Annotated in this window: 100 protein-coding genes, 2 tRNA genes, 1 pseudogene and 1 riboswitch (2 of these 104 only partly in view); of the genes and pseudogenes, 44 read left to right on the plus strand and 59 right to left on the minus strand. The window is 45.0% G+C overall.

Annotated features, from left to right (window positions below; all coding sequences use genetic code 11):
- The 15 genes from DBX26_RS09535 to yceD form a co-directional block, all read right to left on the minus strand.
- Positions 1-294: the 5' portion of a hypothetical protein gene (locus DBX26_RS09535; RefSeq protein WP_014232483.1), read on the minus strand. Its footprint begins 165 nt before the window's first position; the window shows 294 of its 459 coding nt (coding positions 1-294); it begins with the start codon at positions 292-294; its stop codon lies beyond the left edge, outside the window.
- On the minus strand, positions 294-1,910 hold the full coding sequence (locus DBX26_RS09540) for a PTS transporter subunit EIIC (protein WP_014232484.1): 1,617 nt from the start codon (positions 1,908-1,910) through the stop codon (positions 294-296). The genes DBX26_RS09535 and DBX26_RS09540 overlap by 1 nt, the downstream gene beginning before the upstream one ends.
- 445 nt (positions 1,911-2,355) lie before the next feature.
- Positions 2,356-3,123, minus strand: coding sequence for a TatD family hydrolase (locus DBX26_RS09545; protein WP_065297079.1), 768 nt, complete (start codon positions 3,121-3,123; stop codon positions 2,356-2,358).
- Entirely contained in the window at positions 3,114-4,076 is a 963-nt protein-coding gene (locus DBX26_RS09550) for a DNA polymerase III subunit delta' (protein WP_118118945.1), read from the minus strand. Before DBX26_RS09550 ends, DBX26_RS09545 begins: the two co-directional genes overlap by 10 nt.
- 25 nt (positions 4,077-4,101) lie before the next feature.
- Positions 4,102-4,734, minus strand: a complete 633-nt coding sequence (tmk, locus tag DBX26_RS09555; protein ID WP_024372811.1) for a dTMP kinase — start codon at positions 4,732-4,734, stop codon at positions 4,102-4,104.
- Positions 4,731-5,747, minus strand: a complete 1,017-nt coding sequence (gene mltG / locus DBX26_RS09560; protein ID WP_118118947.1) for an endolytic transglycosylase MltG — start codon at positions 5,745-5,747, stop codon at positions 4,731-4,733. Before mltG ends, tmk begins: the two co-directional genes overlap by 4 nt.
- Positions 5,744-6,559 (minus strand): aminodeoxychorismate lyase, encoded by an 816-nt coding sequence (pabC, locus tag DBX26_RS09565; protein ID WP_118118949.1) that lies wholly within the window; start codon positions 6,557-6,559, stop codon positions 5,744-5,746. Before pabC ends, mltG begins: the two co-directional genes overlap by 4 nt.
- A gap of 125 nt (positions 6,560-6,684) precedes the next feature.
- On the minus strand, positions 6,685-7,935 hold the full coding sequence (gene fabF, locus DBX26_RS09570; protein WP_014232490.1) for a beta-ketoacyl-ACP synthase II: 1,251 nt from the start codon (positions 7,933-7,935) through the stop codon (positions 6,685-6,687).
- A gap of 93 nt (positions 7,936-8,028) precedes the next feature.
- On the minus strand, positions 8,029-8,262 hold the full coding sequence (gene acpP, locus DBX26_RS09575) for an acyl carrier protein (protein WP_004406112.1): 234 nt from the start codon (positions 8,260-8,262) through the stop codon (positions 8,029-8,031).
- A gap of 247 nt (positions 8,263-8,509) precedes the next feature.
- Positions 8,510-9,244 carry a 3-oxoacyl-ACP reductase FabG gene (gene fabG, locus DBX26_RS09580; RefSeq protein ID WP_065297672.1) on the minus strand — a complete coding sequence of 245 codons (735 nt, stop codon included), beginning with the start codon at positions 9,242-9,244 and terminating at the stop codon, positions 8,510-8,512.
- Positions 9,245-9,285: 41 nt separating this feature from the next.
- A complete protein-coding gene (gene fabD / locus DBX26_RS09585; protein ID WP_020335642.1) occupies positions 9,286-10,209 on the minus strand; it encodes an ACP S-malonyltransferase in 924 nt (307 codons plus the stop codon).
- Positions 10,210-10,285: 76 nt separating this feature from the next.
- A complete protein-coding gene (locus tag DBX26_RS09590) occupies positions 10,286-11,236 on the minus strand; it encodes a beta-ketoacyl-ACP synthase III (RefSeq protein ID WP_118118953.1) in 951 nt (316 codons plus the stop codon).
- Positions 11,237-11,241: 5 nt separating this feature from the next.
- Positions 11,242-12,267 (minus strand): phosphate acyltransferase PlsX, encoded by a 1,026-nt coding sequence (plsX, locus tag DBX26_RS09595; protein WP_020335644.1) that lies wholly within the window; start codon positions 12,265-12,267, stop codon positions 11,242-11,244.
- A 10-nt stretch (positions 12,268-12,277) separates the two neighbouring features.
- Entirely contained in the window at positions 12,278-12,448 is a 171-nt protein-coding gene (rpmF, locus tag DBX26_RS09600) for a 50S ribosomal protein L32 (protein WP_014232495.1), read from the minus strand.
- A gap of 59 nt (positions 12,449-12,507) precedes the next feature.
- Complete coding sequence (gene yceD, locus DBX26_RS09605) at positions 12,508-13,032, minus strand: 23S rRNA accumulation protein YceD (RefSeq protein ID WP_014232496.1); 525 nt, start codon at positions 13,030-13,032, stop codon at positions 12,508-12,510.
- A gap of 149 nt (positions 13,033-13,181) precedes the next feature.
- Here yceD and DBX26_RS09610 point away from each other — a divergent pair, with 149 nt between their 5' ends.
- Positions 13,182-13,763, plus strand: a complete 582-nt coding sequence (locus tag DBX26_RS09610; protein ID WP_118118955.1) for a nucleoside triphosphate pyrophosphatase — start codon at positions 13,182-13,184, stop codon at positions 13,761-13,763.
- A 56-nt stretch (positions 13,764-13,819) separates the two neighbouring features.
- Here the strand turns inward: DBX26_RS09610 and rluC are convergent, their stop codons facing one another.
- Positions 13,820-14,764: a 23S rRNA pseudouridine(955/2504/2580) synthase RluC gene (gene rluC, locus DBX26_RS09615; protein WP_065297085.1), complete on the minus strand. Its 945-nt coding sequence runs from the start codon at positions 14,762-14,764 to the stop codon at positions 13,820-13,822.
- 640 nt (positions 14,765-15,404) lie between these two features.
- Here rluC and rne point away from each other — a divergent pair.
- Together rne and DBX26_RS09630 are read left to right on the plus strand one after the other, a co-directional pair.
- The gene (gene rne / locus DBX26_RS09620) at positions 15,405-18,494 is read left to right on the plus strand and encodes a ribonuclease E (protein WP_118118957.1); all 3,090 of its coding nucleotides are present in this window, start codon (positions 15,405-15,407) and stop codon (positions 18,492-18,494) included.
- Positions 18,495-18,816: 322 nt separating this feature from the next.
- Positions 18,817-20,376 carry a SulP family inorganic anion transporter gene (locus DBX26_RS09630; RefSeq protein ID WP_014232500.1) on the plus strand — a complete coding sequence of 520 codons (1,560 nt, stop codon included), beginning with the start codon at positions 18,817-18,819 and terminating at the stop codon, positions 20,374-20,376.
- A 235-nt stretch (positions 20,377-20,611) separates the two neighbouring features.
- On the opposite strand, the gene DBX26_RS09635 is transcribed toward DBX26_RS09630, so the two are convergent.
- Positions 20,612-21,061, minus strand: a complete 450-nt coding sequence (locus tag DBX26_RS09635) for a low molecular weight protein-tyrosine-phosphatase (RefSeq protein WP_065299942.1) — start codon at positions 21,059-21,061, stop codon at positions 20,612-20,614.
- Positions 21,062-21,183: 122 nt separating this feature from the next.
- On the opposite strand from DBX26_RS09635, the gene cobO reads away from it, so the two are divergent.
- The gene (gene cobO / locus DBX26_RS09640; protein ID WP_118118958.1) at positions 21,184-21,789 is read left to right on the plus strand and encodes a cob(I)yrinic acid a,c-diamide adenosyltransferase; all 606 of its coding nucleotides are present in this window, start codon (positions 21,184-21,186) and stop codon (positions 21,787-21,789) included.
- A gap of 66 nt (positions 21,790-21,855) precedes the next feature.
- Here cobO and DBX26_RS09645 read toward each other — a convergent pair whose 3' ends face one another.
- The 3 genes from DBX26_RS09645 to apbC form a co-directional block, all read right to left on the minus strand.
- Positions 21,856-23,931 carry an AsmA family protein gene (locus tag DBX26_RS09645; protein WP_118118959.1) on the minus strand — a complete coding sequence of 692 codons (2,076 nt, stop codon included), beginning with the start codon at positions 23,929-23,931 and terminating at the stop codon, positions 21,856-21,858.
- A gap of 188 nt (positions 23,932-24,119) precedes the next feature.
- Positions 24,120-24,761: a uridine kinase gene (gene udk / locus DBX26_RS09650; protein ID WP_014232504.1), complete on the minus strand. Its 642-nt coding sequence runs from the start codon at positions 24,759-24,761 to the stop codon at positions 24,120-24,122.
- Positions 24,762-24,952: 191 nt separating this feature from the next.
- On the minus strand, positions 24,953-26,029 hold the full coding sequence (gene apbC, locus DBX26_RS09655; protein WP_118118960.1) for an iron-sulfur cluster carrier protein ApbC: 1,077 nt from the start codon (positions 26,027-26,029) through the stop codon (positions 24,953-24,955).
- Between the two features lie 161 nt (positions 26,030-26,190).
- On the opposite strand from apbC, the gene metG reads away from it, so the two are divergent.
- Together metG and DBX26_RS09665 are read left to right on the plus strand one after the other, a co-directional pair.
- Positions 26,191-28,266 (plus strand): methionine--tRNA ligase, encoded by a 2,076-nt coding sequence (gene metG / locus DBX26_RS09660; protein ID WP_014232506.1) that lies wholly within the window; start codon positions 26,191-26,193, stop codon positions 28,264-28,266.
- Positions 28,267-28,480: 214 nt separating this feature from the next.
- Positions 28,481-29,287, plus strand: coding sequence for a hypothetical protein (locus tag DBX26_RS09665; protein ID WP_014232507.1), 807 nt, complete (start codon positions 28,481-28,483; stop codon positions 29,285-29,287).
- An 80-nt stretch (positions 29,288-29,367) separates the two neighbouring features.
- Here DBX26_RS09665 and fadR read toward each other — a convergent pair whose 3' ends face one another.
- Complete coding sequence (gene fadR / locus DBX26_RS09670; RefSeq protein ID WP_014232508.1) at positions 29,368-30,207, minus strand: fatty acid metabolism transcriptional regulator FadR; 840 nt, start codon at positions 30,205-30,207, stop codon at positions 29,368-29,370.
- A 641-nt stretch (positions 30,208-30,848) separates the two neighbouring features.
- Here fadR and nhaB point away from each other — a divergent pair.
- The gene (gene nhaB / locus DBX26_RS09675; RefSeq protein WP_014232509.1) at positions 30,849-32,435 is read left to right on the plus strand and encodes a Na(+)/H(+) antiporter NhaB; all 1,587 of its coding nucleotides are present in this window, start codon (positions 30,849-30,851) and stop codon (positions 32,433-32,435) included.
- A gap of 82 nt (positions 32,436-32,517) precedes the next feature.
- Positions 32,518-33,054: a disulfide bond formation protein DsbB gene (gene dsbB / locus DBX26_RS09680; protein WP_024372816.1), complete on the plus strand. Its 537-nt coding sequence runs from the start codon at positions 32,518-32,520 to the stop codon at positions 33,052-33,054.
- A gap of 78 nt (positions 33,055-33,132) precedes the next feature.
- Here dsbB and DBX26_RS09685 read toward each other — a convergent pair whose 3' ends face one another.
- Positions 33,133-33,741, minus strand: coding sequence for an SEC-C metal-binding domain-containing protein (locus DBX26_RS09685; protein ID WP_118118961.1), 609 nt, complete (start codon positions 33,739-33,741; stop codon positions 33,133-33,135).
- A gap of 169 nt (positions 33,742-33,910) precedes the next feature.
- Between DBX26_RS09685 and dusC the strand changes: the two genes are divergently transcribed.
- On the plus strand, positions 33,911-34,879 hold the full coding sequence (gene dusC, locus DBX26_RS09690) for a tRNA dihydrouridine(16) synthase DusC (RefSeq protein ID WP_020335657.1): 969 nt from the start codon (positions 33,911-33,913) through the stop codon (positions 34,877-34,879).
- 49 nt (positions 34,880-34,928) lie between these two features.
- Here dusC and DBX26_RS09695 read toward each other — a convergent pair whose 3' ends face one another.
- The 6 genes and pseudogenes from DBX26_RS09695 to yfbV all read right to left on the minus strand — a co-directional run bounded on the left by DBX26_RS09695 (position 34,929) and on the right by yfbV (position 42,212).
- Positions 34,929-36,392: a diguanylate cyclase gene (locus tag DBX26_RS09695; protein WP_118118963.1), complete on the minus strand. Its 1,464-nt coding sequence runs from the start codon at positions 36,390-36,392 to the stop codon at positions 34,929-34,931.
- 77 nt (positions 36,393-36,469) lie between these two features.
- A complete protein-coding gene (gene malZ, locus DBX26_RS09700; protein ID WP_118118965.1) occupies positions 36,470-38,296 on the minus strand; it encodes a maltodextrin glucosidase in 1,827 nt (608 codons plus the stop codon).
- Positions 38,297-38,456: 160 nt separating this feature from the next.
- On the minus strand, positions 38,457-39,251 hold the full coding sequence (locus tag DBX26_RS09705) for an ABC transporter ATP-binding protein (RefSeq protein WP_020335660.1): 795 nt from the start codon (positions 39,249-39,251) through the stop codon (positions 38,457-38,459).
- The gene (locus DBX26_RS09710; protein WP_020335661.1) at positions 39,248-40,183 is read right to left on the minus strand and encodes an ABC transporter permease; all 936 of its coding nucleotides are present in this window, start codon (positions 40,181-40,183) and stop codon (positions 39,248-39,250) included. The genes DBX26_RS09705 and DBX26_RS09710 overlap by 4 nt, the downstream gene beginning before the upstream one ends.
- A 232-nt stretch (positions 40,184-40,415) precedes the next feature.
- Positions 40,416-41,381: pseudogene (locus DBX26_RS09715) on the minus strand (ABC transporter substrate-binding protein).
- A 378-nt stretch (positions 41,382-41,759) separates the two neighbouring features.
- On the minus strand, positions 41,760-42,212 hold the full coding sequence (yfbV, locus tag DBX26_RS09720; RefSeq protein ID WP_014232518.1) for a terminus macrodomain insulation protein YfbV: 453 nt from the start codon (positions 42,210-42,212) through the stop codon (positions 41,760-41,762).
- A gap of 345 nt (positions 42,213-42,557) precedes the next feature.
- On the opposite strand from yfbV, the gene DBX26_RS09725 reads away from it, so the two are divergent.
- Entirely contained in the window at positions 42,558-43,754 is a 1,197-nt protein-coding gene (locus tag DBX26_RS09725; RefSeq protein WP_014232519.1) for an acetate kinase, read from the plus strand.
- A 137-nt stretch (positions 43,755-43,891) separates the two neighbouring features.
- Positions 43,892-46,036, plus strand: a complete 2,145-nt coding sequence (pta, locus tag DBX26_RS09730; RefSeq protein WP_014232520.1) for a phosphate acetyltransferase — start codon at positions 43,892-43,894, stop codon at positions 46,034-46,036.
- A gap of 77 nt (positions 46,037-46,113) precedes the next feature.
- On the opposite strand, the gene DBX26_RS09735 is transcribed toward pta, so the two are convergent.
- The 12 genes from DBX26_RS09735 to moaA all read right to left on the minus strand — a co-directional run bounded on the left by DBX26_RS09735 (position 46,114) and on the right by moaA (position 57,696).
- Positions 46,114-47,388, minus strand: coding sequence for an MgtC/SapB family protein (locus DBX26_RS09735; RefSeq protein WP_118118967.1), 1,275 nt, complete (start codon positions 47,386-47,388; stop codon positions 46,114-46,116).
- A 163-nt stretch (positions 47,389-47,551) separates the two neighbouring features.
- On the minus strand, positions 47,552-48,502 hold the full coding sequence (locus DBX26_RS09740) for a glutathione S-transferase family protein (RefSeq protein ID WP_118118969.1): 951 nt from the start codon (positions 48,500-48,502) through the stop codon (positions 47,552-47,554).
- Positions 48,503-48,674: 172 nt separating this feature from the next.
- Entirely contained in the window at positions 48,675-49,667 is a 993-nt protein-coding gene (gene oppF, locus DBX26_RS09745) for a murein tripeptide/oligopeptide ABC transporter ATP binding protein OppF (protein WP_065302653.1), read from the minus strand.
- Positions 49,664-50,635: an ABC transporter ATP-binding protein gene (locus tag DBX26_RS09750; protein ID WP_014232524.1), complete on the minus strand. Its 972-nt coding sequence runs from the start codon at positions 50,633-50,635 to the stop codon at positions 49,664-49,666. The genes oppF and DBX26_RS09750 overlap by 4 nt, the downstream gene beginning before the upstream one ends.
- A gap of 25 nt (positions 50,636-50,660) precedes the next feature.
- Entirely contained in the window at positions 50,661-51,563 is a 903-nt protein-coding gene (gene oppC, locus DBX26_RS09755; protein WP_118118971.1) for an oligopeptide ABC transporter permease OppC, read from the minus strand.
- Positions 51,564-51,578: 15 nt separating this feature from the next.
- A complete protein-coding gene (gene oppB, locus DBX26_RS09760) occupies positions 51,579-52,499 on the minus strand; it encodes an oligopeptide ABC transporter permease OppB (protein WP_014232526.1) in 921 nt (306 codons plus the stop codon).
- A 129-nt stretch (positions 52,500-52,628) separates the two neighbouring features.
- A complete protein-coding gene (locus tag DBX26_RS09765) occupies positions 52,629-54,314 on the minus strand; it encodes an ABC transporter substrate-binding protein (protein ID WP_118119787.1) in 1,686 nt (561 codons plus the stop codon).
- Between the two features lie 561 nt (positions 54,315-54,875).
- Entirely contained in the window at positions 54,876-55,331 is a 456-nt protein-coding gene (moaE, locus tag DBX26_RS09770) for a molybdopterin synthase catalytic subunit MoaE (protein ID WP_020335667.1), read from the minus strand.
- A 1-nt stretch (position 55,332) separates the two neighbouring features.
- Positions 55,333-55,590: a molybdopterin synthase sulfur carrier subunit gene (gene moaD, locus DBX26_RS09775; RefSeq protein WP_020335669.1), complete on the minus strand. Its 258-nt coding sequence runs from the start codon at positions 55,588-55,590 to the stop codon at positions 55,333-55,335.
- The gene (moaC, locus tag DBX26_RS09780; protein ID WP_118118973.1) at positions 55,587-56,066 is read right to left on the minus strand and encodes a cyclic pyranopterin monophosphate synthase MoaC; all 480 of its coding nucleotides are present in this window, start codon (positions 56,064-56,066) and stop codon (positions 55,587-55,589) included. The genes moaD and moaC overlap by 4 nt, the downstream gene beginning before the upstream one ends.
- A gap of 27 nt (positions 56,067-56,093) precedes the next feature.
- Complete coding sequence (gene moaB / locus DBX26_RS09785) at positions 56,094-56,606, minus strand: molybdenum cofactor biosynthesis protein B (RefSeq protein ID WP_014232531.1); 513 nt, start codon at positions 56,604-56,606, stop codon at positions 56,094-56,096.
- A 100-nt stretch (positions 56,607-56,706) separates the two neighbouring features.
- A complete protein-coding gene (moaA, locus tag DBX26_RS09790) occupies positions 56,707-57,696 on the minus strand; it encodes a GTP 3',8-cyclase MoaA (RefSeq protein ID WP_014232532.1) in 990 nt (329 codons plus the stop codon).
- Positions 57,685-57,822: riboswitch (molybdenum cofactor riboswitch) on the minus strand. Its footprint overlaps the gene before it by 12 nt.
- A gap of 180 nt (positions 57,823-58,002) precedes the next feature.
- Here moaA and DBX26_RS09795 point away from each other — a divergent pair.
- Positions 58,003-58,893 carry a YvcK family protein gene (locus DBX26_RS09795; protein ID WP_118118975.1) on the plus strand — a complete coding sequence of 297 codons (891 nt, stop codon included), beginning with the start codon at positions 58,003-58,005 and terminating at the stop codon, positions 58,891-58,893.
- 83 nt (positions 58,894-58,976) lie between these two features.
- Here the strand turns inward: DBX26_RS09795 and luxU are convergent, their stop codons facing one another.
- From luxU to uvrB, 3 genes are all read right to left on the minus strand, one after another.
- Positions 58,977-59,321 (minus strand): quorum-sensing phosphorelay protein LuxU, encoded by a 345-nt coding sequence (gene luxU, locus DBX26_RS09800; protein WP_020335671.1) that lies wholly within the window; start codon positions 59,319-59,321, stop codon positions 58,977-58,979.
- A complete protein-coding gene (gene luxO, locus DBX26_RS09805; RefSeq protein ID WP_049794667.1) occupies positions 59,318-60,679 on the minus strand; it encodes a quorum-sensing sigma-54 dependent transcriptional regulator LuxO in 1,362 nt (453 codons plus the stop codon). Before luxO ends, luxU begins: the two co-directional genes overlap by 4 nt.
- A gap of 330 nt (positions 60,680-61,009) precedes the next feature.
- The gene (gene uvrB, locus DBX26_RS09810; RefSeq protein ID WP_014232536.1) at positions 61,010-63,040 is read right to left on the minus strand and encodes an excinuclease ABC subunit UvrB; all 2,031 of its coding nucleotides are present in this window, start codon (positions 63,038-63,040) and stop codon (positions 61,010-61,012) included.
- Between the two features lie 570 nt (positions 63,041-63,610).
- On the opposite strand from uvrB, the gene DBX26_RS09815 reads away from it, so the two are divergent.
- The 10 genes from DBX26_RS09815 (at position 63,611) to DBX26_RS09860 (ending at position 72,058) form a co-directional block, all read left to right on the plus strand.
- Positions 63,611-63,686: transfer RNA gene (locus DBX26_RS09815), tRNA-Asn, on the plus strand.
- 458 nt (positions 63,687-64,144) lie between these two features.
- On the plus strand, positions 64,145-64,723 hold the full coding sequence (rsxA, locus tag DBX26_RS09820; RefSeq protein ID WP_118118977.1) for an electron transport complex subunit RsxA: 579 nt from the start codon (positions 64,145-64,147) through the stop codon (positions 64,721-64,723).
- A 3-nt stretch (positions 64,724-64,726) separates the two neighbouring features.
- A complete protein-coding gene (rsxB, locus tag DBX26_RS09825) occupies positions 64,727-65,308 on the plus strand; it encodes an electron transport complex subunit RsxB (RefSeq protein WP_118118979.1) in 582 nt (193 codons plus the stop codon).
- A gap of 23 nt (positions 65,309-65,331) precedes the next feature.
- Positions 65,332-67,941 (plus strand): electron transport complex subunit RsxC, encoded by a 2,610-nt coding sequence (gene rsxC / locus DBX26_RS09830; RefSeq protein WP_118118981.1) that lies wholly within the window; start codon positions 65,332-65,334, stop codon positions 67,939-67,941.
- Entirely contained in the window at positions 67,941-68,987 is a 1,047-nt protein-coding gene (gene rsxD, locus DBX26_RS09835) for an electron transport complex subunit RsxD (RefSeq protein ID WP_118118983.1), read from the plus strand. The genes rsxC and rsxD overlap by 1 nt, the downstream gene beginning before the upstream one ends.
- Before the next feature lie 7 nt (positions 68,988-68,994).
- Entirely contained in the window at positions 68,995-69,627 is a 633-nt protein-coding gene (gene rsxG / locus DBX26_RS09840) for an electron transport complex subunit RsxG (protein ID WP_014232541.1), read from the plus strand.
- Complete coding sequence (locus DBX26_RS09845; RefSeq protein WP_118118985.1) at positions 69,624-70,316, plus strand: electron transport complex subunit E; 693 nt, start codon at positions 69,624-69,626, stop codon at positions 70,314-70,316. The genes rsxG and DBX26_RS09845 overlap by 4 nt, the downstream gene beginning before the upstream one ends.
- A gap of 75 nt (positions 70,317-70,391) precedes the next feature.
- Positions 70,392-71,033, plus strand: a complete 642-nt coding sequence (gene nth / locus DBX26_RS09850; RefSeq protein WP_014232543.1) for an endonuclease III — start codon at positions 70,392-70,394, stop codon at positions 71,031-71,033.
- Positions 71,034-71,065: 32 nt separating this feature from the next.
- Positions 71,066-71,482: a lactoylglutathione lyase gene (gene gloA, locus DBX26_RS09855; protein WP_014232544.1), complete on the plus strand. Its 417-nt coding sequence runs from the start codon at positions 71,066-71,068 to the stop codon at positions 71,480-71,482.
- A gap of 141 nt (positions 71,483-71,623) precedes the next feature.
- Positions 71,624-72,058, plus strand: coding sequence for a DUF2753 domain-containing protein (locus DBX26_RS09860; protein ID WP_014232545.1), 435 nt, complete (start codon positions 71,624-71,626; stop codon positions 72,056-72,058).
- Between the two features lie 78 nt (positions 72,059-72,136).
- Here the strand turns inward: DBX26_RS09860 and DBX26_RS09865 are convergent, their stop codons facing one another.
- On the minus strand, positions 72,137-73,018 hold the full coding sequence (locus DBX26_RS09865) for an OmpA family protein (RefSeq protein ID WP_014232546.1): 882 nt from the start codon (positions 73,016-73,018) through the stop codon (positions 72,137-72,139).
- A 317-nt stretch (positions 73,019-73,335) separates the two neighbouring features.
- Here DBX26_RS09865 and rnt point away from each other — a divergent pair, with 317 nt between their 5' ends.
- Both rnt and DBX26_RS09875 read left to right on the plus strand, forming a co-directional pair.
- On the plus strand, positions 73,336-73,986 hold the full coding sequence (gene rnt / locus DBX26_RS09870) for a ribonuclease T (protein WP_118118987.1): 651 nt from the start codon (positions 73,336-73,338) through the stop codon (positions 73,984-73,986).
- Between the two features lie 21 nt (positions 73,987-74,007).
- A complete protein-coding gene (locus DBX26_RS09875; protein ID WP_014232548.1) occupies positions 74,008-75,333 on the plus strand; it encodes a Na+/H+ antiporter family protein in 1,326 nt (441 codons plus the stop codon).
- A gap of 85 nt (positions 75,334-75,418) precedes the next feature.
- Here the strand turns inward: DBX26_RS09875 and DBX26_RS09880 are convergent, their stop codons facing one another.
- Positions 75,419-76,048, minus strand: a complete 630-nt coding sequence (locus DBX26_RS09880) for a DsbA family protein (protein ID WP_020335679.1) — start codon at positions 76,046-76,048, stop codon at positions 75,419-75,421.
- Between the two features lie 76 nt (positions 76,049-76,124).
- Positions 76,125-76,460 (minus strand): Grx4 family monothiol glutaredoxin, encoded by a 336-nt coding sequence (locus DBX26_RS09885; protein WP_014232550.1) that lies wholly within the window; start codon positions 76,458-76,460, stop codon positions 76,125-76,127.
- A gap of 283 nt (positions 76,461-76,743) precedes the next feature.
- Here DBX26_RS09885 and sodB point away from each other — a divergent pair, with 283 nt between their 5' ends.
- The 3 genes from sodB to DBX26_RS09900 all read left to right on the plus strand — a co-directional run bounded on the left by sodB (position 76,744) and on the right by DBX26_RS09900 (position 78,852).
- Entirely contained in the window at positions 76,744-77,328 is a 585-nt protein-coding gene (gene sodB / locus DBX26_RS09890) for a superoxide dismutase [Fe] (protein ID WP_014232551.1), read from the plus strand.
- A 154-nt stretch (positions 77,329-77,482) separates the two neighbouring features.
- Positions 77,483-77,986, plus strand: coding sequence for a VC2046/SO_2500 family protein (locus DBX26_RS09895; RefSeq protein WP_118118989.1), 504 nt, complete (start codon positions 77,483-77,485; stop codon positions 77,984-77,986).
- A gap of 182 nt (positions 77,987-78,168) precedes the next feature.
- On the plus strand, positions 78,169-78,852 hold the full coding sequence (locus DBX26_RS09900) for an SDR family oxidoreductase (RefSeq protein WP_065297150.1): 684 nt from the start codon (positions 78,169-78,171) through the stop codon (positions 78,850-78,852).
- 153 nt (positions 78,853-79,005) lie between these two features.
- Here DBX26_RS09900 and adhE read toward each other — a convergent pair whose 3' ends face one another.
- Positions 79,006-81,708: a bifunctional acetaldehyde-CoA/alcohol dehydrogenase gene (adhE, locus tag DBX26_RS09905; protein ID WP_014232554.1), complete on the minus strand. Its 2,703-nt coding sequence runs from the start codon at positions 81,706-81,708 to the stop codon at positions 79,006-79,008.
- A gap of 702 nt (positions 81,709-82,410) precedes the next feature.
- Here adhE and DBX26_RS09910 point away from each other — a divergent pair.
- On the plus strand, positions 82,411-83,049 hold the full coding sequence (locus tag DBX26_RS09910) for a YchE family NAAT transporter (RefSeq protein ID WP_014232555.1): 639 nt from the start codon (positions 82,411-82,413) through the stop codon (positions 83,047-83,049).
- Positions 83,050-83,084: 35 nt separating this feature from the next.
- Positions 83,085-83,957: an ion transporter gene (locus DBX26_RS09915; protein ID WP_020334532.1), complete on the plus strand. Its 873-nt coding sequence runs from the start codon at positions 83,085-83,087 to the stop codon at positions 83,955-83,957.
- A gap of 33 nt (positions 83,958-83,990) precedes the next feature.
- Here the strand turns inward: DBX26_RS09915 and asd are convergent, their stop codons facing one another.
- Positions 83,991-85,106 carry an aspartate-semialdehyde dehydrogenase gene (asd, locus tag DBX26_RS09920; protein ID WP_014232557.1) on the minus strand — a complete coding sequence of 372 codons (1,116 nt, stop codon included), beginning with the start codon at positions 85,104-85,106 and terminating at the stop codon, positions 83,991-83,993.
- Between the two features lie 431 nt (positions 85,107-85,537).
- Between asd and nhaC the strand changes: the two genes are divergently transcribed.
- Positions 85,538-86,971 (plus strand): Na+/H+ antiporter NhaC, encoded by a 1,434-nt coding sequence (gene nhaC / locus DBX26_RS09925; protein ID WP_014232558.1) that lies wholly within the window; start codon positions 85,538-85,540, stop codon positions 86,969-86,971.
- Positions 86,972-87,051: 80 nt separating this feature from the next.
- On the opposite strand, the gene DBX26_RS09930 is transcribed toward nhaC, so the two are convergent.
- From DBX26_RS09930 to yejK, 3 genes are all read right to left on the minus strand, one after another.
- A complete protein-coding gene (locus DBX26_RS09930) occupies positions 87,052-88,215 on the minus strand; it encodes a chemotaxis protein (RefSeq protein ID WP_118118991.1) in 1,164 nt (387 codons plus the stop codon).
- Positions 88,216-88,323: 108 nt separating this feature from the next.
- Positions 88,324-89,616 carry an Hpt domain-containing protein gene (locus DBX26_RS09935; protein ID WP_118118993.1) on the minus strand — a complete coding sequence of 431 codons (1,293 nt, stop codon included), beginning with the start codon at positions 89,614-89,616 and terminating at the stop codon, positions 88,324-88,326.
- Positions 89,617-89,830: 214 nt separating this feature from the next.
- A complete protein-coding gene (gene yejK, locus DBX26_RS09940; protein ID WP_014232561.1) occupies positions 89,831-90,829 on the minus strand; it encodes a nucleoid-associated protein YejK in 999 nt (332 codons plus the stop codon).
- Between the two features lie 85 nt (positions 90,830-90,914).
- On the opposite strand from yejK, the gene DBX26_RS09945 reads away from it, so the two are divergent.
- From DBX26_RS09945 to DBX26_RS09955, 3 genes are all read left to right on the plus strand, one after another.
- On the plus strand, positions 90,915-91,142 hold the full coding sequence (locus DBX26_RS09945; RefSeq protein WP_014232562.1) for a YejL family protein: 228 nt from the start codon (positions 90,915-90,917) through the stop codon (positions 91,140-91,142).
- Positions 91,143-91,164: 22 nt separating this feature from the next.
- The gene (locus DBX26_RS09950) at positions 91,165-92,973 is read left to right on the plus strand and encodes a DUF3413 domain-containing protein (protein WP_014232563.1); all 1,809 of its coding nucleotides are present in this window, start codon (positions 91,165-91,167) and stop codon (positions 92,971-92,973) included.
- Positions 92,974-93,128: 155 nt separating this feature from the next.
- A tRNA-Ser gene (locus DBX26_RS09955) sits at positions 93,129-93,219 on the plus strand.
- Between the two features lie 337 nt (positions 93,220-93,556).
- Here the strand turns inward: DBX26_RS09955 and DBX26_RS09960 are convergent.
- Positions 93,557-94,426: a Fe(3+) dicitrate ABC transporter substrate-binding protein gene (locus DBX26_RS09960; RefSeq protein ID WP_118118995.1), complete on the minus strand. Its 870-nt coding sequence runs from the start codon at positions 94,424-94,426 to the stop codon at positions 93,557-93,559.
- Positions 94,426-96,552: a TonB-dependent siderophore receptor gene (locus DBX26_RS09965; RefSeq protein WP_254063475.1), complete on the minus strand. Its 2,127-nt coding sequence runs from the start codon at positions 96,550-96,552 to the stop codon at positions 94,426-94,428. Before DBX26_RS09965 ends, DBX26_RS09960 begins: the two co-directional genes overlap by 1 nt.
- A 330-nt stretch (positions 96,553-96,882) precedes the next feature.
- Between DBX26_RS09965 and DBX26_RS09970 the strand changes: the two genes are divergently transcribed.
- From DBX26_RS09970 to fecE, 3 genes are read left to right on the plus strand one after another with little or no spacing between them, the layout of a single operon-like run.
- Positions 96,883-97,884, plus strand: coding sequence for an iron ABC transporter permease (locus DBX26_RS09970; RefSeq protein ID WP_065299999.1), 1,002 nt, complete (start codon positions 96,883-96,885; stop codon positions 97,882-97,884).
- Entirely contained in the window at positions 97,881-98,849 is a 969-nt protein-coding gene (locus DBX26_RS09975) for an iron ABC transporter permease (RefSeq protein ID WP_118118997.1), read from the plus strand. The genes DBX26_RS09970 and DBX26_RS09975 overlap by 4 nt, the downstream gene beginning before the upstream one ends.
- Positions 98,849-99,613, plus strand: coding sequence for a Fe(3+) dicitrate ABC transporter ATP-binding protein FecE (gene fecE / locus DBX26_RS09980; protein WP_065297167.1), 765 nt, complete (start codon positions 98,849-98,851; stop codon positions 99,611-99,613). Before DBX26_RS09975 ends, fecE begins: the two co-directional genes overlap by 1 nt.
- A gap of 62 nt (positions 99,614-99,675) precedes the next feature.
- Here the strand turns inward: fecE and DBX26_RS09985 are convergent, their stop codons facing one another.
- A complete protein-coding gene (locus DBX26_RS09985; protein WP_118118998.1) occupies positions 99,676-100,149 on the minus strand; it encodes an Lrp/AsnC family transcriptional regulator in 474 nt (157 codons plus the stop codon).
- Between the two features lie 188 nt (positions 100,150-100,337).
- On the opposite strand from DBX26_RS09985, the gene DBX26_RS09990 reads away from it, so the two are divergent.
- The 4 genes from DBX26_RS09990 (at position 100,338) to DBX26_RS10005 (ending at position 104,380) form a co-directional block, all read left to right on the plus strand.
- Positions 100,338-101,615, plus strand: a complete 1,278-nt coding sequence (locus tag DBX26_RS09990) for a PLP-dependent aspartate aminotransferase family protein (protein WP_174234191.1) — start codon at positions 100,338-100,340, stop codon at positions 101,613-101,615.
- 180 nt (positions 101,616-101,795) lie between these two features.
- Complete coding sequence (locus tag DBX26_RS09995) at positions 101,796-102,602, plus strand: transporter substrate-binding domain-containing protein (protein WP_014232571.1); 807 nt, start codon at positions 101,796-101,798, stop codon at positions 102,600-102,602.
- An 88-nt stretch (positions 102,603-102,690) separates the two neighbouring features.
- Positions 102,691-103,635 (plus strand): amino acid ABC transporter permease, encoded by a 945-nt coding sequence (locus DBX26_RS10000; RefSeq protein WP_024373041.1) that lies wholly within the window; start codon positions 102,691-102,693, stop codon positions 103,633-103,635.
- Between the two features lie 19 nt (positions 103,636-103,654).
- Positions 103,655-104,380 carry an amino acid ABC transporter ATP-binding protein gene (locus tag DBX26_RS10005; RefSeq protein ID WP_065297684.1) on the plus strand — a complete coding sequence of 242 codons (726 nt, stop codon included), beginning with the start codon at positions 103,655-103,657 and terminating at the stop codon, positions 104,378-104,380.
- Between the two features lie 60 nt (positions 104,381-104,440).
- Here the strand turns inward: DBX26_RS10005 and DBX26_RS10010 are convergent, their stop codons facing one another.
- Positions 104,441-105,358, minus strand: coding sequence for a histone deacetylase (locus DBX26_RS10010; RefSeq protein ID WP_118119000.1), 918 nt, complete (start codon positions 105,356-105,358; stop codon positions 104,441-104,443).
- A gap of 128 nt (positions 105,359-105,486) precedes the next feature.
- Between DBX26_RS10010 and DBX26_RS10015 the strand changes: the two genes are divergently transcribed.
- Positions 105,487-106,176 carry an SDR family oxidoreductase gene (locus DBX26_RS10015; RefSeq protein ID WP_065300003.1) on the plus strand — a complete coding sequence of 230 codons (690 nt, stop codon included), beginning with the start codon at positions 105,487-105,489 and terminating at the stop codon, positions 106,174-106,176.
- A 108-nt stretch (positions 106,177-106,284) separates the two neighbouring features.
- On the opposite strand, the gene DBX26_RS10020 is transcribed toward DBX26_RS10015, so the two are convergent.
- The 3 genes from DBX26_RS10020 to DBX26_RS10030 form a co-directional block, all read right to left on the minus strand.
- Positions 106,285-108,249: a DNA topoisomerase III gene (locus tag DBX26_RS10020; protein WP_118119002.1), complete on the minus strand. Its 1,965-nt coding sequence runs from the start codon at positions 108,247-108,249 to the stop codon at positions 106,285-106,287.
- 100 nt (positions 108,250-108,349) lie between these two features.
- On the minus strand, positions 108,350-108,898 hold the full coding sequence (locus DBX26_RS10025; RefSeq protein ID WP_014232577.1) for an NAD(P)H nitroreductase: 549 nt from the start codon (positions 108,896-108,898) through the stop codon (positions 108,350-108,352).
- A gap of 186 nt (positions 108,899-109,084) precedes the next feature.
- The gene (locus tag DBX26_RS10030; RefSeq protein ID WP_162889691.1) at positions 109,085-111,097 is read right to left on the minus strand and encodes an NADPH-dependent 2,4-dienoyl-CoA reductase; all 2,013 of its coding nucleotides are present in this window, start codon (positions 111,095-111,097) and stop codon (positions 109,085-109,087) included.
- 224 nt (positions 111,098-111,321) lie between these two features.
- On the opposite strand from DBX26_RS10030, the gene sppA reads away from it, so the two are divergent.
- Together sppA and ansA are read left to right on the plus strand one after the other, a co-directional pair.
- The gene (gene sppA / locus DBX26_RS10035; protein WP_118119004.1) at positions 111,322-113,172 is read left to right on the plus strand and encodes a signal peptide peptidase SppA; all 1,851 of its coding nucleotides are present in this window, start codon (positions 111,322-111,324) and stop codon (positions 113,170-113,172) included.
- Positions 113,173-113,283: 111 nt separating this feature from the next.
- Complete coding sequence (gene ansA, locus DBX26_RS10040) at positions 113,284-114,297, plus strand: asparaginase (protein ID WP_065297173.1); 1,014 nt, start codon at positions 113,284-113,286, stop codon at positions 114,295-114,297.
- Between the two features lie 70 nt (positions 114,298-114,367).
- On the opposite strand, the gene DBX26_RS10045 is transcribed toward ansA, so the two are convergent.
- Positions 114,368-114,652, minus strand: a complete 285-nt coding sequence (locus DBX26_RS10045) for a YeaC family protein (protein ID WP_014232581.1) — start codon at positions 114,650-114,652, stop codon at positions 114,368-114,370.
- A gap of 99 nt (positions 114,653-114,751) precedes the next feature.
- Between DBX26_RS10045 and DBX26_RS10050 the strand changes: the two genes are divergently transcribed.
- On the plus strand, positions 114,752-115,343 hold the 5' portion of the coding sequence (locus DBX26_RS10050) for a DUF2989 domain-containing protein (RefSeq protein ID WP_118119006.1). It continues 230 nt past the right edge of the window; only the first 592 of its 822 coding nucleotides appear in the window; its start codon is at positions 114,752-114,754; the stop codon falls past the right edge of the window.

The following is a 115,343-nucleotide window of genomic DNA, read 5'->3' on the forward strand; positions in this document are numbered from 1 at the left end:
GCGACTGTTCTCTACTTGAAGCAGATACTTACCTAGCGACTTGTTTATCATTTTAAAACAAACCGCGCAGTATCCTAGGTAGATGCCGATATAGGTCAACAGCATAATCACTACCGTTGCCAATAAAACCGGCAGAGCCATATCATCGTTTAGTGATAAGCCCGAAACCTTATCGCTCCATAAACTAGACACGAGAAGTGCGAGAACAGACAAGACGACCTGAGTAAACATCTTAGCTATCATCAGGTCGACAACGAATGCGCCTGTTCTACGAAATTTGTCACCAATACTCATTATTTACCAAGTAGCGAGTTAATTTGAGCTTTGTAACCAGCAGCTTCAGCACCGTAAATAGCCTGAATACCAGTGTCGCCAACTTTCACTAGACCACGAGCACCAAGCTCTTGAGTCCAGTAATCGTTATCTTTAACGTCAGCACCACTTTTCACAGTGATACGTAGACGAGTGATACAAGCATCAACGTCAACGATGTTCTCAGCTCCACCAAGTGCTTCGATCATGTCTTTTGCTTTTTGGTTGTCACCAGCACCGCCTTTCGCTGCGTGGTAGTCTTTCTTAGATACAACCGCTACTGCGCTGCCTTTGCGACCCGGAGTTTTAATGTCGAACTTAACGATAAACCAACGGAAAACAAAGAAGTAAACGAACGCGTATGCGATACCCACTAGAGGAATGTAGTACCAGTGGTTTTCAACACCAGTTACACCAGGAAGGATACCGAATAGTGAGAAGTCAATGAAACCACCACTGAACGTCATACCTACTTTAACATTCAGCATATCCATCAGCATGAACGATACACCAGCCAATGGCACGTGGATCGCGTAGTAAAGCGCTGGAGATAGGAATAGGAATGTAAATTCGATTGGCTCTGTGATACCCGTTAGGAATGCAGTTAGAGCTACAGAGAACAGTAGACCACCTGCTGCTTTCTTGTTTTCGTCATCCGCTAGTGTGTACATCGCGTATGCTGCAGCTGGTAAACCAAACATCATGAACGGGAACTTACCAGTCATAAAGTTAGTAGAAGTAAACTGAGAGAAATCGCCAGACGCTAGAGATGCGAAGAAGACGTTTTGTGTACCTTTGATCACTTCACCAGCAACTTCTGCTGTCGCGCCGATTTCTGTCTGCCAAAGTGGCAAGTAGAATACGTGGTGCAGACCTACAGGAATTAGAGAACGCTCGATAACACCGAAGATGAAAGAAGCAATGTAGCCGTGGCCAGATGCTGTCATTTCACCTAGTGCCGCACCGATAGCGCCGAACGCAGCACCAAAGAATGGCCAGATGAAAGTCAGAACGATACCGTAGAACAGCGCTGCGAAAGCACTGATAATAGGAACAAAGCGAGCACCGCCGAAGAAACCTAGGTAATCAGGCAGTTTTGCATCGTGGTATTTGTTATGAAGAACGACAGTGATTGCACCAGCGATCAAACCACCAAACACACCCATACTTAGCGTATTAGCAATACCTAGCGTATCAGCCAAGACACCCGCGTATTCACTACCCATAAGGATAACAGTGTTTGCGTCAGCGTTGATCATGTTTGCAACGACTAGCGTTTTAGCGATAGCTACGTTCATAACCAAGTAAGAGATAAGAGCCGCTAGTGCTGCAGCACCTTTTTCTGCACGAGCGAAGCCAACAGCAATCGCTAGAGCAAACATTACTGGAAGGTTTGCAAATACAATACCGCCAGCAGCAGTCATAACTTGTAGGAAGCTGTTTAACAGACTTCCGTCTTGAAGCACATCGATATTGTACGCTTCGATCATTGTTGGGTTAGTAAAACTACCCCCGATACCCAACATGATACCCGCAGCTGGTAGCAAAGCGATGGGCAGCATAATGGATTGCGAAAGTTTACTAAAGAAACCTTTCATTAGTTTTGCTCCTGATAGAATTTTTAGAATAGTTAGAGGGCTAGCGGCACACCCCCGCAGCCTGAATGCTAGCCTCTATGGAATATATAACCGCGGACGCGATATATTTTCCGGCTCTAAATATATCTCGTAACTGGTACCGGTTTCTAGCGGATGCTTGAGATTAGTTTCAAAGTAATATGCAGATCACAGTCCAAAAGCCGCTAAGCAATGCATTACATCCAATATAAGACGCTGATTTATTTGAATTTATTAATTAACAACATTAATTTTAAAGAGTAAATAAAATAGCCATCATTGTTACTTTTTATCACAAAATAAAGCCCGATTAATTTGACACCACAAAATCAACAAAATCAGTTAACTCATCGGGTTTATATATATAAGACGGTAATTTGATATAAAAAAAGGGGCAAAGGCCCCTTTTTTATCAAAATCTTTATATCTATCGTAAAAAAAGATTTCTGAAGTTTTCGGTAGTTTTTTGTGCAACCTCTGAAAGAGAAGCCCCTTTAAGCTGCGCGATGTAAGCTGCCACCTCGACAACATAGGCTGGTTGATTCTCTTTGCCTCGATGAGGAACGGGTGCTAAATAAGGTGAGTCAGTTTCAATAAGTAGCTTGTCCAAAGGAAGTGTCTTCACCACTTCTTTGAGTTCCGTTGCTTGACGGAAAGTAACGATCCCTGAAATAGAGATGTAAAAGCCTAAATCTAACGCGGCTTCAGCAAAAGCGAGATCTTCCGTAAAGCAGTGAATCACTCCACCACACTTCTCTGCTCCACCGTTGCGCAGAATATCTAATGTATCTGCACGAGCGTTTCTCGTGTGGATAATCAGTGGCTTATTAAGTTCAACCGCAAGTTCAACATGCTGCTCAAAACGTTCTTTTTGTAACGCCGCCGTTTCTGGCTTGTAGTGATAATCGAGACCCGTTTCACCAATCGCCACCACCTTATTGTGTGAAGCGTGCTGATGAAGTGTATCCAGAGAAAATGCACTTTCTACATCCAGAGGGTGAACGCCGCATGAAGCGTAAACATTCTCGTATGGCGTAATCATTTCCAACATGTTAGGAAACGAGTCCAGAGTCACCCCTACAGAGAGTAACTCTGTCACATTAGCCTGTTTGGCTTTGTTAATAACGTCTTCCACACTAGTGTGGAGATCGTCGTAATTCAGTTTGTCCAAATGACAATGCGAATCTACGAACATAATGCCTCTCGTGATTCAATTAACCAATTCATAGATAATAGCTCAACGTTTAAGCCCGGAAATGCTTGCAGTTGAGCCTTGAGTTCCATCAACTTCTTCGCTGATGAATATAAACCGTTGTAGTTTGTTTGCTGAAGCTGGTGAGCTCCCGGTAAAAGATCGCTTTCGGAAACACCAAATTGAAGCTTTTGTGCATCTGTGAGCAAATACCAGGCCCAGTTTATGGCGTTGTCAGGATTCTTCATCATGTAAGACGCGCATCGTGATAAGTCTGCAACACCAGATGTCATCGCTTCGATGAAGTCGTGTTCGAATGTCAAATACTCATCCAATTCACCACTACTTTTTGCTGCTAGCGTTTTTATTGGTGACCCCAAATTAAGCTTCAACGCATAAGCAGGAAGATCAGATGCTTCGTTTTCTATTAGCCACTGCATGGCTTGCTCAGTCGACGGTGGGGTAACGACCCAATGCTGACAGCGGCTGCGTATCGTTGGAAGTAAGCGCTCTTGATTATGCGTGACAAGCAAGAACAAGCACTTCTCTCCTGGCTCTTCAAGCGTCTTTAACAACGCATTAGACGCCGACTCATTCATCATGTCCGCAGGTTCAATAACAAATAAACGATAACCGTTGAGCTGTGATGACTCATGCGCAAGGCGATTACAAGCACGGATCTGATCAACCGTTATTGCTTTGCCCTCTTTCTCTGGTTTAACCCAGTGCAAGTCTGGATGACTTTGCGATTGAACAAGCTGACAGCTATGGCAAAAGCCACAAGCTTCGCTACTGTAGTTCTGACACAGAAGTGCGTGACTAAAACGCTCAACGAGTTGTTCAACGGCCAAACCAGGCTCACTTTGTATCAACAAAGCGCCGGGAATTCGGTCTGAGTCTAAACCCGCTTTTAGATTATCCCAAATAGGGTTGAGCCATGGAAAATCATTAAACATGAGTCATTTAAATCCTCGTTCGCGCTTATTGACGCGATAACCACTCATTCAACGCCTCTTGAATATCATGAGACACTTTCTCAATCGACTGCTCAGCATTGATCACGACCACCGATGGATCACTATTGGCAATATCCAAGTAACGTTCACGTGTGCGCTCAAAGAAGCTGATGTCCATCTTCTCAATACGGTCAAGCTCACCGCGACCACGAGCACGTTCCAGACCAATTCGAGGGTCGATATCCATATAAAGCGTCAGAGCCGGTTTAAAATCACCAAGAGTCGTGTCACGCAGGTTTTTCATAAGTGATGCATCGATCTGACGACCACCACCCTGATAAGCCTGAGAAGACATATCATGACGGTCACCCACGACCCACTGCCCGTTAGCTAACGCTGGCTTGATGACGTTCTCTACAAGCTGAACACGTGCGGCGTAAAGCAGCAGCAATTCAGTCATATCCTGAAGCTCTTCACCCTCGTGTTCTTCTTTGACTAGCGCGCGCATCTTCTCTGCTAGAGGTGTACCACCGGGTTCACGAGTATTAACAATATTTTCGATACCTGCAGTTTTAAGAGTATCTAACACAGTTTGAATCGCAGTACTTTTACCCGCGCCTTCCAGGCCCTCTATGACAATAAAATTCGCTTTCATCATTTATTCTTTCTTAGTTCTCTTAAATAGGCTCTTACGGCACGATTATGCTCAGCAAGGGATTTGCTGAACACATGTCCGCCCTTTCCGCTTGCGACAAAGTATAAGTATGCGCTCTCTTCAGGGTTCAACGCCGCAACGATTGACGCTTCTCCCGCCATGGCAATTGGCGTTGGCGGCAACCCACTAATGACATACGTATTGTATGGAGTAGGCGTGCGCAGATCTTTTTTACGAATATTGCCGTCATACTCATCGCCCATTCCGTAAATCACTGTCGGATCCGTTTGCAAACGCATACGCTTGTTCAAACGGTTAACAAACACCGATGCAACACGCTCACGCTCTGAATCAATCGCGGTCTCTTTTTCGATAATTGAAGCCAAAATCAAAGCTTGGTATTTATCTTCAAGAGGCAGTTTTTCCTGACGAGACGCCCATTGAGCATCAAGTATGCTATTTAATTTCTGATGCGCACGCTTTAGTAGCTGGCTTTCTGTGGTACCAGCAGTGTAATGGTATGTTTCTGCTAGGAAGAGCCCTTCTAGCTTTTCACGTTCAATACCCAGCTTAGACGCCATCTCCTTTTCAGAGAGTGCCGTCAAATCATGCTGTACGTAAGGTGCTTCTTTTAGCAAGGCCAACCATTCAGAAAAACGGCTGCCTTCTACAAAAGTAATCGCGAACTGATATTCTTTGCCTGTGTTGAGGTGCTCTAACGCTTGATAAAGCGACATGTTAGGCTCGAGTTGATACGTCCCTGCCCTAACTTGCAACAGTTCCGGATAAAGACGCGGAATAAAACGAGTATATTCAGAAGACTCGATAACTTCTGCTTTCACCAAGTTACGTATTATTTGGTTAAAGCTTGTACCATTTTCTACCGTAAATAGCTGTGGTTGCTCAAGTAGAATTGGCTTATTTACGTATTGCTTCGCCTGTGAAACAACGTAAAAAACACCTGCTGCACCAATCAAAGCAATCAGTACAACAACAGCCAATAGTTTTTTAATCACGTAGTTAACTTCCCTTGCAGTCGTTGAGTCAGTTTTCCAATCGGAAATACGTTTTTCTTATTTTGTGTTGTAATGCTCGTTACAGGAGCCACACCTAATAATGAGTTACACATCCAGACTTCGTCGGCATTGAGCACATCAGAAAGATAGAAGGCGTCTAGCTTCACATTGATGCTATTCGCCGAGCAAAATTCAAGCACCTTACGACGCATGACACCGGCAACACCAGACAAACTTAAATCAGGTGTGTAAACATAATTATCTTTAACCCAAAAAAGGTTGGCCATTGTAGTTTCAATGACATGATTTTGCACATTTAACGTTACTGCATCGGCAAACTCGGTCCCGTCAATTTCAGATTTCGCGAGCACCTGTTCTAAGCGGTTATTATGCTTGTGACCAGCAAGTAGCGGCTGAATACCTAAGCGAGTTTCACACACGCCAAGGCTTACACCATTTGATTGCCAGGCAGCGTAATGACTAGGGAAAGGAAAATTAGAAATGGTCACGGTTGGCCCTTCAATGCCATACGGGCTGTATCCGCGCCCACCTGCGCCACGACTGATATGAATTTTCACACCCGCATCATCATCTGACAAAGCCGCATTAGTGGCCCATTCAAAAACGACTTGCCAATCGGGGAAAGGAATGTGTAACGCTTTGAGACAGGCTTCCATCCTCGCAACATGCTCAGGCCAATATACCAACTGCCCCTTCTTAGTCAGGATTGTCGAGAAGCACCCATCACCATATTGAAAGGAACGATCGCTCAATGAGACATGTGTTTGTGGAATTCCATTTACCCAAAACATTCGGCTACCTTAAAATTTGTGACTATCAAATAAAACAAAACGGCTCAATGCTAAGCATCGAGCCGTTAGAATACAAGTTCCACTTATCTAAATTGAGTTAGACAGTGTTACTCTGAAAACAAATGTTACTCAGCGAACTTTTTGAATACCAAAGAACCGTTTGTACCGCCGAAGCCAAACGAGTTACAGATTGCGTATTCCATACCTTCAACTTTGCGCGCTGTATGCGGCACAAGGTCGATATCCAGGCCTTCTTCAGGATCATCCAGGTTAATGGTTGGCGGAACAATTTGATCAACCAAAGACATAACCGTGATGATTGCTTCTACAGAGCCAGCAGCACCCAGTAGGTGACCTGTCATAGACTTCGTCGAAGAGACTAGAACTTGCTTAGCGCCTTCTTCACCAAGAGCGCGTTTGACACCCTTGATTTCAGCCACATCACCAGCCGGAGTCGAAGTACCATGTGCGTTTACGTAACCCACCTGTGTACCTTCGATTTTAGCATCGCGCATTGCAGCTTCCATCGCCAATGCACCACCTGAACCATCTTCACTTGGAGAGGTCATGTGGTAAGCATCGCCCGACATACCAAAGCCAACTAGCTCTGCGTAGATCTTAGCACCGCGAGCCTTAGCATGTTCGTACTCTTCAAGTACCATAATGCCAGCGCCGTCACCAAGTACGAAACCATCACGGCCTTTGTCCCATGGACGAGAAGCTTTTTGAGGTTCGTCGTTACGAGTAGATAGCGCTTTAGCAGCACCAAAGCCTGCCATACCTAACGGTGTTGACGCTTTTTCAGAACCACCAGCAACCATAGCATCAGCATCGCCATAAGCGATCATGCGAGCAGCATGGCCGATGTTATGCAGACCAGTAGTACATGCAGTAGAAATCGCGATGTTTGGACCACGAAGACCACGCATGATAGATAGGTTACCTGCAACCATGTTTACGATGGTCGAAGGAACAAAAAATGGGCTAACTTTGCGAGGGCCTTTGTCTACTAACGCAGTGTGACCTGATTCAATCAGTTCCAGACCACCAATACCTGAGCCGATGGCAACACCAACTCGAGCCGCGTTTTCTTCGGTAATTTGTAAGCCAGAGTCATCAATTGCTTGCATACCTGCTGCGACGCCGTACTGGATAAACAAATCCATTTTACGAGCATCTTTCTTAGACATGTACTCTGTGCAATCGAAATCTTTCACAAGACCTGCAAAACGAGTTGAGAAGTTCGTAGCATCAAAGTGCTCGATATTCACAATACCACTTTGACCTTCTAGCAGGGCTTTCCAAGATGATTCTACTGTGTTGCCTACCGGTGACAACATACCCATGCCAGTGACAACTACACGACGCTTGGACACGATATAATTCTCCGGGAATTGAATATTTCTATGAGAGGATAGAAGAAGTTAGAAAGAACACAGGCGGTCTAGGAGACCGCCTGGGAGAGATAATTACTGAGCGCTGTTTACGTAGTCGATTGCAGCTTGAACAGTAGTGATCTTCTCAGCTTCTTCGTCAGGAATCTCAGTGTCGAATTCCTCTTCTAGAGCCATAACTAGTTCTACAGTGTCTAGAGAATCAGCACCTAGATCGTCAACGAAAGAAGCTTCGTTTTTAACTTCTGCTTCGTCTACACCTAGCTGTTCAACAATGATTTTCTTTACGCGTTCTTCGATGTTGCTCATTTTTTCTTTTCCTTTACAGATTTCGCCTAATGCGATGATTCCGTAGTTTATTCGAACTATTGAAAGTTGCAAGGGGGTCCTTGCTGGTCAAACCACAAAATTAGCGAATTTAACCGAATTTCAATACATTTTTGACTTAAATCATGCACAAATCTTGCGCATAAGCATGACAAGTTCATGACAGTAAAGTGCAACTATAAGCTATTCTTCACAATGTAAAATAGCTTATTTTGCCGAAACTGTCGTATTAAACCATGTACATGCCACCATTTACATGCAAAGTTTCACCAGTAATGTACGCTGCTTCAGGTGAAGCAAGGAAAGCTACTGCTGATGCAATTTCGCGAGGATCACCCAAACGACCTGCAGGAACGTTAGACAAAGTTGCCGCACGTTGCTCGTCATTTAATGCCTTAGTCATGTCAGTTTCGATGAAACCTGGAGCAACAGTGTTTACTGTTACACCACGAGAAGCAACTTCACGAGCCATCGATTTAGTGAAACCGATCACACCTGCTTTTGCTGCTGCGTAGTTTGCTTGGCCTGCATTACCCATAGTACCCACTACAGAGCCTACGTTGATGATACGACCTGCACGCTTTTTCATCATGCCACGCAATACCGCTTTAGACATACGGAAAATTGGTGTTAGGTTAGTATCGATGATGTCATTCCACTCATCATCTTTCATACGCATTAGTAGGTTATCACGAGTGATACCTGCGTTGTTTACTAGAATATCGATCACACCAAACTCATCATTGATAGTTTTTAGTGTCGCTTCGATAGACTCAACGTCAGTAACGTTAAGTGTCAAACCTTTGCCGTTTTCGCCTAGGTATTCGCTGATAGCAGCTGCGCCACTTTCAGATGTCGCAGTACCAATAACTGTTGCACCACGTTCAACAAGAAGTTCAGCAATCGCACGGCCAATGCCACGGCTTGCGCCAGTCACTAGAGCGATCTTACCTTCTAGATTCATCATGTTGTGTTTTCCTTTTGTTATCGTGTCTTAACGCTAAATTATTTAGCCGCTTCTAACGACGCTACGTCGTTAACAGCCGCTGCACTTAGTGTCTTCACGATACGTTTTGTTAGACCTGTCAACACTTTGCCAGGACCAAGCTCAAGAAGATTCTCTACGCCTTGCTCACTCATCAACTGTACGCTCTCAGTCCAACGAACTGGGCTATGTAGCTGGCGAACAAGCGCGTCTTTAATTTTTGCCGGATCAGTTTCAGCCGCCACATCAACGTTGTTGATCACTGGAAGTTGTGGCGCATTAAACTCAATAGACTCTAGAGCAACAGCCAGTTTTTCTGCCGCAGGTTTCATTAGAGCACAGTGAGAAGGCACTGAAACAGGAAGAGGAAGCGCACGCTTCGCACCAGCTTCTTTACATAATGCACCAGCACGCTCTACTGCATCTTTGCTACCAGCGATAACAACTTGACCAGGAGAGTTGAAGTTAACCGGAGATACCACTTCGCCTTGTGCTGCTTCTTCACACGCTTTTGCGATAGATTCATCATCTAGGCCAATGATTGCGTACATTGCGCCAGTGCCTGCTGGTACAGCTTCTTGCATTAGCTGACCACGAAGCTCAACCAGTTTGATTGCTTCTTTAAAGTCAATCACACCTGCACATACTAGTGCTGAATACTCACCCAAGCTGTGACCTGCTAGGTTTGCAGGTTGCTCAAGACCAAGTTCTTGCCATACACGCCAAATAGCCACAGACGACGCTAACAATGCAGGCTGTGTACGGAACGTTTGGTTGAGATCTTCAGCAGGGCCATTTTGAACAAGCGCCCATAGATCGTAACCTAGTGCGTCAGATGCTTCTGCAAATGTTTGTTTTACTACGTCATATTGTTCGCCAAGCTCAGCCAGCATACCTACTGCTTGAGAACCTTGGCCTGGAAATACGATAGCAAACTTGCTCATGTTGTTTTCCTTTAAGCAATGTAAAAAGAAATAAGATGCACTTAAGTGCACCTTAAATTTTGAATACTCGTGAAACTTAGAACTTCACCAGAGCAGAGCCCCAAGTGAAACCGCCACCAAATGCCTCTAGTAGCAAAGTTTGTCCACGCTTGATGCGGCCATCGCGCACCGCTTCATCCAACGCTGTCGGAACGGTCGCTGCCGATGTATTACCATGCTTGTCTAAGGTCAATACCACTTGATCCAAAGACATTGATAGTTTCTTAGCTGTCGCTGAGATAATTCGGTAGTTCGCTTGGTGCGGTACTAGCCAGTCTAGCTCAGACTTGTGCATGTTGTTGGCTTCAAGTGTGTCTTTAACCAATTTAGACAATTGAGTTACTGCAACCTTGAATACTTCGTTGCCAGCCATGTGAAGCCATTTGTCAGCATCTTTACCACGCTCAGGTACTGGTAAACTCAAAAGCTCACCGAATTGACCATCCGAGTATATGTGAGTAGAGATGATGCCAGGTTCTTCACTTGCTCCAACAACAACGGCACCCGCGCCGTCACCAAACAGAATAATGGTAGAACGGTCAGTCGGGTCACATGTTTTTGACAATGCGTCTGCACCAATCACCAATACGTTTTTACACATACCTGTTTTGATGTGCTGGTCAGCTACAGATAGAGCATAAACAAAGCCAGAACAAGCAGCGGCTAAGTCAAAAGCCGGACATCCTGTAATGCCAAGCTTTCCCTGCACCTGACACGCAGATGAAGGGAAAGTATGGCTACTGCTGGTAGTAGCTACAATGATAAGATCGATGTCGTTCTTATCTATACCTGCCATATCGATAGCGTTTTCAGCTGCGTAGAATGCCATGTCAGCGACAGTTTCATCTTCTGCTGCGATTCGACGCTCTTTAATACCCGTGCGAGCAACAATCCACTCATCACTTGTATCTACCATTTTCTCTAGATCTGCGTTAGTACGCACCTGAGATGGCAGGTAGCTGCCAGTACCTAAAATTTTGCTATACATGAAGACTAATAATGCCTCTCGAGTAAAACCGCTTCCAAACGATCGCTAATACGGCCTGGTACTTGTCGTTTGACCTCGTGTACTGCCTCTCCAAGTGCATTGACAATTGCAGATACATCAGCACTTCCATGGCTTTTAATGACAATGCCGCGCAATCCTAGCAAACTTGCGCCGTTATACTGGTCGGGGTTCAGTGTTTTTAGTTCATTAAATAGCCGAGAAAACAACTTTCTAGCAATCCAACCCTTTATCGTAGACGCCATCATACTGGTTTTAATTTTTTCGATAAAAAGTTGTGCTGTTCCCTCGCTGGCCTTTAAGCATACGTTACCAACAAATCCATCACAAACGATGACATCGGCAACGTCATGCAATATTTGATTACCTTCAATATAACCAACAAAATTAATTGCGTCGGTTTGAGAAAGCATTTCTGCACAGCGCTTAACGAGATCATTCCCTTTTATCTCTTCTGCACCGATATTGAGAACCGCTACGCGAGCGGGATGACCCAGGTGCTGTTCAGCCAACGCGCTGCCCATCACGGCAAACTGGAACAGGCTATCGGCATCGCAAGATACATTCGCCCCCAGATCCAACATCCAAGTGCGCTTTCCGCTGATTGTTGGCAATGCAGACACTAAAGCAGGACGATCAATGCCAGGTAACAATTTGAGAATAAAACGTGACAGCGCCATCAATGCACCAGTGTTACCACCACTGACACAAGCATCGGCTTTTTGCTCGGAAACAAGATCGATGGCTTTACGCATCGAGCTATTTTGGCTATTGCGTAGTGCTAAAGAGGGCTTTTCTGAGTTAGAAATTACTTTCTCCGTATGGAGAATAGTCAAACGAGATTGGGTAGAAGCACCTAATTGAGATAATTCAGACGTGATCAAGGATTGATCACCAATAAGGATCACTTTTAGCTCTGGGAAATGAGACAGTGCCTGCACGGCGGCAGGCACTGTTACGCGAGGACCGAAATCCCCGCCCATTGCATCAAGTGCAACGGTAATAGTTTGCAAAGGTTCAACCTTACTTGTTGATAACCTTCTTGCCACGGTAGTAACCTTCAGCAGTTACGTTGTGGCGTAGGTGAGTTTCACCAGAAGTCGCGTCTACAGATAGAGCAGCTGTAGTTAGCGCATCGTGTGAACGACGCATACCGCGCTTAGAACGAGTTTTACGGTTTTTCTGTACGGCCATTGACCCTACTCCTATACTATTGGGTTAAAAACCTGAAGATGAATCGGCTACCACACCTATTACTTTTTCAGACTTTTCAAAACGTCGAATGGATTCGGTTTCTTTTCCTCAATTTCTTCAGGAAGCTCACCAAAAACCATGTTATTTGAATCAACGCTACAATCCGCTTCATCGTGCATCGCAATTTGAGGTAATGCTAAGATGAACTCGTCTTCAACCAGTTGTATAAGGTCTAATTCACCGTACTCATTTAGATCTACCAAATCATAAATTTCCGGTGCTTCCTCTTCTGTCTTCTCACCGTAGTAAGGAGTGTAAAGGAATTCAACTTCACACTGATGTGTGAATACCTCATTACAACGCTGACACTCTAATTCGACTTCGATGTTAGCTTTACCAGAGATAACAACAAGTCGCTGTTCATCTATCTCAAATGACAATGAGACTTCTGCGTCGCGTTTTACGCCTTCAGTTGCTTCCGCTAAGCGTTTGAAAAGACTAGCTTGGATGATGCCATCGTAATCCAATCGTTTCTGTGCCGCCTTCGCCGGATCAACCGTTCGCGGTATTTTTACCTTTTGCATAGGGCGCGAATCTTATCTTCCAAATCAAAATTAGTCAAAGAAAAAGGCAAAAAAGTTGTACTTTTTTACGCTTAACATACAGAGCATTAGCCAGAATCATTTTTGATCGATTATCCTATCGGAAATGCTCCTGCAAATTGTAATTCAAAATGAAAAATTACCAACTGGTTTTAGCCTCAACTTCCCCTTTTCGCCGACAACTGATGGAAAAACTCTCAGTACCGTTTATTTGCCTGTCACCTGATTGCGATGAAACTCCGTTAGACGACGAAAAACCTGTAGAACTTGTGATGCGGTTGGCCGCTAATAAAGCGACGTCTTGTACAACAGATCAACCAAGCCTAATCGTCGGTAGCGATCAAGTTTGTGTGATTAACGAAAAGATCGTTGGGAAACCACTCAATCGTGAAAATGCCATCGAGCAGTTACTTGCGCAAAGTGGAAACGTGATTACTTTTTATACTGGCCTTGCCATACATAATACTGCGACTAACCATACCGAGGTTGGTTACGATACTTTCGAAGTTCACTTCCGGGATTTAACTCGTGAACAAATCGAACGATATGTAGACAGAGAAGAGCCATTTTACTGCGCAGGCAGTTTCAAAAGTGAAGGAATGGGGATTTGCTTGTTCAACAAGCTTGTAGGAAAAGACCCGAACACGCTTGTCGGGCTACCACTCATTGACTTGATTGATATGTTGCGTGTTCAAGGGTTTGATGTCCTTTAACTCAAATAGAACTAAGGGAGCCAATGGCTCCCTTAGTTTAAACTAGAAAAATACCGTTAAGCTTTTCTTAAACCAGCCAGCACTTTCTCTAACTTAGGTTCCATCTTCGCGTTAATTTCCATCCATTCATCATTTGAAGGGTGCTGGAACTTAATATTCGCCGCATGAAGGAACAACCGATCCAAACCATACTGACCTGTGTAAGCATCAAAACGGCGGTCACCATAACGGTCATCCCAAGCGATTGGGTGCCCGGCGTACTGTGTATGGACACGAATTTGGTGTGTACGCCCGGTGATCGGGCTCGCTTGAATCAAGGTCGCCTGTTCAAACTTCTCCAAGATCTTAAAGCGTGTCTCAGATGGCTTACCGTTTGGATTAACACGAACGATGCTGTTTACTTCATTTTTCAACAATGGCGCGTTAACCACTTTACAACTGCTTTTCCACTGCCCCATCACCAGTGCAAAGTAAAACTTCTTCACTGTTTTTGCTCGGAACTGGGCTTGTAGGTGGCGAAGCGCTGAACGCTTTTTAGCCACAAGTAAAATACCAGAGGTATCACGGTCAATACGATGTACAAGCTCAAGAAAACGTGCGTCAGGACGTAAAGCACGCAGTGCTTCTATCGCACCAAACTTCAAACCACTACCGCCATGAACCGCGGTCCCGGATGGTTTGTTGAGAATAAGCATATGGTCATCTTCAAAAATGATCATATCTTCAAGCTCAGCAACGCGATTAAGTTTCGTGCTCGGCGCTACGTCGTCTTCTTTCTTCTCCATAGTAACCGGAGGAATACGAACCAGATCGCCCGCTTTTAGTTTGTACTCTGCTTTAATACGCTTTTTATTAACGCGTACCTCTCCCTTTCGCACGATTCTATAAATCATGCTTTTCGGAATGTCTTTTAATTGGTTGCGCAAAAAGTTATCAATGCGCTGACCCGCCATGTCTTCATCGATGTCGACAAACTGGACTTTAGTTCTTATTTCGCTCATGCGCGCTATTGTAAACGCAAATACTCGTGACTTCACATTATTCTTTCTGCAAAAGAAACACTTGCCAGCGCAGACTGGTCTGAAATCGCCCAAGCTTTTGTTTAAATTATTAAAACTCTCTGTCAAGATTTAGGTTTGTTTTGTGTCTTCATCACTTTACACGATTCAATTGTTTAGGAAACAGCCAGTTATAAATTACAAAATTTGAATTTTGTGGCAATTTTTCTATCGTTTGCACCAAAGCAGATTGCTGATAGCGACGTGCACTGCTATAGTTCACAGCTGCTAAGGAAGGTTTGGTTACATTTTATTCACTACCATTCATTACTCCTCAAGCAGTGTGAGTAGAACGTTGAAAGTCAGGTGCTGCAATTGGCGTAAGACACGTTGAATTCAACACACTTGCCACCCTACTCCTCGCATATTCACGTTGAGTACCTACCGCCCTAATAGCGGGTCACAAGTCTGCGTTTCCGACAGAAACCTAAAGAGATTTGTGATAACTGAAGTGCCCTAGAGCATCCCCTTCCAGCCGGGAGGCTGCAAAATATAAGTCATGGGATCAGGCACCGTGGAAAAGCGACCAAACAGTGGCAAGTCGACAAGAAAGATATAAAAGAAAAGACAACGAGAATTTTCAATGAAAAGAATGTTAATTAACGCAACTCAAAAAGAAGAGTTGCGTGTCGCTCTGGTTGATGGCCAGCGACTTTTCGATCTTGATATCGAGAGTCCAGGACATGAATCAAAAAAAGCGAATATCTACAAAGGACGTATCACACGTATTGAACCAAGCTTAGAGGCCGCATTCGTCGATTACGGTGCTGAGCGTCACGGTTTCCTCCCTCTCAAAGAAATTGCCCGCGAATATTTTCCAGAAGGTTACACCTACCAAGGCCGTCCAAGCATTAAAGAAGTGCTGACAGAAGGCCAGGAAGTAATTGTACAAGTGGAAAAAGAGGAACGTGGTAGCAAGGGCGCAGCTCTGACTACTTTCATTTCTCTAGCAGGTAGCTACCTTGTTCTTATGCCTAATAACCCTCGTGCTGGCGGTATCTCTCGCCGTATCGAAGGTGACGAGCGTACTCAACTAAAAGCTGCATTAAGCACATTAGAACTGCCACAAGGCATGGGTCTGATCGTGCGTACCGCAGGTGTTGGTAAGAGTGCAGAAGAACTTGAATGGGATTTGAACGTACTACTAAACCACTGGGGTGCGATCAAAGATGCATCAGACTCTAACCCTGCTCCATTCCTGATCCACCAGGAAAGTAACGTTATTGTTCGCGCAATTCGTGACTATCTACGTCGTGATATTGGTGAAATCCTCATCGATAGCAACACCATTTATGAGCGTGCAAAAGCGCACATTCAATTGGTTCGCCCAGATTTTATTAACCGAGTTAAGAAATACGACGGCGAAGTGCCACTGTTCAGCCACTACCAAATCGAAAGCCAGATTGAATCTGCTTTCCAACGTGAAGTGCGCCTGCCATCTGGTGGTTCAATTGTTATCGACCCAACAGAAGCATTGACTTCTATCGATATCAACTCTGCTCGCGCAACTAAAGGCGGAGATATCGAAGAGACAGCACTGAACACTAACTTAGAAGCAGCCGATGAGATCGCTCGTCAGCTACGTCTACGTGACCTAGGTGGTCTGGTTGTTATCGACTTTATCGACATGACACCTGTTCGCCACCAGCGTGAAGTAGAAAACCGTCTACGTGAAGCTGTTCGTTTAGACCGTGCTCGCGTACAAATTGGTCGTATCTCTCGTTTCGGTTTGTTGGAGATGTCTCGTCAACGTTTGAGCCCTTCTCTTGCAGAAGCGAGCCACCACATTTGTCCACGTTGTAGTGGTACGGGTGTTGTTCGTGACAACGAATCTCTAGCGCTTTCTGTTCTTCGTCTAATCGAAGAGGAAGCACTAAAAGACAATACTGCGCAAGTATTGGCTGTCGTCCCAGTGCCAATCGCCTCTTACCTATTGAACGAAAAACGTCGTTCGGTTAACCACATCGAACGCATTCAAGAAGTGAAAATCACGGTTGTTCCTAACTCTGATATGGAAACACCGCACTTCGAAGTGATTCGTGTCCGTGAAGGCGAAGAATTTGATCTGATTTCTTACCTACTTCCTAAGAAACTGGAAGCGTTGAAAGAAGCAGAAGGTAAAGATCCTGTAGAAACGGACATCAAACCTAAACGACTAGAAGAACCAGTACTTAAGGGCTTTGCTGCACCTTCACAATCTGCACCTGCTCCAGCTTCTAAGCCAGCACCAGTGGCGAAGAAGAAGGAAAGCGATGAAGTGAAGAAAGAAGCTTCGCCTGGTCTGTTTAGCCGTTTATTCAAAGCGCTTGGTAGCTTCTTATTCGGCGGTTCTCAAGAAGTAAAAGAAGAGCCTAAGCAACAAGAAGAGAAAAAGCCTAGTCGCGACAACAAGCGTAACAAGCGAGATCGCAACGATCGCCGTCGTGGTAATCAACGTGATAACCGCGATAATCGAGATAACCGCGATAACCGTCGCCGCCGTAAGCCTCGCGACGAGCAAGCTACTGAGCAGAATGATACTCAGCAGCAACAAGCAGCTGGCCAAGCAACCGGCAATAAACCGCAAAACCGTAACCAGAAGCGTAAGCCTAAAGCTCAACAAGCAGAAAATGCTCAAGAACAAAAAGCGAATGCAAAAGTAGCGGAAAAAGGCCTTCAACTTGCAGCCGAAGCTCGTTCTGAAACAAAACCTGAAAGCAGCAAAGCGAAACCAAACGCTAACGCTAATGCTAAAGCAGAAAAAGTTAAAGAACGTCGCCAACGTCGTAAACTAAACAAATCTGTTCGCGTTAAAGATCAGCAGGCTGCTGAGCAAGCTGAAGAAACACTAGTTAAAGCTACTGAATCTGTTGAAGCACCAGTAGAGAAACCAGTAGTAGAAGCAGTAGAAACTCAGCAAGAAAACAAGCAAGCCGAGTCTAAACAACGTCGTAATCGTCGTTCACCGCGTCACCTTCGTGCAAGTGGTCAACGCCGTCGTCGTGGTCGCGATCGTCGTCCTAACCCATTCCGCCTACGCAAAGGTGGTGTTGCCTCTCCAGAGATGGCAATGGGTAAAGTGATGCCACGTTACATTCCAAAACCAGCGCCTAAGAAGGAAGAGCAAGTTAAGGAAGAAGCAGTAGTCGCTGCAGTACCGGCAATGCAAGGTGGTTTCGCTTGTCCTGAAATGGCAATGGGTAAAGTGATTATCCGCCGCGAACTGCCAGTCGTTGCAGAACCTAAAGCTCAAGAACCGGTTAAAGTTGAAGCGCCTGTTGTTGAACCAGTGGTTACTGAACCTGCTGTTGTTGAGCAAGCACCTGTGACACCAATCGTTGAAGCAAAGGCACCTGTTGTTGAAGTAACTGAACCAGTGACAGAAACGACAACAGAGCAACCTGTAGAACCAGTAGTTGAAGCTGTTGCAGAAACCACTGAAACGGTAGAAGTAGAAGAGGTGAAAGCACCAGCTCCTGCTGAAGTTCAAGAGATTGTCCTGGATGTGACCAAAGCGGTCGCTAAGCCAAACGCAAGTGCACCAATGACAAAAGCTCCTGGTCCTCAAGAGCTGCGCGAAATTGAAGTTGCTGCGGCACCATTTAAAGCTGACCGCTACCAGCCTAAAGGCGCTGGTAGTCAAGTAGCGAAAAACCGAGCTTCTGCAGCGATGACTAAACCAAACTTCAACTAGTTTGAGTTAGTAATTAGCTGAAAAGCAACTAAAAAGGCTGCCAAATGGCAGCCTTTTTTACTTTCCGCTGAATCAACTTTCATTGTTCAATTTAATATCAATGACCGATCACAATTGTGGGTCAATATACGTGTCATTCTTGAACTTAATCACACTTTTCGGTAGCATTCGCCGACTAAAGTTTTCGACACCATTCTAGTGCCACTCCTTTACTACTCCGATTTACACTGAGTGAGCGGATGACAAACCCACCTCTCAGTGGCTTGTGCAAATAAGAATATGTGTCGGGATAAACTCATCTCAACGAGAACTTAAAACAAACATGTTCGAATTTCCGCAATTTTCAAAGCACTCTGTAAAAAATGATGTGCTCTCAGGTTTGACCGTAGCGTTAGCATTGGTTCCTGAAGCAGTCGCATTCGCATTCGTTGCTGGTGTAGACCCAATGGTTGGTCTTTACGCTGCATTTATCGTTGGCTTGATCACTTCTATCTTTGGTGGTCGCCCAGGCATGATTTCCGGTGCAACAGGCGCAATGGCCGTTGTAATGGTATCTCTTGTTGCCAGCCACGGTGTCCAATACCTATTCGCAGCAATTATGCTCGCGGGTATTCTTCAGGTTGCCGCTGGTCTGTTCAAGTTAGGTAAGTTTATCCGAATCGTTCCTCACCCAGTGATGATCGGCTTCGTAAACGGCTTAGCTATCGTTATCTTCCTGGCTCAACTTGGCCAATTTAAAGCGCCTGACATCAACGGCATTTTGACTTGGTTACCACAAGACCAGATGATGCTAATGCTTGGTTTGGTTGCACTGACAATGGCAATCATTCATTTCTTACCTAAAATCACAACAGCAGTACCATCTTCGCTGGTCGCTATCGTAACGGTTACCGCGCTAGTGGTTGGTTTGGATCTTGAAACCCGTACCGTCGTTGACTTCTTGCGCACAATGTCTGGTGATGAAGCAGCAACCCTAGCGGGCTCTCTGCCAACATTCTCTATTCCAATGGTGCCATTCACGCTTGAAACTCTGCAAATCATCTTGCCTTACGCGATTATTTTGGCTGCAATCGGTCTGATCGAGTCACTATTGACGCTGACAGTATTGGATGAAATGACAAACACACGCGGCCAATCTAACCGTGAATGTATTGGCCAAGGCATGGCTAACATGACTTGTTCCGTATTCGGTGCGATGGGTGGTTGTGCGATGATTGGTCAATCGATGATCAACGTAAACTCAGGTGGCCGTGGTCGTCTTTCTGGTATCGTTGCCGCAGTTGCGTTGTTGATGTTTATTCTGTTCGCATCGTCGTTGATCGAGATGATTCCTCTCGCTGCACTTGTTGGTGTAATGTTTATGGTTGTCATAGGTACATTCGAATGGGCGACATTTAAACTGGCGCGCCGCGTACCAAAACAGGACTTCTTCGTTATCGTACTGGTTACTGTTGTGACCGTACTTACCGACCTGGCTGTTGCTGTAGGCGTCGGTGTTATCGCTTCTGCGCTTATGTTTGCCTGGCAGCATGCTAAGCACATCTACGCTGACACATGCCTGAACGAAGAAGGTTCAAAAGAATACAAAATCCATGGCCCTATCTTCTTTGGTTCTGCAGCGAACTTCCTTGAACTGTTCAACGCGCAAGACGACCCGAAAGATATTATTGTCGACTTTGCTGACTCACGAGTGACTGACCACTCGGCGATAGAAGCGATTGAAACGCTGGCAGAACGCTACGCGGTGCTTGGCAAGACACTTCATCTACGCCACTTAAGCCCGGATTGCCGTAAACTTCTCGATAAAGCGGGCAGTCTGGTAGAAATCAATGTTAAAGAAGACCCTAGCTACAAAGTTGCAACCGACTTGTTAGCCGGCTAATAGCATTGAAAAATAAATAGCAAAAGGGATGAGTCGAACTCATCCCTTTTTTATTTGGTTGGATATTATACCAATCGTAGTAAATACCTGGTCATTCTAGCTTGTTAAAACACTCGATAACTGCGTTATCATTTTTGATTGTAGAATAGCTACTTGTCGAAAAATTCTGCCTTGTTCTCAAGCATTTTTCCTACACTACTTCTGATCACTTACTTACTGTGATTGATATTAGAAGTTACAACTTCTTCAAAATGACTTCTGATGCCTCTTCAATTAAATCCAACACCAACTCGAAGCCATCGTCTCCACCGTAGTATGGGTCAGGAATTTCGTCATAGCTGGAATCAGAGTGGCTGAGAAACAACGAGAGTTTATGACGGTGTTCAACAGGACAACTATCCAAAAGATCAGCTAAATTGGCTTTGTCCGCCGCCAATACCATATCAAAGTACTCGAAGTCTTCACTTTTGACCTGACGTGCTTTCATGCCTTTAAAAGAGTAGCCTCGCAGTTTACCTGCCGCCATCGCGCGCGTGTCTGGTGAATTTCCTGCGTGATAACCAATTGTCCCTGCGGAATCAACCTCTACCGTAACACCAAGCTCTTTTGCTTTCGCTCTCATTACCGCCTCTCCGGTCGGTGAACGACAAATATTTCCCATACAAACAACGAGTATTCTCTTCATTTTATTCCCTGAATTATCGGTGGTTTTTCTGAATCACTTGTTGATCTATCATAGCGACATAATACGACTAGCCCAAGTTAACACCGAACCTTGGGTGTAATAAAAGGAATTGAGGTACTGATATGTCTATCGAAGAAAATAAAGAAGCCCGTCACAAGGCTCGCCAACAGAAAGTGAAAGAACAGGTAGACGCTAAAATCGCGGCCGCCCAGGAAGAAAAGGGCTTGCTCCTGATTATTACAGGAAATGGTAAAGGTAAATCGACGTCAGGCTTTGGTACGATTGCCCGTGCTGTAGGACATGGTTTGAATTGTGCTGTAGCTCAATTTATTAAAGGTACTTGGGATAACGGTGAACGTAACCTGCTTGAGAAATTAGGTGTTGAGTTTCAAGTTATGGCGACAGGCTTTACCTGGGAAACGCAAAACAAAGCGGCAGACACTGAAGCTGCGCAATTGGTCTGGCAAGAGTGTAAGCGCATGCTACAAGACGAATCGCTCGATGTCGTTCTGTTTGACGAACTGACTTACATGGTGAGTTACGGCTACATAGATTTAGACGAGGTTGTAGAAGCACTCAACAATCGCCCTAAAATGCAGTCCGTTGTCATCACAGGACGTGGCGCGCATCGTACATTGATTGAAATGGCCGACACCGTATCTGAAGTAAAAAACGTAAAACACGCTTTCGAGTCCGGCGTAAAAGCCTTGAAAGGTGTCGATTGGTAGTTTGACGACTAGCCATAAAAATAAAAAGGGTTGGCGATATGCCAACCCTTTACGTATTGAATGAAGTTAGTTAAACAAGTTTTTCAATAAACCATCAACCGCTTCTTTAGTCTTTTCGTCTTTGATCTTGTCCGTCAGTTTCTCTACACCACGGTCAATCTCTTTTTGTGCTTTTTGTTTCAGCACATCATCAAATACCAGTTTGAATTTAGGGTCTGCCCACTTACCAGACACATTGATTGGTATCGTAATGTCTTTCAGCTCATCGATATTCTTACCACCTTGCCCTTCTAACGTACCAACAATAGAAGTGCTGATAGTGAAATCGACGGTTTCGTTCAGGTAATTTGCCTTACCATTACCACGCACACGAAGCAGTGGTGACTGCGCCTTCATATCATCCGTGGATACCACGCCTTTGTTTAGCTTCAACGTCGCGGTCATTGCACTGAAGTCCGTTTTCTTCACTTCCTTCGTGCTTTCAACGGACTGACCTTTGAATTTTGCGTAGTTTTCTCGAATTAACTGTGCCACGTTAATGCCATGAACAGCACCATCAGCAAAGTTAATCGCCACTGTGCCCACTAGGTTCTGTTTAATACCCGTCGGTGTCAGGCTGCTACCTTTGACATTGACGTCTATATTACCGGTACCTTCCAACTTATCATTGTCTGCAACATCCACTAATAACGGCTGTACTTTCACACCTTTAATCGTACTAGTCGCAATGTATGTCGCTGGCGTTTTACGAGCATCCAACTGAGCTTTCGCGTTAATCGTGCCTTGATAAAGTTTCGAGCTGAATGAAGTGAGTTCAGCTACGCCACGGTTGACCGTAAAGCTTGCCTTCACGGCCTCCATTTTTGCGTTTGCCGCTTTGAATTTGTCTATCGAGATGTCACCTTTAACATCCAGCGTCTTCAGTGCTGACAAATCAGGCTCTACTTCAGGGCCAGTTTGGCTGGCTTCGCTAGTTGATGCCGATTTGTCACCAGATTGTTGGTTGAGGCCCAGGAATTCATCCAAATCAATATTTGGACTATGCAGCGCAAAACGAACTTTCGGGATATCGTTCAACGTCACATCCGCTTTGCCGTCTAGCTCGACAGAATTTGCTGTGAGCTTCTCCAACACAAAACTCAAGTGGCTTTTGTTCAGATCAAAAGACAAATCAGACAACATATCCACCTTCATTGGTGATTGAGGCAAAGTCTCACCTTCAAAAGTCGATTTAAGTGATAACTTGTCTAATTGTACTTTGCTGACCGCGTTGTCGATACTGAGCTGAGCGGCGCCTTGCATGTCAAACTTCATATCCGCAGCACTGCCTTTCAGGGCATAGCTAAGGTTATTAACGGTATCAAATGCAAAAGTATCCAAAGTGATGTTAGCCGTTTCGATATTGTTGCTTGGATCAGCGTAAGTGGCATCAAACTTGATGTTCTTCAGCTCGTAACTTGCAAGACCTTTAGCTAATTTAAAGTCTGCCTGACCTTGCGCGGTGAACTTCTGGTCATTCATCTCACCTTTTATACCGAAATCTGCTGTCGTCCAATTGTCAAAAGCAAATTCAGAAAGGTTGAGAGAAATATCATACAGCTTAGTGTAGCTGTCAGCTTGCTTGTCCTGAATCTCTAAAGAACCATTAGATACGGTGACACCAGCAAGGTTGATCGCCCAATCAGAATCTGACTGCTGAGTTTCTGTGCTCTGTTCCGATGCAGCACTATCCGTTTGTTGCGACTGTTGTGCTTTTGTCAGAGCATCAATGTTTTTGCTGCCATCCTGCTTGGTTTCAAGATAAAACTCGGCACCATCAAGTGTGACATTGCCAATTTCCAACTGCTTGCTGAACAACGGAGTAACCGACACATCTACGCTCACGGTATCCACTTTGAACAGATTTGGCTGACTGAACCCTTGTGGGTTTCTTAGCTCCGTACGACCTAGCTCAAGACCAATGGACGGGAAAAATTGCCAGCTTAGATCCCCTTCTATAACTAACTCCAATCCCGTTTGTTTTTGGGCTTGTTCAACGATAAGGGGCTTAAATTGATTAGGGTTTACAAAAATAGTTAAAGCGAGAATCGCCCCAACAACTAGCACAACTGGTATTGCAATAATTAAGAGCAGTTTCTTCATTTGTTTATCCTTGCTCGTGTGTTTTTAAATTCATAATAGTTGAATTGTTCTATCGCTGACAGTTCCGTGAAAGCGTTAATTTATCCTTTATTGTAGTGCAACTGATTAATTTAAAAACAAAAAAAAGAAGTAACACCTAAGGTGCCACTTCTTTTTACAAAAATAAAGCGATATAGCTGTTTAGAGGCTTATGCTTTCAAAAGTCTTGCAATATGAGCTTTAAGTACGTCAATCGCGATGCGGTTTTTACCACCACGAGGAACAATGATATCCGCATATTGCTTAGAAGGTTCGATAAACTGCATGAACATCGGACGCACTGTCTGTTGATATTGCTTTAGAACGGATTCCATTGTTCGGCCACGCTCTTCAACATCGCGCTTAACACGACGAAGCAGACAGATATCTAACGGCGTATCCATAAATACTGTCGCGTGCATTAGGTCACGTAAGCGAGGATCAGTAAGAAGAAGAATGCCTTCTAGAATAATGACCTTTTTAGGCGTCAATGTAGTGGTGTGACTTGTTCTGGTGTGCTCAGTGTAGCTGTACTCAGGTACTTCTACTGCTTCACCGCGAACCAACTTCTCAAGGTGCTCACACAGCAGATCGTGGTCTAACGCACTCGGGTGGTCGTAGTTAGTCTTTACTCGATCTTCCATGCTTAGGTGGCTTTGGTCGTTGTAGTAGCAATCTTCCGTGATGACACCGATTTGATGATCGCCTACTTTTTCGCGAAGCTCATTGTAAATGGTGCTCGCGATCAGACTTTTTCCAGAAGCAGAAGCGCCAGCAATACCTACGATGACGCAATGATTATTATCAGACATTAATTTGCACCCGATGATGATTTCTAGTGACATAAAAAGGTAAACCGCGTGATTATAGGGAGTTCACCTCTTAGTTACTAGCTGGAATTGGAGTTTAGTTGTAAGTTTCTAACGACCTGAAGGATTAACCTCCGGGCAAACGTTAAAATGCGCAACTTTCAACCACAAAACTTAACAAACTTAGTTAAGAATTAATTCACCATTGTAAAACTGATTGCATCTGGCTTGGCTTTGCCTTGCCAATACATCGTGCTGCATACACGATCTGCTAGCTGTTTATAATAGCCTGCATGCTCACTGTCTGGTCTTCTCGCAACCGTTGGGACCCCAGCATCAATGTCTTCTCGCATCGAGATATGCAATGGGATTTGGCCTAACAGCGCTAAACCAAACTCCTGACACATTTTCTCAGCACCACCCATACCAAAGATATGCTCAGTTGCTCCACATTGGCTACAGATGTGGTAGCTCATATTTTCAACCACACCCACAACAGGCACATTCACTTTGTTAAACATTGCTGCACCTTTACGTGCATCAGCCAATGCCAGGTCTTGTGGTGTCGTCACCAATACTGTTCCTGTTACTGGAATTTGCTGTGACAACGTAAGCTGTATATCCCCGGTACCTGGCGGCATGTCGATAACCAAGTAGTCCAACTCAGGCCAGTCGGTCTCGGTAAGCAATTGAGACAATGCTTTCGAGGCCATAGGACCACGCCAAATCGCCGCTTCAGACTTGTCCACGAGATAACCAATAGAATGAGTATAGATCCCATGAGCCAAAATAGGCTCCATCCATTTTGAATCACGAACTTCTGGTTTGGCATCTTCTTGACCAAGCATCATAGGGACCGAAGGACCATAGATGTCAGCATCCAGCAGACCAACTTTTGCACCGGATTGAGCAATCGCCAACGCTAAGTTTACTGCTGTGGTTGATTTACCTACGCCACCTTTGGCCGAACTGACCGCAATGATATTTTTTACGCCTTTAACGCTATTGGTCACGTGGGTTTCCAGCGCTTTAACACTCAATTCAATTTGAAACGCAAACTCAGGCACAGCCCCGGAGCTTTGCTGCTGCGTAACCCATTGGTGTAGCGAAGTTTTAAGCTCATTACTTGCAAATGGCAAAGTAATATCAACACCACCTTGTGCTGTTATCGTTACGACACCATTAATATCTGACCAATTTTCCACCAACAATGGGTGTTGAAATTGATTAAACCAATCACAAAAATCTTGTTTTGAAGTGAACTGATGCATACGCCCTCCTTTTGAGTCCCATGCTACCACCGACCTATCGTAATCAGAACCCCAAAAAAACTAAGGCATTCCGCAGTTTGACACCTTGGAGTTAGTGAGCTCATGCGGTAGTATTATCCATCAAAAATCTTTATACCTATCAAGAAAAGCGAATATTAAGTATGGCAAACGATCCAAGACCTCTTTCTTCAAGAAAAATGCTGGTAACTTGTGCCCTTCCGTACGCTAACGGTTCGATCCACCTTGGCCACATGCTTGAGCATATCCAAGCGGACATTTGGGTTCGTTACCAACGCCTACGCGGCAACACTGTAAACTTCATCTGTGCTGACGATGCTCACGGCACGCCAATCATGCTTAAAGCGCAACAGATGGGTATTACTCCTGAAGAGATGATTGCCGCAGTTAGCGAAGAGCATCAAAAAGACTTTGCTGGCTTTGATATCAGCTTTGATAACTACCACAGCACGCACTCAGAAGAGAACCGCGAGCTGGCTTCGCATATCTACCTTGAGCTGAAGAAAAACGGCTTTATCTCTAGCCGCACTATTTCTCAGCTATTCGATCCAGAAAAAGAAATGTTCCTACCGGACCGTTTTGTAAAAGGTACGTGCCCTAAATGTAAGTCTGAAGACCAGTACGGTGACAACTGTGACAACTGTGGTGAGACCTACAGCCCGACAGAACTGATCAATCCTAAATCTGCCGTTTCTGGTGCAACTCCAGTAATGAAAGATTCTGAGCACTTCTTCTTCGACCTGCCTCAGTTTGAAAGCATGCTAAAAGAGTGGACTCGCTCTGGCTCTCTGCAATCTGAAACCGCAAACAAGATGCAAGAGTGGTTTGAATCTGGCCTGCAACAATGGGACATCTCGCGTGATGCGCCTTACTTTGGTTTCGAGATCCCAGGTGAGAAAAACAAGTTCTTCTACGTATGGCTAGACGCACCTATCGGCTACATGGGTTCTTTCAAAAACCTATGTGACAAGCGCGACGATCTAGACTTCGACGAGTACTGGAATAAAGACAGCTCAGCTGAACTGTACCACTTCATCGGTAAAGACATTGTTTACTTCCACAGCCTATTCTGGCCAGCAATGCTAGACGGTTCTGGCTTCCGCAAGCCGAACAACGTATTCGTACACGGTTACGTAACCGTCAACGGTGCGAAAATGTCTAAGTCTAAAGGTACCTTCGTCAAAGCGAGCACTTACCTAGAGCACCTAGACCCAGAATGTCTGCGTTACTACTACGCTGCGAAGCTAAACAGCCGTATCGATGACCTGGACCTTAACCTTGAAGACTTCACTCAGCGCGTAAACGCTGACGTTGTAAACAAGATCGTTAACCTGGCATCACGTAACGCTGGCTTCATTGCAAAACGTTTTGAAGGCAAGTTATCTGACAACTTTGCAGAGCCTGAGCTGTACAACGAGTTCGTTGCTGCGGCTGACCGTATCGCTGAGCTTTACGAAACGCGTGAATTTGGTCGTGCAATCCGTGAAATCACTGCGCTAGCAGACAAAGCAAACCAATATGTTGACGAAAAAGCACCATGGGTTGTAGCGAAGGAAGAAGGCAAAGATCAGGAACTACAAGAAATCTGTTCTGTGGGTATCAACCTGTTCCGCGTGCTAATGACTTACCTAAAACCAGTAATGCCAGCACTTGCTGCACGTACTGAAGCGTTCCTAAACCAAGAACTGACTTGGGAAAACATCGCTGCGCCGCTAACAGGTCACGAAATCACTAAGTTCAAAGCACTGTTCAACCGTATTGATCCTAAGAACATCGAAGCGATGATCGAAGCGTCAAAAGAAGATGCGGCGGCAGAAATGGCGGCGAAAGAGAAAGCCGAAGCAGAAAAGAACAAGGCTAGCCAAACTGAACTAGACAAAGATCCAATCGCAGAAGAGATTGAGTTCGACGCTTTTGCTGCAGTGGATATGCGTATCGCTCGAATCATCTCTTGTGAAGAAGTGCCAAAAGCAAACAAACTGCTTAAATTCCAGCTAGATATCGGTGGTGAAACTCGCCAAGTGTTCTCTGGCATCAAGTCAGCGTACAAACCTGAAGAGCTAGAAGGCAAGCTAACGGTAATGGTAGCAAATCTCAAACCTCGTAAGATGAAGTTTGGTATGTCAGAAGGCATGATCCTAGCAGCGGGCCCTGGTGGCAGCGACCTATGGATCCTTGAGCCACACGAAGGCGCTCAACCTGGCATGCGCGTAATGTAATCATTAACGCGTTAAAGCTAACGACCTTGATAAATCCCCGCCAAACTGGTGGGGATTTTTTGATCAATTTCACAATACTGTGCATTTATCGCACCAAAAACGAGCAAAAATAACAATATAGGTCTATCTGGCCCTGTTTATATGCACCATTGGTTGGGAATAATTTTTGCATGACTACCTTAGCTAGGTCTTAAGAACTAACAAGGAGTTAGTCATGTTTGTTTTGATTTCGACATTACTGTCTATAGTAATTCTCGCTGGTATTTACCACCTCTCATCTAAACGAGAGCAGCAACATGCAAGTAAATATCAGTTACTAACACTACTACGTGATGTAGTGCACCTACTTCGTCGTCACCGTGCCGCGACACACTACTCTATTCAATTCAACAAAAATAAAGAACAGGAAATAGAGGATCTTAATCAGGCTTTGACTCAGAAACTGTATCTTCTTGTGGAATCATCTCGCTCAGAAAACAAGCCTATGTATCGAGTCTTGCAGATAAACGTAAACAAAATGCTTGAGCAGTGGCAAGACAACAGTGTGGCTCGTAATCAGATGGAACATGGTAAGCTAATCCGTCACTGCCTGTTCTTAATGGATGAAGTCACCATAGCTTGGCTAGCTATTGAGCAAAGAGACGAACTCCATGACGAGTACCATATTAGCTGGCAGGCCATCATTGATAATCTCGAAACACTCACTCAGTTACGAATTTGTATCAGAGATTTTGATGATGTGTCCGATCAGGAGCGTTTAAAGAATACGGCCGCTATTATGCTTCGTAAGCTCAATCAATTAGCCGTAATCGCCCCACTCAGTATAGCGTCACCAGTCGCAGTACGTTCTATACAGGCTCTCCACGACTATGTTGAAGATAGAGTCACAGGGCTGACCGAAGAGGAGCTATACAATATTACCTCGGATTTATCGTTGACGATTTTTAATACGTACGACCATGTACTTTCAACGATAGTTGAAGAACTTTACTTACCTCTTCCCAGACTCACACTAGCGTAATCAACACCACTGAAAAGAAGACAATAAAAAACCGCAGACTAAGTCTGCGGCTTTTCAGAACCATGAGTAAGTATTAAAACTTAGCTATCATCTTCAGTAAAGCTAGTTGGTAACTGCTTCTTCATTTCGTTCCAGATCAAAGCGCTTTCTATACCGTAGTGGCGAATAACAACAGGAAGCTGATCACGCTCCGCATTTTCACACGTTTCCAGAAGCTGACGGTAGAATTTCAACGCCAACTCGCGTGAAGCCGGATTTGAGAAGTAGTAGCTGCCGACACGGTCATACAGCTTTTTCAATCCGTTAAAGATAAGACCGTAAATCTGGTTGCCAGAATGGAATGCTAAACGCTGGAACAACATATAGTCGTAGAAGTTGAACGTTTTAGCGATAAGGATCTCTTGTCGCTTCGCCTCGTCTTTTTCGTTCTCTTCTTTAACGTTCTGCAGCACCTTGTCTGCATACGGAGAAGAGGCGATAAATTCATCCCAAGACGGGGCATTCATAAGCGCTTCACAAGACTCAATCACGTTCTTGATCGTACGCTCAGAGCTTTCTTTATTCATCTTGAACGCGTAACGCATGAAGATTGGGCTGATGTTAGTGCGTGCTGCAAGCAGGTCTTCTACAATATTCGTTGCGTTATCGACATCCAGGGTCATCAACGTATCCAAAATATGCAGACCTGACGTCTCCATGAATTGGTTTACTTTTGTTGGTTTGCCATGCTGGATGGTCAACCATCCATCACGTGCTAATCGTTGAAGAACCTCTCGCAACGTCGTGCGCGTAACACCGATCAGTTCAGACAGCTCACGCTCAGCAGGTAAAATTGAGCCCGGAGGAAAACGGCCGTTCCAAATGCTCTCGATAATGTACTTTTCTGCAAATCCAGCAGGGCTTTTCGCCTTTATGACCATTCTACGTTTTATCCAATATTGATTTTTGAGGGTCGATACTACTCATCATACCACTAGTTAACGGTTTGAGAAAACTAACGAAGAATATTTGAAACACCCCACAAGTAGAGCAAAAACTCTACAAGTAGTCTCAATAGTGAATCATCGTTAACGTACCTATAACAAGTAAAACCAACATTTTACTTAAAAAGTACTAGTCATAATTTCCCTGAAAGTAACGAAACTTTCGTCACATTTTTATATTCAGAATATGAAAAATTAATTTGTATCCACTCAATAAATTTCTCAGTTAAATTATATTTTTTCGTATCTAGTCATCATTTAGAATCCCAAAAGGAGTTTTCTAAAACTTTCATGATATAATAATGCACGTTCGCTCGCGCTCTTACATTAAAAAAGTTGTTTAAGTCAGAAGCCTTAAGCTTTGTTATTGACTAATAAAAACCTGCGTGTAGAGTTTGCGATCGAAAGTGAGCGGTGCTTAAGTTCAAAGGAAGTAACTTGGCAAGACTACAATAAAACAAAGGATTGTTGTTTTACTAAGTTACTGTTTTAAAAGACTAGCTAATAAGTCTAACAAACAAGTACTTATGCACTATTTCGTAGTGTCTATTCATAAATTTATTATAAAGAGATTTATCATGCCGATATCGCTCGGAAACGCTTTTATCAAGAACTTTCTAGGTAAAGCGCCTGATTGGTACAAAGTTGCCATTATAGCCTTCTTAATAATTAACCCTCTTGTTTTCTTTTTTGTCAGTCCATTTATTGCAGGTTGGTTGCTGGTCGCTGAATTTATTTTCACGCTAGCAATGGCATTAAAATGCTATCCACTACAACCGGGTGGTTTACTAGCAATAGAAGCCATAGCAATTGGGATGACTAGCCCTGCACAAGTGAAGCATGAATTGGTAGCGAATATTGAAGTGTTACTACTTCTAATATTCATGGTTGCTGGCATTTACTTCATGAAACACCTTCTGCTGTTTATTTTTACCAAAATATTACTTGGCATTCGCTCAAAAACGCTACTGTCACTCGCATTCTGTTTTGCTGCGGCATTTTTGTCCGCGTTCTTGGATGCACTGACCGTTATCGCCGTTGTTATCAGCGTAGCAGTGGGCTTCTACTCGATTTACCACAAAGTGGCTTCAGGAAACCCTATTGGTGACCATGACCATACACAAGATGACACCATCACCGAGCTGACTCGTGATGACTTAGAAAACTACCGCGCATTTTTACGTTCATTGCTAATGCACGCAGGTGTGGGTACCGCACTTGGTGGTGTAACCACTATGGTTGGTGAACCTCAGAACCTGATTATTGCCGACCAAGCAGGTTGGTTTTTTGGCGAATTCCTGATTCGTATGTCGCCAGTTACTTTACCCGTACTCTTCTGTGGCCTCATTACTTGTGCGCTCGTAGAAAAACTAAAAGTCTTTGGATATGGCTCAAAACTGCCAAACAATGTTCGCCAGATTCTCGTGGACTACGACCGCGAAGAGCGTAAAACTCGTACCAAACAAGATGTGGCGAAGCTATGGGTGCAGGGCTTTATCGCAGTATGGCTAATTGTGGCTCTCGCACTACACTTAGCGGCAGTTGGTCTGATTGGTCTGTCGGTGATTATTCTTGCGACCTCGTTTACTGGTGTTATTGATGAGCACTCGATGGGTAAAGCGTTTGAAGAAGCTCTACCTTTCACCTCCCTACTTGCGGTGTTCTTCTCTATCGTTGCCGTCATCATCGACCAACAGCTATTTAAACCCGTTATTGATGCCGTACTTGCTGTAGAAGACAAAGGGACACAGCTCGCTCTGTTCTATGTCGCCAACGGCTTACTATCCATGGTTTCGGACAACGTGTTTGTTGGTACGGTTTACATTAACGAAGTGAAAACCGCTCTTGTTGAAGGCTTGATTACTCGTGAGCAGTTCGATTTGCTGGCTGTGGCTATCAACACAGGTACTAACCTGCCTTCAGTTGCAACGCCAAACGGACAAGCAGCGTTCCTATTCTTGCTGACTTCAGCACTTGCACCACTTATTCGCCTTTCTTATGGTCGAATGGTTATCATGGCATTGCCTTATACCGTAGTGTTGGCAATTGTAGGTCTGATGGGGATTATGTTCTTCTTAGAACCAGCAACCGCGTCTTTCTACGAAGCGGGCTGGATAACTCTGCACAATGTTGATTTAACTCCAGCAGTATCTGGCGGACATTAATATTTAAGTTGATTAAGAAACTTATACACGATAAAAAGCTCTGAGTAATCAGAGCTTTTTATTTTCAGACAGGATTGAAACCGTGAATATTTTTAGATCACTAAACCAGTTTTCCAAGGGGCGCTTATCTTGGATGCTTCTTCTCTTGTTTATCATTTTCTTTGAAGCATGTGCCCTCTACTTTCAGCATGTCATGATGTTGGCACCGTGTGTAATGTGTATTTACGAGCGAGTGGCTATGCTGGGCATTGGCGGAGCTGCAATTATCGGGTTTATTTCACCGAGTAACCCACTCTTCCGATGGCTAGGTTTGATCGCATGGGGACTTAGTGCCTACAAAGGCTTGTTGCTCGCGCTACAGCACGTCGATTATCAGTTCAATCCATCGCCATTTGCTACCTGTGACGTATTCGTGACTTTCCCAAGCTGGGCACCGCTGAACCAGTGGGCACCTTGGATGTTTGAAGCCTATGGCGATTGTTCTGAGATTGTGTGGCAGTTCTTAACGCTATCCATGCCACAGTGGTTAGCAGTTATTTTTGCAGGTAATCTGGTCTTTCTCGCTCTGGTCGTGATTGCCCAGTTTTTCCCAGCAAGACGTAAGAACCCAATTCTTTAAAACATAAACCCAAATAACGATAAAGCCGACCTCGTGGTCGGCTTTATTAATCTTAGGTATTAAATCAGAACAACCTGATTACTTACCACAACACTGCTTGAATTTTTTGCCACTCTCACATGGGCAAGGATCGTTACGACCCACACCTTTAAATGGATTGAGACTCTTTGCTTTGTTCCCAACCATGAGCTCGTCTGCACCCAATGCCGCCTCACTGATCATCAAGTCAAGTTGATCAATCAAATCACTCAGTGCCGGTGGATTTTCAATACCTGCATCACGCATCTGTTGTTGAGTCGTAGATTCATCGATCGCTAGCATCATCGTCGTGAGCAAAGCTTGCAGCATGCGCTGTAAACCGTCATTGAGCTCGGTACCTTGCCACTGTTCTTCAATCATCGGCCAAACCGACATGAATCCTTCAGCGAAATCAGCCAGTTGCTCGGAATTATTGTCTGTAAGAGCAAGTACTGAATACTCGTTACGCAGAATGCGGTTGTGCTGCTTGTGAATCTGCTCTTCAACCACGGGTTGAATGGCTTTAAAATCAGCGCCTAGTAGCGGCTCTAACCAAGTCTCTGGTGCCAAGGGCTTAGTGGTCAGGTTTGCAGCTAACACAGCCCCTTCAATAAACAGTGAAGATTCATCTAGTTGAACCTCACCCTTTTCAATCAATGTATATTGCATGACATCTGGTTTCCCATAAATTTGCCGGCATTATACCCCAGAGCTTTAACTCAAGTAACCTCGGCATACCGGTTTGATAAATTTGCGCGCTTCGAGTCTTTTAATGACAAACTAGGCTTACATCGCTACAATCGCCCTCCTTTTATCACCAAACTGTACTAGGCAAACTATGCGAGTTGTATTAGGCCCAATGGAAGGCGTTTTAGACCATTTGATGCGCCAAATTTTGACCGAAATAAACGACTATGATCTCTGCGTTACTGAATTCGTTCGAGTTATCGATCAGTTATTACCGGATCACGTATTCCATCGTTTGTGTCCGGAGCTTCTGCAAGGATCTCAAACTGCATCTGGTGTACCAGTACATGTTCAATTGTTAGGTCAAGAACCAAACTGGATGGCCGAGAACGCTATCAAAGCGGCTGAGCTTGGCGCTCGTGGTATCGATATCAACTTTGGCTGCCCAGCAAAAATGGTGAACAAAAGTAAAGGTGGCGCAGCACTTCTTCAACATCCAGAGTTGATTCACCAAGTCGTAAAAGCATGCCGTGAAGCGGTTCCTGAAAACATCCCGGTTAGCGCGAAAATCCGCCTGGGTTGGGAAAACCCTGAAGATTGCTTTGAGATTGTCGATGCGATCCAGTCGGCCGGTGCAAATGAACTAACGGTCCACGCTCGCACAAAGCAAGGCGGCTATAAAGCATCGGAGATCAAATGGGAATACATTACGAAGATCCGCGAGCGATTCTCTATTCCATTAATTGCTAATGGGGAAATCTGGAACCACGAAGATGGTCAACGCTGCATTGAAACCACAGGTGTTGATTCCCTCATGGTTTGCCGAGGCGCATTTAACATTCCAAATTTAGGCAATATGGTTAAACACAACCACCAGCCTATGTCCTGGCCAGAAGTAGTTGAATTGCTGATTTACTACTCTAAGTTCGAAATGAAAGGCGACAAAGGGCTGTACTACCCGAACCGAGTTAAACAATGGTTCGCTTATTTGCGTCAATCTTACCCAGAAGCTCAAGATTTGTTCCGTGAAATCCGCACCTTTAATAAAGCCGCGCCCATCGTTGAACATATTCAACGATATCGCGATGAATTGGTGCAAGCGACATCAAAAGTGGCTTAAGTCTTTAAACATTCAAAAGGGCGACAATTCGCCCTTTTTTACATCCATTTCAGCACGCATAACAAATTTGATTTTTTCCGCTATGCTTTGCCTGATACAACTTTTCATCCGCCGCTTTAAATAACTCATCAAAGCTTTTATCTCCGCCTTCTGAACAGAAAACAACGCCTCCTGATACGGTGAATCCACTGCTAGTGACACGTGTCGAGCGCTCTACGATGGTTTTTCTTACTCGTTCGAGTATCCTCATCATCGACTCACTGTCTTCGCCATATATCGCTAACACAAACTCTTCGCCTCCAAAACGAGAGGCCACATCGGTATGGCGTATATTCTCACGTATACACTTAGCGACAAGTTGAATGGCAATATCACCCACATCGTGACCGTAATTGTCATTAATTGCTTTGAAGTTATCGATATCAAAAACCGCTAATGCAACCTTCTGTTTGGTCATTTTATTGCGCCAAACCGCTTCCATCCCTCGACGGTTCAATAACCCGGTCATCGGGTCTTTTGCAGCAAGATCTTTAAAATAACGTCGTTCAGTGTGCATATTGACGTAAAAAATCACGATAGTGCAGAGAACATAAATAAACAGCGCGACAATAATGCTGTACTTTTGGAACACGACTAAGTTTTTAATCTCGCTCCACAAATTGTACTCATAATAAAGGCGGTGGTTGGCGCTCAAACGCTCTAGATCAATGGTTTCAATTCGAACGGCATTTTTAGGAAGCGCTTCAATGTTCGAAACTAAATGCAACTTGCCCGCAAAACGCGCCGTGCTGTTAAGCAGTAAATCCAAATTAAAGTCGATAGACAACGCGCCTTGATGAACACCGTTCTCATAGTAAGGCACTGCCAATGTAATGACTTTCCCTTGCATCGAATCTAGGACGGGTCCCGGCCCAGCTAAAGTAATATTAACCTTGTCCTGAGCAGTTTTTTGCCAGAACGGACGTGCCTTCAATGTTAGTAAAAGCTCTTTTGTGACGTTCTTCGCGTAGGTGTCAGGCGACGAAATAATGTATCCGCGCTTATCAATGTAATGAATCCCAACGATGTGAGGCTCTATATCATGAAGAAAAGACAGCGATGGTGCGAAGCCCGCTTTTTGCTCCGCTAATTTGTTAATTTCAGAGCCTTTTTCGCATAAGTTCTTAATACCCACTAGCATGTACTCAAGCTCTGACGGCGGGTTACTTTCATCGACATCTTGTGCCCTTGACATTTGAATGGGCCAAATGTAGCAAAAGCCGTCTTTCACTAAGTAACTATGACCGCCAGATAATGGGTTCTCTTTATTGGTAAAGTTACTGAAACTGTAATCAAGTGCAGTGAGGACCTTCATACCGCGAACGATCGCACGCTCAATCCGCGCATACTCGCTATCTAAGTTGCGGTTAACCGCGTCGTAATAGTTTTTGGCACTGACAAGTAACACCACCACAAATAAAGTAAGCGGGAAAAAAATAACAAATGAGTTGCTAAAACGTCTTTTATTAAACATTCAGTACCATAAGTAAGAGGATGGATGTTGAAGTGAACGAACATATTCAACTACTTTAATAAAGGTAGACAACAGTGTCACTTTAGCCGCCATATTTTACCGCTCTCCGCAGGAAGATTAATGCTAAGGCTATTCTTATAATCAATGACTTCACGGTCATCCAATATGTTGTGCAAGCTTTTCGCACTCAGACCTAACTGCCATAGTGGTAGTTCAATACTCACTGCTTTTTCACTGGTGTTGATTGCAACAATGACCGCTTCATCTTTCAACTGTCTCGCATATACCAACGCGTCATTATGGCAATAAAGCCATTGAATACTGCCGGATTGTAGGCATTTGAACTTTTTACGAATCTCTATCCAGCGTCGATAAATACCCAACCATTCAGAGTTCGCCACTTCATGCCAAGGGAAACAACGTCGGTTATCAGGATCTAATCCGCCTTCCAGCCCAACTTCGCTGCCGTAATAAAGGCAAGGTGTACCGACATAAGTCATTAACAAAGTCAGCGCGATGTGCATTTTGTCTTCGCTACGGCTTACAAGAGTGATGAACCGCGCCGTATCATGGCTATCAAGTTGATTGAGTTGGGATAGCTGGTTCGCAAATGGAATCTTCGTTCTTGCTTCATCTAACCACTCTTTGAACTCTAATGCATTGATCTGGATAGGATCGTACATGATATCTTGCTTGGCAATAAATGCTCTTACGGGATGAGCAAAGCCGTAATAATTCATTGCTCCATCTTCTTGATCACCCTGTAGCCACTGAGTTGCCTCAAAAAAATGTTCTCCAAGGACATAGGCATTCGGGTTCACCGACTTTGTTGCTTTACGGAACGCTTCAACGTAATGAGCGTTATTTTTCGCCCCTACTCCCTCTCCGAGCATATGAATCACATCAAAGCGCCAGCCATCAACTGAGTAAGGGGCTTTTAGCCAGTGTTTGATCACCGCATGTTTGCCTTGATAAATGTAATCCCGCACCTCTTTATTCTCGAAGTTCAACACAGGTAAACTACTGATACCTTTCCAGCCGATGTAATGATTGCTGTCATCGTCAAAGAAATAGTAATTGCGATACTTCGAAGCAGGATGGCCATACGCCCCATCACCTTCCATTTTCACATCAAACCAAGGATGGTGAACTGAAGTGTGATTAAATACTGCATCCAAAACAATTTTCATTTGCTTAGAACGTATCTTGTTGCACAACTGAGCAAACTGCTCATTGCTTCCAAACATTGGGTCTATGTTGAAATAGTCAGTGGTGTCGTATTTATGGTTACTCGGAGAGCGGAAGACCGGATTGAAATACAAAGCTGTCACGCCCAGATTTTCAAGATAATCCAGTTTCTGCTCAACGCCGTTCAGGTCGCCACCAAAAAACTCTTTGGCTCCGGTATTCTGGTGCTCCCCAACCGCTTCCCCCCATGACTTTACTATCGCTTCAGGATTGTATTCGCCGTAGGCGTGCCGAATCGATTTTTCATCCTTACTTGGAGCAAAACGGTCTGGAAAAATTTGGTAGAAGATCTGCTGTTGTACCCATGAAGGTGGCTGGTTATTCACATTCAATTTAAAGTGAAACTCTTTTGATGGAATACGCGACTGTACGCCCCTTCCATCTAGCCAAAACTGCTGCTCGCCCAGAACGAGTTTAAATACGTAGTGAGAGACATCTCGGTCTTTATTAGGGGCAAAGGTTGCTTTCCAGAGTTTTAGTTCTCCTGAAGTTCCCGCCGGATGCATTTCAGTCAGATATTCTTCGTTATCAGGCTCGGAGCGAACATAGACACGATCAAAATCCAGGCTCGCCGTCTTAAGCGTGACCGTTATAGCTTCTTCGTTGAAAGAAAGACCATCCAACGTCTGACTGTGGAAAATGAAAGGAAGGGTCATAGCAAATATTCCTGTAGCGGGCATATGCGATGACTTTACTATAGCAAGAATAAAAATCCTCCTTGTGAAACGGTCCGTTAGTCGCGTTTCTCAAGGAGGATCACGTTCGGTAGGTATCATTAACCATAACCGAAGTCAGGTAACGTACTGTACTGACTAACTAATTGAGTAACAAACTATCGTCGGACAGTTCTTCACCACGTACTTTCGAGAACATTTCCAGCAAATCTGGTACCTGCATATTTGCTCTTTGTTCGCCTGCTACATCCAGCACAATTTCCCCCTGATGAAGCATCACGGTTCTGTCACCACAAGCTAATGCATCTTTCATTGAGTGGGTAACCATCATCACGGTTAAATTAAACTCGTTCACGATACGTTTGGTCAGATCAATAACAAAAGCAGCCATACGCGGGTCAAGCGCCGCCGTGTGTTCATCGAGTAGCAGCAGCTTACTTTCCGACAAGGTTGCCATTACCAAACTCACCGCTTGTCGTTGACCACCGGACAACAAGCCAATGCTATCCCCCAGCCTATCTTCTAACCCCAAACCAAGAATACTGATTCGGTCTTGGAACAACTTTCGGCGCTGGGATGAGAGTGCTAGTCCCCAACCACGCTTTTTGCCACGCATGTAAGCCAGTGCCATGTTTTCTTCAATGGTTAATTCGCCACAAGTACCAGCCAATGGGTCCTGAAAGACCCGCGCACATTGAGTCGCACGCTGAGCCACGGTTTGTCGGGTCACGTCTTTACCATCGATAATCACTTGCCCGCCAATCATCGGGGTTTCACCAGTCGTAGCACCAAGTAACGTCGATTTACCAGCACCATTAGAGCCAATTACAGTAAGAAACTGATGTTCAGGCACCTCTAGAGATACCCCTTTTAACGCTCGGTTCTCCAGAATAGTTCCAGGGTTGAACGTCACTTGGATATTATTGAGTTCAATCATAATGTCTCCCCTGAACCTTTTTTAGATGCTGCCTGTTTAGCATCTGAAACTCGTTGTTTCGCTTTCATGCGCTGTTTTAGTTTTGGTGCTATCAATGCGACCGCAACCAGCACAGCAGTAACAAGGTTTAGATCGGATGCCTGCAAGCCAAACATTCCAGAACTCAAAGCAAACGCGACGGCAAGACGGTAAAGGACCGAACCAACGATAACGGCTAACACTGCCACCCAAATCTTGCGGCCAGGGATCAAGGTCTGACCTAAAATCACCGCAGCTAGGCCGACAACAATGGTACCGACCCCAGATGTTACGTCGGCAAAGCTGTTAGTCTGTGCAAACAGTGCGCCGGCAAAGCCAACGAAACCATTGGATAAAGCCAAACCAAAGAAGGTGTAAAAACCTGTGCTGGCACCTTGAGCAGAAACCATTCGGGCGTTGACGCCAGTTGCTCTTAGACCAAGGCCAAAGTCACTGTTGAGCAAACGAACCACAAAAAATGCTGATAATAAAACTAGCACCCCAACCACAAGTGGACGCACGAACATTGAGTCGCCCATCGCTTCAAACGGTGTCAGGATCGTATCTTCGCCGAGTAGCGCCATATTGGGCTTACCCATAATACGAATATTGATGGAAAAGGCGGCGATCATGGTAAGAATTGAGGCCAAAAGGTGCAAAATACCGCAGCGGACAGCCAAAAACGCGGTAACCCAGCCCGTCATAGCACCGGCTATAATCGCCATACCTGTGGCGACCCAAGGATTAATACCAGCAACAATTGCTGTCGCGGCAACTGCAGCTCCCATAGGGAAACTGCCATCAACACTTAGGTCGGGAAAATCGAGTACACGAAACGTGAGGTATACGCCCAAAGCGACCAGCCCATAAATCAAGCCAATCTCAAGAGCGCCAAAAAATGCAAATGCAGACATAAAACGGCTCCTTTCTGCATGTTCAGATCAATATCGGGATCTGAAAGTAAGACTTCTCACTTCAGTCAGGACGAACTTATCAACTCAAACTCAAGTTTATTCGAACAAGGATTATCATCACTCGGAGGTTTAAACATTCTTGGGAGAAGTAATAAGCCAATGACATGACTTATTACTTTCGCCAATGCGGTTAACTTGCTCGAATGAGTTGAATACGCCCCAAAAAAGCGACTTATTGCATGCTTGTTGCACGTTCTACGACTGAACTCGGTATTTGGATACCTAGCTTAGAAGCAGCCTCTTGATTGATCACCAAGTCAGAACCTGTTGCGACTTTTACGTCTAATTTGCCCGGCTCCTGACCATCAAGAATCGCCGCGACATAATCCGCGGTTTGAACACCCACTTGGTAGTAGTCAAAACCAAGGCCAGCGATCGCGCCTTTTTCAACATAAGATGTGGCACCACCAAATACTGGCGTCTTAGACTGATTCGCAGCAACGATCATACCTTCGATTGCACTTGCCACTGTGTTGTCTGTCGGTGCGTAAATAATGTCAGATTTTGCAGAAATGGCCTGAGTCGCAGATTGCACGTCGGCACTTTTCAGAGCCGTTGCTTCTACAACTTCAATCCCTTTCGCTGCTGCGCTCACTTTTAGAAGTTCGACCAGGGTTACCGCATTGGCTTCACCTGGATTGAAGACAACACCGATACTTTTCACTTGAGGCAGGATCTCTTAGATAAGCTCAACATGCTGGGCAACTGGCGACAAGTCAGAAAGTCCAGTCACATTCTGACCAGGCTGTTCCATGGTTTTAACCAGTTTTGCACCAACTGGGTCCGTTACCGCAGTAAAAACAACTGGGATTGAGCGCGTTGCGGAGACGAGAGCTTGTGCAGATGGCGTCGCGATACCGACTAAAACATCTGGGCTTTCACCGACAAACTGGCGAGCAATCTGAACCGCGATAGCAGGGTTACCTTGTGCCGTTTTGTAGTCAAACTCTAGGTTTTTACCTTGTTCATACCCTTTCGCCTTCAAGCCGTCTAAGAGGCCCTGACGGGCAGCATCTAATGCTGGATGTTCCACAATTTGTGAAACCGCAACAGTCGCTGTATTAGCAATAGCACCAGCTGAAGAAAGAACGGCAGTCGCAGATAAAATTGCTGTGGCAAGTAAACGTTTCGTTATCATCATAACTCCTTGATGTGTCTTCGTCCTTGTTCTGCGAACATTCACCTTTTGGTGTACGCTCGCAAGCCCCAAAATGGGAAGGCGTTTTTTTGTTGTGTTTGTAATAAATTTAGCTGTGCACTTCTTGTGCATCTTATTTTTATTATTACTACTAAGTCTCAGTAAAGAAAAGAAACATTTAACAGTAAAACAACAATTGTGATCGCGGAGTAGTAATCGAGTCGCGCAAAATCAACGAGAAAGAGGGAAATCTTTGTCAGGGTGAACGAAAAGCGACAAAAAGAAGTGGATCGATAGGATTATTGCACAGGACGAAGCACAAAAAATGGAGTGGCTTGTACGCACTCCATTTTTCTAAATTTCACGATGTTGGCTTGTTTAGAACCAACGCTCTAACGAGGATTTATCTAACTGCCTAAAAGCACGATTTAAGATTAACGCCAGTTCTTTGTAACGAGGCTTTGTCTTGACTGGTTCTAACGCGAAACCACTCTCAACTATTTTATGGTGCAGCTCTCTATACCAGGTAGCCAGAGAAGGAGGCAATTTAGTATTTGAACGGGCTCCTAACCACCAAATCCCCTGCAACGGCAAACTAATAGCGAACAAGGCAACAATGATCGACTGAGGCAGCGCACTATAGTTGTTAAACGCCATTTGAGTGAGGACGCTGATCGCAGCCACCGCGGGCATGACTTTAATGCCAAATCGCGTTGCTTTAATGATTCGCTGCTCTGGAAATACGGCATTCAGCTCTTTACGAACCGGCCAGATCTCCATGTAATTTTGGCCATCTTTCAGGCTATGGATCAATCCGACTTTATTACTCATACCACTCTCTCACTAAAAAATAGTTGAACGTTTCAACTGAAGGTGCAAAAAATTGATGAAAATTAATATTATTTCAAATTTTTTTTGTTATCATTGCCCATTATCGCTATCCTTTGCAGGCCCTCAACCTCATTGTTGCCGTTATTTACAATTTAAGCAACTCTGAGGTCACTATCTGCAAGGAACGCGTCATCGTGATGAGTGGGCTCATCACTATATCTTTATATGGAATTAGAACAATTTTTGACCAAGATTAGTACGCACCCTTGCTGGTATCGACTATTCTTGTGATTAATTTTTCATTCTTTAACTGATTTTGATCAGACGAATAACAGGTAGTCATACATGTCTAAGCTAGTTTTAGTTTTAAACTGCGGTAGTTCTTCTCTTAAATTTGCCGTAGTTGATGCCGAGAACGGCGACGAGCACTTATCAGGTCTTGCTGAGTGTCTTCACCTTCCTGAAGCTCGTATCAAGTGGAAACTTGATGGCAAGCACGAAGCTCAACTAGGTAACGGTGCAGCTCACGAAGAAGCACTAGCGTTCATGGTAGAAACTATTCTTGCTTCTAAGCCAGAGCTTTCTGAAAACCTAGCAGCTATCGGTCACCGTGTAGTACACGGCGGCGAGAAGTTCACTCAGTCTGCTCTTATCACTGATGACGTACTGAAAGGTATCGAAGACTGTGCAACACTAGCACCACTTCATAACCCAGCACACATCATCGGTATCAAAGCAGCTCAAAAATCTTTCCCAGCACTGAAAAACGTTGCTGTGTTCGACACTGCATTCCACCAAACAATGCCAGAAGAGTCTTACCTATACGCTCTTCCATACAACCTGTACAAAGAGCACGGCATCCGTCGCTACGGTATGCACGGTACTTCACACCTATTCATCACTCGTGAAGTTGCAGGTCTACTGAACAAGCCAGTTGAAGAAGTAAACATCATCAACTGTCACCTAGGTAACGGCGCGTCTGTATGTGCAGTTAAAAACGGTAAATCAGTAGATACTTCTATGGGTCTGACTCCTCTAGAAGGTCTGGTAATGGGTACTCGTTGTGGTGACATCGATCCTGCGATCATCTTCCACCTACACGACGCACTAGGCTACTCTGTTGAGAAAATCAACACGATGCTAACTAAAGAGTCTGGCCTACTTGGTCTGACTGAAGTGACTTCTGACTGTCGTTTCGTTGAAGACAACTACGGTGAGAAAGAAGAAGCAACGCGTGCAATGGACGTGTTCTGTCACCGTCTAGCTAAATACGTAGCGGGTTACACTGCATCAATGGACGGCCGTCTAGATGCGATCACTTTCACTGGCGGTATCGGCGAGAACTCTGGCCCTATCCGTGAAATGGTTCTAAACCGTCTAGGTATCTTCGGTATCGAAGTAGACAGTGAAGCAAACCTTAAAGCACGTTTCGGCGGCGAAGGCACTATCACTACTGCGAACAGCCGTATCCCAGCAATGGTAATCTCTACTAACGAAGAGCTTGTTATTGCTGAAGACACTGCACGCCTAGCAGGTCTTTAATGCATAAACTGGCTAGCCAATTGGCTAGCCAGTTTTTCTTCCAAAGAGCTTTCTTTAGGGGCTCAGCTCCTATTCTTTGAAGATCATGGAATAAGAATTGAGCTTTTATCTCTCCCAATAGCAAAGGTACTCTACGAATGTCTCGTACTATTATGCTTATCCCTGCAAGTGCTGGTGTTGGTTTAACTAGCGTAAGCATGGGTGTTCTTCGCGCTATGGAGCGCAAAGGCGTTAAAGTTTCTTTCTACAAACCTATTTGTCAGCCACGCAGTGGCGGCGATCAGCCGGATCTAACTTCAACTATCGTTGGCCACAACAGCGATATGAAGATCGGCGAACCTATGGCGATGTCTGTTGCTGAAAGCCTGATCGGTAACGACAACATGGATGAGCTGCTAGAAACCATCGTTGAGCGTTACAACCAAATCAATAAAGATGCAGATGTAACTCTAATCGAAGGTCTGGTACCAACTCGTAAGCACCCATTCGCTAACCAAGTGAACGCGGAAATCGCAGCAACACTTGGTGCTGAAATTGTTCTAGTGGCAACGCCTGGCACGGATAACCCAGCTCAGCTTAAAGAGCGCATCGAAGTAGCATGTTCTAACTTCGGCGGTACTAAGAACAAAAACATCTCTGGTGTTATCATCAACAAGCTAAACGCACCTGTTGATGAAGCTGGCCGTACTCGCCCTGACCTGTCTGAGATCTTTGACGATGCAGACAGCGCGAAGCAAAACGAAATGAAAGTGATGGAGATCTTCAACACTTCTCCAATTCGTGTACTAGGTTGCGTGCCATGGAGCATCGACCTGATTGCAACTCGTGCTATCGACATGGCGAAACACCTGAATGCTGATATCATCAACAAAGGTGACATCAACACTCGTCGCATCAAGAGCATCACGTTCTGTGCGCGTTCTCTGCCAAACATGATTGAGCACTTCAAACCAGGTTCTCTACTTGTTACTTCTGCAGACCGTCCAGACGTAATCGTTGCGGCTTCTCTAGCGGCAATGAACGGTGTTGACATCGGTGCTGTACTGCTAACCGGCGGTTACGACATCCCTCGCGAAATTGAAGGTCTATGTAAGCCAGCATTCGAAACTGGTCTACCTATCTTCAAAGCTCAAGGCAACACTTGGCAGACTTCTCTAAATCTACAGAGCTTCAGCATTGAAGTACCTGCAGACGACAAAGAGCGTATCGAATTCATTAACGAGCACGTTGCTGGTCACATCGACGGTAACTGGATCGAGTCAATGACTGAAGGTACTCAGAAGTCTCGTCGTCTAAGCCCACCAGCATTCCGTTACCAGCTAACTGAACTTGCTCGTAGAGCCGGCAAGCGCATCGTTCTTCCAGAAGGTGATGAGCCACGTACCGTGAAAGCTGCTGCTATCTGTGCTGAGCGCGGCATTGCAGAATGTGTGCTTCTGGGTAACCCAGCAGAAATCCGTCGCGTAGCTGCACAACAAGGTGTTGAGCTAGGCGCTGGCGTTCAAATCATCGACGCTGATGCTATCCGTGAAAACTACGTTGCTCGCCTGGTTGAGCTACGTGGTGCGAAAGGTATGACTGAAGTTGTAGCTCGTGAGAAACTACAAGACTCAGTATTCCTGGGCACAATGATGCTTGAGAACAACGAAGTTGATGGCCTGGTTTCTGGTGCTGTTCACACTACGGCGAACACTATCGTTCCTCCGTTCCAAATCATCAAGACTGCACCTAATGCGTCTATCGTTTCTTCAGTATTCTTCATGCTTCTGCCTGATCAAGTACTGGTTTACGGTGACTGTGCAATCAACCCAGATCCAACGGCTGAACAGCTTGCTGAAATCGCTATCCAATCAGCAGATTCTGCTGCTGCATTCGGTATCGACCCACGCGTTGCAATGATTTCTTACTCTACTGGTGAATCTGGTAAGGGTGCAGACGTTGATAAAGTACGTGAAGCGACGAAACTAGCTCAAGAGAAACGTCCTGATCTTATCATCGACGGTCCTCTACAGTACGACGCGGCTATCATGGAAAACGTTGCGGCTTCTAAAGCGCCAAACTCTCCAGTAGCAGGTAAAGCGACAGTATTCGTATTCCCAGACCTAAACACTGGTAACACGACTTACAAAGCAGTACAGCGTTCAGCAGATCTAGTATCTATCGGTCCAATGCTGCAAGGTATGCGCAAGCCTGTAAACGACCTGTCTCGTGGCGCGCTAGTAGACGACATCGTGTACACAATCGCTCTAACAGCAATCCAAGCAACTCAAGAACAGAAGTAATTCTTTTCTCTGCTTGATTGAATATTCAAAGCCCTCGATTCGTCGAGGGCTTTTTTGTTGCGAGTTTACTGAGCTGGTTACGAAATAGCTAAGAACATCACCCCACCGACAATCACACACCCGATCATCACTGGCGCGACTCGGTGCCATAACCTCCTTTCGCCTAAAGCCACCACCATTCCCATTTTCACTATGGTATTTACCGAAGCGGCAATGAGGATACCCAGCGCCGCGGTGGTTACACTCAAGTGCAGGACACTTTGCCGACCAAGAGCCAATGAAATTGCATCCACATCAGTGATACCTGACACCGCTGAGAGCATCAAAACCCCCGCATCGCCAAACCAATCTGAGAGTGCATGTGAGAGCAACATGATCACCGCCAGTACAACACCAAAAAAGAGAGCGGACTGCAAAGCAAGAGGATTAGTTTGCTTATTTGATTGCTCCACCTTTTCCATTTCACACCGTCTCCATATCCACCAAGCCGGTAAGTAAAGTGCAACCATCATCGCGAGTACGATTGGCCAAAGCATTTTCACTAATGGAGGATTAATGACAGAAAGTATAAACAAGAGCCGTGGGAACATGGTTCCACAACTTATTAAGATGCCACTTGCCAGCAGCGGGCTAATTGCAGGCTGTTCACGAGACAGATGGGAAAACTGTAGGGTCAATGCCGTTGAAGAACTGAGGCCAGCAAAAACGGACGTAAATAAAATCCCCCGCTTCGCGCCGCCAATTTTAATCGCAAAGTAGCCAACAAAAGAAATACTGGCGATCAACACGACCATCCACCATATCTCGTAAGGGTTTAAAGCTTTCCATGGCCCATAAGTTTTGTCAGGTAAGAGTGGAAGTAAAACAATAGAAATGAGAAGTAAGCGCAGAGCTGCATCTAATTCGTACTCTTGTAACTTTTGCAACGCCTCGTGGAGCTCTCTCTTATTATCCAGAACCAGAGCGGTTATCACGGCCGCGGATGCAGCAAGTACCGCTTCGCCAGCCACCGCTAAACTGCCTAAAACGAACGTCACCAGCAGACTTACTAAGCCAGTGATACTGACATCACCGCTGTTCTTTTGCTTAACAAAAAACGCGATGCAAGCCAAAATCACCAGCGCGATCAGAGCAAAGCCAAGCAGTAACGGGGAATAGTGGGAAGCGAGAATTGCAACCAGACCACCAAGCAAGCCGACCAAAGAATAAGTACGAATACCTGCGACCCGGCTGCCTTCAACACTATTGCGCTTCACCCATCCGCGCTGAATGCCAATTATCGACCCTAACAGAAGAGCAATCAGCAAATTCCAGATTTGATGCTCGCCAGATGCAAACTCGTTGATATGCATACCTCACCTCGCTAAAAGATCGGTTCTATATCATTAGTTTATGTCATGTACTGGAATAATCTGTGATGCTTGGGGAAATAACCGATAAAACAGCGTATAAATGCATATCGCTTTAGTAAGGAGATAACAAAGCGCCATAGAAAATGACGCTTTATCAGAAGAACTAGTTTGAAAGTGGTTCACGACCGTGAGGCGACTCTAAATCTAAGTCCGGGCCTTTTGGTACTACCTGTGTTGGGTTGATTCCTGTATGACTGAAATAGTAATGACGTTTAATGTGGTAGAAATCCGTTGTCTCTGCCACACCATCGACTTGATAGAGTTCTTTTAAGTAGCCCTGAATATTGGTGTAATCCGCAATGCGCTTTTTATTACATTTAAAGTGGCCAACATACACAGCATCAAAACGTACTAATGTAGTAAACAGACGCCAGTCAGCCTCGGTGATCTGATTGCCTGTTAAATAACGATGTGTCGCCAGATGCGTATCAATTTTATCTAACGCAGAAAACAGTGAATCAAAAGCTTCTTCATACGCTTCCTGAGTTGTCGCAAAACCACAACGATACACACCATTATTCACATTCGGATAGATAAAATCATTCCACTCATCAATAGAGGCTTGCAAATGTTCAGGGTAGTAATCGTCTTCGTTACCCGTTAACTCATTAAATGCTGAGTTGAACATACGGATAATCTCAGAAGATTCATTGGATACGATCGTATTGGTTTGTTTATCCCATAAGACAGGAACGGTCACACGCCCACTATAGTCTGGCTTAGCTTGGGTATAAATTTGATGCATACGCGTATGGCCAAACAATGGCTCAGGTAAGCCCATCTGCCAGCCTTGGCTAAGCATGTCAGGACAAACAACCGTGACATCAATATGCTGTTCTAGCCCTTTGAGTTTTCGGAAAATAAGAGTTCGGTGCGCCCAGGGGCAAGCAAGAGAAACATACAAATGGTAACGACCAGATTCTGGCTGGAATTCTGCATCCGGCTCATTCTTGATCCAATTACGAAAACCTGCGTCTTCGCGGACAAATTTACCGCCGCTTGATTTCGTATCGTACCAGACGTCGTGCCAAACACCTTCGACCAATTTACCCATCTTCGTTCTCCTCTCGTTCTATTTTCCTCTATATTAGCGATTCGTGACGAACAGAAAACAACCGGGCTTCGGACATGACGTTCAAGAAATTTGAATGAGTGCTCGGTTAGGCATAAAAAAAGCGCGCCCCTAATTAAAGAGCCGCGCTTAAGCCCGTCACAGGCTGAATGACTTACACTTGAACATGTAAACAAGATACCGCATGAACATCGTTACCTTGAATCGTCGGTTTTGTCTTCGCACATTCTTCCGTGGCCTGTGGGCAACGAGTACGGAAGACACAACCCGATGGTGGGTTGATTGGCGAAGGAAGATCACCTTCCAGCATTTGGATTTTCTTTTGACGTTCGATATTCGGATCTGGAATTGGTACAGCCGACATCAATGCACGCGTGTATGGGTGTTTAGGATCAGCAAATAGTGCGTCAGCTTCACCAAGCTCTACGGCGTTACCCAAATACATAACCAGAACACGGTCAGAGATGTGTTTTACCACAGACAGATCGTGTGCAATGAATACCAAAGATAGACCAAGCTCTTTCTGAAGCTCTTTAAGCAAGTTCACAACCTGAGCCTGAATCGATACATCCAATGCTGATACCGGTTCGTCACAGATGATCATTTTTGGCTTAAGGATAAGTGCACGTGCGATACCAATACGCTGACACTGGCCACCAGAGAACTCGTGCGGATAGCGGTTGATCACGTTTGGTAGCAGACCTACTTTCGCCATCATCTCTTTAACACGATCTTTGATCTCTTGCTTTGAAAGATCTGGATAAAAGGTTTCTAGCGGCTCAGCAATGATGTCACCAACCGTCATACGCGGGTTCAGAGAAGCCAAAGGATCCTGGAAAATCATTTGGATTTCTTTACGCGTTTCACGACGCTGAACATCTTTCATCTTAGTCAGGTCTTGACCTAACCACACCACTTCGCCGTCAGTCGCTTCTACCAAGCCAATGATAGCGCGCGCAAACGTCGACTTACCACAACCTGATTCACCTACAACGCCCAGAGTTTCACCTTCGTACAGACGGACATTAACACCATCGACTGCTTTTAGGTTCGAAGGCTTAGACCAAGGCCATGCTGATTTTGCTGCAATGCTAAAGTGAACTTTAAGTTCTTTAACATCGAGTAGTAATGATTTATCTACACTCATTTTTTCCAAGCCTCCCACTGCGAAAAACATGCGCGCTGACGACCATCACCAAACGGTGTCAGAATTGGCGCTTCTTGCTTACAACGGTCCATTACACGGTGGCAACGTTCCTGATAAGGACAGCCAGGTGGTAGGCGAAGTAAGTTTGGTGGGTTGCCCGGAATAGTTGGCAGGATCTCACCTTCAGTATCTAAACGAGGAATCGCCTTCAGCAGGCCTTCTGCGTATGGGTGGCTCGGATTGTAGAAGATTTCATCAACCGTTCCGTATTCCATTGTACGGCCAGCGTACATTACCAATACTTTGTCACAAGAACCCGCAACAACACCCAGGTCGTGCGTGATCATGATGATTGCGGTATTAAACTCGTCTTTCAGTTCGTTAAGCAGATCCATGATCTGCGCCTGAACGGTTACGTCTAGTGCCGTTGTCGGTTCATCAGCAATCAACAGTTTAGGACGACATAACAGCGCCATTGCGATCATTACACGCTGACGCATACCGCCTGAAAACTCGTGCGGATACATGGTAATACGCTTGCGGGCTTCTGGAATTTTCACCGCTTCAAGCATACGTACCGATTCTTCAAATGCTTCCGCTTTACCCATGCCTTTGTGAAGCATCAATACTTCCATCAGCTGATCACTCACCTTCATATAAGGGTTTAGTGACGTCATTGGGTCTTGGAAGATCATCGCGATCTGCTCTGCTCGAACTTTGTTAAGTTCTTTTTCAGGCAGGTTCAGGATCTCTTTGCCTTCAAACTTTGCGCTACCAGAAATGATACCGTTTTTAGCCAGCAGACCCATGATTGCGAATACGGTCTGAGATTTACCTGAACCCGACTCACCTACGATACCTAAGGTTTCACCTTGGTTAAGAGAAAAGTTCAAATCGTTTACTGCGGTTACGATACCATCTTGAGTGGTAAACTCGACGCGCAGATCTTTGACATCTAATAAGCTCATCGTTGCTTCCTTAATCTATCTGTAATTATCTGTCTTTAGGATCCAGCGCATCGCGCAGACCGTCACCAACGTAGTTGAAGCAGAACAGAGTCACAACCATGAACGCGGCTGGGAATGCCAGCTGCCAGATTGCTACTTCCATTGTCTGTGCACCTTCTTGTAGAAGTGCGCCCCAACTTGTCATTGGTTCCTGAACACCAAGACCAAGGAACGATAGGAATGATTCAGTCAGAATCATGCTAGGGATAAGCAGCGTTGAGTAAACTGCTACGATACCAAGTACGTTCGGTACGATATGGCGAGTAATGATCTTCCAGTTACTTACACCACAAACGTGTGCCGCTTCGATGAACTCTTTACTACGTAGGCTAAGCGTTTGACCACGTACGATACGTGCCATATCCAGCCATGCGATTGCACCGATCGCTACGAAGATAAGAATAATGTTACGGCCGAAGAAGGTTACTAGTACGATAACTAGGAACATAAACGGTACCGCGTATAGGATCTCAAGGATACGCATCATGATACGGTCAACTTTACCGCCAATGAAGCCAGATGCTGCGCCGTAAAGCGTACCAATCAATACTGCTACGAATGCACCCATCACCCCTACCATTAGGGAGATGCGGCCACCAATCAGCGTACGAACGTACAAGTCGCGACCTAAGCTGTCAGTACCAAACCAGTGGTCAGCATTAGGTGAAACGTGCATTGCGTACCAATCTGTATCATCAAATGCATAAGGTGCGATCATTGGCAGAACAATCACCGCCAACGTCATTATGGTCAGGATAAATAGACTCACCATTGCTGCTTTGTTACGCATAAAGCGAATTCGAGCATCCTGCCAAAGACTGCGACCTTCAATCTCTAAGTTCTCAGAGAATTTTTCAATCGCTTCTAGGTTTTCTTTTTTCGTTAACATAACCAAACTTCCCTGTTAGTAGCGAATTTTCGGGTCAATCATTGCTAGTAGGATATCGACAATCGCGTTGAATAAGATAAATAGGAAACCAATCAGAATGGTTACACCCATTACTAGCGAGTAGTCACGGTTAAATGCAGCGTTAACGAAAAGCTTACCAATGCCTGGTAGACCAAAGATGGTTTCGATAACAACAGAACCGGTAATGATACCTACGAAAGCAGGACCCATGTATGAAACGACAGGGAGTAGTGCTGGCTTAAGTGCGTGCTTAAGGATGATGTAACGGTAACTTAGACCTTTCGCGCGTGCGGTACGAATAAAGTTACTGTTTAATGTTTCAATCATCGAGCCACGAGTAATACGTGCGAATGTTGCAACGTAAAGCAATGACATACCAATCACTGGAAGTACGAGGTACTTCAAGCCACCATCTTGCCAGCCACCCGCAGGGAAAAGATGCCAGTGAAGAGAGAATAGGTAGATCAGTGCCGGAGCCAATACGAATGATGGCATGACAACGCCTATCATCGCCGTTGACATAATCGTGTAATCAACCCAGGTATTCTGTTTTAAAGCGGCTATTGTGCCAACCGTCACCCCCATTATCAGAGTGAAAATGAAGGCAATGAAACCCACTTTTGCAGATACAGGTAACGCAACAGAAATCAGTTCATTAACTGAGTAATCCAGGTACTTAAATGACGGTCCGAAGTCACCTTGGATAACGTTAAACAAGTAAGTCGTGTATTGCTCGAATACTGGCTTATCTAGGCCATATTTAGCTTCGATGTTAGCCATAACTTCTGGTGGTAGTGGACGTTCTGTCGAGAATGGATTTCCCGGAGCAAAACGCATGAGAAAGAAAGATACGGTGATCAAAACCAACATTGTTGGGATCGCCTCAAATATCCTTTTTGCGATGAATTTAAGCATAAACTCACTCTTTCAGTCTGTGACAGTGTAAATGAAAACCAAATGTCCTAATTTTGGACACAACATAGGCGCTGCATGCGATCTCTCACATGCAGTGCCTAATTTTTTATAATTCTATCTGATTAAGATTTACTCGGTGATGTATAGGTCTTTTGAGTAGATCTTTTCTTCTGCGTTGTTAGCTGGGAAGCCACCAACTTTAGGAGACAGTAAACGTGATTTCACGTACTGGTAGATAGGTGCAATTGGCATATCCTTCGCCATCAGTTTCTCTGCTTCCAAGTATAGTGCTTGGCGCTGTTCGTCTGATGTAGAAGCAAATGCTTTGTTCATGATCTCGTCGTATTCTTTGCTATCGTAGTGAATACCACCAGTGGTGTTGTTGCTCATCATTAGCGTTAGGAATGACGAAGCTTCGTTGTAGTCACCACACCAACCTGCACGAGCCACTTCGAAGTTACCTGAGTCTTTAGTTGATAGGTAGGTTTTCCACTCTTGGTTTTCTAGAGTGACATCTAGACCCAGAGTCTTCTTCCACATAGAACCTAGAGCAACCGCCACTTTCTTGTGGTTCTCTGAAGTGTTGTAAAGAAGGTTGAATTTCAGTGGGTTATCTTTACCGTAGCCTGCTTCTTCCAGAAGACGTGCTGCTTCGGCGTTACGCTCTTCCTGAGTCATCTTACCGTAAGCTGGAGTTTCAGGGTTGAAGCCTGCTGTGATTTCAGGCGTTAGGAAGTAAGCTGGCTTTTGGCCTTGGCCCATTATTGCGTTACTGACAATGTCACGGTCGATCGCGTAAGAGATCGCTTTACGTACACGTACATCATCAAACGGTGCTTTCTTGGTGTTGAACAGGTAGTAGTAAGTACACAAGTTACCCACTACTGATAGTGATTCTGGATGTTCTTTTTGCAGACGTTTGAAGTGTTCTACAGGCACATCGTAACTGATGTTAATTTCACCCGCGAGGAAACGGTTCATTTCCGCTACCTGGTTTTCGATAGGTAGGAACGTAACTTTATCCAAAGTCGTGTGTTCGTTGTCCCAGTATTGCTCGTTACGCTTCAATACCAAGCGCTCGTTCACAACCCAGTTATCAACAACATATGCGCCGTTACCTACAAAGTTCTCTGGTTTGGTCCACTGATCACCGAATTTTTCAACAGTAGCTTGGTGAACTGGCTTAACCGTTGTGTGGCCCATCATCATTACGAAGTACGGTACTGCAGTATCAAGCTCAACAACCAACGTCTGGTCGTCAACCGCTTTCACGCCTAGCTCGCTTTTATCTTTTTTACCAGCAACGATGTCTTTCGCATTCTTCATCTTGGTGTATTCCATGTACCAAGCGTATGGAGAAGCGGTTGCAGGATCGACTGCACGCTGGAAGCTGTAGACGAAATCGCCGGCCGTAACAGGATCGCCGTTAGACCATTTTGCGTCTTTGCGTAGGTGGAAAGTGAATGTTTTGTTGTCTGCAGTTTCCCAAGATTCAGCAACACCAGGGATGGTATTACCATCTGCATCTTGGTTTACAAGGCCTTCAAGTAGATCGCGAATCACGTGAGATTCAGGAACACCTTGTGATTTGTGTGGGTCGATTGTCGCTACTTCTGTACCGTTACCACGCACTAATTCTTGAACCGCAGCAAGTTTTGGCTCCGAAGAATCAGATTTCGCTTCAGAGGCAGGGGCTGGTGCAGGAGCAGGCTGAGCTGCTTGCTTCTCTTCTGGCTTATCACCACCACAACCAGCAAGAGCTAGAGAAAGACCAGCGCCAATGAATAAAGCGCGCGTGATTTTATTCTTATACATGCGTAAAACTCCAAATTTTTTTGTTAGCATCCATGACCTCTTTGTAGGTTCACAAAAACGGGCTGTGATTTAGATCTTTTTAGCGCCAAAACTAAGCACCAAGAACCTAAAACCATACAAAGACTGCGGCACACATTAGCAATCATTGAAGTTATTTGCCATAAAAATGTAGCAAAAAGACCGATAATCCTGTATCTGTCGCACAAATCCAGCAAAAAAAGCTGATTAAAAACATTTTGCTAGTCCAATGGCTAGCTCAATCTCTCCTCAACAGATTAAAGTTTCGATTAATCTAAATTTAAACCAATTAGCAGCATCATATACTAAGCATATGCACAAACTTAACACTTCTGACACAAAGAACTTAGCAAACGTTTGCTTATGTATTGTTTAGAGCGATCCAATATTGTGCAAATTTATGGAGTAATAGAGACGAATAGCTTGCGTTTTATGTGGGCAATAAATGTACAACCTTTATATATAAAAAGGTAAATATAAAAAAAGCTAAGCACCTGTAATGCTTAGCTTTTAACTTTCATTGTGCGAGAAATACTTTCTACTCTACTTTTGCCAACGCTGTGCAGCTTTGTGATCAGTGTCTCTTGATTCGATCCAGCGATTTTCAGTCGTTGTGCGTTCTTTTTTCCAAAATGGTGCTTTCGTTTTTAGATAATCCATAATGAATTCGCACGCTTCAAATGCCGCACCTCGATGAGCGCTAGAAACACCAACAAAAACAATTTGATCACCGATATCCAAATCACCAATACGGTGGATAACACGCACACCAAGTAATGGCCAACGATCTTCAGCTTGATTACAAATGTCGATAAGGCTCTTTTCTGTCATACCAGGATAATGTTCTAGATGCAGACCAACAACGTTATCGCCTAAGTTCATATCGCGCACTTTACCGATAAATGTCACGACGGCACCAGAAGACGTTCCTTCGGACAAACCTTGGTATTCTTGATCGACAGAAAAATCTTCAGCCTGTACAGAAACACGAGGATCCATCTTAACCTCCAGTCACTGGCGGGAAGAATGCCACTTCGTCTCCCGCTTTCACTTCAGTATCTAACGGCACAATAGATTGGTTAACTGCTGCAAGTAGCTTTCCGGGCTCGAGAGCTAAGTCCCACTTGCCGTCTTTTTCCGTGCCCTTTTCGACCAAATGAGCACGAACCGCTTCTACCGTTTCAAATTGCCCTTCTAAATCAACACTGTCGATTCCCACCAACTCACGTGTCTGGGCGAAGAAAAGTACTTTAATCATGATTCTGCCTTGAAGTGTCCTGATTTTCCGCCCGTCTTCTCAAGAAGACGAACCTGACCAATGACCATATCTTTTTGCACCGCTTTACACATGTCATAAATAGTCAACGCTGCGACAGAAGCCGCCGTTAACGCTTCCATCTCTACGCCTGTTTTACCTGCAAGTTTACAAACAGACTCGATACGAACCTTGCTCTCCGATTCAATTGCTTCTAACTGAACTTCAACTTTAGACAGTAAAAGCGGATGACAAAGCGGAATCAGATCCCAGGTTTTTTTCGCGGCTTGAATACCTGCTATACGTGCGGTAGCAAACACATCGCCTTTATGATGTTGGCCAGAGACAATCAACTCGAGTGTTTCTGGTGCCATGTGCACAAATGCTTCTGCTCTTGCTTCACGGACCGTTTCCGATTTCGCTGAAACATCGACCATGTTAGCTTCGCCGGATGCATTAATGTGTGTAAATTGGGTCATTGCTTTTCCTTCACTTAGTAGAAAAGGTTATACAGATAGGTGTGGCATAAAGTTACAAGGGCGGTGACTTGCGTCCATCTGTTGCTTGATTATTTTCGTCCAACCAGTGCGGCATGCACCTGTAGACCCTGGCATAGCAAAGATGACGGTATGGTTAGCAAAACCAGCAATTGCACGTGACTGGATAGTCGATGTGCCAATCTCTTCATAAGAAACCATACGGAATAACTCGCCAAAGCCTTCCACTTCTTTATCAAAAAGCGGCTTAAGTGCTTCTGGAGTGCTGTCACGAGAAGTAAAACCTGTACCACCGGTGATCATGACCGCTTGTACGTTTTCGTCGGCAATCCACTGAGAAACAATTGCTCGAATCTTATACATATCATCAATGACGATTTGCTTATCAACGACATTGTGGCCGGCTTCCTGGGCGTGTTCTACAAGGTAGCGACCTGATGTGTCATTTTCTTCAGTACGAGTGTCAGATACCGTTAGAACGGCAATATTTGCAGGTTGAAATTTGCTTTCAGCGTGACCCATTAGTTCACCTATTCTCTAAAGTTAGCTTGGATTCGTTATATCGATTCAGGAAATATCATCGAGAAAGCCCGCGAGCTTCCTCTATAAAAGTTGTGTGATGTTAGCCGCCAATGGACGCGAGATGAGGCGTCATCCCAGTGTTGCCATCATGCAAGAAGTGACTGACAGACTTAGTCTGCAGCTGAGCTTGAATACGCTCAATTAACTCATTCTCTTGTTCATCACCTTGCAGAAGGTCACGTAAGTCAATGCCATGCTCGCCAAACAAACATAGATGCAGCTTACCCATGGCAGAAACACGCAGCCGGTTACAGCTCTCACAAAAGTCCTTCTCATAAGGCATAATTAGCCCAATTTCACCCTTGTAATCCGGATGAACAAATACCTGAGCAGGGCCATCATTGTGAGAACGGACTTTCAGTAGCCATCCATTAGCAATGAGCTGATTACGGATCGCAACACCAGAAACGTGATGCTTATTAAACAAGTCATCCATTTCACCCGTCTGCATCAGTTCAATAAAACGCAATTGAATTGGTCTATCTTTGATCCAGTTGAGGAAGGCAGGCAGCTCGTGATGGTTGAGATCTTTCATCAACACCACGTTCACTTTCACTTGTTCATAGCCGACTTCAAACGCACGCTCGATACCATTCATCACTTCGGTGAACTTATTCTCACCTGTGATTTGATGGAACATGCGTGGGTCCAGACTATCCACACTCACATTGATGTGCGTGAGGCCAGCTTCGCGCCAGTCTGCAACCTGTTTGGCCATGCGATAGCCATTTGTCGTTGTCGCGACTTTCTCAATACCAGGTGTCGTTGCGACAGCATGGATGATGTCAGTAAAGTCCTTACGTAAACTTGGCTCACCGCCAGTAATGCGGACTTTTGAAGTACCACAATCTGCAAACGCGGTGACTACCCGCTTAATTTCAGGTAGCGATAAAAAAGACGAGTTTTTTTTGCCCGAAGGTTTATAACCATCAGGCAGGCAATAGGTACATTTGAAATTACAAACGTCAGTTACAGACAGACGTAAGTAATAGAATTTACGATGAAATTTGTCTTCGAATTGTTGCGCCACGGAACACCTTTCCAAACACGGGAGGCGTGGTCATTTCCAACCAAGCCCTTGTGGCAGTATGCCACTGGCTCAGAACACCTATCCTTAATCGAACTTAGTGTTGTGAGCTCGGAGTTATGGCAACCAGAGAAAGTAAAACTCTGATAGCTTTGCTGTGTAAAATACTGAATATTTATAAGGGAATCCAGACTTGAGCACTAAAAAATATCTCAAGTCACACAATTTACCGCTAAGTGAGTACCGTTAGTGCACTCATTACGTTAAATTGTAGCCGTTTTTACGAATTTTATTAGAAGAATGTAACGTATGAATATCTATACGGATAACAAAGTAGTCGCAGTTGGCGGTGGCCATGGTTTAGGTAGAATGTTAGCAGCACTGAGCGATTTTCGTGGCAACGCGACGGGCATCGTCGCTACCACGGATAATGGCGGCTCCACTGGCCGAATTCGTCATTGTCAGGGTGGTATCGCTTGGGGTGATATGCGCAACTGCATCAACCAGTTGATCACTGAACCATCAATCAGTTCAATGATGTTCGAGTATCGCTTCAAGGGCAGTGGCGAACTTGATGGTCACAATTTAGGTAATTTAATGCTCACCGCTCTGGACAACCTTTCGGTCCGTCCATTGGATGCGATCAATCTCATCCGCAATATGCTTAAAGTCGATGTGAATATTCTACCTATGTCAGAGCACCCATCCGATCTGTCTGCCCTATCTGTCGATGGCAAATGGGTCACCGGAGAAACCAATGTCGACCACATGGAGGCTGACCTTCGCCGTTTAGACCTTTCTCCTGAAGTACCCGCAACAAAAGAAGCAATAGCAGCATTATCAGAGGCTAATGCCATTGTTCTGGGGCCGGGAAGCTTTCTGACCAGCATCATGCCACCACTGTTATTGCCAGAGCTAGGTAAAGCGATCGCCAACAATAAAAACGCCAAAGTCATTTTTGTCGCGAACTTGAGTCCGGAATATGGTCCTGCCGGCCGTATGAGCATGGAGCAAAAATTAGAATGGTGTGAGCGCGCATTGCAAGGCAGAAAAATCGATGTCGTTCTTGCTGAAAAAGCAGAACAAGAAGTGCTCGATAGATGGAATGTGGTCACCGAGTCACTGGCTTCAAGCAATCGCGACTGGCGTCATGACCGTAATAAACTCAAGAAAGCCATCGAAGATCAACTTGTTAGCTAGAGTTAATCTTATCCAGAAAAAGTAAAGCCCTTCACTGAATGTGAGGGGCTTTACTTTTAAACTTCACTGTCACTTCTTGTCGGTTATAGGCTCCAGGAGCGGTAAACCTCTTGTGTATCGCGCAGAACGTCGATCATGGTAGTGGCTTCTTCTCCTTCTACCGCCAACTCTCCCGCTTTCGCTTTCTTATCAATAGAGATTGCTAAGTCACACAAACGATCAGCACCAAAACTGGCAGCACTGCTTTTTAACGCATGGCTGATTTCTTTCAAATATACCAGTTGATCGGCGTCATCGAACTGAGACAAGTTTCTAATATAAGTGTCTATTTCACCTAAAAAAATATCAAGCAACACTGGTACATTGTCGCTGCCAATCTCCATGGACAGATCGTCTATTTTCTTTTGGTTAAGTATATTCATGCTCATACCTTTTGCCGCTCATCCTTGCTGTTCCATGCTTGTAGCTTACGGTAAATCGTCGATGGGCTGACATCTAGATACCCTGCTGCTCGAGGAATATTACCGTCACACGCTTCAATTGCGCGTTCAATAGCCGTTTTTTCCGTAATCCACAGTGGCACAATGTCCGAGGCTGTCATCACTTGAGACTCAACTGTGGCGCTTGATGTCTTACGCTCCAAAGGTTGATTCAATGGAGGCGGAAGCATATCCAAAGTAATTTCTTTACCGTGATTTAACACCACGATATTGCGAAGCACGTTTTGTAACTGACGTACGTTACCGGGCCATTCATAGTTATTAAATCGATCTATCACTTCTTGAGAAAAGCGTACAAAGCCTTTCCCCTCTTCATGAGACATATAACCCAATAAAGAATAAGCAATTTCGACAACGTCTTCGCCACGCTCACGCAAAGGTGGAAGATGCAATGGTATTACGTATAAGCGGTAATATAGGTCTTCACGAAAGCGCCCTTCCTGAACCTCTTTCCAAGGGTCACGGTTGGTGGCGCACACAAAGCGCACATCCACGCTTTTCATTTTTGAGGAGCCGACTTTCTGGAAGGTACCAGTCTGGATAAATCGCAACAACTTGGTCTGTAAGTCCAAATCCATTTCACACAATTCATCAAGGAAAAGCGTGCCGCCATCCGCTAATTCTGCCGCACCTTGACGATCATTCGCCGCACCAGTAAACGCGCCTTTTACGTGACCAAACAATTCACTTTCAATCAGATCTTTCGGGATCGCTGCACAGTTAATCGCAATAAATGGTTTATCACCTCGTTTACTTGCGGCATGGATAGCTTCGGCACACACCTCTTTACCCGTACCACTTTCACCAGTAATGAAAATACTCGCCTTACTGCTCGCGGCTGAGTCAATGGTGCGGTAAACCTGCTGCATGGTTTGGCTACTACCGATGAAACCCTGATAATTCTGGTTTCCGGGATTATCCGCTTCGTTTTTTAACTTGGTCGCTTTTCGTATCGCATTGTTCACCGTGACACGTAATCGGTCGGCTTCACACGGTTTAATCAAAAAGTCTTGAGAGCCATGACGCATCGCTTCTACCGCAGTATCAATAGAGCCGTGTGCAGTCATAAAGATGATAGGAACGTCTGGGTGACTTTGTTTCACTGCATGCAGAACGTCCATACCCGTCATGTCAGGCAGACGAAGATCAAGCAGAATAAGATCGGGGATACGATGTTTCAGGCTTTCGATCGCATCACGCCCGGTACCGACAATATTGATGTCAATACCTAGTGGCGTCAGGTAAGAGCGATACAACGCCGCAACCGACGCAGTATCCTCGACCATTAGCAGATAACGAGCCTTTGGATCTTTGGTAGTTTGTTGTTGCATAACCTAGCTAGCTTTTTTGTAATCTTTTAAACAATAATCGCATTACGCTTTGCATTATGCAAATAACAATACATAAATCAGGGGCAATTTAGATCAATAAAAACAGAGATCAATAAGTTAAGAATTTGGCATAAATCATGCTCGATTAACTATGACCCCTCGGGTCACCTAGCCAACTGACGTTGTTAGTGAACATTATGTTCGCAAATAAAGCCAATAGAAACGACTGCCTATTGGCTTCTTTTTTGCCTGCAATATCAGGTTAATCAGTGATTAGCGTCAAGATCAGCTATTAGCGATAAACTGAGCACGCAGTTTTTCAATCTCATCACGTTTTTCAGCCGCCAGCTCAAACTCAAGGTCTTGAGCATGCTGGTACATCGCTGCTTCCAGTCTGCTGATTTCTTTTTCCAACTGTTGTGGCGACATGACTTCATAAGACTGAGACGGCTCCGCGACTTTCGATAATGGAACCTGTTTGCCAGTGCGCTGACGTTTGGACTTAGTGATATCACCTAGCTCCATGATGTCTTTGATATTGCGCGTCAATGCCTGCGGTACAATCCCCATTTCTTCATTGTACGCTTGCTGCTTCTCACGACGACGGTTGGTTTCATCCATCGCTTTCTTCATCGACTTGGTGATGGAGTCGGCATACAAAATGGCCTTACCTTCGATGTTTCGAGCAGCACGGCCGATAGTCTGGATCAGTGAGCGTTCCGAGCGCAAGAAGCCTTCTTTATCAGCATCCAATATCGCCACCAGCGACACTTCCGGCATATCCAAACCTTCTCGTAATAAGTTGATACCGACAAGCACGTCAAATTCGCCTAGTCGAAGATCTCGAATAATCTCGACACGCTCTACGGTATCAATATCGGAGTGAAGATAACGGACACGCACATCGTGTTCATGCAGATATTCGGTCAAATCTTCTGCCATACGTTTGGTCAACGTTGTAACGAGGACTCGTTCATCTTTCACCGCACGAATACGAATCTCGGAAAGCAGATCATCGACCTGCGTCGCGACGGGACGAACTTCCAGTATAGGATCAAGTAATCCCGTAGGGCGAACAACTTGATCAGCAATATCGCCATCGGATTTTTCGAGCTCATAGTTACCCGGTGTCGCAGAAACAAAAATAGTCTGCGGCGCAAGCGATTCAAACTCTTCAAATTTAAGCGGGCGGTTATCCAGTGCTGAAGGTAAACGAAACCCGAATTCCACCAACGTTTCTTTACGAGAACGGTCACCTTTATACATGGCGCCAATTTGTGGGACGGTTACGTGTGACTCGTCAATAATCAATAAACCATCATGTGGTAGATAATCAAAAAGTGTCGGTGGCGGCTCTCCCTCAGCGCGACCACTGAGGTAACGAGAGTAGTTTTCGATTCCCGAGCAGAATCCAAGCTCATTCATCATCTCGATATCGAACTGTGTGCGCTGACTGATACGTTGTTCTTCCAACAGCTTATTGTTGTCCAATAACTGCTTTTTACGTACTTCGAGTTCCACTTTGATATTCTCTATCGCTTCTAGGACGCGATCGCGAGGCGTAACGTAATGCGTTTTCGGATAGATGGTATAACGCGGTAAATCGCGCTGTTTCACAACTCCGGTAAGTGGGTCAAACACGCTGATGCAGTCGACTTCGTCATCAAACATTTCAACTCGAACTGCATCTTGATCGGATTCAGCAGGAAAGATATCAATCACTTCACCACGAACGCGAAACTGGCCTCGCTCAAAGGCTACATCGTTACGTGAGTATTGCAGCTCAGCCAAGCGACGAAGCATGTCACGTTGGTCGATCACGTCGCCACGACGTAAATGCAACATCATTTGCAGATAAGACTCAGGATCACCCAAACCGTAAATGGCAGAGACCGACGCGACGATAATGGCATCTTTACGCTCTAATAACGCTTTGGTCGCGGATAATCGCATCTGTTCAATGTGAGCGTTAACAGATGCGTCTTTTTCGATAAACGTATCGGTGGTTGGCACATAAGCTTCTGGCTGGTAGTAATCGTAGTAAGAAACGAAATACTCAACCGCATTATTCGGGAAAAATGACTTCATCTCTCCATAAAGCTGCGCGGCCAGAGTTTTGTTAGGTGCGAGCAAAATTGCAGGACGTTGCGCTTGAGCGATCACATTCGCTAATGTGAATGTCTTACCTGAACCTGTCACACCTAACAGTGTCTGATGTGCTAAACCCGAGTCTAACCCATCAAGTAATTGCTTAATTGCATCGGGTTGATCTCCTGATGGCTGATAACTAGAAACCAGCTCATAAACTTTGCTCATACCGTTCCTTAACTCTACTACGGACTAACTGTATATATACACACTATATATACACCTTAGTCAATGAAATCTATGCCTGTCGGTGTATTATCGACCATTACTATTAAATTTGTGCCTTTGTACAACTCGCTATAGCCTTACCTGAGATGCTCTGATATAGTACGTCGCCCTAGTCAATGATTATTCTCAAATATCATTTAACTTATTTCCACAACTTTTCCCCAAAAAGCAGTACAAAGTAAGCTTATCCCCTAAAGTCTAATTTTTATCCACTTTGACTATTTCTACTCGATTACCAATAAACCTCTGTATTATCTGCCTAATTAGTGCATAATCCTGCTTATAAATGCAGAAAAAATAAACCGTGTTGCATATCAATTAACTTTACTCAGATTTCATCAACACACTTATCCACAAATTTAGTGGATAAGTAACCCTAGCCCTTTACTGGTAAGCCATACAAAAAAGTAAAGAGCCAACCGTGATATTTTTTCAAAAAAATGTATTTTATTCCTGTTGACAGTGGATTTTGGGGTCGGTAAGATTTGCCCCGCTTTCAAGCAAAGCAATTCCCCCTTAGTTCAGTTGGTAGAACGGCGGACTGTTAATCCGTATGTCGCAGGTTCGAGTCCCGCAGGGGGAGCCAAATTTCAGAAAAAGCCGTGTCGCAAGACGCGGCTTTTTCGTATCTAAGCTGCGACTTACTTGTTCCAAGTAAATGTCTCAAAGCTGGCCGCCCGCGTTGAGTCCCGACAAGGGGAGGCAATTTCTAGAAAGGTCCGTGTCATAAAACGCGGCTTTTTCGTTTCCAAGCTGCGAATGATTTGTTCCAAGTGAATGTCTCAGACCGAAATTTTGGGCCACTTAGCCACCCGAGTCACTTTCCGACAAGATGCGTCAAAATCTGCTTAAGCAACAATCCTCTTCTCCTCTTTTGTCTTACAAATCATTCACCAAATCTCTTATTTCGATAAAAATTCATCTATCTGAATCACATAGACGGCTATTTTTCCACCGTGTATATAAAACCACATCGTTCACTGGTTGTTATTGGTGTCACAAAACACGATAATATTGGGATCGGATTTTAAGAACGTAAAAACTATGACCGAATATGTTTTGTTGTTAGTCGGCACTGTGCTGGTAAACAACTTTGTACTGGTAAAATTTTTGGGCCTCTGTCCGTTTATGGGCGTGTCCAAAAAACTGGAAACAGCAATAGGTATGGGCTTAGCAACCACTTTCGTGCTAACGCTCGCGTCGGTGTGTTCATATTTAGTAGAAAGCTACATCCTTCGCCCATTAGGTATCGAATATCTAAGAACCATGAATTTCATCTTGGTTATCGCTGTTGTGGTTCAGTTCACAGAGATGGTTGTGCACAAAACCAGCCCGACACTCTATCGCCTACTCGGCATCTTCTTACCGCTCATTACCACTAACTGTGCGGTACTTGGTGTTGCGCTGCTCAATATCAATGAGAACCATAACTTCATCGAATCTATCATTTATGGCTTTGGTGCAGCAGTCGGTTTTTCTATGGTATTAATTCTATTTGCCTCTATGCGTGAGCGAATTGCTGCCGCAGATGTACCGCTTCCTTTTAAAGGGGCCTCTATCGCTATGATCACTGCTGGTTTGATGTCGCTTGCCTTTATGGGCTTTACTGGTTTGGTGAAGTAAACGATGAGTACGATTCTAATTGCGATCATCGCACTCGCTGTGCTTGCTGCGATTTTCGGAGCCATCCTCGGATTTGCTTCTATTCGCTTCAAAGTTGAGGCGGACCCTATCGTCGATCAGATCGATGCTATTTTGCCTCAAACCCAGTGTGGCCAATGTGGCTATCCAGGCTGTCGCCCTTATGCTGAAGCGATTGCCAATGGTGACCATATCAACAAATGTCCTCCTGGCGGTCAGGCAACAATAGAAAAGCTGGCCGATCTCATGGGCGTAGAGCCAGAAGAGTCGGCACACGATCTTGATAATAAAGTTCCTACGGTCGCGTTCATTCATGAAGACATGTGCATTGGCTGTACCAAATGCATTCAGGCTTGTCCTGTCGATGCCATTGTTGGTGGCACCAAGGCCCTTCATACCGTTATCAAAGAAGAATGTACTGGTTGTGACTTGTGCGTAGCGCCATGTCCGACTGACTGTATTGAAATGATTCCTGTGGCAACCACCACAGACAGCTGGAAGTGGAAACTTAATACCATTCCAGTTGTGGATATTACGGATGCTGCCAAAGATGCAGCGAACGTGTAAGATTCAATTAATTAAGGTTTCGTATGTTGTCTTTGATTGAACAAATTCGTACTGGGTCGCTTTGGGATTTCCCAGGCGGTGTGCATCCGGCAGAAAATAAAAAACAATCCAATAAAGCAGAATTACTACGCGCAGCAATTCCGGCAGAGATCGTTCTGCCATTGAAACAGCATATTGGTAAAGCAGGTAACCTACTTGTTGCCGCAGGTGACAATGTACTAAAAGGCCAGCCTTTAACACAATCCGAAACCGGTTTTACGGTACCTGTTCATGCGCCAACATCAGGTAAAATCACCGCGATCGAGCCTAGAACGGTCGCTCACCCATCAGGGCTAAGTGAACTGTGCGCGGTTATCACGCCTGACGGTAAAGATACGTGGTGTGAGAAAACCCCTGTTGTCGATTACACACAAGAATCTGCAGATGCGCTAATAGACGTTATTCGTCTTGCGGGTATTTCGGGTATGGGTGGCGCAGGTTTCCCAACCGCGAAGAAAATTCAATCTGGTGTTGCTCGAACGGAAATCCTGATTGTCAACGCAGCGGAATGTGAGCCATATATTACAGCCGACGACAAACTTATTCAGGAACATGCCGATGAACTGATTCAGGGCATTGAGATTGTCGAACATATCCTAAAACCAAAACTGACGATCATTGGTATCGAAGATAACAAGCCAGATGCGATCAAAGCATTGGAGAATGCAGCTTTAAACAAAGACATTGTTATCCGCGTCATTCCAACGAAATACCCTTCAGGTGGCGAAAAGCAACTGATCAAAATTCTGACCAACAAAGAAGTACCGAGCGGTGCGATCCCTGCTGATATCGGCATTCTGGTTCAAAACGTAGGTTCTTTGTATTCAATCAAACGTGCCGTCATTGATGGCGAGCCAATGATTGAACGCGTTGTCACTCTGACAGGTAAAACCTTTAAGACGCCACGCAACGTATGGGCTCTTTTGGGAACACCTGTTCAAGCGTTGCTTGATGAATTTGGCTACAAGGCCGATAAAAAGCTCCAACGTTTGATCATGGGCGGCCCAATGATGGGATTCACACTGCCCCACTCCCATGTTCCGATTACCAAGACGGCCAACTGTATTCTTGCGCCAACTCGCTTTGAGATCTCAGCCAGTCAATACGAAATGGAATGTATCCGCTGTGGTCAATGTGCTGAAGCTTGCCCGGCGTCACTGCTTCCTCAGCAACTACTTTGGCACTCCAAAGCGGAAGAGTATGAAAAGCTTGAAGAGTTAAACCTCAAAGACTGTATTGAGTGTGGTGCTTGTGCATTTGTTTGCCCAAGTGAAATTCCACTGGTGCAATACTATCGCCAGGCAAAAGCCGAAATTCGCACCCGAGCGCAAGAAGCAGAAGCAGCTGAGCGAGCAAAACAGCGCTTTGAAGAGAAAAAAGCGCGTATGGAACGCGAAAAAGAAGAGCGAGAAAACCGCTTTAAGAAAGCAGCTGATGAACGCCGCAAAGATATGAAGTCTAAAGGTGGCGACGATGCGATAGCCGCTGCGATTGCGCGTGTGAAAGCTCAAAAAGCTAATGCAGAAGAGAAAGCAGAACCTGCCGTGAAACCAGCGGTGGCTGCTGCGATAGCAAAAGCAAAAGCCAAACAAGCCGCTGCCGCGGAAGCAGGCGCTGCAGAACCGGATAACACCGAGATGGCCAAGCTGCGTGAAGAGCGCAAGCGCCTGGCTAGAGAACGCAAAGCAGAAAAAGAGCAAAGTGAAGGTTCAGCCGATACTGATGATAAAAAGTCAGCCGTGGCCGCTGCTATTGCTCGCGCCAAAGCGAAAAAGGCACAGCAAGAAGACACCAGCACCTCTGCTGAACCGGAAGATAAAAAAGCAGCGGTTGCTGCGGCTATAGCTCGTGCTAAAGCACGCAAGGCAGGACAAGAAGCAGAAGCAAAACCTGCTGAAGAAAAGGCTCCGGCTGAACAAGCAGACGATCCGAAGAAAGCCGCTGTCGCGGCAGCTATTGCCCGTGCTAAAGCACGCAAGGCAGGGCAAGAAGCAGAAGCAAAACCTGCTGAAGATGCAGCGCCAGCCGAACAAACCGACGATCCGAAGAAAGCCGCCGTAGCTGCTGCCATTGCTCGTGCGAAAGCTCGTAAAGCTCAGCAAGAATCAGAAGCAAAACCGTCTGAAGATGAAGCGTCGGCTGAACAACCCGACGATCCGAAGAAAGCCGCTGTCGCTGCGGCTATTGCACGTGCCAAAGCTCGTAAAGCTCAGCAAGAAACAGAAGTAAAACCTGCTGAAGATGCAGCGCCGGCTGAACAAACAGACGATCCGAAGAAAGCCGCTGTCGCTGCGGCTATTGCACGTGCCAAAGCTCGTAAAGCTCAGCAAGAATCAGAAGCAAAACCTGCTGAAGATGAAGCGCCGACTGAACAAACCGACGATCCGAAGAAAGCCGCTGTCGCCGCTGCCATTGCTCGTGCGAAAGCTCGTAAAGCACAGCAAGAATCAGAAGCAAAACCTGCTGAAGATGAAACGCCAGCTGAGCAAACTGAAGACCCGAAGAAAGCCGCTGTCGCTGCTGCCATTGCTCGCGCGAAAGCACGTAAAGCTCAGCAGGAAGCAGATAAAAATAATACCGAGGAGAACGAGTAATGTCGTTTTTTATAGCCAGCTCACCGCATACCCACAGTCGTCGTAGCACGCCTGATTTGATGAAATGGGTGGCACTGTGTGCGATCCCTGGTTTAGCGGCTCAAACTTACTTTTTTGGCTGGGGAACACTGATCCAGCTTATTTTTGCCATTGCTGTTGCGATATCTCTGGAAGCATTAGTGATGATCGCTCGCAAGCGCTCTCCAGTTCGAGCTCTTCGAGATAACAGTGCCATCGTTACCGCTTGGCTGCTGGCTGTTGCTATTCCGCCTTGGTCTCCTTGGTGGCTGACTGTGATCGGCTTAGTGTTTGCGATTGTCATAGCCAAACATCTCTATGGTGGCCTTGGGCAGAATCTGTTTAACCCTGCGATGGTGGCTTATGTTGTGCTGCTTATCTCCTTCCCTGTTCAAATGACGAGCTGGAGTGTTCCGACATCTCTGATTCCGGATCACGTGAATTTTGCCGACGTCCTGTCGCTGATTTTTACTGGGTTTGATGGTGATGGCCTATCACTTCAGCAAGTTCGTGCAGGCGTAGATGGCGTGACAATGGCAACACCACTCGATGCTTTTAAAACTGGGCTGCATACTGGTGCAACTCCAGGTGAAATCCTGTCACAGCCTATTTTTTCTGGTTTAGCGGGTGTTGGTTGGCAATGGGTCAATATTGCTTACTTTATTGGTGGCCTGGTGATGATCAAAAAGCGTCTCATCCAGTGGTACATTCCGGTGGGCTTCTTAGCGAGCCTGACCTTGTTTAGTCTGGTATTCTCGCTAATCACTCCGGGAGAAACAGCGTCCCCGATCTTCCACTTGCTATCGGGCGCGACCATGCTGGGTGCTTTCTTTATCGCTACGGATCCAGTCTCTGCTTCAACTACGGTAAAAGGTCGCCTAATCTTTGGCGCTTTAATTGGTGCACTCGTCTTTATCATTCGCAGTTGGGGTGGATTCCCTGATGGCGTTGCATTCGCCGTTCTGCTAGCCAATATGTGCGTGCCACTGATTGACTACTACACCAAACCTAGAACTTACGGTCACTGAGGTAAACATGTTAACCGCAATTAGAAAAAATGGTCTGACACTCGCTATCTTTGCTTGTGCCACAACAGGTCTGGTGGCATTGACTCAGTACTTAACCGAAGATCAAATCAAACAACAAGAACGCAAACAGTTGTTGTCGGTGCTTAATCAGGTCATTCCTGAGACCATGCATGACAACGCGTTAACGCAGGCCTGCACCATGGTCAGCTCACCTGAGCTAGGAGCATATGCGATGCCCGCTTATATTGCGACGAAAGATGGCGAACCAACCGCGATCGCGATTGAGTCTATCGCCCCAGACGGTTACAACGGTGAGATAAAAGTCATCACAGGTATTGATAGTGAAGGGAAAATTCTGGGAACTCGCGTCCTTAGCCAAAAAGAAACACCAGGGTTAGGCGATAAAATCGACCTTCGTGTATCAGATTGGATCCTGAGTTTTACCGGAAAAGAAGTCACAGAAGCAAACTGGAACTCTTGGCGAGTTCGTAAAGACGGCGGTGATTTTGATCAGTTTACTGGCGCGACAATTACGCCAAGAGCAGTGGTCAAAGTGGTGAGAAACACCGTAAACTATGTCAATAACACCCGTGACGAGATTCTTAGTCAGCCCCTAGACTGCGCAGGAGGCAACCAATGAGTGAAAACAAACTGCTGATGAAAAACGGCATGTGGAACAACAACCCGGCATTAGTTCAATTGCTTGGTCTTTGTCCTCTGCTGGCTGTGTCATCTACGATCACAAACGCACTTGGCCTTGGCATTGCTACGCTATTGGTGCTGGTCGGCTCAAACGTGACGGTCTCTCTTATCCGTAACTACGTGCCAAAAGAGGTCCGTATTCCGGTCTTCGTAATGATCATTGCTTCACTGGTTACCTGTGTACAGCTGTTAATGAATGCTTACGCGTACGGTTTGTATCTTTCACTCGGTATTTTTATCCCGCTGATCGTAACCAACTGTATTATTATCGGCCGCGCAGAAGCTTACGCGTCGAAAAACGATGTACTGCCTTCAGCGTTAGACGGTTTATGGATGGGTCTGGGCATGACCAGTGTACTAGTTGTACTAGGTGCAATGCGTGAGCTCATTGGTAACGGCACGTTATTCGACGGTGCAGATTTACTACTAGGCGATTGGGCAGCTTCACTTAGAATTGAAGTGTTCCACTTTGATAGCAGCTTTCTTCTGGCTCTACTACCGCCAGGCGCTTTCATTGGTGTTGGCTTGCTGATCGCCTTAAAAAATATTATCGATAACTCGATTCAGGCACGACAACCAAAAGAAGAAAAACCGACCATTGAACGTGCCCGCGTCACCAACGCTTAGTACGCAGAATAAAAAATTAGGCTCTACCATTCGTAGGGCCTTTTTAATCCGCCAAGACGGTACTGGAAATCCGCAATGAACAAAGTCAAAAGAATTGAAATTTTAGAACGATTAAGGGAAAACAACCCAAACCCTCAGACCGAGCTAAACTGGAACTCTCCCTTTGAACTGCTTATCGCTGTATTGCTCTCAGCACAAGCGACGGATGTGAGCGTAAACAAAGCCACTGACAAGCTCTTCCCTGTTGCAAATACGCCACAGAGCATGTTTGATTTAGGTGTTGATGGCTTAAAAGAATACATCAAGACCATTGGCCTGTTTAATTCGAAGGCAGAAAACACCATCAAAACCTGTAAGATCTTGCTGGAAAAGCACAATGGTGAAGTTCCGGAAGATCGTGCAGCACTTGAGGCTCTGCCGGGCGTAGGAAGAAAAACGGCAAACGTTGTGCTCAACACCGCTTTTGGCTGGCCCACCATTGCCGTCGATACGCATATTTATCGTGTCTCTAATCGCACGAAATTTGCGATGGGCAAAACGGTCGATGATGTCGAGCACAAACTATTAAAAGTGGTACCTAAAGAGTTTAAACTCGATGTTCACCACTGGCTCATTCTTCATGGACGCTATACTTGTTTGGCGAGAAAACCACGCTGCGGTAGCTGCATCATTGAAGATTTGTGCGAATATAAAGAGAAAGTATATCCAGATAGTTAATGCCATTTGAAAATGAAAGCTAGGAGTTAAAAATGTCAAACGGTCGAATTCTACACACTATGCTACGCGTTGGTGATCTAGACAAATCAATCAAGTTTTACACTGACGTTATGGGTATGAAGCTGCTTCGTACCAATGAAAACAAAGAGTACGAGTACACACTTGCCTTCCTAGGCTTCGGCGATGAGTCAGAAGGTGCGGTTATTGAGCTGACTTACAACTGGGGTACAACCGAGTATGACCTGGGCAATGCTTATGGTCATATCGCAATCGGCGTAGATGACATCTACACGACTTGTGACGCTATTAAAGCGGTTGGCGGTAATGTAACGCGTGAACCAGGTCCGGTTAAAGGTGGTACGACTCACATCGCTTTCGTAAAAGATCCAGATGGCTACATGATCGAGCTGATCCAAAACAAACAAGCAACGGCAGGCTTAGAAGGCTAATACTTCTCTAGTGAACGGTAGTTACAAGCATGAACGAAAGGCAGGTGTGAGACCTGCCTTTTTATTTGTAAACAAAACACTTTACTTGATAATAATTATCGTTTAGATTTAAGTCCAACTTCGATATGTGGGATAACGATAATGATCAGTGAATGGGAAAAACACACACTTCTGGCCGATACCGCCCTTCAATTAGATGACCCTATACGTAGTATTCTTCATTATCAACAGGCGCTTAGGTTAAGTGAAGACATCAGTGAATGTGTGGAGATTGAAGCTGACGAACGCCTGTTAATCTCAGTTATTTCCTGTCATAACCTAGCACAATTCTGGCGCTGGGCAGGTGACACAGAATATGAGCTCCGATACCTTCAACTGGCGTCTGAAAGAGTCCTGACTCTCATTCCTCAATGCCCAAATAAGGACTGCGCAAGCTTTATGGAATCCATTGGTTGCTGCACAAAAGCACTGATTGATTTTATGAAACGTCATCCTAACCCTGTGATTGCTAAACAAGTTGAAAAAATCGACACCGCCACTAACTGTGAAATCATTGCCAAGTTTCGCCTGAACTAGAGGAAACGGCTCAAGTCCGTTTTAATACAGGTTCTATCAAATCACTCTCACCAACAGCAATCTAAAGTGACGCGAACACTAGACTTGTGTTCGCCCCAAAGAAATCACAACGCGGCGGTTTTTATCTTTACCAATTGGCGAGTTATTGTCAGCAATTGGTCGACGCTTACCATAGCCTTGCACCTGAATACGATCTTCTGGTAGACCTAAGGATTTGAAATAGTTTCGTAGCGATTCTGCACGTCTTTCCGATAAATCCTGGCTGGCACTTTTGCCATCGGTCGAGTCGGTATAAGTGGCGACCAGCACTAAATCAATGTCTTGATTATGGCGGACATAATCCGCTATTTGCGACAATCGCTTTTTAGATGCTTTGGTCAGTTGATCGCCCAGACGCTGGTAATGCAAAATCGTAAACGCAATATCTTCAAAACTGTACTTCAATAAATTGGCAATACAATCGCTGAAGGCGTCGTATTTACTTTGAAACAACACCGATGACAGTGCAACTTCGATTCTTTGATCACCACTTTGCCAGTCCTGATAACTAAAGGTTGGATAACGGCCTTTCTCTAACTCAGACAAAATACCCCACGCGGTTTGACCACCCACGTAGCCGTCAAACTGCTTGAAGAATTTTAGGTTAGTAATGCGATCCGCATGCTCACCCGGACGCCATGGTGGAGGCATCGATATCAGGCTCACACTGCGAGTCTCCCCCATTGGGCGACGCATCTTTAACTCGAAGTCTAAATTGATCTTTTTACTCGCATGTGACGAAAATACCGCGTCACCGAAACTTGGGATGGGATGTACAAGTTGACATTCGAGTGGTGTGTTAACAATCATCTCCCATTGAGACTGCTGCGGCGTTGCGACATAGCGCTTGCTCAACTCCGCGTGACTGCTAGCGCTAAACAATGAAAACATAACACCACTGGTTATCAGCCATTTATTCATCTGCGATCATTCTCTTAAATGGCAGTCTTTTGCCGCCAATCTGCATCAATTCAAAAACAATCACTTCTAATGCAATAATCCCGCCAATAACTAAACCAATCCTGTTTTATACCTGCTAGCAATCAATATTTGCGGTCAGATTAATGGACGGCGACAAAATAAAAGTAGCGTTTCAGTGGCTGTTACCTACGGATTTCGCACCACTGTGACGAATTGAGTATCTAAAAAGCAGAATTGTATTTTTATCTGATATTGCGGTTTTTCTCATCGTAAGAATCTGTAATAATGCCGCCCTCGTCACACAAAAATAAGCCAACATGACAATAGAAAATGAAGCTCTAACCCTGAAAAAGCGTTTTCGTGGTTATTTCCCTGTGGTAGTTGACGTTGAGACCGCGGGTTTCAATGCTCAAACTGATGCACTTTTAGAAATATGTGCCGTTACCCTTCGCATGGATGAAGACGGTGTCCTGCATCCAGCCTCTACCATTCATTTTCATGTTGAGCCGTTTGAAGGTGCGAACTTGGAGAAAGAAGCGTTAGAATTCAATGGCATTCGTGACCCTTTTAGCCCACTACGTGGCGCAGTTTCTGAACAAGAAGCGTTAAAAGAAATTTATAAGCTCATCCGTAAAGAGCAAAAAGCCGCAGACTGTTCACGAGCGATCATGGTTGCGCATAATGCCGCTTTCGACCTAGGTTTTGTTAACGCAGCGAACGAACGTTGCAAACTAAAACGAGTCCCTTTCCATCCGTTTGCCACTTTTGACACAGCTGCACTAAGTGGTCTTGCTTACGGCCAAACCGTTCTTGCTAAAGCATGTAAAACGGCGGGTATGGAATTCGACAATCGTGAAGCGCATTCGGCACTTTACGATACACAACAAACTGCAGAGTTATTCTGTGGCATTGTTAACAAATGGAAGGCCCTGGGTGGTTGGCCGCTTGTTGACGAAAATAATAAGTAAACACAATATATTGGAAAAAGTATGAATCCTGTCGTTATTTCTGTTTGCGTCATGCTCGTGTTAGCGTTGATGCGGGTAAACGTGGTGGTCGCCCTCACGTTCAGTGCCATTGTCGGTGGTCTTGTCGCTGGCATGAGCCTAGGCGATACCGTTGCTGCTTTTGAAAGCGGTCTCGGTGGCGGTGCTACTATTGCTTTAAGCTACGCGATGCTCGGTACATTTGCCGTTGCAATCTCTAAGTCTGGTATTACTGATCTTTTAGCTAAAGATGTGATTAAACGCATCAATGGTAAAGAAAGTTCTGCATCAACGACCGGTTTAAAATACGCGGTATTGGTAGCATTGATCTTAGTTACCATGTCTTCTCAGAACGTGATTCCTGTCCATATCGCCTTTATTCCAATTTTGATTCCACCTCTTTTGGGCGTATTTGCGAAGCTTAAATTGGATCGCCGTCTGATTGCCTGTGTTCTGACTTTTGGCCTAATCACGCCATACATGGTGTTACCTGTAGGTTTTGGTGGCATCTTCTTAAACAACATCCTATTAAAGAACTTACATGACAACGGCCTAGAAAACGTTGTGGCAAGCCAAGTTCCAACGGCGATGTTGCTTCCTGGCGCAGGTATGATTTTTGGCTTATTGATCGCGATTTTTGTCAGCTACCGTAAGCCTCGTATCTATGAAGAAACCGAGTTAACCGTTGTCCATGAAACAAATCATGTGATCAACAAACAGCACATCCTTGTCGCTGCGATCGGCATTGTTGCTGCGTTGAGTGTTCAGTTATACACGGGTTCAATGATCATTGGTGCACTGGCTGGTTTCATGGTCTTTACCTTTGGTGGCGTGATTGCGTGGAAAGAAACGCACGACGTATTCACTAAAGGCGTTCACATGATGGCTATGATTGGCTTTATAATGATCGCTGCAGCAGGTTTTGCCGCAGTAATGAAGCAAACTGGTGGCGTAGAAACCTTGGTTCAATCACTTTCAACAAGTATCGGCGATAACAAACCACTGGCTGCATTGCTGATGTTGGTTGTGGGCTTGCTGGTAACTATGGGTATTGGCTCATCGTTCTCAACGATCCCAATTATTGCGACCATTTATGTACCTCTTTCATTAGCGTTTGGCTTCTCACCGATGGCAACAATTGCACTAGTTGGTACCGCAGCAGCACTCGGTGACGCAGGTTCTCCAGCTTCTGACTCAACATTAGGTCCAACGTCGGGTCTGAATGCCGATGGCCAACATGAGCACATTTGGGAAACCGTAGTACCGACTTTTATCCACTACAATATCCCACTGATCATCTTCGGTTGGATTGCTGCAATGGTGCTTTAGTATCCGTTCTTTAATAGAATTCGTTGATACACTTAGTTACGAAAAAGCCGCTCAATGAGCGGCTTGTTCTTATCTAAAATCTACATTACTGTGCAGGCATATTATCGATGATGCGTTCACGAATTAGCTTTAGCGTTGTTTCCGTCGACAAATAATCAACTTCAATCGGGAAATAGGCATCGTTGATTTGCAGAACCAAACTCGGATAAGAGTTCACTCCAAGGCTTCTGGCTAAACTCAGCTGATCTTGGAATACGCCCTCTAAAAGGGTGCCATCCATATCGTTTTTGAACTGCTGGACATTCAAGCCAATCTCTTTTGCTAGCTGTAAATGCGTCGCTTCCTCATGAGGTGGTAACGCTCGCAGATAATAAGCATGCTGAATCGCTTCCAACATCTGTTCATAGCTGTCCTGAAAACCCGCAGCAATCACAGCTCGGCAAGACTGGTAAGTACTTCTTACTGGCGTACACAATTTCCAAAAGTCGTAGTTGAACTTAGTTCCTAACTGACGCTCAATCTGCTGCCAAATCCCTTCGAGCTTTTGTTGCATCTCTGGTGGCATTGGTAAATTTGTATCTGGTGCAAGCCCACCCACCACATACTCAAATTGAATCACACCCGGCAGTTGCTGCTTCAGTTTATCGATGGTTGGTTTGTATCCCCAACACCAACTGCACATAGGATCATGCACGTAGTAAAGCTTTATGTTCATTCCACTACCTTAAAAAAGAAAAAAGGAGCCAGTGCGGCTCCCTCGTATTCTATCGCTAAATGTGAGTATTTACGAATTACTCAGCTTCACCTTCAGCGCGTGCTGCAGCTTCTTTGATCAGCGGCTGAAGTTCACCTTTCTGGAACATTTCCAGGATGATGTCACAACCACCAATTAGCTCACCTTCAATCCACAGTTGTGGGAACGTTGGCCATTGCGCGTATTTTGGTAACTCAGCACGGATGTCTGGGTTTTGTAGAATGTCTACGTAAGCGAACTTCTCACCACATGCCATTAGTGCTTGTGACGCTTGAGAAGAGAAACCACAGCTTGGCAGTTTCGGTGATCCTTTCATGTACAGCAGGATAGAGTTTTCTGAAATCTGCTGTTTGATTTTGTCGATAGTTTCCATCGCTTCCTCATTCATAGGTTTTAACTTTGTTTATCTGCCACATTCTACTCAATAACGGCAGAATAAAAACCATATAATTGATATGGTTTAAACTAAGCTTGTTTGATGACGCAAGATTCATCACTTCGTCACAGCTAACATCTTAAAATATTTTCATATCGGGGTTTTAATAAAGTAAAAACTTGCTAAAATACCTAGCAAGTCAGTCGTATCGACTCAGAACGAATAAAAACACTGGAAGCAATCGAAAGGTTACCCTTTCATATCAATGGAGAATCGAGTAATGGCATTTGAACTACCAGCTCTTCCTTACGCGAAAGACGCACTAGAACCACACATCTCAGCAGAGACTCTAGATTACCACCACGGTAAGCACCACAACACTTACGTAGTTAAGCTAAACGGTCTTATTCCTGGTACTGAGTTCGAAGGCAAAACTCTAGAAGAGATCATCAAGACTTCTACTGGTGGCGTATTCAACAACGCTGCTCAAATCTGGAACCACACGTTCTACTGGCACTGTCTAGCTCCAAACGCGGGCGGCGAGCCAACTGGCGCAGTTGCTGATGCAATCAACGCAGCATTCGGTTCTTTCGAAGAATTCAAAGCGAAGTTCACTGATGCAGCAATCAACAACTTCGGTTCTTCATGGACTTGGCTAGTTAAGAAGGCTGACGGTTCTCTAGACATCGTTAACACTTCTAACGCAGCAACTCCTCTAACAGAAGAAGGTGTAACTCCACTTCTAACTGTTGACCTATGGGAACACGCGTACTACATCGATTACCGCAACGTACGTCCTGATTACATGAACGGCTTCTGGGCTCTTGTAAACTGGGATTTCGTAGCAGAGAACCTAGCGAAGTAATTTACTTCCCCCTAGTTCAATTTAGTCTTATTCAAAAGCTCGCTATTACAGCGGGCTTTTTTATTACAGCCCCCTTCAATACCCTCTTAGTGCTTTCTTTTTTCTAAAGTTCTTCTCTTTCATGCCGCTATAAAAGCATCTTACGAGGAGCATCATGCAAATTCATACTTTAGACAAAGCAGCAATTATTAACGAACTACAATTCGGTTATGGTATTAATAGTGCCGTACACGAAGGTCGTCGTGCCGATTTTGCTTTGATTCTATCTATGTTTTCGAACGATGTGCGCGATGTGGTTCCTGTAGAAGAAGTCAGCGAAGTAAAGGCAAGTGACGACGTTCTACGTCAGCAATTTGGCCTTTCTCAACCACAAAATTTGCGTTCAGACAGCAGCAGTTATGAACTCGCTGCCGAACAAGCGAAACAGTTTCATAATGCAGGCTTACCTTCCGCAAAGCTTAGCCACTACCTCAAGCCAGATGCGCTAACTTATATGCCCCAAGACACCTTTAACCTTCCAGAAGAGGTCTACCATAACCTATCAGGCCATGAGCGACGTCGTTTAGGTTCGAGAAATCAGACTCTTATTGCTGATGCCGGGCTATATAACCAACTGGTTACCGCTCAGCGCCAATACCAAATTCAAACTCGGGCTTAGTATTCAACTTTTCACTACCTGATTACACTTGTAACACATACGAAATGTGACGACTTACTAATTCCCACACAATAGTCTTCCCCCAAAAGCGTTAGTTTGAAGCTTTTCACACTGAGCCGTTTGAAATTAATCCATGCTGATAGCACAAACCACTGGTTTATACGGAGCTGTGTAGGTGTTATATGGATATCAAAGAATCAATTATACTCGTCACATCAGCAGGTTCAGTCATTGGCAGAACATGCTCTAGCCACTTTGCCCACCTCGGCGCCACGTTGATTCTATGTGATCAAAATGCCGACTCGCTTAAGGAAAGTTACGAGCAAATTAGCGCGTTTACCAATAAGGTTTTCGCCATGCACGTATGCAGTGACGACACAACTTCGATCAACTTGTTATTTGACCAAATAGAATCCGAACTTGGCGCAACACCAGATGTGGTGGTCAATTGCTGGACCAGCTCCCCAATGCCGAGCTTAATGGCGCCAGAACCAATGAGTATATATATCGACCATCTTTCTTCTGCTGCTCGTTTTCTTTATACCTATGGGCAAGTTGCCGCAGATCGTTTCCGTAGCCGGAATAAGAAAGGCGTTATTGTTAATGTGATTTCGCATGATAACCACGAAGATCTGACTGGCGTAGAAAGTTTGGCGGCGTTGGTATCTGGGTTCACTCATAGCTGGGCAAAAGAGCTGACTCCTTTCAATATCAGAGTCGGCGGTGTAATCCCATCGGTCTCTCATACCAAAGAAGATTTAGACGCGATCCATTGGGCGGAAATCCAGGACGAGCTCGTACGTAATACTGAGTACATCGTCGCGAATGAGTACTTTAGCGGTAGAGTCGTATCTACCGAAGTCTAAAAAATGGTATCTGTTTGATTCGTCATCAATACAGGAATGCGCTTGAAGGTTGAACAAAGAAGATAAAAAAAGCCCCAGTCATTTGACTGGGGCTTTTAACTTTTCCCGATTAAGGTTTCGTGCTAGCGAAAACCTTGTTCAAACAACGCTTACTTACGCGTCTGCTTTTTCTTTTTTAGCTTTAGGAGCAGGTTTCGCTGCTTCTTGGTCTGCTTTCTTCTTGATTACAGTAGTACCTTCGAAAGTTTCACCTTCAACGAAAGCTTTACCGTAGTAAGAAGCAGTCAGAACTTCTTTCAACTCGCTGATTAGTGGGTAGCGAGGGTTCGCACCAGTACATTGGTCATCGAACGCTTCAACCGCTAGCTCATCCAGTTTCGCGAAGAAGTCAGCTTCAGCAACACCAGCCGCCTGAATAGACATTGGGATGTCCAGGTTAGCTTTTAGCTCATCCATCCATGCTAGTAGACGTTCAATCTTCTGAGCAGTGCGGTCACCAGCTTGGCTTAGGCCTAGGTGGTCAGCAACTTCAGCGTAACGACGACGTGCTTGTGGACGGTCGTATTGAGAGAACGCAGTTTGCTTAGTTGGGTTATCGTTCGCGTTGTAACGTACAACGTTAGAGATAAGCAGTGCGTTAGCCAAACCGTGTGGTACGTGGAACTCAGCACCTAGTTTGTGCGCCATTGAGTGACATACACCTAGGAATGCGTTCGCAAATGCCACACCAGCGATAGTTGCTGCGTTGTGTACTTTCTCACGAGCGATTGGGTCGTTTGCACCGTTCGCGTAGCTAGATGGTAGGTACTCTTTTAGCATCTTAAGTGCTTGAAGAGCTTGGCCATCTGAGTATTCGTTCGCTAGAACAGATACGTAAGCTTCCAGAGCGTGAGTTACTGCATCGTAACCACCGAATGCGGTTAGCGACTTAGGCATGTTCATAACAAGGTTCGCATCAACGATAGCCATGTTAGGAGTTAGCTCGTAGTCCGCTAGTGGGTATTTAGCGCCAGTCTTGTCGTCAGTAACAACCGCAAATGGAGTAACTTCTGAGCCCGTACCTGAAGTTGTTGTGATACAAACAAGCTCAGCTTTTTGACCCATTTTAGGGAACTTGTAGATACGTTTACGGATGTCCATAAAGCGCATTGCAAGCTCTTCGAAGTGCGTTTCTGGGTGCTCGTACATTACCCACATGATTTTCGCAGCATCCATTGGTGAACCACCACCTAGCGCTAGGATCACGTCTGGTTGGTAGCTTGCCATTTGAGCAGCACCTTTCTCTACTACAGACAGTGTTGGGTCAGCTTCAACGTCGAAGAACGTTTGAACTTCCATGCCTTGTGCTTTCAGTAGTTTCACTACGTCATCTGCGTAACCGTTGTTGAATAGGAAACGGTCAGTTACCAGGAATGCGCGTTTCTTACCTTCTAGGTCGCCAAGCGCGATTGGAAGGCTACCGCGACGGAAGTAGATTGACTTAGGTAGTTTATGCCACAACATGTTTTCAGCTCGCTTCGCAACAGTTTTCTTGTTGATTAGGTGTTTAGGACCTACGTTCTCAGAGATAGAGTTACCACCCCATGAACCACAACCTAGCGTTAGAGAAGGAGCAACGTTGAAGTTGTACAAGTCACCGATACCACCGTGAGTAGTCGGGATGTTGATTAGGATACGAGCCGTCTTCATCTTGTCACCGAAGTAACGGATACGGTCTGCGTTAACGTCTTGGTTAGTGTACAGACCAGAAGTGTGGCCGATACCGCCGATTTCAACCATTGTTACCGCTTGAGCAACCGCGTCTTCGAAGTTGTCAGCACGGAATAGACCTAGCGTTGGAGACAGTTTCTCGTGAGCGAATGCGTCGTCGTAAGAAACTTTACCCAGACCTTCACCTACTAGAACTTTAGTGTCCGCAGGCACTTTAACGCCTGCCATTTCAGCGATAGCCGCTGCTGGTTGGCCAACGATTTTCGCGTTTAGTGCGCCGTCGATAAGCAGAACTTTACGAACTTTCTCTGCTTCAGCTTTGCTTAGTACGTAAGCTTTGTGCGTTGCGAAACGCTCTTTCACTTCGTCGTATACTTCGTCAACCACGATTGCAGCCTGCTCAGAAGCACACACTACGCCGTTATCGAATGTTTTAGACATTAGGATAGAAGCCACTGCACGTTTGATGTCAGCCGTTTCATCGATAACAACTGGAACGTTACCTGCACCTACACCGATTGCTGGCTTACCAGAAGAGTATGCGGCTTTAACCATGCCTGGACCACCAGTTGCAAGGATAAGTGCGATGTCATCGTGTTTCATTAGAGCGTTTGAAAGCTCAACTGAAGGCTGGTCGATCCAACCAATGATGTCTTTTGGCGCACCCGCTGCTACTGCTGCATCCAGAACTAGTTTCGCTGCATCGTTAGTAGAGTTTTTCGCACGTGGGTGTGGCGAGAAGATGATACCGTTACGAGTCTTCAGAGAGATTAGAGATTTGAAGATCGCAGTCGAAGTTGGGTTAGTGGTTGGTACGATACCGCAGATGATGCCTACAGGCTCAGCGATAGTCATCGTACCTAGGTTGTCATCCTCTTCCAAGATGCCACAAGTCTGTTCGTCTTTGTATTTGTTGTAGATAAACTCAGAAGCGAAGTGGTTCTTGATTACTTTATCTTCAACAATACCCATACCAGATTCTTCAACCGCTTGCTGCGCTAGAGGGATACGAGCTTGGTTAGCTGCAAGAGAAGCGGCACGGAAGATTTTGTCTACTTGCTCTTGAGAGTAAGTAGAGAACTCTTCTTGCGCTTTCTTAACGCGGGCAACCATTGCATCTAGTTCAGCCATATTAGTTACAGGCATAGGGATTCTCCTAAAATTAACAAATATTAAAAACTTTTTAGTAAGGCTATTGCTTATCTCTTTTTGCTGCTTATCAGCCACTTAACAAACAAACGACTTAGTAAATTGCTTTCATGGCTGAGTATAATGTTTCAAAGCATGAAAATAATTGACTTGGATCAGTTCTCATCCTCGAAATACCACCAAAGTGTAGTATAAGCGACAGGTATAATTATAACCAACTGATAATAAACAACTTTAGACCTTACAAACCATAGAACAAAAAAGCAGCAAACAGACAAAAAAATTAAATTAACTACACCAGACTGTAAAAAAGTTTCATTTTTAGACATAAAAATTACATGTACGCCTAATTTAATGTGCTACTAATAGTATATAGAATTACCTCACCTCTCTGCAATCGCCCTTTGTTTTTAATCAAAAGTGCACCATTGTGAATGTTTGTGTAAAACACAACTGTTAAACAATAGCACTCCATGCAACATTTGATTTGCAGATTAGATACAGATTTTTAAAAAATTAGTTTTTCTCACAAATAGTATGGGAAATACGTTAGTTTTTTTCATTTCTACTGGGTGGTGTTTTCACTTACATTTAGCGTCCAACGTCATATCGTCTGAATAGAGTGTCTTTAACTTCAAACGATTTAGATAACCTACTCTCTCCATTTTTCACTTATGTGAATGTTTATGAGAATGCACTATGCAAACTTTTGAGCTCGCTATTTTCTTACAGTTTTTTTTAGGTCTGGTTGCTGCCGTTAACCCAGTTGGTATCATGCCAGTGTTCGTCTCTCTGACAGGCCACATGACACCTGAAGAAAAGAGTAAAACAGCCACAACCGCAAACATCGCCGTTGCAATAATCCTTTGTATCTCGCTACTCGCAGGTCAGCTCCTGCTGGACATGTTCAGCATTTCTCTGGATTCATTTCGAGTTGCTGGCGGATTGCTGCTGCTAAGCATCGCATTCTCAATGATGAGTGGTAAGCTGGGTGAGGATAAACAAAATAAACAAGAGAAATCTGAATACGTCAGTCGTGAACAGATCGGGGTTGTTCCTTTAGCAATGCCTCTAATGGCGGGACCGGGTGCAATCAGCTCGACTATTGTTTACGGAGCTCGCTACCCAAGTATGCTAGATACGGTAGGCATTAGTATTACTATTGGGGTGTTCTGTTTTTGCTCATGGTTGCTGTTCCGCTCTGCTCCATTGATCGTTCGCTTTTTAGGCCAAACAGGGATCAACGTAATCACCCGTATTATGGGCCTGATCCTTGGCGCACTTGGCATTGAGTTCATCGCTAATGGGTTACGTAACCTATTTCCCGGATTAGCCTGATATTCCATAAGCTTGTATGATAGAGCGATTCAACCATGGATCGCTTTGTCATGAAGACTCACTCTCTGAAAAATACACTCTACGTTACCATTTTTGGTACGCATACCAAGGCTGGTCGAACGTTTGATATCGTATTAATTATTGCGATATTAAGCTCACTGGCTGTTCTGGTACTCGACTCTATTCCTGCGGTGCAAGCTGAATGGGCAAAGGAGTTAAAGTACCTGGAGTACACCTTTACCGGCCTGTTTACCATCGAGTACCTTCTTCGCCTATATTGCTCACCTAAACCCGCCGCTTATGCAAAAAGCTTCTACGGGATTGTTGATTTACTGGCGATTCTGCCAACCTACTTAGTGCTATTCTTCCCATCAGCGTCATTTATGGGCGTGATTAGAGCACTGCGTGTGTTGCGTATTTTCCGAATTTTAAAGTTAGTACGCTATCTTCAAGATTCTAATGTTCTGCTTCGGTCATTACTCATGGCTCGCAGAAAAATCTTCATCTTTTTCAGTGCAGTTGCCATTCTAGTAACCATATTTGGGTCACTGATATATATCGTTGAGGGGCCAGAAAATGGTTTCACCAGTATCCCAAAAAGCATTTACTGGGCCATCGTGACCATTACCACGGTTGGGTACGGTGATTTGGTTCCCCAAACCAACCTAGGAAAAGCACTGGCTTCAATAACGATGTTGCTGGGTTATTCGATAATCGCCGTGCCGACAGGAATCTTTACCGCAGAGTTGCACCAAGAAATTCAATCACATAAAGAATTGGTCAAATGCCCAAACTGTTCGCAAGCAGGCCATGATCCAGACGCCATCTACTGCAAGCACTGTGGTAGTGAACTTGCCGATCCGGACAAACGTGTCGTTCGGGGCGAAAGCAAAAAAAAGAGCTCCTAATGAGGAGCTCTTTTCATCAAAAATAGAGAAACGTTATGCTTTCTCTTGAAGGATAATTCTTAGTGTACGACGTAGAGGCTCAGCTGCGCCCCATAGCAATTGGTCACCAACTGTAAACGCGTTCAGGAAGTCATCACCCATCGCCATTTTACGTAAACGACCAACTGGTACAGACATCGTGCCAGTAACTTTTGCTGGTGATAGCTCTTGCGCCGTGATGTCTCGCTCGTTTGGAATCACTTTTACCCAATCGTTGTGAGTAGCAATGATCTCTTCGATTTCATCCATTGGCACATTTTGCTTCAGTTTGATAGTCAATGCTTGTGAGTGACAGCGCATCGCACCGATACGTACACAAGTACCATCAATAGGAACTGGTGAGCTTTGAGAACCAAGAATCTTGTTTGCTTCTACGCCCGCTTTCCACTCTTCTTTGCTCTGACCATTATCACGTTTCACATCTATCCACGGGATAAGCGAACCAGCTAGTGGCACACCAAATTTGTCAGTTGGGAAAGAAGCGCTGCGCATCGTCTCTGCAACTTTCTTATCGATATCCAGGATAGAGCTTGCTGGGTTGGCAAGTTCTGAGCTCACTGAATCATTGATCACGCCCATTTGAGAGATCAGCTCACGCATGTTTTGTGCACCTGCGCCAGAAGCCGCCTGGTACGTCATCGCGCTTGTCCACTCAACTAAGCCTTTCTCGAACAGGCCGCCAAGACCCATTAGCATCAAACTTACTGTACAGTTACCACCAACAAACGTGTTAGTGCCACCGTGGATGCCTTGCTGGATTTGCTTCAGGTTTACAGGATCCAGTGTGATGATTGAATCTTCTGCCATACGCAGAGTAGAAGCAGCATCAATCCAGTAACCTTTCCAACCAGCTTGACGAAGTGCTGGGTACACTTTTTCAGTGTAACCACCACCTTGACACGTAATCACCGCATCAAGCTGTTTTAAACTTTCAATATCAAACGCGTCTTGTAGTAAGCCTGCGTCTTTTCCTAAGTTAGGAGCAGGAATACCAATTTGAGAAGTACTGTAGAATACTGGTTCGATTAGATCGAAGTCTTTTTCTTCAACCATGCGCTGCATCAGGACTGAACCTACCATACCGCGCCAACCAACTAAACCAACTCTCATCGCCTTAACTCTCCATGTATTAAAAACCTTCTCCCATAGTTCAATTTTCGCAGCAAAATCTCAAGCCCTAATTTGTAAATGAGCGCAATTTTTAACGTTTTCTACCGAAAAATTGCTTTAGAAGTAATTTTTGAGCATTTGAACTCCGTGGAATCGTCATTTATAAGTAGGAAAAGTTATTTTTTACCCGCATTGGTCTTACCACTCTTTTATCTGTAACATTTGAAGCACATTATTTTCACACCACAAAACATTTAACACCAATTTTATTAAACATATCTAGAAAATAACTTCACATGCAAACGTTTAACTCGCCCTAGATCAACATAAAACACCAAAGATTCGAAATATAATGCTGGTTACTGTATGTTATGCCGCTATTACAACAAGGAGCGTCTTCTTCTATTGCTCCACGATATACAGAGGCACGTATGAAGCAAGTTACAACACGCCTTCCTAACCTGATTCAGGTATTTATCTCGTTAGGTTTATTCCTTCTTTTGGCATTTTCGTTCACTGCTAAACTCGATCTTCCAATCCAACTGGCGCTGTACATTGGTTGGTTCATTATTATGCTATTGGGCATAAAGCTGGGTCATCAGTATAAAGACCTTGAAAAAGCAGCATTAAATGGTATTTCTAATGGCTTGGGTGCGGTTTTAATCCTCCTTGCCGTAGGTGCACTTGTTGGCACCTGGATCTCCGGTGGCATTGTTCCGACCATCATTTACTACGGGCTACAAGCTATTCATCCATCCATCTTTTTGCTCGCTACGATGATCATCTGTTCTTTAACAGCATTGGCAACGGGTACATCTTGGGGTGCGGCTGGTACTGCGGGTATTGCCATGATGGGAATTGGTCAGGGTCTTGGTGTTCCTGCTCCAATTACAGCGGGTGCGGTTCTCTCTGGATGTTACTTCGGAGATAAAATGTCGCCGTTGTCTGATTCTGTAATCCTTGCTTCTTCCATGTCTAACGTCGAAGTGATGGAGCATATCAAAGGTATGTTACCTATTGCTCTGATCAGCTACATCATCACTGGCATCATGTTCACCGCATTTGGCTTTCACTATGCAGGCCAAGTCGATATGAGCCAGGTAGACTCTGTGATCAAAGCGATGGAGCAACAGTTCTACATCACACCTTACTCGTTTGTGCCAGTGATAATCGTGCTTGGCCTACTGGCGATGCGCATGCCTTCTTTCCCCGTTATCAGCTTTGGCTCGTTACTGGGTATCATCTGGGCAGTCATGATTCAGGATGTAGATTTTCTGACGGCATTCAATACAGCGTGGGCGCCATTTGCGATTTCGTCTGGTGTTGATTTCATCGACTCTATTCTAAACCGAGGCGGTATGTCGTCTATGCTAGGCTCCGTTGCCGTGATCGTATTTGGTTTGGGCTTTGGTGGCTTGCTGGATAAAGTTGGCGTGTTAGAAACCATTGCGAAGCTATTTGAAAAACGTGTCCAGAGCTCTGGTTCATTGGCAACCAGCACCATTGGTACCGCATTTATGGGTAACGTATTTGGTTCAGCAATGTACGTGTCTCTCATCCTGACGCCAAAAATCTGTGCTAAAAACTACGACCGTCTTGGTTACAAACGCAAAAACTTATCTCGTAACGCAGAGTTCGGTGGCACCTTAACCTCTGGTATGGTTCCTTGGAGTGACAACGGCATCTACATGGCAAGTATCCTAGGTGTCGCGACCCTGTCTTACGCACCGTTCATGTGGCTTAGCTTTGTCTGTATCATTGTGACAATCATTAGCTCTTACATGGGATGGTTCGTTGATAAGTGCGAGCCAGTGGCAGAGTCTACCGCACAAGAAGAAACGGAATTACAACAACAAACGGCTTAATACCGTTTACTGATATCAAAAACAAAAGAGCGCCAAGGCGCTCTTTTTATTTATGCTGAATTCAGGTAAATGCAGTCAAACTAGCTTTCTTTTATGTTTGCTTTGACGGATGCCCGCTTGCCCAGTACATAGCCAAGACCTAGCGGAGCAAAGAAGATCGCGATAACGAACAGAATGAAATAAATAATGGTGCTTCTGACAAGCTCAATCAATTTTGTCATTGCCAAATCGACAACCTGTTGAGAGACGCGATCGATGTCTTGTGCAAATTTTTCTCTTTCATGAGTAATAATCAACGCAATCTCCTGGCGCTCTCTCGCCACCATTTCTTCTAGCGCCTGACGCTCTTCACCTAACTGAGATAGACGGGCTTCGGTTTTCATATCGATATCGTCAACCAGAGGCTGAAGTTCAAGTGCCATTTGCTCAGCCAAATAACGCATATATTCTGGGTTATTATCGATAAAGTCTCTCATCGAATCGGCTGTCACTTGCAGGCTATTTAGCGCCGCGTTGACTTTTTCAATGCTGGCTGAGCTGTTTAATGCCAGTAATTGTGCCTTCCATGTCATGATCTTTGGTGCTTGTTTAGACGCTAAACTTAACCGATCAGACACATCCCCCAGAGCTTCTGGCATTGTTCCTAACGTCATTACGGCTTCTTCCTCACTAATTTGAGAAAATTCCAACCATGCCCGGTAGGCTGGCGTTCTGATCATACTCAGGTCAGCAAAGGGATGTTGCTTGACGAAATTAGCCACAAACGGTTTTGTATTGTCATACACTTCTTTTTTCAATATGGATTGAGCGAGCTTGTCGACTTCATTCGCCAAATGCTCAGAGACGTTTTTGGCTTCATCCGTGGCAAACAGATTGCTGCCTGCTCCTGTAGCAAAAAACTCGTCGACTTGATGCGCGAATACCCACGTATCAATCAAGCCAGCCATAGGGGTGACCTGATAAGCCGAAGCCTGTAAGCCTTCTTCCGCGTTTATTTTCCATAACAGGAGGTAAGATTGGTTAATTTGGTCGTTGGGGTCATACTTCGCTTCTAAAGAATCAGCAGCTTGCTCTACCTGAGCAAAATATTGCAACGCATATTCTCTCGTCAATATACGCATATTGAGCTCTTGCTTGGTAAGCGGTACGGTTTGGCTATCAATTTTCACTGATAAAAGTGAACATCCAGAGATTGTCATAGCCACCCACATAACCATCATTGAAAATATTCGATGAGCAGACATGGTATTACCTTTAATAAATTGGTGTAGAACAGGAATCAAGACGAACTGAGAAACAGTTCAGTGCGCCCTTGAATACCTCAACCTCTAACGGTTTAAGTCAGAGTAATATCAATCTGTTAGCGTTTTTTGTATCTTTTCACTTTTGAGAACACGCTTTGCAAAAAGTATGGTTTGCTCCAATATATCCTTCAACTTATTGAGCTTACTTTCCGGTACGTTTTGTTTTTCTTTAATCAATAGCTCAATATCACCCGATATGGAACTTAAAGGCATCGCTCCCAGACTGCCTGAAACGCCTTTCAGACTATGTACGACTCTTTGAGCTTGTTCTTTATCGGCGTTCAACAATTGACATAACTTCACGCCGTCGTTGGAATGGTCCTGAATAAACACTTCTAACAACATATGAACGGCTTCTTCGTCGCCAGACAAAGATTCAAGCATCTTGTTAATGTCAATATAGGGAACGTCAACCAACGCAGGCGTTTTTTCTGAAGATGAATGGGTAACTGTTACTTGTTGTTCATTTTTCTTCGATGATCCTTCATCGATGCTAATGTTAGGCTTATCTGTCTGAAGAAGATCCGCACTGGTATCCGTTACCTTTATTCTGTTCAGGTTATTAGGCTCTTTTTTGCCGAAAGCAGTCCAGGTGACGACCCATAAAAATAGTCCGCTTACTCCGCCAAACAATACGATTAGCTGCGTGAGTGCTCGCTCTAGGGTCATATTCGTCGTTGCTAGCTGATTCGCTAAGTCAGGTTTGAGTAGCTGCTTAGCTAAATAACGTCCTTGCGCGTTCGCGGCGAGTACATTTGAGGTTTGCGCGAGTCGGCGTTGAAACGCCGAGCGCTCTTCGACAATTAATGAATCCGATTCAATGAAGAGAGAATCGAGCTCGCGGTAAGTGTCTGCACTTGTGGTTGAATCACTGAAAATTGACTCTAATACCAGCGCCCCCAAGCGATAATACATTGAGTGAACTTTTTCTGAGTTGTTGCCTCTGGCACGACTGTTTCGCAACTGCTCTGCGAGTGAAACCAATTCATGATCACTGCCAATAAAAGCATGCGCATTTTCAAGAAAACGATCCGTAGCATAGAATAACTGGGTTAAGTCCGGGGGAAATATACCGCCCGAAGATTCATGCTCAAGTTGAAGGCGAACGGCATAAACAAGCTGGAGTTTCAGAGCAGTTGGGTCTACGTGCTGCACGCGATTGGTCAGTTCGAAATTAAAAAAATTACGAACTTCCTCTATTTTACTTCCCAACTCATTAACGGTTGAAAGCATTTGAATGGTTTGCTTCGATTGCTGCCAAAAGCCAACCGCTAATACACACCATAAAATGAATAGAAGCCAAACATAACGTCTTAAACTTGCCTTTAATTGCTGCAACACCTAACCCTCGCATATTTCCATTAATAACAAGGATATATCATTATCTTTCAAGATACAGGGTTCTTAGCGTTGACACGGGCGTAAGCTCAAGAAAAAACGCTACGCAATGGCAAGGTTTCATTCATTGTGGGCAAATACCATTCGCGATATTTGACGCACATAAAAAAAAGAGAGCCTAAGGCTCTCTGATTTGAATTGTCACTCGTCGTTTCGATTAACTGCGACTCAACTGATCTTTTAAGTTCGGTGGCGTTCCTTTGATCGTTAATGTATCGGTCTCTGGATCATAAAAAATACGCTCACCAAGAAGTAAGCTGTCAAAGCTGATGTTTAAACCACCGCCCGCTCCAACGTACTTGGTTAACTTACGAACCGTTGCACGATCACCAGGGAATGACTCTTCAAGTTCGTAACCTTGCTCTTTAGTGAAGTCCATAAAGCTGGTGCCATCCTGACTAGGTGGTAATTCACCAGAAAGCTCAGAGACTTGCACTTCTTCGCCGGATTTGATCTGCTCGTTACAGTAATCGTAAACTTGTTTTTTGTACTCGTTTACTTCCTGCTTTTCTAACTTTGAATCAGCACAAAAATCATCAACGGCTTGCATCAATACCAAGTTTTGTTGCTTTGTATCTAACCCAATATCTGCCTGAAGGAAGTCGAGGAAAAAGTCTGCTACTTTACGCCCTACCCGACCTTTAATGTACGACAGATAACGGTTGGACTCTTTGTCAGTGTCGTAGCTCGACAAATCAATTCGTGCCGCGATATCCATTTTCGTAATGTCTAAGTAGTCGGTCGCACTAATGTCCAGGCCTTCAGTTACTTTCAGACTTTGATTCATTGGCAAAATACCAATAAACAAATAATCCGTCGCAAGGCTCTGATACTCGGCGAAAACCAAAATGCCTTCGTCTGCGAATGGGTACTTAATTAACTCTTCTTTCAGTCGATTTGCACTAATTTGTGAGAAATCATAAAAATCTCGCTCACCTTTGCGCATTTCTTGAAGCCAAAACTGAAATTCGCTGTCTGACTGGAAAGAACCAAAACCTTTACCAGCTTTAGAATGGAACACTCGATGAAGTTCCGCGACAAGGTTTTCAGTCGACGAATCATTTTCTAGTGATGCGGGACGAAGTTTAACAACCAGTTCGTCCTGATCGTTTTTGCATAATTGATGCAGAATAACGTTTGAAAGATGAAGGCTCATAGTGATTTTATCTTGCTACAAGGTTTTAGTTGATGGGCATTGTAGGTTATCATAAGCCGCTTTTACTATCATTATTAGAGTCTTTATGCCGATTACATCTAAATATACTGACGAACAAGTAGAGAACATTCTTGCGGAAGTCGCGTTAGTTCTTGAAAAACATGCAGCTTCACCTGAGTTAACACTAATGATTGCCGGAAATATCGCAACCAATGTCTTAAATCAACGAGTTGCCGCTTCACAACGTAAAGCGATTGCTGAAAAATTTGCTCAGGCACTGATGTCTTCATTAGAAACACCAAAAACACATTAATAACGGATAATTAGACACATACATGGTAGACAGCGGAAACTCATACGGCGAACGTGTATCTCGACTGGTAGGTTGGGGACATTGGTTTGCATTCTTCAACATTGTTGCTTCAATGTTGATAGGCACACGCTATATTACTCAATCGCCTTGGCCTGAGACCTTGCTCGGTCAGTTTTACCTGGCAATCTCTTGGGTTGGCCATTTTGGCTTCCTTGTTTTCGCTCTTTACTTGCTGGTTCTATTCCCGTTGACGTTTGTCCTGCCATCTCGGAAACTATTCCGCTTGGTGGCAGTGATATTTGCTACGGTCGGTCAGACTATTTTATTGATCGACACCCAAGCCTATCAGTCGATCAACTTACACCTGACCCCCGTGGTTTGGGAGCTTTTATTTAGTGATGATAAAAGCGTTTTAAGCTCAGATCTGCAACACCTGTTTGTTGTGATGCCATTCATCTTCCTGATCCAGCTTGCGCTTTCAGAGTGGGTGTGGCGAAAACAACGTAAACTTTCTCATAAACACGTTGGCCGCCCGCTGGCTATACTGTTCTTCTTGAGTTTTATGACCAGTCATTTGGTTTACATCTGGGCGGATGCTTATTTCTACAACCCAATTACCAGTCAACGCGCTAACTTCCCGCTTTCATACCCAATGACAGCGAAAAGCTTTATGGAAAAACACGGCTTATTGGATCGTGAAGAGTACCTAAAACGCTTAGCTGAAAACCAAGGTAATGTAGAACTGGTTAACTACCCGCTTGAAAAATTAGAGTTCAATCGCCGCGTAAACAAACTTAACGTTTTGATGATCAGCGTGAATAATTTGAGAGCGGATGCATTAAATGAACAAGAGATGCCAAACCTTTATGGGTTTGCGCAGGAAAATCAGAATTTCCGCAACCACTATAGTTCAAGCAATGACACCTATGGTGCATTCGGTTTGTTCTATGGTCTGCCAACCAGTTACGCTTCAAGCATTCAGGCACAAGGCTCTTCACCTGTCATGCTTGATGTCCTGAAAGAACAGGGTTACAGCTTTGGTTTATTCAGTGGCAATGGCTTTGAAGATGATCTTTATTCAGAGATCATTTTCAGAAACTTGAACTTGGCTGAGAAACTAGACGGACAACAAACGCACACTGACAAACAGTCCATCTCAGATTGGAACACATGGCTGGTAGAGAACGCACAACAGCCTTGGTTTAGCTACATCGAAGTTACCGCAGTTGATAACTTTGAATCGATTCCTTCAAATACAGATGAAGAAATGCCAGCCAGCGAACGATTCAAAAAAGCGTACGAGTTTGCGGTTAAATCAGCGGATAATACCGTTGCCAGCATTATTAACGAATTAAAAGAAACGCACTTACTCACAAACACCGTGGTTATCATCACTTCAAATCACGGCAGTGAGTTCAACGAAACCAACACCAATAGTTGGGGTGCGAACAGTAACTACAGCCGTTATCAGCTGCAGGTACCAATGGTGATTCATTGGCCAGGCAGACTAGCAGGTGATTTTACTCATAGCACCAGCCACTTGGATCTTTCGGTCACGTTGCTTCAAGACATGCTTGGGGTTTCATCGAACCCTTATGATTACAGTAGTGGCCGCAACTTATTCGATGAAAGTCGTCGACGCTGGATATTGGCCGGAGACTCAAGAGAATTAGCGTTAATCACCAATACGCAAACCACGGTTATCGATAAGTTTGGTAACTACAAGCTGTACGACAAAGACTACAAGCGTCTGCGTGATGACAGCCCTAAAATGCCGGTGCTAATGCAGGGTTTAACGGAGTTACAGCGCTTTTATACCAAGAGCAATTAATACTGTTTTTACGCGTTTCATTCAAAAAAGCCCTCTAATGAGGGCTTTTTGTTTACTAAAGCAACAAACAACACAAAATTGATCAGTAAACAGCCAAACAGATCGATTTAGGGTTTACAAGTTTTTCAAAGCCTTATATTATTCGCGTCAACAACGGAGAGATGGCTGAGTGGTTGAAAGCACCGGTCTTGAAAACCGGCATACGTTAATAGCGTATCTAGGGTTCAAATCCCTATCTCTCCGCCACATTTAGTAAAAAGGCCGCTAAGAAGTTAGCGGCCTTTTTCGTTTCCACAGTTTTAAAGGGATTTGTACTAAATCCCTAGTTGGATGCAACCCCAGCACTCCGCCACATTTAGAAAGCCTGCAAAGAAATTTGCAGGCTTTCGTCGTTTTAGCCTATGTGAAAATTTTACGGGATTTCTAAATCCCTAGTTGAGCGCAACCCCGAACTAGGCGTCCCCGAACTCAGCCACATTTAGAAAAAAGGCCGCTAAGAAGTTAGCGGCCTTTTTCGTTTCTACCGTTTTAAAGAAATTTGTCCTCAACCCTCAGTTGGATGTAACCCCAGCCCCACTCGCAGCTAAGTCGAAGTCTTTTCGATTATTGTATCGAGCTCTTTAGCAATTGACTCTGCGGCGAGTATGCCTCTGTTAAGTGACCAAAGCTCAGGTGACACCTGTATCTCTTGCCCAGTTTTATTGATTTTTAACAGTTTAAAAAGCGGACTCTTATGCCAATTATCTAACACCGCATAGCCCGCCCTTTTACTGTAAAAGAGCCAATCTGGATTTACTTTCAGCAGAACTTCTAGGTTTGCTTCCATTAAATGGCTCTGTTTGAGATCGGGTAGCGCGGGCTGAAGGCCGAGGTAACTTAATAAACTTCCGGTATAAGACAGTGGGCCATGCATCCACATGCCCCTTTCATTAACGTTGGCAAACTGTACCGTTCCGTTAGCTTTAAACTTGCCTTTGTAAGACGCCATAAGCTCACGATGCTTGGCCAAACGCGCTTTCATTTCCTGCTCTTTACCGACGGCTTTACCAATCGCTAAGGCAGACTCAAGTCCTTCTTGATAGGTTTCTCCTCTGCTTTTGAGCAAAATTGTCGGAGCGATTTGAGACAAATCATGCAGACTAATTTTATGACGATAGCTGTCAGCAATAATTAAATCTGGCTTAAGCTGAGCGATGACTTCCAAGTTTGGCTGGGAACGCATACCGACTGAAGTCCAAGGCTCAATGAGATCCCTCACCTGTGGAATTATTCTGGTCGGGTCTTTGTCGTCAGCCACGCCAACAGGTGAAATGCCAATAACTGCCAACGCATCAACAAAAGAGTACTCCAACACGACTATTCTTTTAGGTGCAGTATCTTTGGGCGTAGAGGCGGCTTGTACCGTGCAAGCGTACAGTACAAGCAAACTAGTTAATAAGCGTATGAGCGCCATTAAAATTTACCTGACACACTCAAGGTAACGTTACGCGGGTCGCCCAGGTACAATCGATGGCTGTCCGTTCCGCCTACGTAATACTCTTCATCAAGCAGGTTAGCCACATTCAGCGATAGACGGTAGTCTTTTACTTCATAGTGAACACCGACATCAACGGTCATGTAAGCTGGAAGCTCAACTCGATCAGACGGGTCCTCACTGGTGTAACGCGCACCTTCATAGTTGGCCCCCAGGGTTGTACCCACTACACCACCAGCAATTTGGTAAGGGAAGTTATATTTCGTCCAGAAGTAAGCATCATGGTAGGCCGTCATAGGGGTTCTGCTCCCTTGAATACTCGCGTCTGGATTCTCTGAGATTTCAGAGTCTACATAAGCATACCCCAGCTTAACCTGCCAGTTCTCTAGCGGCTTCATCAGTAGCTCGGTTTCCACACCTTTACTGCGCACTTCACCAAGCAATTCGTAATCACCACTGCTGTTTTTCTCTACTACATTGGATTTTTCGATATCAAAATAGGCGATGGTTAAATTACTGTTGTTGCTCAACAAATCGGTTTTCACCCCGACTTCGTATTGACGCCCTTCCTCTGGGTCGAAAGCATCATCGTTGACATTTTTCTTCTCTACGCTGTTTGGATTGAAGCTTTCGCCATAACTGGTGTACAGAGAAGTCCCATCGATAATTTTATAAACGATACCTGCCTGAGAAACGAAGGCATCAGTAGATTGAGTGTCATCCGTCGACTTGCTGACATAGTCGAAATCGACATCTTGACGCATGTAGCGTAGTCCGCCCATCACGGTCCATTTCTCAGTTAGGTACACCGTATCTTGCAGGTATAAACCATAGTTTGTGTAATCAGTAATACGGTGATCCACTTTATACGCGCTTTGATCTCGTCCGGTCACGTCTTGTGGGTTGGTAAAATCTACCGTTGTGGTCGCATAAGTTTCACGCAGGAAATCTCGCTTTTCTAGGCCGATATTTCCACCCAAAAGGAGCTGATGTTCAACGTCACCAGTCCAGAGGCTGCCGGTAGTGCGAACATCGACGAAGTGATATTCACGCTTATTGACTTGATCTCGGTCGCGTACTTTAACCAAGCTGGTCGAGTCAACCACATCTCTGGTTTCATGTAAGTCACGAGTGTCCTCATGCCACACACTACGCCAATCGACAGTCAGGTCGAAACCATTAATCAGCATGGTGTTGTAACTGGCAAACGCAACCAGCCCTTCATCTTCGTCCGTATCATCAGACGACTGGTAGTGCGTATCAATGGAAGCCACCTGGTCGATATCATTGTTCAGTGCCACCAGCCCGTCGTCAGCAACACGATGTTCTGACTGCAGTTCCAGACCAAAGGTGAGTTCAGTTAATTCCGATGGACGATAAGTCAGTGTCGGGAATAAGTAGTAATTTTGTTGGTCAACATCGTCACGGTATGAGTCTGCGTTTTCGCCACTGATAATCAGGCGATACATCCAGGTTTTGCTTGCATTTAACGGCCCGGTAGCGTCAATTGTCCCGGTAAACCCGTTATCGTCGCCGAAATCACTCACGTCGGTCGCGTATGTTGTTGCCGACACATCATAGCTAAACGAGGCGGTATCTTGCGGCTTCTTAGTAATAATATTGACCATACCACCGGGCTGGATTTGACCATACATGATAGAAGCAGGACCTTTGAGAACTTCTACTCTTTCTACATTTGCTGTTGTCGGCGATCCAAATCGAGATGCGAGACCCGGAAGGCCGTTAACTTGAATGGTATTAAGATCGGCTGGCATACCACGCAGCGTAAAGCCGTCGGCATCTACATTAGAGCGGGTTAAACCCGTGGTGTATCCATAGGCATCATCCAATGTCGTCGCTCGGATATCCTGCAAGAACTGCTGGTTGATGACGTTAACCGTTTGTGGCGTGTCTAACGGGTCAATATCCGTTTTGGTTGCGGTCGTTACTCTAGGGTTCAAGTACGAGTTTTGCTGGCCAAAAACCACCATACTCTCATCCACACTTGCTACCTCTGCGGTAGTATTTTCTCCGGCGAAAACAACGGAGCTAAGCCCCATTGTAATTAATAAACTCTGGGTGATTGTGTTTACAGCAAATCTCATAAAACGGCTCAATTAAGTTAACTTTATTGCATATAAATTCATTATTATTTTGTTTCATTTGTACATAATTGGATACAAAATGAAGCTGGATATAATAATTATTATCATTATCAATTCAAGTTAAACTTAACTTAATGAGTCTGTTTGTGTTTGAAGCCGCCATCTACCGCTTGAAATTATTACCACAATCCACAATGCATAATAAAAACAAGCGGTCAGCAAATGAATAAGTGCAATTGATTACGATTATCACAAAGGTTACACTCGATGAACTTTTATTCCTTGTGGCTTGTAACCATTTTTAGCCTGAGCGTTCATACGTAGTAATCGATGCGAATTTTTTCCTCCACTCTTTATCTCTGGATACCATTGATTTTATTATCACTTGTAGGATCTTGTTATTCTCTTACCGCCTGGTCTAGTTTTCCGCTATCGGTCTCTCACATATACCAGTATCTGTTTGAATTTGATCCTATGAGTATGGAGCAACAAATCATTGCTTCGATTCGTATGCCCAGAGTGCTGGCTGGTCTTTTGATTGGCGCAAACCTAGCCGTCGCAGGATTAATGATGCAGGGGTTGACCAGAAACCCACTCGCTTCCCCTTCCATTTTAGGGATCAATGCAGGCGCAGCCTGTTTAATGGCACTGGCAAGTATCGGCGTTCCCTTTTTAGAAACTATGCCGGGTGTATTAATAGCCTCAATTGGTGGCGTTCTCAGCGGCGCAGTTGTATTAACACTGGGTGGCTTCTTTTCTGCAAAGCCCCACCCTCTCAAGCTTGTGCTAGCAGGGATTGCCATCAATGCACTTCTAGTCGGTGTGACCAGAGCGGCGGTGATCCTGGCCGATGATAAAGCGTATTCCATCATCAGTTGGCTGGCTGGGTCTCTTTCTTCTGTCGAATGGCAACAATGGAATACATTATGGCCAACCAGCGTATTAGGATTGATTGTGTCTCTTTTTGTCGCGAGACAGCTGAATCTCCTTGCGCTGGGTTCAGACGTTGCCACCAGCCTGGGAATAAATATTAGACTTACCAGGGCACTGACTTATCTCGCCGTCGTTTTACTTACCGCCTCCAGCGTCGCAGTCGCGGGGCCAATTGGCTTCGTTGGTATGCTCGTCCCTCATATTGCAAAAAGGTTCGTCGGTAACGACTTTATAACCCTCATTCCAGCGAGTGCGTTACTTGGTGCTGCATTGATTGTTTGGGCTGATGCTTTGTCGCGAGCAATTGCTTTTCCTGCCGAAACTCCGGTTGGCGTAATTACAGCCCTTATCGGAACGCCTTGCTTTGTGTTTTTAGCCATGAGAAGTCAATCTTCATGAACAACATAAGACTCACTCTGCTCTCTTCGTCACTCCTGATTATCGCGAGTCTAAGCCTGATTGTGGGAGCGTCTGATATTTCTATAAGTCAGATCTCTACGACCCTACTCAGCGGTGGAGAGTTTGACTTCACTATTAATCAATATCGTTTACCACGTATCGTGCTCGCTATAGGCGTTGGAGCTGGTCTGGGTTTATCCGGTATGTTGGTACAAGGCGTGATCCGAAATCCGCTCGCATCACCAGATTTAATGGGGATAAGTGCCGGCGCAGGGTTAGCAGCAACGACCTTGTTGGTGATGTTTCCGCAAGCCCCGACACACTACTTACCTCTGGCCGCTCTAGTCGGTGGTTTCACTGCCGCCGGAATGATTCTGCTCGTCAGCTACAAAATACAGCCAACTGCGGCAAGACTGGCGTTAATCGGTATCGCGATCAGCGCGTTTCTATCCAGCTTTATTGATTTTTTGATGGTGGTACACCCGATAGAGATCAACACAGCCATGGTTTGGTTGACGGGTAGCTTGTGGGGAAGAAACTGGGAGCAAGTCCCTTTTATATGGATAACGCTCGCTATCATGGTTCCGTTTTCCTGCTGGTTAGCCTGGCGATTGGATGTAATGGGGCTGGGAGAAGATAGCGCGACCTCACTTGGTATTAAACCGCAGCGCATCAAATTACTCTCACTGATTAGTGCCGTTGTTCTTGCCAGCGTCAGCGTGTCGGTATGTGGCACGATTAGCTTTGTTGGATTACTGGCTCCGCATTTAGCAAGAATGCTATTTGGTCATAATCATAAATTGCTTGTGCCAAGCGCTGCCTTACTTGGCGCACTAATGGTATTGGTATCCGACACGTTAGCAAGGGGAATACACCCTCCTTTGGAACTTCCAGCCGGCGTATTAACGTCTTTAATTGGCGCACCATATTTTATTTTCTTACTGCAACGCTACAAGGGGTGGTGATGATAGCTGCAAATAATTTAAACGTTTCTTATGGTGACAAAATCATTATTGAAGCGCTCAATCTCACGCTGCCTAAAGGCAAAATCACCGCGCTTATCGGTCCCAATGGATGTGGTAAATCGACCTTATTAAAAACCCTGGCTCGAATTAATATGCCAACCAAAGGTGAGGTTTTGCTTAATGGAAAGGCATTGAAATCATACCGTGACAAACACCTGGCACAAGAAATGTCTTTATTGCCTCAGGTGTTAGAAACGCCAGAGGGAATCACAGTAAAACGCCTGGTTGAATACGGTCGCTCACCTTACCTTTCTCACTGGGGTAAATTAGGTGAGCATGACAACAACATGGTCGCGAGTGCAATGCGAGAAACAGGCGTAGATGACTTGGCGGAACAAACGGTTGAATCGTTATCCGGAGGACAAAGACAAAGGGCCTGGATAGCCATGATTCTGGCGCAAGACACCAATATTGTGATGCTTGATGAGCCCACTACCTACCTGGATCTTTCGCACCAGATTGAGCTGATGAAGATCATGCGTGAGATGAACAACAAAGGAAAAACGGTGATCGTTGTATTGCACGACTTGAATCAGGCATGTCGCTACTGTGATCACTTAGTTGTACTCAAAAAAGGCCAGCTGATTGCTCAAGGTTCGCCGGATGACGTTTTCACTGAAACCCTTCTTAAGGACGTATTTTCACTCGATGCGCGAGTCATTCAGGATCCTGTCGCTAATACCCCGATGTGCATTGCCCACTAAGTAATAGAACCCTGATAAGAGACATTCTCTCGGGGTTTTATAGGCCCCGCTCGCCACGTAGTCTATTCAAGAGGCAGATAAAGACTTTGTTTTGGTGTATCTAGTACCACGTTGGTCATGACGCGGCGAATCTGTGGGAACTGCTCCATTATCTGCTCAATAAACCCGTCGTAGCTTTTTGTATTCTCCGCTGTAATCACAACCATCAAATCGACATTACCTGTAACATAAAATACCTGCTGTATAGAAGGTTGAGACTCTGCCCAGCGTTTGAATTTATTGAGTACTGAGTAGTTATCTCTTTCGATTTCAATACCCACAATAAACGTCATTGGGTGCGTAGAAAGCTCTGATTTAACGACAGCTATTTCGGCTTGGATTGCGCCCTCTTCCCGCAGCCGCTTTAATCTTCTCTGTACAGCAGAAGCAGACAGCCCTACTTGCTCGGCAATGACCTCGCTCGCCAAACGACAGTTGCTTTGCATCAGTTCCAGAATCTTTTTATCAAAACTATCCAGAGTGGAAACGTCACCCATGGTTTTCCTCTTACTGTTATTCCGCATTATTGGGGTTTAAATGCGGGAAATCTTCCGTGTCGAGCCAAGAATAGCGGATTTTACTCACCAATTGGAATCCACAATTAAACCATTCGTTCGAGTAGAACTAAAAACTGATTTCAGCCAAACAGACTCATGGCTAATGACAACGACTGGATTAAACAATAATGCATAACGATGATTTCAAATTTGGATTGCCTCCAGAGTCTATTGACTCTCAAACATTGGCTACTGAAACCTTAGCTACTGAAACCCTAGCTCCTGAAACCTTGGCGGTTCATGCAGCTATTCAACCTGACCCTCAAACAAAAGCCATCGCACCGAATATCGTGATGTCGGTAAATCACAGCTTTTTACCCAATGACGGGGCTTTTTCCGCACAAGGTATGCAAGACCTCGCCGACGCACCTTTTCTGTACGCAGGTTGGACAAACCCAACGGTTCGTTTACTCGAAGAACGTTTGGCTATTTTAGAACAGGCAGAAGATGGACTCGCGACAGCAAGCGGTATGGCAGCTATCACAGCGGTCTTCATGTCACTACTGAAAGCAGGAGATCATCTTGTTATCAGCGATGTTTGCTATGCCGCCGTTTTTGAGTTCGCTACCCAAGTTTTGCCTCAGTTTGGAATTGAGGTTTCTGCAGTTGACACTACATGCACTACTAATGTGCAAAAGGCTCTACGCGAAAACACCAAGTTGGTGCATATAGAGACACCATGTAACCCTCTATTAAGGCTCTCTGATATAAAAGCGCTCTCTTCATTGCTTAAAAGCCGAGGGATCTTACTGAGTGCAGATTCGACGTTTTCAACACCGGTTATTACCCGACCACTTGATCTTGGAGCAGATTTGGTCGTTCACTCTTTAACCAAATTCATTAACGGCCATGGCGATGTTCTCGGCGGGTGCGTTTTAGGCTCGAAAGCCTTAATTAGCAGGCTTAGAAGCGTTGCTGGCGTCTATTTTGGTGCATCTTTGAGCCCACAAAGTGCGTGGTTAATTATGCGGGGAATGGAGACTATTTATCCACGTATGAAAACACTGTGTGAGTCGGCTCACGCCATTGCGAGTTGGTTAGAAAACAACCCAAATGTACAAAGGGTTTTATATCCCGGTCTTGAGTCACACCAACAATTTTCACTAGCTAAACGGCAAATGGCATTTTTTGGCGGCATTATTGCATTCCAAGTAGAGGACATCGAACTGATTGAGCAACGATTTGCGCATGAGTCGAAGATGTTTTATTACGCATATTCAATTGGACATCAGCGAAGCTTAGCGGTGGTGTTGAAAACCGATGATTTGGACAAGTCTACTTATCGATTTAGCCCAGAACAAAAAGCGAACTTTTGCCGCGACGCGAGTAAGGGAGTCGTGCGGCTTTCAATCGGTCTTGAGTCTACGGTCGATTTAATTCGGGACTTGAGTCACCTTCTTAGATGAAAATTGAATTTGTATGGCAATTTATTGGTTTTAAATTCGGAATGTTATTGAAACGTTACTAGATTGTGTTGCATTATCTTGTCGTTTTTGATGTAAGTTCGCGTTTGCGTGACACTCAATACAACATCGTATCTGTCATTGGACGAACAAAAAAATAACAAAATTTTTATAAGGGATATTATGAAAAAATATATTAAATCTTCAGCAGCTGGACTTGTGTTTGCTTGCTCCCTGCTTGGTGCTAATCAAGCCATGGCAAAGTCTGACCTAGAAGGTGTTATTAGTTCAGGTGAACTAAAAGTATGTTTTGATGCTGGCTATATGCCTTTCGAAATGAAAACCAAAGATGGCCGTTTCATTGGTTTTGATGTCGATTTAGGTAAGCACATGGCTCGTTCTATGGGGGTTAAATTCACTCCTGTGAACACAGCTTGGGATGGCATTATCCCTGCGCTACAAACTAGCAAATGTGACATCATCATGGGTGGTATGACAATCACTCCTGAGCGTAACTTGAAAGTTAATTTTGCTGACCCGTACATCGTTATCGGTCAGTCTATTATCCTATCTCCAGCTCTTGAAGGTAAGATTAACAGCTACACAGATCTAAATGATCCTAAATACACCATTTCCACTAAGCTAGGCACAACTGGTGTAGAAGCGGCGAAGAAACGTCTATTCAACGCAAAAATTGACCTTTACGACACTGAGGTTGATGCAGTTCTACAAGTTGTTAACGGTAAAGCAGATGCTTTCGTTTATGACTTTCCATACAACTCGATCTACGCAGCTCAAAACAAAGGCAAAGTTGGTCACCTAGCTGAACCTTTCACTTACGAGCCTCTAGGTTGGGCGATTCGTCAAGATGACCCTAACTTCTTAAATTTCTTGAATAACTACTTACGTCAAATCAAAGGCGATGGCACGTACGATCGTATGTATGACAAGTGGTTCAAGTCTGACGACTGGTTAAAAGAAGTTCAATAATTAGCTTTAAGCCTAGCGAACTAAAACTAAGTCAACTGGGTAGCGTAAGTTGCCCAGTTCATTAAAAAGAAAAAAGAGAATCTGAGTGATGCAGTCTAAATCCTCAAAATGGATAGGACATGGAATTTATGTCCTAATAATGGCCATGCTGATTGGCGCGGTCTATTTCTCTGGCAAGAGTATTAACTATAACTGGCATTGGGATCGCCTCTGGCCGTATGTCGTCAACACCGAAATGCAACAGCTCCGAGCAAACGGTGACGGTACTGCCGTGGTTAACGCTGGTCAGTTAACGATTGAGTTTGATGACTCTAGTCAGTCTCAAGTCATCGATCATTACACAACACTTTTAGTTGGAAACGGTGACTTGGTATTCCAAGGTGACACTGTTGCCCAGCTTAACGAATGGAAATTCGGACCGATTGCTCACGGTTTATGGGTGACGGTAAAAATATCCTTTATCTCCCTCATTTTTGCCGTCTTACTTGGCCTGATATTCGGCCTCATGCGGGTTGCGAAGAACCAAACAGCGAGAAATTTAGCTGTTACCTATGTTGAATTGATTCGCGGTACACCGCTTCTGGTGCAAATTTTTATCGTTTATTTCTTTATCGGAACCGTACTCGATTTTGATCGATTCACCGCAGGAGTAGTAGCATTATCTGTATTTACAGGCGCTTACGTTGCAGAAATTGTTCGTGCAGGTATTCAGGCAATTCCTACAGGCCAAATGGAAGCGGCGCGCTCACTGGGTATGACCTACCCAAAAGCAATGCGCTACATCATTCTGCCACAAGCACTAAAGCGTACACTGCCACCTTTGGCTGGTCAGTTTATTAACCTGATTAAAGACTCTTCGCTTGTTTCAGTTATCTCTATTACCGACTTAACTAAAGCGGGTCGTGAAGTTGTGAGTGGCAGCTTTGCACCTTTCGAGGTGTGGTTCACTGTCGCGGCACTTTACCTACTAGTAACCGGGACTCTGTCTTGGGCAATTCAACGTTTAGAGAAGAGGTTATCAGCCAGTGACTAGTGAATACAACGGCGAAGATATGGTTTACGCCAACAATGTAGACAAGTATTACCCTAATGGCTGCCACGCTTTAAAATCAGTTTCAACGACAGTAAAACGTGGTGAAGTGGTGGTGATTATCGGGCCTTCAGGTTCAGGTAAATCAACGTTCTTACGTACATTGAACCAGTTAGAAGAGATAAGCACTGGGACTATCATTGTTGATGGTTTCGACATGTATGCGCGAAGCACCGACATCAACGTTTTGCGTCAAAACGTTGGAATGGTATTCCAAAGCTTTAACCTCTTTCCACACATGACCGCGTTGGAAAACGTAATGATCGCGCCATTGAAAGTGGCTAAGCGCCCGAAGCATGAAGTGGAAGGCGAGGCGAAAGTGTTGATCAAACGTGTTGGTTTAGAAGATCGTATGAACAACTACCCAACGCATTTATCCGGTGGTCAGCAACAGCGTGTTGCGATTGCCCGAGCACTCGCAATGAAGCCCGATCTAATGCTTTTTGATGAGCCAACTTCAGCACTCGACCCTGAAATGGTAGGTGAAGTACTGGATGTTATTAAGTCATTAGCAAAAGAAGGGATGACCATGGTTATCGTAACTCACGAAATGGGCTTTGCCCGAGAAGTGGCCGACCGTGTGTTGTTTATGGAAGACGGTAAATTGTTGGTAGATGACAGCCCTCAAGCGGTATTTGATGACCCAACTCATCCTCGTCTGCAGCAGTTCTTGGCAAAAGTGCTGTAACTGTATTTGTGAAATGAATACCGAGCTTCTAAAGCTCGGTTTTTTCTTTAACGGTGCTTTTTAGCCAAAAACTTCCAAACTAGCCTGAATTAAATTCATATGAATCGGGACAAGATCTTCATGATTACTTCGGTAACCACCACCGACAACCGCCGCAACTGGAACACCGCGCTCTTTCATTAACTGCATCAAAAAGCGATCACGCTCTAGTATGCCTTGCGTAGACACATCAAAATACCCAAGCTCGTCGTCAGTGTGTATATCAACGCCAGCATCATAAATCACCATGTCAGGACGATGCAGATTGAGCGCCATTTGCACCACTTCTTTAAACGTCATCAAAAACGTTTCGTCGTCGGTGCCCCTCACCAAAGGGACATCGAGATCAGACTCAGGCTTTCTTGCCGGGAAGTTTTTATCACAGTGGAAAGAGAGCGTGACAATATCCGGCTCCGCCTGACACAAGGTTGCCGTACCATCACCGTGGTGTACATCACTATCAATGATTAAGACTTTATCGACATCGTCGTGATCCAACATATGCTTTGCGGCTATCACAAGATCGTTAAACAAACAGAAACCACTGCCGAAGTCTCTGTGAGCATGATGATATCCACCACTCAAATGCAAAGCCACGCCGTGTTCCAACGCTTTCTCCGCCGTCAAAACCGTGCCAGCCGCAGAAGTGAGTGTTCTGGTGATCAGTGCCTCACTCCAGGGAAACCCAATACGGCGCATTTTAGCCGCCGGCATCGAACCGCTAACCAATAAATCCACATATTCGGACTCATGCACTCGCTTAATATCTGCTACAGAAAGCGCCGTAGGCTCAAAAAACTGAACTCTCGATTGGCTGTTTTCGTTCTCTAGCTTTTCTTGTACTGCTTCATAAAGATATTGATACTTCATGATCGGATAACGATGCCCTTCAGGCAAAACAAGTTTTGAATATATCGGGTGATAAATAAGTGGCAGCATGGAAGGTTCTTTTTAACAATAGTGGCGAAATAGTACCAAGTTCAACCATTGAATAAAATGCCATTTCACTGCTAAGGTTTGAAGAGCTAAAACAATAACTCGATAACAAATAGGGATAAGGGAATCAGATGAGTTCTACCGTCTTTATTACTGGTGCAAATCGCGGTATCGGCCTGAGTTTAACTAAGCTCTATCTCGACAATGGCTGGCAAGTACATGCGACTACTCGGAACTTAGCGAACAGCGACGAATTAGTCAGTTTAAGCGACCAGCACTTCTCTTTAACGCTTCATGAACTAGATGTCACCAACTACAAGCAGGTAGAGCAACTCGCGAAGAACCTGCCTGCTATCGACCTATTAATAAACAACGCGGGTTACTACGGTCCTAAAGGTTATGGGTTTGGAAATACCGATGTGGATGAGTGGCGTAAAGTTCTTGAAATCAACACCATTGCACCACTCAAATTAGTCGAAACATTCTACCCATTGCTGCAACAGGGCCAAATGAAGAAAATCGCCTGCATCTCTTCTAAAGTCGGCAGCATGACGGAGAATACCTCAGGTGGTGGTTACATCTACCGTTCTTCCAAAGCTGCGCTTAACTCGGTTGTAAAAAGTTTAAGCAACGACTTATCCGACCAAGGGTTCACGGTCCTTGCCCTTCATCCCGGCTGGGTTCGCACAGACATGGGCGGGCCGAATGCATTAATTGAAGCAGAATTCTCGGCTGCAGGGCTTGCTAACGTGATTGAAAAAAGCACACAGAAGAATTCCGGCCAATTTATCAATTACGATGGTACCGAACTCCCCTGGTAGGCGTGTCCTGACTCAAGATGATGTCAAAGGCTCGATTGAGAAGAATGGCAACTTGTTTGAGTAGTAAAGTTTAAGACTAAAGCGGCAAGTTTCAGTGCCGCTTTGTTTTTAAGATGACTTACGTTTTGGTGCGCCAGATTTAGAGGCACTGCCCTTCGAATAGCTGCGTTTCTTACGCTTAAACGCCGGACGCTCGACTTTAGGTAAGTGACGTAAAGACTCAGGAATCGGGCCTGACTTAACCTCTCCCATCAGGCTATCTATTCTGTGCTCCAACGCTTGCATAAACGGCTGATAAGCTTGATTTTTCTCAGCCATTCCCTGCAATTGGAACTCCCAGTGCGCCGTCATATCCGGATAAGTCGCATCTTGGGGAAGCGCATGAACCAACCCTCGGCCAGCTGGTGAGCTTAAAATCGATTTACCCTGGCGAGTCAAAAGCTGACGCTTGAAGAGTGTATCGAGAATTCCCGCACGCGTAGCTTCGGTTCCAAGGCCATCCGTATCACGTAGGATCTTCTTCAACTCTTTATCAGCAACATAGCGGGCAATCCCCGTCATGGCCTGCAACAGGGTCGCTTCGGTGAAGTGTTTTGGCGGCTCAGTCTTGCGATCTTTTATTTCCCCTTCCCGGCAAGTGAGCACCGTGCCTTCTGCTAAAGGTGGCACCGCATCAATCCCGTCGTCTTCTTTATCGGTTTTGCCCATTAAGGCTTTCCAGCCCGGAGAAACAAGCTGACGACCTTTAGCAATAAAAGTACCTCCAGCAATATCAAATACCAGCTTCGCTTCAGCGTAAATGGCCGCAGGATAAAACTGCATTAGGTACTGTCGGGCAATGAGTTGATACACCTTCATCTCATTGCCCGATAACGCATTCACATTAGCTTGCTTAGGCGTAGGAATGATCGCGTGGTGAGCATCCACTTTTTTGTCGTTCCATGCTTTCGATTTAATCGACAAATCCGCGCCCTGAACCGCGCTTTGTAGCTCTTTGGCATTGTTGGCAATTGCAGAAGTGACTGAACCCGCTTGTGCATAGTGCTCCATCGGCAGGTAACGGCAATCCGAACGTGGGTAAGTGATCAGCTTATGCTTTTCATACAATGCCTGACAGGTATCCAAGACTTGCTGGGCACTCATGCCATAACGTTTTGCCGCATCAATCTGCAATGCAGACAAAGAATAAGGTAAAGGGGCAGATTGCTTGGTTTGTTTTTGCTCGGACTCTTTCACCGTGGCGGGTTGGTTCTTGATACGAGCAGCAACATTCTCCACCAGCTTTCGGTTGAGAACTCGCCCTTCCTCATCTTGCCAAGGTTTACACGCTTCGCTTGGTTTCCACCTCGCACGAATATCAAATGCGCCGTTTTGATCTTGGTATGGGATTAACGCATGCAGGGTGAAGTAGTCTTTAGGGATAAAGTTTTCGATTTCTTCATCGCGACGTACCACCAACCCAAGCACTGGCGTTTGCACTCGCCCGACCGATAATACACCTTGATAGCCGGCTTTCTGCCCTAGCAAGGTGTAGGCGCGAGACATATTCATGCCATAGAGCCAATCCGCTCTGGAGCGAGCGAGCGCAGAAACAGAAAGCGGGATAAAGTCACGGTTGCTGCGCATTGAACTCAAAGCTCGTTTTACTGCTGGTAAGTTCAAATCTGAAATCAGCAAACGTTGAGTTGCTTGCTTCTTAGTTTTAGACAGTTTGCAGTAATCGAGCACTTCATCCACCAAGAGTTGGCCTTCTCGGTCTGGGTCTCCTGCATGAATGACTTCCGTCGCTTCTTTTAACAATTTACGAATCACAGTCAATTGCTTACTCGAAGTTTTTCTTGGCCTTAGCTGCCACTGCTCCGGCACAATCGGCAAATCCGCCATGTTCCATTTTTTGTAGCGTTCGTCATAAGCATCTGGCTCCACTTGTTCCAGCAAGTGTCCAATACACCAGGTCACTACATCTCCATTACCACAGCGAATAAAGCCTTGGTCTTTCTTTTGAGGGTTAGGTAGTGCGGCAGCGATCGCGCGGCCTAAACTTGGTTTTTCAGCAATAAACAGACGAGACATAAGCTTGGGAAAGTAATAATAATTAGGGCCACATTATCGAATGTAGCCCTAATAAATCAAGAAAAACTGTATAGATAGACAGTAAGAATGTGGTTAGCGTTTATTGAAACTCAACAAACTTCGTCAAGTCACGCTCTGGCACTTTCATTGGTGTGCCATCTGGGGTGCCCAAGTAAAGGAAACCAACGATTTCATCTTCCCCTTCCAGGCCAAACGCTTTATGCACTTCAGGGTGGAACATCCATGGTCCTGAGCGCCAGAAGCCCTGAAAGCCCTGCGCAACGGCGGCCATTTGCATTGCTTGAACGGCACAGCCTGCCGACAGGTACTGTTCCAATGCAGGCACTTTTTCATGCGGCGTCACTTTTGCAATAACGGTGATAACCATTGGTGCTCGGAATGGAGCATTTTTCAGCTTTTCAACCACCGATTCCTCGCTGTTATCCGCCAATGCAGCTTTAACCAAAATATCAGACAGTTTGTTTAGACCTTTACCCTGTGAAATCACAAAGCGCCAAGGCGTTAAACCAGCATGGTCGGGCGCGCGCAGGCCCGCACGTATGATATTTTCCAACACTTTACCTTCTGGTGCTGGCGCGGATAACTTGCCGACAGAACGGCGGTTAAGCAAGAGATCGAGAGCTTCCATGAACTGGTCCTTATTAAATCTAACTTGTATTTTATCTGCTGGTCACTTTAGCACAATCTAGCCCACTGAATAACAACCTGTTTTTTGGGGATTATACCTAACCCACAAAATGCCTATTCCAGTCGGCTAGAAACGAAAAAAGCCGCGCAAAATGCGCAGCTTTTCATAAGTATTTGTGAATGCTTTTTATAGCTTCACGGCGAGCTTCACACCCTGACGGATTGCTCTTACGGCATCCAGCTCACCAGCGTGGTCAGCACCACCGATAATGTGCAGCTTATCACCTAGCTGAGACCATTTATCTTCAAACGGTCGAACCGATTCCTGACCCGCACAGATAACGACTTTATCTGCATTCAGCACTTGTGATTTACCATCAACCTGAATGTGTAATCCACGATCATCAATTTTTTCGTAAGAAACGCCACCCAGAAGATGAACTCCGCGTTTTTCCAGGGTACGTTTATGGATCCAGCCCGTTGTTTTACCCGGACCTTTACCAACTTGCCCTTGACGACGTTGTAATACCCACACCTCTTTATCACTCACTGAATCAGGGAAAGGATACAAACCACCCGGCTGGGAAATTTCTTTATCAATCCCCCACTCGTGTAGCCAGTCATCCAACGTATGATCGACAGGCTCAGTAATCATGGTCGCAATATCAACACCGATACCACCAGCACCAACGATTGCAACTTTCTCACCAACCGGTGTCTTTTCACGAATCAAGGTCTGGTAATCCACAACTTTCTCTGGGTTATCAATACCTTCAATCTTCACTTTGCGAGGCTCTACACCAGAGGCCATCACGATTTCATCGTACTCGGTGAGTAAATCGAAGTTCGCTTCAGTTGAAAGATGGAGATTGACCCCTGTCTCATCAAGACGGTTGGCAAAGTAGCGAATGGTTTCACGGAATTCTTCTTTACCCGGGATCTGCATCGCCAGGCGGAATTGTCCACCAATACGATCATTCTTCTCGAACAAGTCAACTTTATGGCCACGCTCTGCCAATGTCGTCGCACATGCAAGTCCAGCAGGGCCCGCACCTACTACGGCGATGTTCTTTTTCTTCAGTGCTGGCTCAACAACGATTTCGGTTTCATAACACGCTAATGGGTTAACCAAACAGCTCGCACGCTTACCCTTAAATACGTTGTCCAGACAGGCTTGGTTACAGCCAATACAGGTATTGATGAACTGCGCTTTCTCCTGCTCTGCTTTCGCCACAAAATATGGGTCTGCCAAGAATGGGCGAGCCATAGAGACCATATCTGCATGTCCAGACGAAAGAATACGCTCTGCTTCTTCTGGGGTATTAATACGGTTACAGGTGATGATCGGTACAGAAACGTGCGGCTTCACTTTCTCAGTTACCCAAGTAAACGCGCCACGCGGAACTTGTGTCGCGATAGTCGGAACGCGCGCTTCGTGCCAGCCAATACCGGTGTTGATGATGGTAACACCCGATTCTTCAAGTGCTTTTGCCAGCTCAATGACATCTTCAAACGTGCTGCCTTGTTCGACGAGATCCAGCATAGAAAGACGGAAAATGATGATGAACTTATCACCCACCGCTTCACGTACCGCTTTAACGATCTCCAGAGGGAAACGCATACGTTTTTTATAGCTGCCGCCCCAATCGTCGTAACGCATATTGGTGCGTTTACACAGGAACTGGTTAATCAAATAACCTTCAGAGCCCATCAGCTCTACACCGTCATAGCCAGCGGTCTGAGCCAGCTCGGCACTTTTAGCAAAATCTTCAATCGTGCTCTTGATTTGACGCTCGCTCATTTCACTTGGAGCAAACTTAGAAATCGGCGCTTTAATACCCGACGCACTTTGCGCTAAAGGGTGCATGGCATAACGCCCTGCATGCAGAATTTGCAGTGCAATTTTGCTGCCGTGTTTGTGAACGGCTTCAGTGACAACTTTATGCGCCTCTGCATGTTTAGGCTTGCTGAACTCTGCGCTCAGAGGGTGGAGTCGACCACGAAGGTTTGGAGAGAAACCTCCTGTTACAATCAGACCAACGCCACCTTTCGCGCGTTCTTCATAAAACGCAGCCAGCTTTTGCAAGCCTTCCTTGTCTTCTTCTAAGCCGGTATGCATTGATCCCATCAGCACTCTGTTACGTAATTGAGTGAAACCGAGATCCAGTGGTTTTAATAGGTTTGGGTACAGTGCAGACATTACTAAACATCCATTTTTATTATCTTGTGAAGTGACATTACGTTCTGCGAACCAAAAAATCAAACAGGTGTTTACATTTTTGTAACACCGATCAATCTAGCGTTAAAATATGCCAATTGTTGAAGGAGCGTGATAAGCTAAAAACACGTTATCTTTTGAGATCTTAGAGATAAGAACCCATAATTTGTAAAATTACGAATTGATTATCTCGTGATGGAGACATGATGAAAAAACTCTTCAAATTTATTGGTCTGATATTTAAAGGAATATGGAAAGGCATCACCTTTGTCAGGCTTGCTTTGGCAAATCTGCTGTTCCTTCTGATGCTTGCCGTTTTTTACTTTGCGTTTACCTACACCGGAGAAGGTCGACCAGTGATAGAGAAAGAGTCTGCACTGGTGATGAATTTATCTGGTCCCATCGTCGAACAAAGACGCTACACCAACCCGATGGACTCCTTTACAGGTTCACTACTTGGCAAAGAGATACCAAAAGAAAACGTATTGTTTGATATCGTTGATACCATCCGCTACGCCAAAGATGACCCTAAAATTACCGGTTTAGTTTTATCTCTGCGTGAGATGCCAGAAACAAACTTAACCAAGTTACGCTATATCGCAAAAGCGCTGAACGAGTTCAAAACATCTGGTAAGCCGATTTATGCGGTCAGCGATTTCTACAATCAAAGTCAATATTACCTCGCAAGCTACGCCGACAAAGTGTACCTGGGGCCAGACGGCGGAGTACTGATTAAAGGCTACAGCGCTTACTCGATGTACTATAAATCGCTGTTAGAAAAATTAGATGTGTCGACGCACGTGTTCCGTGTCGGTACTTATAAGTCGGCGATAGAACCATTTACGCGCAACGACATGTCCGATGCTGCAGAAGAGTCAGCGACACGTTGGATCACTCAGCTATGGAGTGCATTTGTCGATGATGTGGCAACCAATCGAAACATTGATGCCAAAGTTCTCAATCCAACCATGGACGAATTGTTAGCGGAAATGCGCTCTGTTAATGGCGATATAGCAAAACTGTCACTCAAACTGGGTTTGGTGGATGAACTGGCTACTCGCCAAGACATTCGTACCCTGTTTGCCAAAGAGTTTGGTAGCGACGGTAAAGACAGCTACAACGCGATCAGCTATTACGACTACCAAGCAACGATGCACCCTGACTACAGTTCATCTGAAGATGATATTGCAGTGGTTGTTGCGAGTGGCGCAATAATGGATGGTCAGCAACCGAGAGGCACTGTAGGCGGTGACACGGTGGCGAGCCTTCTTCGTCAGGCACGTAACGATAAAAACGTTAAAGCGGTTGTTCTTCGTGTGAATAGCCCGGGTGGCAGCGCCTTTGCATCGGAAGTGATTCGTAACGAAGTCTCCGCGTTAAAGCAAGCAGGTAAACCTGTGGTGGTGTCCATGTCGAGCTTAGCGGCTTCAGGCGGTTACTGGATTTCAATGAGTGCAGATAAAATTGTTGCTCAGCCAACCACACTAACGGGTTCTATCGGCATTTTCAGTGTGATTACTACCTTTGAAAAAGGTTTCAATAAGCTTGGTATCCATACTGACGGCGTTGGTACATCGCCATTCTCAGGTGACGGGCTTTCAACTGGTCTGTCAGAAGGCGCATCGCAAGCTATCCAAATGTCAATTGAACACGGCTACCAGCGCTTTATTTCTTTGGTCGGTGATAACCGTGGGATGCCTGTTGAAGAAGTAGATAACGTAGCACAGGGTCGCGTATGGACAGGTCAGGATGCCATGTCATATGGCTTGGTAGACCAAATGGGTGACTTTGACGATGCGGTCGATTTAGCAGCGAAACTGGCTAACATCACGGACTACAACCTGTACTGGGTTGAAGAACCCCTTTCACCAGCGGAGATATTCCTCGACGAATTCATGAATAACGTCAAAGTTTCCCTTGGTATTGATGTCACAAGCATGTTGCCGCAGAGCTTGCAACCTGTAGCTCAGCAGCTTAAACAGGATGCGAGCGTGCTACAGAGCTTTAATGACCCAAGAGGTCAATACGCCTTCTGTTTGAATTGCCAAGTTCAATAGCCGTGCTTAACTAGTCAAAAAAGGGGCATATCTTAGTGATATGCCCCTTTTTATTACCCATCAATTCGTTATAATCCGCGCACAGCTCCCTACATGAAAGTAAATAGAACGATGACTAGAAAACACATCTATATCGCTTATACCGGTGGCACCATCGGTATGCAAAAGTCAGATCACGGTTATGTGCCTATCGCTGGCTTTATGGAGAAGCAATTAGCAGCAATGCCAGAATTTCATCGTCCAGAGATGCCGGATTACACCATCCATGAATACGATCCGCTGATCGATTCATCAGACATGACTCCTGCCGATTGGCAACAAATTGCTGATGATATTCGTGATAACTACGATAAGTACGATGGTTTCGTTATTCTGCATGGTACAGACACGATGGCTTACACTGCGTCTGCCCTGTCTTTCATGCTGGAAAACCTTGGCAAGCCAGTTATTGTGACTGGTTCTCAAATCCCATTGGCAGAGCTGCGCTCTGATGGTCAGGCAAACCTGCTGAACGCACTGCATATCGCGGCTAATTTCCCGATCAACGAGGTAACGCTGTTCTTCAACAATCAGTTGATGCGTGGTAACCGTAGCACGAAATCACATGCTGACGGCTTCAATGCCTTCACTTCGCCAAACCTTGCTCCTTTGCTGGAAGCGGGAATCAATATTCAGATTAGCAATAGCGTGACAGTTGGTGCTCAGCCTGAAGGCGAATTTAAAGTGCACAACATTACACCTCAGCCGATTGGTGTGATCACCATGTACCCTGGCATTTCTCATGAAGTGATTCGCAACACGTTACTTCAGCCAGTTAACGCGATGATTCTGCTAACGTTTGGCGTAGGTAATGCACCACAAAACCCAGAACTGCTTGGTCATCTGAAAGAAGCATCTGAACGTGGTGTTATCGTGGTGAACTTAACGCAGTGCTTAGCTGGTAAAGTTAACATGGGTGGTTACGCTACAGGCTGTGCGTTGGCTGATGCTGGAGTGATCAGTGGATTTGACATGACGCCTGAAGCTGCACTAGCCAAACTGCATTATCTTCTAAGCCAAAACCTGTCTTACGAAGAAGTAAAAGACAAAATGCAGCAAGTATTACGTGGTGAAATGAGCCTGTAAAACTCAATACTCAGCACTTAAAACCTAAAAAGCCCAATGACTACATTGGGCTTTTTACGCGTTAAACGTATCAATCGAAGTTTGGATTTACTCGAACGATATCGCTCTCATCGCCACTGAATTGCTTTTTCAATTCTTGCTTAGACTTAAAACTGATTTCACCACCGGCAGCAACGGTCATATGTTGAGCGTCTGTATTATGTTTTGATTGATACAACATCACAGCTTGCATACACGAATCTCGCTGCTCTCTAGAAAGTGTTGTACCCTCTGGCCATCTTCCCGTCTCTACTGCATATACCAAGCGATCGTAAACTTCTGGTGTCATCGCTTTTAATAATTGTTCTGTGTCCATAATGTACCTTCTTATTACATTCTGTTCAGAACATAGCGGGTTAAGAAATGGAGTCAAGAACACGAAAATGAATTGGTGTAACGGATCACAGGCAAAACCATGAAAACAACATACTGGTTGCTGGCAAGCCTCGCCACTCTATCCATCACAGGTTGCTTTGAACGCAACATATCTACTGAACAACTGTGTGAAAATAACCCAGAACTGCGCTGCGAAAAGCTCAACATCGACGATGGACAATGCCGCATCCCGCGTACCAACTTAATTTGGCATCGTTATGAGCAGTTCAAACACCCAAGCGAAGAAAAACAGATAGAAGAATACGGCGTCGTCGCTGAATACAGAAAGTGCTTGGAGTTAGCTTCTCAGATCGCTCCGATTGACCAAAGCGAGCTAAAAGCACAACGCTTTAATGCGTTGGTGCACAGTATCGACGAGCTTGAACGCATCGTTAGCGAGTTAAAGGTATCGGAAAAGCCAGAGACCTTATATTTCCTTTGGTCACAGACCGGAGACACACAGGCTCAGCACCGATTTTTACAGATGGAAGGCTCACCGAAACTAAACACTGCGGAAATGCAGTACGCCTTAGCCACCTTCTACGTCAACAGAGACACCCCTAAAACGCTTATCTTGTTAAATAATGCGTTAAGTTTGTCAAATGAAGACAACCTAAACCCTGCCATACTCA

The sequence above is a fragment of the Vibrio sp. dhg genome (assembly GCF_003443775.1).
In the GTDB taxonomy this organism is placed as follows: Bacteria; Pseudomonadota; Gammaproteobacteria; order Enterobacterales; family Vibrionaceae; genus Vibrio; species Vibrio natriegens.

What these genes read in the sequence shown, in the direction of transcription:
- rluC (WP_065297085.1), bottom strand. Translation starts at nt 14,764, where the DNA reads ATGAGCGAAATAAGAACTAAAGTCCAGTTTGTCGACATCGATGAAGAC.
- DBX26_RS10005 (WP_065297684.1), top strand. Translation starts at nt 103,655, where the DNA reads ATGGTTTACGCCAACAATGTAGACAAGTATTACCCTAATGGCTGCCAC.
- DBX26_RS09860 (WP_014232545.1), top strand. Translation starts at nt 71,624, where the DNA reads ATGATCAGTGAATGGGAAAAACACACACTTCTGGCCGATACCGCCCTT.
- DBX26_RS09885 (WP_014232550.1), bottom strand. Translation starts at nt 76,460, where the DNA reads ATGGAAACTATCGACAAAATCAAACAGCAGATTTCAGAAAACTCTATC.
- uvrB (WP_014232536.1), bottom strand. Translation starts at nt 63,040, where the DNA reads ATGAGCAAAGTTTATGAGCTGGTTTCTAGTTATCAGCCATCAGGAGAT.
- DBX26_RS10030 (WP_162889691.1), bottom strand. Translation starts at nt 111,097, where the DNA reads ATGTCTGCACTGTACCCAAACCTATTAAAACCACTGGATCTCGGTTTC.
- DBX26_RS09965 (WP_254063475.1), bottom strand. Translation starts at nt 96,552, where the DNA reads ATGAGATTTGCTGTAAACACAATCACCCAGAGTTTATTAATTACAATG.
- udk (WP_014232504.1), bottom strand. Translation starts at nt 24,761, where the DNA reads ATGTCTGATAATAATCATTGCGTCATCGTAGGTATTGCTGGCGCTTCT.
- acpP (WP_004406112.1), bottom strand. Translation starts at nt 8,262, where the DNA reads ATGAGCAACATCGAAGAACGCGTAAAGAAAATCATTGTTGAACAGCTA.
- DBX26_RS09765 (WP_118119787.1), bottom strand. Translation starts at nt 54,314, where the DNA reads ATGTATAAGAATAAAATCACGCGCGCTTTATTCATTGGCGCTGGTCTT.
- nhaB (WP_014232509.1), top strand. Translation starts at nt 30,849, where the DNA reads ATGCCGATATCGCTCGGAAACGCTTTTATCAAGAACTTTCTAGGTAAA.
- DBX26_RS09665 (WP_014232507.1), top strand. Translation starts at nt 28,481, where the DNA reads ATGTTTGTTTTGATTTCGACATTACTGTCTATAGTAATTCTCGCTGGT.
- gloA (WP_014232544.1), top strand. Translation starts at nt 71,066, where the DNA reads ATGTCAAACGGTCGAATTCTACACACTATGCTACGCGTTGGTGATCTA.
- yceD (WP_014232496.1), bottom strand. Translation starts at nt 13,032, where the DNA reads ATGCAAAAGGTAAAAATACCGCGAACGGTTGATCCGGCGAAGGCGGCA.
- DBX26_RS09930 (WP_118118991.1), bottom strand. Translation starts at nt 88,215, where the DNA reads ATGTCTGCTCATCGAATATTTTCAATGATGGTTATGTGGGTGGCTATG.
- DBX26_RS09540 (WP_014232484.1), bottom strand. Translation starts at nt 1,910, where the DNA reads ATGAAAGGTTTCTTTAGTAAACTTTCGCAATCCATTATGCTGCCCATC.
- fabD (WP_020335642.1), bottom strand. Translation starts at nt 10,209, where the DNA reads ATGAGCAAGTTTGCTATCGTATTTCCAGGCCAAGGTTCTCAAGCAGTA.
- DBX26_RS10000 (WP_024373041.1), top strand. Translation starts at nt 102,691, where the DNA reads ATGCAGTCTAAATCCTCAAAATGGATAGGACATGGAATTTATGTCCTA.
- DBX26_RS09545 (WP_065297079.1), bottom strand. Translation starts at nt 3,123, where the DNA reads ATGTTCGTAGATTCGCATTGTCATTTGGACAAACTGAATTACGACGAT.
- DBX26_RS09895 (WP_118118989.1), top strand. Translation starts at nt 77,483, where the DNA reads ATGCAAATTCATACTTTAGACAAAGCAGCAATTATTAACGAACTACAA.
- DBX26_RS09630 (WP_014232500.1), top strand. Translation starts at nt 18,817, where the DNA reads ATGTTCGAATTTCCGCAATTTTCAAAGCACTCTGTAAAAAATGATGTG.
- DBX26_RS10020 (WP_118119002.1), bottom strand. Translation starts at nt 108,249, where the DNA reads ATGTCTCGTCTGTTTATTGCTGAAAAACCAAGTTTAGGCCGCGCGATC.
- DBX26_RS09880 (WP_020335679.1), bottom strand. Translation starts at nt 76,048, where the DNA reads ATGAACATAAAGCTTTACTACGTGCATGATCCTATGTGCAGTTGGTGT.
- apbC (WP_118118960.1), bottom strand. Translation starts at nt 26,029, where the DNA reads ATGCATCAGTTCACTTCAAAACAAGATTTTTGTGATTGGTTTAATCAA.
- sppA (WP_118119004.1), top strand. Translation starts at nt 111,322, where the DNA reads ATGAAAAAACTCTTCAAATTTATTGGTCTGATATTTAAAGGAATATGG.
- DBX26_RS10025 (WP_014232577.1), bottom strand. Translation starts at nt 108,898, where the DNA reads ATGGAAGCTCTCGATCTCTTGCTTAACCGCCGTTCTGTCGGCAAGTTA.
- metG (WP_014232506.1), top strand. Translation starts at nt 26,191, where the DNA reads ATGGCAAACGATCCAAGACCTCTTTCTTCAAGAAAAATGCTGGTAACT.
- luxU (WP_020335671.1), bottom strand. Translation starts at nt 59,321, where the DNA reads ATGAGCATGAATATACTTAACCAAAAGAAAATAGACGATCTGTCCATG.
- DBX26_RS09970 (WP_065299999.1), top strand. Translation starts at nt 96,883, where the DNA reads ATGCGAATTTTTTCCTCCACTCTTTATCTCTGGATACCATTGATTTTA.
- fecE (WP_065297167.1), top strand. Translation starts at nt 98,849, where the DNA reads ATGATAGCTGCAAATAATTTAAACGTTTCTTATGGTGACAAAATCATT.
- oppC (WP_118118971.1), bottom strand. Translation starts at nt 51,563, where the DNA reads ATGTTAACGAAAAAAGAAAACCTAGAAGCGATTGAAAAATTCTCTGAG.
- rsxA (WP_118118977.1), top strand. Translation starts at nt 64,145, where the DNA reads ATGACCGAATATGTTTTGTTGTTAGTCGGCACTGTGCTGGTAAACAAC.
- adhE (WP_014232554.1), bottom strand. Translation starts at nt 81,708, where the DNA reads ATGCCTGTAACTAATATGGCTGAACTAGATGCAATGGTTGCCCGCGTT.
- DBX26_RS09945 (WP_014232562.1), top strand. Translation starts at nt 90,915, where the DNA reads ATGCCGATTACATCTAAATATACTGACGAACAAGTAGAGAACATTCTT.
- nth (WP_014232543.1), top strand. Translation starts at nt 70,392, where the DNA reads ATGAACAAAGTCAAAAGAATTGAAATTTTAGAACGATTAAGGGAAAAC.
- moaC (WP_118118973.1), bottom strand. Translation starts at nt 56,066, where the DNA reads ATGACCCAATTTACACACATTAATGCATCCGGCGAAGCTAACATGGTC.
- DBX26_RS09645 (WP_118118959.1), bottom strand. Translation starts at nt 23,931, where the DNA reads ATGAAGAAACTGCTCTTAATTATTGCAATACCAGTTGTGCTAGTTGTT.
- ansA (WP_065297173.1), top strand. Translation starts at nt 113,284, where the DNA reads ATGACTAGAAAACACATCTATATCGCTTATACCGGTGGCACCATCGGT.
- DBX26_RS09875 (WP_014232548.1), top strand. Translation starts at nt 74,008, where the DNA reads ATGAATCCTGTCGTTATTTCTGTTTGCGTCATGCTCGTGTTAGCGTTG.
- yfbV (WP_014232518.1), bottom strand. Translation starts at nt 42,212, where the DNA reads ATGAGTAATAAAGTCGGATTGATCCATAGCCTGAAAGATGGCCAAAAT.
- DBX26_RS10045 (WP_014232581.1), bottom strand. Translation starts at nt 114,652, where the DNA reads ATGGACACAGAACAATTATTAAAAGCGATGACACCAGAAGTTTACGAT.
- rnt (WP_118118987.1), top strand. Translation starts at nt 73,336, where the DNA reads ATGACAATAGAAAATGAAGCTCTAACCCTGAAAAAGCGTTTTCGTGGT.
- sodB (WP_014232551.1), top strand. Translation starts at nt 76,744, where the DNA reads ATGGCATTTGAACTACCAGCTCTTCCTTACGCGAAAGACGCACTAGAA.
- oppB (WP_014232526.1), bottom strand. Translation starts at nt 52,499, where the DNA reads ATGCTTAAATTCATCGCAAAAAGGATATTTGAGGCGATCCCAACAATG.
- fadR (WP_014232508.1), bottom strand. Translation starts at nt 30,207, where the DNA reads ATGGTCATAAAGGCGAAAAGCCCTGCTGGATTTGCAGAAAAGTACATT.
- malZ (WP_118118965.1), bottom strand. Translation starts at nt 38,296, where the DNA reads ATGACCCTTCCTTTCATTTTCCACAGTCAGACGTTGGATGGTCTTTCT.
- DBX26_RS09685 (WP_118118961.1), bottom strand. Translation starts at nt 33,741, where the DNA reads ATGCAATATACATTGATTGAAAAGGGTGAGGTTCAACTAGATGAATCT.
- fabG (WP_065297672.1), bottom strand. Translation starts at nt 9,244, where the DNA reads ATGAATCTAGAAGGTAAGATCGCTCTAGTGACTGGCGCAAGCCGTGGC.
- rsxG (WP_014232541.1), top strand. Translation starts at nt 68,995, where the DNA reads ATGTTAACCGCAATTAGAAAAAATGGTCTGACACTCGCTATCTTTGCT.
- yejK (WP_014232561.1), bottom strand. Translation starts at nt 90,829, where the DNA reads ATGAGCCTTCATCTTTCAAACGTTATTCTGCATCAATTATGCAAAAAC.
- luxO (WP_049794667.1), bottom strand. Translation starts at nt 60,679, where the DNA reads ATGGTCGAGGATACTGCGTCGGTTGCGGCGTTGTATCGCTCTTACCTG.
- rsxB (WP_118118979.1), top strand. Translation starts at nt 64,727, where the DNA reads ATGAGTACGATTCTAATTGCGATCATCGCACTCGCTGTGCTTGCTGCG.
- DBX26_RS09985 (WP_118118998.1), bottom strand. Translation starts at nt 100,149, where the DNA reads ATGGGTGACGTTTCCACTCTGGATAGTTTTGATAAAAAGATTCTGGAA.
- DBX26_RS09865 (WP_014232546.1), bottom strand. Translation starts at nt 73,018, where the DNA reads ATGAATAAATGGCTGATAACCAGTGGTGTTATGTTTTCATTGTTTAGC.
- moaD (WP_020335669.1), bottom strand. Translation starts at nt 55,590, where the DNA reads ATGATTAAAGTACTTTTCTTCGCCCAGACACGTGAGTTGGTGGGAATC.
- DBX26_RS09990 (WP_174234191.1), top strand. Translation starts at nt 100,338, where the DNA reads ATGCATAACGATGATTTCAAATTTGGATTGCCTCCAGAGTCTATTGAC.
- cobO (WP_118118958.1), top strand. Translation starts at nt 21,184, where the DNA reads ATGTCTATCGAAGAAAATAAAGAAGCCCGTCACAAGGCTCGCCAACAG.
- DBX26_RS09710 (WP_020335661.1), bottom strand. Translation starts at nt 40,183, where the DNA reads ATGTCTGCATTTGCATTTTTTGGCGCTCTTGAGATTGGCTTGATTTAT.
- moaE (WP_020335667.1), bottom strand. Translation starts at nt 55,331, where the DNA reads ATGGATCCTCGTGTTTCTGTACAGGCTGAAGATTTTTCTGTCGATCAA.
- DBX26_RS09910 (WP_014232555.1), top strand. Translation starts at nt 82,411, where the DNA reads ATGCAAACTTTTGAGCTCGCTATTTTCTTACAGTTTTTTTTAGGTCTG.
- tmk (WP_024372811.1), bottom strand. Translation starts at nt 4,734, where the DNA reads ATGATGAAAGCGAATTTTATTGTCATAGAGGGCCTGGAAGGCGCGGGT.
- DBX26_RS09795 (WP_118118975.1), top strand. Translation starts at nt 58,003, where the DNA reads ATGAATATCTATACGGATAACAAAGTAGTCGCAGTTGGCGGTGGCCAT.
- rsxD (WP_118118983.1), top strand. Translation starts at nt 67,941, where the DNA reads ATGTCGTTTTTTATAGCCAGCTCACCGCATACCCACAGTCGTCGTAGC.
- DBX26_RS09960 (WP_118118995.1), bottom strand. Translation starts at nt 94,426, where the DNA reads ATGGCGCTCATACGCTTATTAACTAGTTTGCTTGTACTGTACGCTTGC.
- DBX26_RS09695 (WP_118118963.1), bottom strand. Translation starts at nt 36,392, where the DNA reads ATGTTTAATAAAAGACGTTTTAGCAACTCATTTGTTATTTTTTTCCCG.
- DBX26_RS09915 (WP_020334532.1), top strand. Translation starts at nt 83,085, where the DNA reads ATGGATCGCTTTGTCATGAAGACTCACTCTCTGAAAAATACACTCTAC.
- DBX26_RS09550 (WP_118118945.1), bottom strand. Translation starts at nt 4,076, where the DNA reads ATGTTTAATGATTTTCCATGGCTCAACCCTATTTGGGATAATCTAAAA.
- DBX26_RS09610 (WP_118118955.1), top strand. Translation starts at nt 13,182, where the DNA reads ATGAAAAATTACCAACTGGTTTTAGCCTCAACTTCCCCTTTTCGCCGA.
- nhaC (WP_014232558.1), top strand. Translation starts at nt 85,538, where the DNA reads ATGAAGCAAGTTACAACACGCCTTCCTAACCTGATTCAGGTATTTATC.
- DBX26_RS09900 (WP_065297150.1), top strand. Translation starts at nt 78,169, where the DNA reads ATGGATATCAAAGAATCAATTATACTCGTCACATCAGCAGGTTCAGTC.
- DBX26_RS10010 (WP_118119000.1), bottom strand. Translation starts at nt 105,358, where the DNA reads ATGCTGCCACTTATTTATCACCCGATATATTCAAAACTTGTTTTGCCT.
- DBX26_RS09725 (WP_014232519.1), top strand. Translation starts at nt 42,558, where the DNA reads ATGTCTAAGCTAGTTTTAGTTTTAAACTGCGGTAGTTCTTCTCTTAAA.
- DBX26_RS09750 (WP_014232524.1), bottom strand. Translation starts at nt 50,635, where the DNA reads ATGAGCTTATTAGATGTCAAAGATCTGCGCGTCGAGTTTACCACTCAA.
- DBX26_RS09590 (WP_118118953.1), bottom strand. Translation starts at nt 11,236, where the DNA reads ATGTATAGCAAAATTTTAGGTACTGGCAGCTACCTGCCATCTCAGGTG.
- DBX26_RS09740 (WP_118118969.1), bottom strand. Translation starts at nt 48,502, where the DNA reads ATGGGTAAATTGGTCGAAGGTGTTTGGCACGACGTCTGGTACGATACG.
- DBX26_RS09995 (WP_014232571.1), top strand. Translation starts at nt 101,796, where the DNA reads ATGAAAAAATATATTAAATCTTCAGCAGCTGGACTTGTGTTTGCTTGC.
- DBX26_RS09975 (WP_118118997.1), top strand. Translation starts at nt 97,881, where the DNA reads ATGAACAACATAAGACTCACTCTGCTCTCTTCGTCACTCCTGATTATC.
- DBX26_RS09705 (WP_020335660.1), bottom strand. Translation starts at nt 39,251, where the DNA reads ATGATTGAACTCAATAATATCCAAGTGACGTTCAACCCTGGAACTATT.
- rne (WP_118118957.1), top strand. Translation starts at nt 15,405, where the DNA reads ATGAAAAGAATGTTAATTAACGCAACTCAAAAAGAAGAGTTGCGTGTC.
- DBX26_RS09635 (WP_065299942.1), bottom strand. Translation starts at nt 21,061, where the DNA reads ATGAAGAGAATACTCGTTGTTTGTATGGGAAATATTTGTCGTTCACCG.
- rsxC (WP_118118981.1), top strand. Translation starts at nt 65,332, where the DNA reads ATGTTGTCTTTGATTGAACAAATTCGTACTGGGTCGCTTTGGGATTTC.
- DBX26_RS09950 (WP_014232563.1), top strand. Translation starts at nt 91,165, where the DNA reads ATGGTAGACAGCGGAAACTCATACGGCGAACGTGTATCTCGACTGGTA.
- DBX26_RS10015 (WP_065300003.1), top strand. Translation starts at nt 105,487, where the DNA reads ATGAGTTCTACCGTCTTTATTACTGGTGCAAATCGCGGTATCGGCCTG.
- moaB (WP_014232531.1), bottom strand. Translation starts at nt 56,606, where the DNA reads ATGGGTCACGCTGAAAGCAAATTTCAACCTGCAAATATTGCCGTTCTA.
- pabC (WP_118118949.1), bottom strand. Translation starts at nt 6,559, where the DNA reads ATGTTTTGGGTAAATGGAATTCCACAAACACATGTCTCATTGAGCGAT.
- pta (WP_014232520.1), top strand. Translation starts at nt 43,892, where the DNA reads ATGTCTCGTACTATTATGCTTATCCCTGCAAGTGCTGGTGTTGGTTTA.
- dusC (WP_020335657.1), top strand. Translation starts at nt 33,911, where the DNA reads ATGCGAGTTGTATTAGGCCCAATGGAAGGCGTTTTAGACCATTTGATG.
- DBX26_RS09845 (WP_118118985.1), top strand. Translation starts at nt 69,624, where the DNA reads ATGAGTGAAAACAAACTGCTGATGAAAAACGGCATGTGGAACAACAAC.
- oppF (WP_065302653.1), bottom strand. Translation starts at nt 49,667, where the DNA reads ATGAGTGTAGATAAATCATTACTACTCGATGTTAAAGAACTTAAAGTT.
- asd (WP_014232557.1), bottom strand. Translation starts at nt 85,106, where the DNA reads ATGAGAGTTGGTTTAGTTGGTTGGCGCGGTATGGTAGGTTCAGTCCTG.
- DBX26_RS09735 (WP_118118967.1), bottom strand. Translation starts at nt 47,388, where the DNA reads ATGCATATCAACGAGTTTGCATCTGGCGAGCATCAAATCTGGAATTTG.
- rpmF (WP_014232495.1), bottom strand. Translation starts at nt 12,448, where the DNA reads ATGGCCGTACAGAAAAACCGTAAAACTCGTTCTAAGCGCGGTATGCGT.